Source organism: Aeromicrobium sp. CFBP 8757, from assembly GCF_014841755.1.
Lineage (GTDB): Bacteria > Actinomycetota > Actinomycetes > Propionibacteriales > Nocardioidaceae > Aeromicrobium.
On the sequence record NZ_JACYUM010000002.1, the window covers coordinates 1 to 112,429 of the forward strand.

A 112,429-nucleotide genomic window follows, 5' to 3' on the forward strand; every position below is an offset into this window, starting at 1 on the left:
GTTGTGCCGACGACACCACACCTACAAGGGCCACGGCATCCTGCACTGGACCACCAGACCCGACGCCGCGTGAGCTAGCCCGCCGTCGCCCCGTCGAGCATGAGGCCGACGATCCAGCCGATGTCGGCCGCTGCCTCGACCGGCGGCTTGGACGGACGCGTCAGGGCCGACAGCACGAGTCGCACGACCGCCTCGACGACGACCGCGAACTGCTCGGGCCCGAGCCCCGTCGGGGGGTACAGCTCCGCGACGGTCTGCTGGATGACCATGACGGCGGCGGCGACGATCTCGCCCGACTCGGTCGTCAGGATCATCAGGAAGTCGTGATCGCGATCGGCCGGCGCGAGACCGACGATCGTGCGCACCAGCAGGCTCTCCTCGCCCAGGAGCAGGGCCCCCTCGCACGCGGCCCTGATGCCGTCGCGCAGGTCGCGCTCCCCCTCCATGCGAGCACGGACGACCGCGAGGAACCGCTGGAGCTCGCGCAGGGCCAGGTGCTCGGCCAGGCCGTGCTTGGTGCCGAACTCGTTGTAGACGGTCTGCCGGCTGACCCCGGCCGCGGTCGCGACGCCGGACATCGTGACCGACGACCACCCGGAGCCCTCGATCGTCGCCTGCGCGGCGTCGAGCAGCCGTTCACGGACGGGCGCACGGCCCCCCGCGGTCACGTCGTGGCGTCCTCACCGATCATGTCGTCCAGCCTCGCACCTGCTGCGATCCACTCCCGCGCCGCCCTGACCTCACGGGGTCGCCCGACCGACACGACACCTCGCACCACGCCGTCGTCGAGCAGGTAGGCGACGAAGTCCCGCTCGTCCAGCGACCCGCGCACGACGAGGTCGTGGGCCGCGTCGGGCCATCCCGCCACCTGGAGGTTCAGCCCGTACTGGTCGGACCAGCACCACGGCACCTCCTCGAACGCGACGTCACCCCCGGCCATGACCCGGCCGACGGCCGTCCCGTGGTTCTGCGCGCCCTGCCAGTGCTCGACCCGGTGACGTCCGCCCAGGACCGGGCGCGGCTGGTTGGCGACGTCCCCGGCGGCGAAGACGCCCTCGACGGACGTGCGTCCGTGGGCGTCGACCAGGACTCCCCCGCCGTCGACCGGATCGGCCAGCGCGATGCCGGCGGCCTCGGCGAGCTCGGTGCGCGGCTCCATGCCGACCGCGACGACGACGACCGGGGCCGTCCACGACCGTCCGTCGGTGGTCCGCACCGTGGTGCCGTCCGCGCCGTCCTCGACGGCCGCCACCGATACCCCGGTGTGCAGGTCGGTGCCCTCGGCGCGGTGGACGTCGGCGTACATGCGGCCCAGCGCGGCCGGCAGGAGGCGCGGCAGCGGGAGGGTCGCGGTCTCGAGCAGCGTGACGTCGCACCCCAGCTCGCGGGCGCTCGCCGCGATCTCCGAGCCGATCAGGCCGGCGCCGACCACGACGACGGGGGTTCCGGCGGCGAGCTCACCGGCCAGGCGCGGGACGTCGTCGAGCGTCCGCAGGGTACGGACGCCCGCGGCGTCCCACGGCGACCTGGCCCGGCCGCCCGTCGCCAGCAGCAGCCGGTCGTACGCCAGCGACGAGCCGTCGTCGAGGCCGACGGTCCGGTTCTCGACGTCGATCGCGAGCGCCGCCCGGCCCGTCACCAGGGTCACGTCCTTGTCGACGAACCACTCGGCCTTCTTGATGCGGATCTCGTCGGGCGACTTCTCACCCCGCACGATCTCCTTGCTGACCGGCGGACGCCGGTAGGGCAGCTCGGGCTCCTCGCCGACCAGGTGGATCGACCCGTCGTACCCCGCCGCCCTCATGGCCGCGACGGCGCTGACGCCGGCGATGCCGGTGCCGATGACGACGGTGCGGCCGGTCATCGGTGTGTCACAGCTCGACCATGACGAAGTCGGCCTTGGACGCACCGCAGTCGGGGCACGTCCAGTCGTCGGGGATGTCGTCCCACTTGGTGCCGGGGGCGATGTCCTCCTCGGGCCATCCCTCCGCCTCGTCGTAGACGAACCCGCACTGCTGGCACTCGAACCGCTTCACGATGTCTCCTTCTGCTGTTGACGCGTCTGCGCCGCTCGCGCCTCTGCGCTGATGATCCGGCCGTCCTGGTCGTTGTGCTCGAACTCCTCGATCGGCAGGAAGTCGACCTGCTCGCGCACCCCGCAGTCGGGGCAGGTCCAGTCTGCGTCGATGTCGGCGAACGGCGTGCCGGCGGGCCATCCCTCGCGGGGGTCGCCCTTCGTCTCGTCGTAGACGTACTCGCAGTTGGGGCAGATGAACTGTGCCACGTCAGACCGTCGCCTTCCCGTGCTTGCGCTCGTACGCATCCGCCGTCCGCGGGTGCAGGTTGGTGCGGGTCAGGTCGCCGTCGTAGTGGTCGATGACCCGGTGGTCCATGACGCGCCGCCACACCTGCGGGACCCACGTCAGCACGATCATGCCCGCGTAGCCGGTCGGCAGCACGGGAGCCTCCTTGAAGTCGCGCAGCGCCTGGTACCGACGGGTCGGGTTGGCGTGGTGGTCGCTGTGCCGCTGCAGGTGGTAGAGCAGCACGTTGGTGCCGATGTTGTTGGAGTTCCAGCTGTGGCTCGGGTTGACCCGCTCGTACCGGCCTGACTCGAGCTTCTGACGCTTCATGCCGTAGTGCTCGAGGAAGTTGACCGACTCGAGCAGCCAGATGCCCGCGACGGCCTGCAGCACGAGGTACGGGAAGATCTGCCACCCGAACGCGACCATGAGTCCGGCCCAGAGGACGACCGAGAACGCCCAGGCGTTGAGCACGTCGTTCTTCGGCGACCAGTGGGACGTGCCGAGCCGCGCGAAGCGCTTCTTCTCCAGGCCCCAGGCACTCCTGAGGCTGCCGGCGACCGTGCGCGGCATGAACTCCCAGACGGTCTCGCCCAGACGTCCGCTGGCGGGGTCCTCGGGGGTCGCGACACGGACGTGGTGACCGCGGTTGTGCTCGATGAAGAAGTGGCCGTAGAACGTCTGGGCGAGCGCGGCGCGCGCGAACCAGCGCTCGTACTCGACCTTCTTGTGGCCGAGCTCGTGGGCGGTGTTGATGCCGATGCCGGCGACCATGCCGAGACCGAGGGCCAGGCCGATCTTCGCGGCGACCGACAACGGCTCGTCGATGCCGGGGAGGGTGCCCCCGCCCAGGAGGTACGAGCCCCAGATCAGACCGCCGATCTGCGCGGGGATGAACAGGTACGTCACCCAGCGGTAGTAGCGGTCGTCCTCGAGCTGCTCGAGCACCTCGTCGGGAGGGTTCTCACCGTCGCGGCCCGCGATCAGGTCGGCGATCGGCACGATCACGAACAGGAAGAACGGGCCGAAGTACCAGACGACGGTCGATCCCGTGAGGACGTACAGGCCCCACATGCTGACGGGGATCAGGGGGACGATGGCCCCGATGATCCAGAGATAACGCTTGCGGTCGCGCCACTGGACGGTCGTGCCGTCGACGGTCGCCTCGATGGTCATGGCTCCTCCTCGGTGCGCCGTGGGAGCGGCGCTTTACACGAAGGTAGCAAATGTAAAGTGACGTGGCAATGGTCACTTGCGGAGGCCGAAGACGCTGCACGTGCTCATCTTGTCGAGCGTCACGGCCGCACCGTTGAGCGAGAGGCCGAGGCCCGCGAGCCCCGTGTTGAGCGCCGTCGTCAGCTGCGAACCGAGGTTCACGCCTCCCCCGTTGAGGATCACCGCGGAGGTCCTTCCCGAGTTCGAGAGCAGGGTGGCGAGGCTGACCGGGCCGACCAGGTCGGAGCCGACACCGCCCACGTGGTTCCAGGTGCTGGGCGACTGCGTGAACGTGTGGGTCGACGTCGAGGCCAGCGCCTGGGGCAGACCGACCTGCACCTGCAGCAGCGGACTCAGCACCTCGAGGCTCAACGAACCGTTGGTTGCCGAGGTCGTCGTCGAGACCGACACGTCCGGGCTCGGCTCGCACGCGTTGACGGCCGTCACCCTGGTGGTGGCGCTGACGGCCCCCAGCACGAGCTTGAACCGCAGGACGTCCATGCCGTCGCTGCCCCAGCTGCCGCCCAGGGTCGACAGCAGGGAACCCACCAGGCCGCCCAGCGCGCACACGAGGTCGAGGACGCCGCACTTCTTGTACTTGGGCACCGACAACGTGACGTTGGCCTCGAGCGACACCTGCGACGCCGTGACCTCCGAGCCCGCACCGCCGCAGACGGTCTTGGGAGGGTTGACGACCGTCGCCTTGAGACTCGTGATCGCGAAGCCGGGCACCGTCACGCCGAGCTGCTTGAGATCGACGACGTGCGCACCGTCGAAGGCCATCACCGTGCCGGTCAGCAGGTCGAAGACGTTGACGTCACCCGACAGCACCGCGGCGCTGTTGCCCACTCCGAGCTGCAGAAGCTCGCCGAGCTTGATCGTCTCGGAGATGCCGGCGGAGCCGCTGACGGACGCGATCCGGTTGAGCTCCGAGACGACGCCGGTCGCGGCACCGCCGGGCTGCTTCTCGAGCACGCGGACCGCCGCGCCGGCCAGGCTGCCGAGCGTCACGTCGGCGTCGAGGGGCGACGACGGGTTGGCGACGTTGAGCTCGGCGACGAGCTGGGCCAGCGGGACGCTGACGCTCTTGATCGCCACCAGGCCGGCGCTGGAGAAGACCGCCGCGGACGTCGGAGCGATCTCGTTGAGGAAGTTCGACAGGGGCGTTCCGCCGGCCGACGTGTCGAGCGCTGCGAGGTAGGAGCCGGCCGTGATGCAGGCCGCTCGGGGCTGGCGAGCGGCGATCGCGGTGCGGCGTGGCTTCGCGGGATCGCTGCCGGGCCACAGGCGTATCGAGCTGACGCCCGAGGCGCTGACCCGGACGGCGTTGGGGTACTCGGCCCCACCGGCGTCCCTCAGCCACGTGCCGTCGGCCTTGGCCATGCCGAACGTGACGACGACGTCGGAGTCGGCGACCGTCGCGGCCACCGACGGGCGGTTGCGAGCCAACGTCGCGGCCAGGGCGGACGTGTAGGCGCTCGACGCCTTGATCTGGTCGGTCGTCTTCGAGCCGTCGATGACGGTCGACACGTCCATCGCCGTCGTGTCGGCCAACGACTGCATGTCGGTGCGGACGATGCGGTCGATGCCGAGGTCGACGACGAAGGCCGCGACGACCATCAGGACCGTCGTGATGAGGACCGTGAAGACCATGATCGCGCCGCGCTCGTCGCGCGGGGCCCGGTGCGGGCGCCTCACTGCGACACCCGCGCGGACGACACGTACGTCAGGGCCGACGGGTACAGGGCGCCCGGCACGAACGGCATCGACCCCGTGACCTGGTGATCGCGGTAGTTGTACGTCAGGCGCACGGTGACGCACTTCTTGTCACCGTCGCACGTGGTCGGAGCGCTGACCGAGCACGTGCCGGCTGCGACCCCCTTGCGACTCAGCACCCCGCCTGCGCACGTGACGTCGGCCTGCGCTCCCAGGGTCCCGTTGATCGCGGCCAGGGCATCGCTCGTGCGTGCCGACGTCGTGGCGTTCAGCGGCTGCACGGCGGCCGCCCGCGCGCCCTCGGTCGCCGCCTGGCTGAGTGCCTGACGGAAGCTGAACATCGTGCCCATGCCGATCAGCAGGAAGATCAGGAACAGGAAGAACGGCAGCACCAGCACGAACTCGATGGTCACCGCTCCCCGGTCGGCCTCCTGCGACTGACGACTCCTCCGCTGCATCCGCATCTCCCTCAGCCCTCCCAAGCCGGGCGCCCCGACCTCGGGCGCGTAGTCCCACAGTAGGGATGAAGGTCCCTACCTGGCGGTGGAATGCGTGATCTGAGCCACAAAGACCATGTTGGCGGGTCAACGCGGACAGGGGGTCATAGTTCTTTCGAACTATCTTTGGCGGGACTTTGGTCTTTTTGTCCCGAATCCTGTTGCAGACCTCTCCGGCAGGTCTAACTTCTTCTCAAGCGCTTCCGCTCGGAGGTGCTCAGGGAGTGGCGCTGAGGGGCGCCAACTAGGGAGAGGGAGTGTGATCCACATGTGGTCACCCATGCACACCATCGCGTTCGTCAAGTCGGTCCTGTTCCAGGCGGCGGAGTCTCGTGAGGAGCGCGGGGCCGCGTTCACCGAGTACGTCGTGCTCGTCGGCGCCGTCGTCGCCTTCGTCGTCGCGGTGGGCTTCGGTCTGCTTCAGACGGGGCTCTCCACCAAGATCACCGATATCGCCGGCGATCTGTAAGCCACACCAGCTCGTGTCAGCGGGTCGTCTCTCGGGAGGCGCCCGCTGACGCGTGCTGTCACGACAGCACCGCAACCGTGAGGGTGGTTGAGCACGCGTGAACATCAACAAGCGAGTCGTCGCCGCGATCGCCGCGGTCGTCCTGGCGCTGCTGGGGATCGTGAGCCTCGTCGCCTACGTCAACGACGCCGACGACCGGGCCTTCGAGGGCACCGAGCTCGTGCCGGCGCTCCGGGTCGTCAGCGACGTGCCTGCCGGCACGAAGGCGTCCGACCTGGGCGACACCGTCGAGACCGTCCAGCTGCCGAAGGCAGCAGTGCCCGACACCGCCGTGACGACGCTCGACGACGTCGCAGGTCTGGTCACGACGTCCGCGCTGGTTCCCGGCGAGGTGCTCGTCTCGGGCCGGTTCGGCGACACCGCGGACGGCTCGGGCGCCGACGGCGGCAAGGGCGTCGAGGTGCCGAAGGGCATGCAGGAGATCACGATCAAGGTCCCCGCGGTGCGCGCGCTCGGCGGGACGCTGAAGGCCGGCGACTCCGTCGGCGTGGCCGCGAGCTACGACGCCGAGCGCCAGACCAACTTCGCGGTCAACAAGGTGCTGGTGCTGTCGAGCAAGGGGGTCGCCGGCATCGGTGCGGACGGCGAGACCGACGAGTACGAGGTGCGCCTGGCCGTCATGTCGCTCGACGCCGAGAAGATCGTCCACACCGCCGAGTTCGGACGCATCTACCTGACCAAGCAGGGCGACGACGCAGAGATCGACCGCCGCCTCGTGACCGCGGACGGCGTCCTGAAGTGAGCACTGTCCTGCTCGTCGCGGTCGACCCGGCGTTCGGGGAGCGGGTCTCCTCGCTCCCCGGGCACCGGGTAGTCTCCGCCGACCGGCAGGCAGACCTCTCGGCGTCAGACGAGCCGAGGTCGGACCTCCACCCCGATGTCGTCTTCGTCGGATCAGGCGTCTCGGAGGAGCGGGCGCTCACGTACGCGCGCGACGTGCTGGCCGACTGGCCCGATCTCGTCATGGTGCTGGTGGCGCCGCCGACCCGCGGCGTCGCGCGTCGGGCCGCCAAGGCGGGCTTCGCCCACGTGATCGATCCCGCCACGGACGCCGCCGACCTGGCGCGACTGGTCGACGGCGAGACCCGGGACCCCGAGCAGGGCCACGCCGCGTCGGTCGCACCCCGGGTCGTCGTCGTGGCCTCGCCCAAGGGCGGCGTGGGCAAGACCACGACGGCGGTGAACCTGACGGCCGTCCTGGCGGCGGCAGCCCCGTGGGAGGTCGTGCTGATCGACCTCGACCTGCAGTTCGGCGACGTCGCGTCGATGCTCGACCTGCGCCCCGAGCACACCGTCGTCGACGCGTTCGCCTCCGAGGGCGTCGACTCGATGTACGTGCGCACGTTGCTGTCGACCCACCCCGACGGCTTCTACGTGCTGTGCGGCGCGACCGGTCCGGCCGACTGCGCCGACGTCACGGGCGACCGGATCCGCAAGCTCGTCAGCCAGCTGTCCGCCTCGTTCCGCTACGTCGTCGTCGACACGTCGGCCGGGCTCCTGGAGGAGACGCTGTCGAGCCTCGAGGAGGCCTCCGACGTCGTCATGGTGACGGCGCTGGACGTCGCGACGCTGCGATCGGCCCGCAAGGCCCTCGACGTCCTCGGCGACCTCGGACTGCTCCCGTCGGGACGTCACGTGCTGCTCAACCGCGCCGACCGCCGGGCCGGGCTCTCCGTCCGCGACGCGGAGCGCATGCTCGGCCTGCCGATCACGGCCGTCGTGCCGATGTCGGACCGGGTCGCGCTGGCCGCCAACCACGGCCGGCTGGCCGTCGGGACGAAGAGGAACCCCCTCCGCAAGCCGTTGCAGGTCCTGACCGCCGAGATCACCGAATCCAGGACCCTCCACCACACCCACCGAGGGGAGAAGCTCTCATGAGTCTCGCCGACCGCATCGCCGCCAAGCACCGCCAGGAACCGGGCCACCCCGCCCCTCCCCTGGTCGACACGCCGCCGACTCGTCAGCACTTCCCCACCTCGCCGCGGCCGCCTCAGACGTCCTCGGACCTCGGGTCGACCGCCGTGCCGGCACCCCCGCGTCCGCCGGTCCGGACCGCCACGACGACCACGGCCCCGGCCCCTGCCCCGGCCTCCGTCACGGACGGCCTCGCCCAGACCAAGGCCCGCGTGCTGTCGGTGCTCTACGAGCGCATCGGCTCGCGCATCAACGATCCCGACCTGACCGAGGCCCAGCTGCACGACCTCGTGCGCTCGGAGCTCGCGAAGGTCGTCGACGACGAGCGTCTCGTGCTGGCACCCGGCGAGCGACGCACCGTCCTGCAGGAGCTCGAGGACGACGCCCTCGGCCTCGGACCCCTGCAGCGCCTGCTGGAGGACCCGACCGTCACCGAGATCATGGTCAACGGCCACGACACGATCTACGTCGAGCGCAACGGCATCACGCTGTCGGGACTGCGCTTCACCGACGAGGACCACCTGCGGCGCGTCATCGAGCGCATCGTCGCGCGCGTCGGACGCCGCATCGACGAGTCGTCGCCGCTGGTGGACGCCCGCCTGCAGGACGGGTCACGGGTCAACGCGGTCATCCCGCCGCTCGCGGTCAACGGGTCGTCCCTGACGATCCGCAAGTTCTCCGACACCCCGTTCACGGTGGACGACCTGATCTCGTTCGGCTCGTTCAGCCCGCAGCTCGCCGAGTTCTTCCGCGGGTGCGTCGAGGCGAAGCTCAACATCCTCGTGTCGGGCGGCACCGGGACCGGCAAGACGACGATGCTCAACGTGCTGTCGTCGTTCATCCCCGCGACCGAGCGCATCGTGACGATCGAGGACGCCGTCGAGCTCAAGCTGCAGCAGGACCACGTCGTGACGCTCGAGAGCCGCCCCCCGAACATCGAGGGCAACGGCGAGGTGACGATCCGCGACCTGGTGCGCAACTCGCTGCGCATGCGACCCGACCGCATCATCGTCGGCGAGTGCCGCGGCGGCGAGGCGCTCGACATGCTGCAGGCCATGAACACGGGACACGAGGGGTCGATCTCGACCCTGCACGCCAACAGCCCGCGCGACGCGCTCGCCCGTCTGGAGACGCTCGTGCTGATGGCAGGGATGGAGCTTCCGCTGCGAGCCATCCGCGAGCAGACCGCATCGGCGATCGACCTCGTCATCCAGATCCAGCGCATGCGCGACGGCAGCCGCCGGGTCACACACGTGACCGAGGTGATCGGCATGGAGGGCGACATCGTGACGCTGCAGGACGCCTTCGTGTTCGACCACTCACCGGGACTCGACGAGAACGGCCGTCCACGGGGCGAGGCACGACCGACCGGGCTGCGGCCGCGCTTCCTCGACCGGTTCGACGAAGCGGGCGTGCCGTACGACCTCTCGATGTTCGACCCGGCGGCCTGACGTGCTCGCCGCAGGCGTGCTGTTCGTGCTGCTCGCGCTGGCGCTGGTGGTCTACCTCCTGACCGCGCCACCTGCGCCGCGCGTGCCGGTCGAACGACGGCTCGCCCCGGGCGAGGTACGCACCACTCCGCTCGAGGCACTCGTCGAGCGCATGGAGGCGACGGTCGACCGGGTGCTGCGCAGCCGAGGCTGGAATCCCTTCCCGAGTCGTGACCTCGAGATGGCCGGCATCCGGATGCAGCAGTCCAGCTTCGCGACGGCCGTCATCGTGACTGCGGTGGTCGTCTTCATGCTGGGCTACGTGCTCGGCGGCGTGCTGGTCGGGCTGCTGCTGGGTGCGCTGGTGCCGTTCGGTGCGCGCGTCGTGATCGGCTCGCGCAAGCGCAAGCGGCAGGATGCCTTCGCCGACCAGCTGGAGTCGACGCTCGAGGTCATCTCGTCGGCCCTGCGCGCCGGACACAGCCTGCCGAGCGCGCTCGACACCGTCTCCGCCGATGCCCAGAGCCCGACGGCCGAGGAGTTCGCCCGCATCGTGAACGAGGGCCGGCTGGGGCTCGACACCGTCGACGCGATGCGCGAGACCGCGACCCGCATGCGCAGCGAGGACTTCGGCTGGGTCACCGATGCCGTCGCGATCCAGCGCGACACCGGCGGCAACCTCAGCGAGGTGCTCGACCGGGTCGGCGAGACGATCCGCGAGCGCAACACCCTCGCCAAGCAGGTGCGCGCGATCTCGGCGGAAGGTCGAGCGTCGTCGAAGGTCATGATGGCGCTGCCGATCGTGATGGCCGCGTTCATGTTCTGGCGCAACCCCAGCACGTTCACTCCCCTGTTCACGACCGGGACCGGCCAGCTGCTGCTGGGCGTCTCTGGGGTGCTCTACGTGGTCGGGTACTTCTGGATCGGCAAGCTCGTGGATGTGAAGGTCTGATGCTGCTTCTCGGAACCGCGCTGATCATGGGCGCCTGCACGCTCCTGTTCGTCAGTCTGGGACTCACCGTGCCCCGGCCTGCAGCCACCTCGGGCGCGACGTGGCGACGTGCACGGCCCTCGGGGTCGGCAGCGATCTTCGTCGACAACGACGTCGAGTCGCTCGGGCGCCTGAGGATGCTGACGCTGCCGCTGCTCGTGCGTCGCGCCGAGCGCAACATCGCACTGTCCGGGCACCGGGCCGGCTGGACGCTCCGACGGTTGATGCTGGTCAAGACCGTGGCCGCGACCATCGCAGCCGTCCTGATGATGTCGCTGTGGGCCGCGAGTCCCTCGGGCCGGGGACTCGCCCTGTCGATCGTCGTCACGGGAGCGGCGTTCTTCTACCCCGATCTCTGGCTCAGCTCGCGGGCCAAGGAGCGGCAGCTGGCCCTGGAGCGCGAGCTGCCGGACCTGCTCGACCAGGTCATCATCGCGATCGAGTCGGGCATGACCTTCGAGGGCGCCCTCGCCCGTGTCGGCGAACGAGGATCGGGGCCGCTGGCCCAGGAGTTCATGCGGACCCTGCAGGACATGCGGCTCGGCATGTCACGCCGGGCCGCCTACAACGCCCTGGCCGATCGGACGACGATCCCCGATCTCAAGCGCTTCTGCAAGCAGATCATCCAGGCCGAGGAGTTCGGCGTCTCGACCGCGACCCTGGTGCGCAACCTCGCCGCCGAGATGCGCGTCAAGCGGCGCTTCCGCGCCGAGGAGACGGCCCAGAAGCTGCCGGTCAAGATGATCTTCCCCCTGGTGTTCTGCTTCTTCCCGGTGCTGTTCGTCGTCATCCTGTTCCCCGCCTTCTACGGGATCGGCCAGAACCTCTGACCTCGCCGGACGATCAGCCGATCAGGCGGATCCAGAGGCGCCGCCAGAAGCCGGAGGCCTCGGCCAGGCGCCGCCGACGCTCGGCGCGGCGCGCGTCCTCGTGGGCGCCGGCGCCGGCGAACGAGGCGGCCCCGATGGCGTCGCCGACGGCACCCGAGCCGTTCCCCGAGCCGATCGAGCCCGCCGCAGCGGCCAGGCCCGTCAGGGTGGCGAAGCACTGCTCGCACAGGGGCCGGCCGGTGGGCGAGACCTTGCTCGCGCGACGGACTCCGCACTCGGCGCAGGTGTTCATGGTGGTTGCCATCATGGCTCCTTCGGTGTGCTCGGTCGGGGAGGGCGCCGGGGGTGTCGGAGGGCGGATGCCGGCTCGCCGGCGGCACAGGCGACCAGCGCCACCAGCCACCAGCCGGCCGTGATCGCCAGCGCGGCCGGGCCGGCCGAGGCGCTGACCAGATCGGGGCCCGTGCCACCGGCCGCCACGCTGGTCAGCCCGATCGCGAGCAACGCCTGCGGCGCCCACGCGTGCGGGCCCACCAGCCGGACGGCCACGAGCCCGCACCCGCACAGCGCGAACGTCCAGGCCGCGACGGGCGTCGCGATCGGGCGATCCAGCATGACCACGGCACCCGAGAGCGCCACGGCGGTGGACGTCAGGCCCGCCGCCAGACGGAACCGTCGCGTGAACCGCGCCGACTGACGCTCGAGCTGGGTGTGCGGCGTCGAGGCCACCGGCAGCGAGAACAGAGCCGTGAGCGACGGCAGGCAGATCCACAGCGGCGTCGACCGCACGCCCAGAGGCAGCTCGACGCTGACCTGCGCCCAGTGGCGCATGGCCGCCGCTGCAACGACACAGGCCACGGTCGCAGGCACCACACCGTGCCGCCTGGCCCACAGCTCGAGCTCGATCACTCGACACCCGGCGGCAGGGCCACGGCGTCGACATCACACGACAGCAGCTGGCCGTACGTGCGACGGATCCAGTCGGCCTGGGCATCGGTCGCCTGCGACAGCCACCCGTGCCCCGGCTCGGCGGCGAAGGCGGCCAGCGGCTCGGCCCCCGTGCGCAGGAGGATCCACTGCTTTAGCAGCCGCTGCGCGTCGAAGAGGGCCTGCGGGGGCGGGGTCGAACCCGTGTACTGGGGACAGCTGGCGGGGGTCGTGAGGTACGCCGCCACCGGGGCCGGCGACGGCGACCGGTTGAGCGCGTCGGACTCGATGAACAGCGGACCGGCGTCACGGGGCAGGGCGCGCCCCGGCACCACCTGCTGGTACCGGTCGGCGAGCGGTACACCGATTCGCCGCAGCGGGCCGGCCGCGTCGTGCATCGCCTGCGCCAGCGGCTCGAGTCGGCGCGAGGTCTGCTCGGCCAGGCACACCCGGGGACGCTCGCCGCGGCACTCGTACGAGATGGCCGCCGAGGTGCGCTCGAGCCGGTCGGACGGAGCAAGACTCAGCACGACGTACGTCGCCGCGAAGCCGGTGGCGCCGAGGGTCAGCAGGAGGCGCGCGGCGCGAGGGCGGACCGGGCTGTCGGACAGGACCAGCGCTCCTGCGGCCGCGACGACCGCGAGCGCCAGGCCCGCCGCGACGACCAGGGCGAGGACGGGGTTCCAGGTCAGGCCCAGCAGGCTGCCGGTCGAGCCACCGACCCGCAGGTACGGCGGCACGGTGCCGCCGCTGGCCAGGTAGGTGCCGGCGAACACCACGACCACCGAGGTGGGGGCGGCGAAGAGGGCGGGGAGCGCCAGCCCGACGCCGGCGCCGACCGAGGCGCTGGCCAGCACCATCAGCAACGCCAGCGGGACGGTGCGCAGGTCGGGGAGCCCGCCGGCGCCCACGACCAGGTTCATCGCCAGGACGATCGCCAGACCCCCGAGCTGCACGGCGCAGCCGACCGCCGCGTTCGCCGCCGTCAACAGCACCGAGCTCAGTGCGCCGCGCGGCACGGACCGCAACAATCCGCGCACCCGGCTGCTGCGCCACGTCGACACGTCGAGGGCCGCACAGCCGGCGACGAGAGGGCCGAGCAGGATCGTGGCGCCGTTGGCCCAGTCGACCGACCAGTTCCACTCGCCCCACCACGGCGTTCCGCGGTAGAAGATCGCGTACAGCTCGGCGACCACCAGCACCGGAACGGCTGCGAACGCGGCCGACCGCCGCACCAGCGTCATGCCCGCCCACCGTGGCCGACCAGGTCGAGGAATCCACGCTCGAGGGCCGAGCCGTGGACGCCCTCGCCCGGCGCGACCCGCGCCGCGATCGCGCCGGCGTCACCGTCGAAGACGACCCTGCCGGCGTCGAGCACCAGGATGCGGTCGGCGAGGTAGCCGATGTCCTCGACGATGTGGCTCGCCAGGACGACGCTGCGCGTGCGCCCGATCTGCTCGATGAGGTCGCGCACCTCGGCCCGCTGGTGCGGGTCGAGCCCCGCCGTGGACTCGTCGAGCAGGACGATCGCGGGATCGGCCAGGAGCGCCTGGGCGATCGCGGCACGCCGCAGCATGCCGCCGGACAGCTCGCCCATGCGCGACCGGAGGCGGTCGTCCAGGCCCACCAGCGCACTGGCCCGGAGGACCGCCTCCTCGCGACGCGCCCGCGGGACGTCGCGCATCCACGCCATGTATTGCAGGAAGTCGCGCAGCGAGAACCGCCGCGGGAACTCGAGCTCCTGCGGCACCAGACCGATCCGCGAGACGGCGCCACGCCGCGTCGCGTGATCGTAGGGATCGCTCCCCCCGACCGACACCGACCCCTCGGACGGCACGCAGGTGCCGGCCGCGATGCCCAGCAGCGTCGACTTGCCGGCACCGTTGACCCCGAGGATGCCTGTGACACCCACGCCGATCCGCAGGTCGACCGAGGTCAGGGCCTGCAGCGATCCGTACCGGTGCCCGACGCCGCTGAACCGCAGCGGGACGTCGGGTGCGGGAGCGATCATCGACGACCCCTAGTACGAGAAGGAGCGGTAGACCCAGCTGGAGCACGGGTCGCCCGAGTAGGCCTGGTCCTCGCAGACGTGGATCGCCCCGCGGGACTGGCTGGCCTTGGCCGACAGTGCGTCGGACACCGTCTCGGAGACCCACTTGCCGGACGTCGTGCGGCCCGTCTCGTCGCCGCCGGCGTACACCCACTGCTCGCGGCAGCCGTCGGCGCCGCCCGAGCAGGCGTACTGGTAGAGGTAGAAGTCGGTGTCGACGTACACGCCGTTGCCGCCGGCCTTGTAGTCCTTGCGGGTCGTCGCGTTCTTGGCGGAGGAGCCGTTGGAGTTGTAGTAGTTGCCGTAGGCGGCGCCCTGCGTGGAGCCGCCCTCCTTGACCTTGAGCGGGTCGGACTGCGAGTACCACGTGGCCGCCATGGCGGGCTGGGCCACGGCCAGGAGCGCCACGGAACCTGCCGCGACGGCACCGATCCTGCGCGAGAGAGACATCATCTGATCACCTGTCTGTCGAGGGGTGTCCAGGGTGGACGGACCCCGATTGCTACGCAAGAGTAGCGACGGGGTCCGACGTCGTCCAGACCCTGACGGCGGCCTGTGGACGGCCGTCGAGGGTCCGATGGCGGTGGGCACGACGAAAAACGCGGCGCCCGGGTCGATGACCCGGGCGCCGCGTGGTGGTGCTGCTACTTCTGGTGGTGGAGCATAGGAGATTCGAACTCCTGACCTCTTCGATGCGAACGAAGCGCGCTACCAACTGCGCCAATGCCCCAGGGTCGTGCTGATCGTGCTGGTGGTTCGTGCTCCCGCGAGCGGGTGCTCCGCAACTTTATCAGGCGCGTCAGTGACCGACCGCGCGGCGGTGCTCACCGGTGTCGTCGGAACGCGACGGCAGCTCGACGTCCTCGCCCTCGATGTGCCCCGAGGTCCACGTGTGGGGCTGCGAGAAGTCGATCGTCCGCACCGTGCGACCCGCGCGCGGCTTGGTGACGTACGTCGGCAGCGTGACGGGCAGCGGGTCCCAGAGGGCCTCGCCCGCGGTGGAGACCGACGGGACGGCGATGACGATCTTGTCGTCGAGCGCGTCGGCCTCGAGGGCGACGTCCTCCATGACGTGCTTGCGACCCGGGTCGATGTCCTCGAACTGGCCGGACACGATGACGGTGTCCTCCTCGACGGCGGCGGACGACGAGGAGCGCTGGGCCTTGGCCCGCGGGGCCTTGACCTTGGGGGCCTTCGCGACGGCCGCGCCGGCCCGCTTGAGCCGGCCGAGCGAGAGGCGGGGCACCGAGATGCGACGCACGACCGAGCCGACGCGACCGGAGCCGGCGACGCCGCGCTCACGGCGCACCTGCACGCGGCAGGCCACGAGCCACGCCACGACGAGGGCGACGGGGGCCGCGATCCAGGGCAGGGCGATGACGCCGAAGCCGGCGACGCCGCCCACGACGACGGTCAGGGCCAGCAGGGTCAGCAGGGTCCGACGGCGGCGGGCCGCGGCCAGACGTGCCGCCGGGCGGTCGGCGCTGCGGGGTGCCGGACGCGTCGCGGCCGGCTCGGCGGCCACCGCGGCGGTCTCGGCCGCGGGTGCCTGCTGCTGGCGGGGACGGTTCACGACCCGGCTGAGCGATCCGGTGGTCTCGACCGACGCGTTCTTGCTGGCCTCGTCGTACCGGCGCAGCATGAGCGGGATGAAGTACGCCGCCCACACGACCACGACGAACGCGATGATCAGACCACTACTGGGAGCCACGATGGAAACGGTAGGCCGTCAGGGCCTCGTTGGGCCGCACGCGGGGCCGTGTGTCGCCTGAGAACTTGTGTGGCGGGTGGGACGGACCGGGATCAGGCGGTTCCGGCGGACGGGTCGAGCCGCGCGACGAGCCCCTCCGGCACGTCCTCGGCCAGGATCTGGAACACGCGGTGGTCGCGCCAGTGGCCCGCGATGTGCAGGTACGCCTTGGCGACGCCGACCTCGGTGAACCCCAGCTTCTCGACGACGCGCAGGCTCGCGGCGTTCTCGGGGCGGATCGAGATCTCGATGCGGTGCAGGCCGACGGTCTGCAGCAGGTGGTCGGAGACCAGCGCGACCGCGGTCGGCGTGACCCCACGGCCCGCGTGCGTCCGCGAGACCCAGTAGCCCATGCTGGCCCAGCGCGCCGACCCCCACGTGATGCCGTTGACCGTCAGCATGCCGACGACCTCGCCGTCCCACGTCACCGCGAACGGCATGACCTGGCCGAGCCGGGCGCGCCGGCGCAGCGAGCCGATCATGCCGACGTAGGACGTCGCGGCCGGCCCCGCCTCGCGCGGCAGCGTCGCCTCCCACGGTCCCAGCCAGTCGGCATTGGCGGCGCGCAGGCGCGACCAGGTGCGTGCGTCGCGGCGGCGCAGCGGACGCACGCCGACCGGACCACGGCCGAGCACGACCGGCCAGCCCTCGCTCACGCGGCACCGCTCATGACGAGCTGCCCGGGTGGTCGCCGCCCCGCAGCTGGTCGACCGCGTGGGGCAGGACGTGCGCGAGCACCGCGAGACCGTCCTTGACCCCGCCACGCGAGCCCGGCAGGTTGACCACGACCGCCGTGCCGGCGACGCCCGCGAGCCCGCGCGACAGCACCGCGGTCGGCACTCCCTTCGCGACGCCCGCGGCACGCAGGGCCTCGGCGACGCCCGGAAGCTCGCGGTCGAGGTGCGGGCGCGTGGCCTCGGGCGTGCGGTCTGTCGGGTTGATGCCGGTGCCCCCGGTCGTCACCACGGCCGCGACGCCCGATGCCAGGGCCTCGCCGATCGCGACGCCGACGGGATCGCCGTCGTGCACGACCACCGCGTCGTCGACCTCGAACCCCCACGAGCGCAGTGCCTCGACGATCAGGGGGCCGGTCTCGTCGGCGTACACGCCGTCGGCCGCCCGGTTGGAGGCCACGACGACGGCGGCCGAGGCGGGACGCGGGGACGTCATGGACGCCGCCAGTCGCCACTCTTGCCGCCGGACTTCGCGACGACCTCGATGTCGGTGATGCGGGCGAGCTTGTCGACGGCCTTGACCATGTCGACGACCGTCAGCGCGGCGACACCGACCGCGGTCAGGGCCTCCATCTCGACGCCGGTGCGGTCGGCCGTGCGGACCGTCGCCTCGATGCGGACGCCGTCGTCGTCGACCTCGAGGTCGACCTCGACCCCGCCGATCGCGAGGGGGTGGCACAACGGGATCAGGTCGGGCGTGCGCTTGGTGGCCATGATGCCGGCGATGCGGGCGACCGCCAGCGCGTCGCCCTTCGGCACGCCCTCGCCGCGCAGCAGGGCGACGACCTCGGCGCTGACGTCGACCCGTCCGCGCGCCGTGGCGGTGCGCGCCGTGACGGCCTTGGCGGTGACGTCGACCATGCGGGCCGCACCCGTCTCGTCGACGTGCGTCAGACGGTCGGCCACGACGGTCCCGTCGTCCGGTGCGCCATCAGAACGGCCGGTCGAGCACGAGCGTGCGCACCGTGTCGCCGAGGTTGAGGGCCGTCTGGTCCTCGCCGACGATGATCAGCGCGTTGGCCTGGGCCAGCGTGCCGATCATGTGCGAGCCGGCACCCGTCAGCGGCGTGACCTTGGCCCCGCGGTGGGTGACCTCGAAGACCGCACGGACGTACTGGCGCACACCGGGCCGCGACTGCAGATCGGCGGCGAGGACCGCGTGCACCATCGGCCTGCGGTAGGGCGTGCGACCCATCATGCGACGGATCGCGGGGAGCACGAAGACCTCGAACGAGACGTAGGCCGACACGGCGTTGCCGGGCAGCGTGATGATCGGCGTCTGCTCGTCGAAGACCTTGCCGAAGCCCTGCGGCTTGCCGGGCTGCATCGCGACCTCGACGAAGTCGACCGTGCCGAGCGCCGAGAGCGTCTGCTTGACGACGTCGTGGTCGCCCTTGCTGATGCCGCCGCTGGTGACGACGAGGTCGGCGCGCACGAGCTGCTCGGACAGGACCTTCTGGAACGTGCGCGGGTTGTCGTCGACCGCGCCGACGCGGTAGCAGATCGCGCCGGCCTCGCGGACCGCCGCGGCCAGCATGTAGCTGTTGCCGTCGTTGATCGAGTCGTAGTCGAGATGCGTGCCGGGCTCGCGCAGCTCGCTGCCCGTCGAGATGACGACGACGCGCGGCCGGGGGCGGGCCTTGACCCGCGGGGCGCCCAGCGCCGCGAGCAAACCGATCTCGCGGGGGCCGAGGACCGTGCCCTCGGCCAGCACGGTGTCACCGGCGCGGACGTCGTCGCCCTTGGGCCGGATGCGCTGGCCGACCTCGGTCGGCGCGTGGATCTGCACCCGCGCGTTGCCGCGGTCGGTCTGCTCGTACGGCACGACGGAGTCGGCGCCCCGCGGGATCGGCGCACCCGTCATGATCTTGACCGCGGTGCCCGCGCTGATCGCGAACGGACGCGCCGAGCCCGCCGAGATCTCGCCGACGACCGGCAGCGTGACGGGACGCTCGCGTGACGCCGAGGCGACGTCCTCGGCGCGCACGGCGTAACCGTCCATCGCGGAGTTGTCGAACAACGGGAGGTCCATCGGGGCGACGAACGCCTCGTGCAGCGGCAGGCCCAGCGACTCGACGAGCGGCTGGTCGTACGCGCTGAGGGGGCCGATGCCGCGCAGGATCTTCTCGAGGTGGTCCTCGACCGTCAGGAGGCCGTCGGGGATGCTCGCGGCGCGCAGGCGGGGCTGGCCGGTGGCCGGACGGGCGGGCGGCGGCGTGAGCTGGTCGCCGGACGGGGCCGGCGGCGTCGTGGGCCGGGGGGCCTCGACCGGCTCGGCCGGGGCTCGCGGGGTCGTGGGCGACTCCGGAGGCGTGGGCTCGGGCCGGGCCGTGCCCTCGACCGCAGGCGTGCGCTCGGGCTCGACGGGCCCGGCGGTGAGCCGCGTCGGCTGCGTCAGCTCCTCGTCGGCGGCCGTGCTGGGGGGCGTCTGCGCGGGAGCGTCCGGACCGATCGGCAGCATCTCCTGCTCCGATCCCGGGCCCGTCTCTCCTGTCGACATGTCGATCAGCCTAACGTCGACGCCACAGCCACGGTCCGGGCCTCGCCCGTGTCGTCGAGCGTGGCGTCGCCGCGCACCACCACGTCGGGCTCGAACGTCCAGTCGCCGCGCACCGTCAGCGAGCGCGCCTCGGCCAGCGACGGCGGGCTCGGGAGGCGGGCGTCGAAGTCGCCGATCGTGGTGAAGTAGCGCCGGTCGAGGTCGACCAGCGGCACGGCGTCGACCTGGGCCCGGACGCGGAAGTCGTCGCCGACCCCGTAGACGTCGGAGCGCAGCAGCAGCAGGTCGTTGGTGGTCTTGACCGGCAGGAAGCGCGACCGGTCGACCTCGATCGCGGTCGCACCGTCGAACACCTCGACCGCGGCACCCATCGCCGACTCGATCTGGATGACCTTGGTCGACGTGGGGTCGGTGGGATCGACGGTCTTGCTGTTGCGGATCAGCGGCAGGCCCAGCACGCCGTCGCGCTCCTCGAGCGTCCGCTTGAGGACCCGCAGGTCGAACCACAGGTTGTTGGTGTGGAAGTAGCGGTGACGCTCGGGGTCGGCGGCCGCCGCGGCGTCCTCGTCGGGCGTCTGGGCCGTCTCGCGCAGCACGAGCCGCCCGTCGTCCTTGCGGACGACGATGTGCCCGCCCTTGACGTCGGCGGGCGTGCGCCGGCACACCTCGGCGGCGTACGGCGCGCCGGAGGCCGCGAACCAGCCCATCATGCGGGCGTCGGGCGCGGCGCCCAGGTTGTCGGCATTCGAGACCGTCGCGTAGCGGTAGCCCCCCTCGAGCAGGGCGTCGAGGATGCCCGACACCTCGAGGGCCGTGTACAGGTCGCCGTGCCCCGGCGGGCACCACTCGAGGGTCGGATCGGCCGGCCAGTCGACCGGTGTCAGGTCGTCGGCGCGCAGCTTGGGCTCGCGGTTCTGGACGAAGTCGATCGGCAGGCCGTCGACCGCGAGGTCGTCGTACCGGGCGAGGGCGGCCAGCGTGTCGTCGCGGGTGCGGAAGCTGTTCATGAACAGCAGCGGCAGCGGGACGTCGAGCTCGGCACGCATCGCGCGCACCTGGCCCGCGATGACGTCGAGGAACGTCAGGTCGGCGCGGACGGGCAGCAGCGTCTTGGCCCGGTCGAGGCCCATCGACGTGCCGAGGCCGCCGTTGAGCTTGATCACGGCGGTGACGGCCGCGGCCTCGCGGCACTGCTCGTCGCTGAGCTCGATCTCGTCGGCGCGGTCGATGTCGACCAAGGGCTCGACGTCGGCCTCGGGGATCATCCCCGTGGCGCCCTGCTCGAGTCGGTCGTAGAACGACGAGAAGACGTCGATCGCGCGTTGCGGGACGTCCCCGTCCCTCATCCGCTGCTGCGCCTGCTCCAGACCGCCCACGAGCTCTCCCTCTGTCGTCGGAGCCCTAGGCTAACGTCAGGTCGTGACCAAGGCACGGCAACGGGACGAGCTGCTGGCCCGGCGCCGCGCACGGACGCTCCCGCAGCGCGCCGAGGCGGCCGAGGCCATCGCCCAGCACGTGCTCGCGGTGCCGCTCGTCGCCCGCGCCCGGCGCCTCGCCTGCTACCTGTCGATGCCGTCCGAGCCGGGCACCGGCCCGCTCGTCGCGGCCCTGCACGACCGGGGGGTCGAGGTCGTCGTGCCGGTCAGCCGGCCCGACCGCACGCTCGACTGGGTGCTGCTCGAGCCGGGCACCGGCACGACGGTCTCGCCGCTCGGCATCCCCGAACCGGCCGGACGACCACTCGGCGCCGACGCGCTCGCGTCGTGCTCGGTCGTGATCGTCCCGGCGCTCTCAGTCGACCATGCGGGCCACCGTCTCGGGCGGGGTGCGGGCTACTACGACCGCGCCCTCGTCGACGTCGCCGCCCCGGTGTGCGCGCTGGTGTTCGCCGACGAGCTGCTGCCCGTCGTGCCGCACGAGCCGCACGACGTGCCGGTGCAGATGGCCGTCACGCCGTCGGGCCTGTTCCGCGTCCCGGGCTGAGCCCGCCCGGCGCGGTCACGGCACGGGCGTGAGGGTCAGCGTGTCGTCCGTCGCCTCGTCGACCGCCTCGCGGCTGAACGCCCACGGCAGCGTCCGCCCCGCGCGCCACGTGTCCTGCTGGTCGACGTAGTGCTCGTGGAACGCGTGCCCCGAGGCGCCGGTCAGGTTGATCCAGCGCGAGCGGTCGAGGTCGTCGAGGTCGACGACCATCCGCATCGACGGGACCGCCGTGACCTCGTAGCCCTTCGCGGCGTCCCAGCTCGTCGCGTCGACGATGCCGTTGCCGCCGCCGATCTTGTAGGGCCCTCGGTTGAACAGCCGGTCGACGAGACCGACGCCCGAGTCGCCGAGCGTCGGGTTGACCAGCTCGAGCCGGTGCATCGTGCCCCAGCGCCACTCCCCCGGGTCGCGGGACTGGATCATCGTCAGCTCGTCGCGGGCGTCGCGCATCGCGTCGGCCAGCACCTGGTCGCGGGTCTCGCGGACGCCGGGCGTCGTGACGTCGTCCCACCACCGGCTCGCCGGACGGTCGAGCAGGCGGTCGACGACCGCGAACCACCGCTCGCCCCCGTCGGGCCACTGCCCCTCGGGCAGCTCGTCATGGAACGTGCGGGCGAGCAGGTGGCGCCACACCGACGCGAAGTAGGCCGCACCGGGCGAGTCGGCGTCCTGCATGAAGTCCCACTTCGCGAGGACCTCCTGCCCCTGCGAGTAGTACGTCGTGTCGAGCGGCACCGTGAGCAGCTCGGGCACGAGCCGTGCGGCGTTGGCGTTGTACGTGTCGGTCTGCAGGCGCGCCATGTCGTCGACCGTCAGGCCCTCGCCCGTCGACGCCGATCGTCCCGAGATCAGGTCGCGGATGCGCTCGGACCGGTAGCCGGCGGCGGTGTCGGCCCCGAGGTTGACGGGGTACTGGTCGCCGATGACCTTGTTGTTGGCCGTCACGACGAACCCCTCGTCGGGGTTGTAGACCGTCGGCAGCTGGTCGAACGGCACCGAGCCGGACCACTCGTACGCGGGGTCCCAGCCCGGCACGGGCCACCGCCCGTCGCCCGTCGTGCGGATCGGGATCGTGCCGGGCGACTGGTAGCCGATGTTGCCGTCGACGTCGGCGTAGACCAGGTTCTGCGACGGCACCGTGAACTGCTTGGCGGCGACGCGGAACTGCTCCCAGTCCTGCGCGCGGCCGAGCGAGAAGACCGCCCTGATCGTGGGCTTCGGGTCGAGCGCGGTCCAGCGCAGCGCGACCTCGTACGACGTGCCGGCGGCGGTGCCGGCCGCCGCGTCCTGCGCCCGGCGGGTGGTCGCGACGTCGGCGGCGTCGTCGTCGAGGTCGGACAGGATCGGGCCGTGCCGCGTCGAGCGGACCGTGATGGTCTCGGGCTCGCCGCCCGCCACCTCGAACGTCTCCTCCCGGGTCTCGAGCGGCACCTGCTGGCCGGCGTACTCGTACGTGTCGCCCGTGACGCGCTCGACGTAGAGGTCGGCGACGTCGGCGTACATCGTCGTGACGCCCCAGGCGATCTTCGCGTTGTGGCCGACCACGACGCCCGGCAGGCCCGAGAACGAGAAGCCCGAGACGTCGTAGGGGCAGGCCTCGTCGACGGTGCGGCAGTGCAGGCCGACCTGGTACCAGATGCCGGGCATCGACGGCGCCAGGTGCGGGTCGTTGGCCAGCATCGGCCGGCCAGTCGCGGTCCTGTCGCCGCTGACGACCCATGAGTTCGAGCCGATGCCGTCGCCCGTGCCGAGCAGCGCGGGCAGCGCCTCGGCGCCGTCGCGGGCGGCCTCGAGGGCCGCGACCGCCGTGCGCGCCAGACCCGTCGTCGACGGGCCCCGTCCGGAGGTGAACGACCCGTCGACGACGGTGCCCTCGTCGCCCACGATCGTCGCGTGCCCCTTCGGGTAGTCGGGGTAGAGCTCCTCGACCTGGTCGACCGTGAGCTTCTCGGTCGACAGCACGCGGTCGATCTCGTCGGTCATGTTGCTGCGCAGGTCCCACGCCATCGCCTTGATCCAGGCCAGCGAGTCGACCGCCGTCCAGCGCTCGGGCCGGTAGCTCGGGCCCGTCAGCCCCAGGACCGCGTACTCGAGCGACAGCTCGGCGCTCGACCGGCCGTCGATGTAGCGGTTGACGCCCCGGGCGTAGGCGTTGACGAGCCGCAAGGTGTCGTCGTCGAGCAGCGCCAGCTCCTGCTCCGCGACACGGCGCCACCCCAGCGTCCGCACGTACTTGTCGGTGTCGAGCGCGGCGTCGCCCACGAGCTCGGCCAGTCGACCGGCCGTCACGTGGCGGCGGAAGTCCATCTCGTAGAAGCGGTCCTGCGCGTGGACGTAGCCCTGCGCGAGGAACAGGTCCTCGGGGGTGTCGGCGTAGATCTGCGGGACGCCCCTGCCGTCCCGCTGGACCGTCACGTCGCCCTTCAGGGCCGAGATCTGCACCTCGCCGGTCGTGTCGGGGAACGAGCGGCGCACCGTGACGAACGAGAACACCGCCACGCCGAGGACCACGAGCGCGAGCAGACCAGCGATGACCATCCCGATGCGACGCACCGGGACATTCTCACCCACGTGCGCCCCACCGGCCACATCGCCGGGACGTCGTCAGCGGGCGCTGCGGATCTCGCCCACGAGCTCCTCGAGCACGTCCTCGAGCATGATGACGCCCGTCACGCGGCCCGACGCGTCGGCGACCCGCGCCATGTGCGAGCCCCGCGACTGCATCGAGCGCAGCGCCTCGTACAGGCCCGACCCGGCGGCTACGGTCGCCAGCGGCCTGACCCACTTGTCGGCGATCGTCTCGCGACGCGACGTCTCGTCGGTCTCGAGGACGTCCTTGATGTGGAGGTAGCCCGCCAGGTCGCCGCCGGCGTCGGTCACGGGGAACCGCGAGAAGCCCGTGTCGGCGCACGCGCGCTCGACGTCGATCGGCGTCGCGTCGGGCCTGATCGTCACGAGGCCCTCCAGCGACAGCAGCACGCGGTCGACGGTGCCGTCGGAGAAGTCGAGCGCCCCGGAGACCAGCCCGTACTCGTCCTCGTCGAGCAGGCCCTCGCGGCGCGACTCCTCGACCAGGCCCGCGACCTCGTCGTGCGAGTACGTCGACGACACCTCGTCGACGGGCTGCACCCGGAACGACCGGACGATGAGGTTGGCGGCACCGTTCAGCAGGACGACGAACGGCTTGAGCACCAGGACGACGCCCAGCATGAACGGTCCCAGCACCAGGGCGGCCCGGTCGGGTCCGACCAGGGCGAGGTTCTTGGGCACCATCTCGCCCAGCACGACGTGCGCGCCGACGACCAGCGTCATCGCGATGACGAACGAGAGGGGGTGCACGAGCCCCTCGGGGACGTTCGCGGCCTCGAACGCCGGCTCCATCAGGTGCGCGATCGCGGGCTCGCCGACCGCTCCCAGCCCCAGCGAGCAGATCGTGATGCCGAGCTGCGCCGCGGCCATGACCTGCGTGATGTTCTCGATCGCCCGCATCGCCATGCGGGCCGGCCGCGAGCCGGCCGCGATGCGCGGCTCGAGCTGCGTGCGCCGGGCCGAGATCAGCGCGAACTCCGACGCCACGAACAGGGCGTTGAGCGCCAGCAGCACGAGCGTCAGCAGCACTCCGTACCAGTCACTCATGCGGCCCCTCCCCCACCGTGGTGACGGCGTCGACCGTCAGCGAGACGCGGTCGATGCGGCGTCCCTCGAGCCGCTCGACCGTCAGGGTCACGACCAGCGGCTCGGGATCGTCCTCGTCGTCCTCGGGGGTGCGGTCGAGCGACAGCGTCACGACGTCGCCCCGCTCGGCGAGCCGGCCGAGCTCGGCGTTCACGAGACCCGCGATGGTCTCGTAGTTCTCGCTCTCGGGCAGCGCCACGCCCGTCTGCTCCTCGACCTCGTCGGGTCGCAGCAGGCCTGACAGCGACCACGTGCCGTCGCGGCGGTGACGGCTGCGGGACGACAGCCGGTCGTGCTCGTCGGCGATGTCGCCGACGATCTCCTCGACGAGGTCCTCGAGCGTCACGATGCCGTCGGTGCCGCCGTACTCGTCGGCCACGATCGCCATCTGCATGCCCTGGTCGCGCAGCACCAGCAGCAGGGGGTCGAGCTCGATGCTGTCGGGCACCGTCGTCGCGGGATCGAGCAGGTCGGTGACGCGGACCGAGCGGCGACGGGCGACGTCGACCCCGACGGCCCGCTTGACGTGCACGATGCCGAGCACGTCGTCGGGCGTGCGGCCGATCACCGGGAAGCGCGAGTGGCCCGTCTGCCGGGCGGCCTCGATGACATCGTGAGCCGTGCTGCGTCCTTCGAGGAAGTGCACGCGCACGCGCGGGGTGCGGACGTCCGCGGCCGTGCGGTCGCCGAACGCGATGCTGCGGGCCACGAGGTCGGCGGTCTCGTCGTCGATCGCGCCCTCGACGGCCGAGCGCAGCACCAGCGAGCGCAGCTCGACGGGCGAGCGCGCCGACCGCAGCTCCTCCTGCGGCTCGACGCCCAGGGTCCGCAGGATCGAGTTGGCCATGCCGTTGAGCACGCGGATGGGCCACGCCATGGCCTTGGTGAACGCACGCTGCGGCAGCTGGGTCAGGGCGGCGGTGCGCTGCGGGAGCGCCAGCGCGAAGTTCTTCGGGACGAGCTCGCCGACCAGCATCGTCACGACCGTGCTGACGACGAGCGCGATGCCGTACGCGACCCCCCGCTGGGCCCCGCCCTCGAGACCCGCCGCCGAGAGCGGGTCGCGCAGCAGGGTGCCGATCGCCGGCTCGGCCAGGTAGCCGATCGCGAGGTTGGTGATCGTGATGCCCAGCTGCGCGCCGCTGAGCTGCGTCGACAGCGAGCGCAGGGCCACCAGGGTTCCCTGGGCGCCCCGGTCGCCGGCCTCGGCGTCGCGCTCGATCGTGGCGCGGTCGACCGTGACGAACGAGAACTCGGCGGCGACGAACACGCCGCACGCGAGCATCAGCACGAAGGAGGCGCCGAGCAGCAGCCACTCGGTCATCGACGCGCTCCGGGGGCGCGAGGTCCGGGAGGGATGGTTCCGGGAGGGAAGGGATCGGTCACGGTGCGCGCAACTGTACCCTTGGGACGCACCATCGACCGAGCGGGAGCAAGACGTGCCGAAGTACCAGTACCAGTGCAAGGACTGCGGAGAAGCGCTGGAGGTCCAGCAGAGCTTCACCGACGACGCGCTGACCGTCTGCCCGACCTGCGGCGGCGACCTGCGCAAGGTCTTCGGCGCCGTCGGCGTGGTGTTCAAGGGCTCCGGCTTCTACAAGACCGACAGCCGCTCCGCCTCCGGCGCATCCGGCTCGTCGTCGTCGACGTCGTCCTCCGCCTCGTCGTCGAGCGCCTCGTCGTCGGGCTCGTCCTCGTCCTCCGACGCCTCGTCGTCGGGCTCGAGCGCGTCGTCCGCCGGCAAGCCCGCCCCCAAGAGCGGCTCCGACTCCGCCGCCTGATCTCCGGCCCCGTCCCCGGCCCCGGCCTGTGGACGGACGCGAGCGCCCGACGGCGCACGGTTCCTAGAGTCCGGGCATGGACCGCATCGGGCACCTGATCGACGACCACCGCCGCCTGATCGCCGCCGCGTGCGCGGCGCTGGCCGTCCTGGCCGGCCTCTCCTCGCTGCGGCAGGCACCCCGCACCCAGCCCGTGCTCGTCGCCCGGCACGACCTCGCGAGCGGCCACGTCGTCACGGCCGAGGACGTCCGCGTCGCGTCCGTGCCGCGCGGCGCCGCCCCCGATCACGTGCTGCCCCGCGGCGACGCCGTCGGACGCCGGGTGGCCGGCCCCATGCGGGCCGGCGAGCCGCTGACCGACGTGCGCCTCGTCCGCCCGGGCGCCCTCGAGGGCTACGGGCCGGGTGCGGTCTACACCACGATCCGCGTCGACGAGGCGGACGCCACCGCGATCGGCGTCGGCGACCGCGTCGACGTCGTGGGGGTCGACCCGGGCGGAGAGACGCCGGCCGAGGTCGTCGCGCGCGGCGTCGAGGTCGTCACGCTGCCGGGTGGCGACGCGGTGTCGGCCCGTGCCGACGCGGTCGCGTCCCTCGGCGTCGTCACGACCGAGGCGGGGGCCCTGGCGCTCGCCCGGGCCGGGCTGTCGTCGCGGCTGAGCGTCATCACCTCCTCCGGCTAGAAGGTCCGACCGGTCGTCGCTAGTGTCGAGTCACCACACCCGACACCCCAGGGGGACACATGCTCAAGGGATTCAAGGACTTCCTGCTCCGCGGCAACATCGTCGACCTCGCGGTCGCCGTCGTCATCGGCACCGCGTTCACGACGCTCGTCGGAGCCTTCGGCTCCTCGTTCATCGACCCGCTGCTCGGGCTCGTCGGGGGCGGCGGACCCGAGGGCATGACGGTCACGGTCGACGGCCAGAACTTCCTGTTCGGCGCGTTCATCACGGCGCTGATCACCTTCACGATCACGGCCGCCGTGGTCTACTTCGCGATCGTCGTGCCGATGAAGACCGTGCAGGAGCGGCTCGCCCGCGGCAAGGAGGAGGCGCCGGTCGCGGTTCCCGAGGACATCCAGCTGCTGCGCGAGATCCGCGACGCCCTCGCGGCCCAGCGTCCGGGCGGCCCGACGCAGATCTAGGGGGCCGGCTCAGCCGTGGTGCGGGGGCACGTCGCGCAGCAGCTCGTCGTCGCGCGACGTGCTCCCCCGCTCGCCCCAGCCCTCGTCGGTCTCGTCCGACGTCGTGCGGGGCATCAGCTCGCCGAGCCGCTCGGCGGCGCGGCGACGGCGCTCGCGCTCGGCGCGGTCAGGCCCGGACGAGGTCATCGAACCACTCCGGGGTGAGCTTCGGGTGGCTCGGGTACCAGCCCGTGCGGTCGGAGAACAGCTGCGAGCTGACCCGCTGCGAGCGCACCAGGATCTCGAGCTTCTCGGCCCCGAGCCGCAGGATCCACGGCGGCAGGAAGTGACCGCCTCCCTTGCGCCCGGCCGCGAGGGCGATCGTGTCGACGTAGTCGCGTCGCTGCACGGGCTCGGCCCCCACGTTGTAGACGCCGCCGGGCGCGGTCAGCGCGTGGGCGACGGCCGTCCCGACGTCGGCGGGATGGATCACGTGCATCCACGACATCTCGTCGCCGAGACCGATCGAGCGACCGGCCCTGGCCCGGCGGAACAGCCACGCCGTGTTCGGGTCGTCGCCCGTGATCAGGCCGAAGCGCAGGCTGACCGACGTGCCACCGTCCGCGGCGAAGGCCTGCAGGTGGTCCTCGGCGACCACGACGGGCTCGGTCGCGCGGGTCACGTCGACGGGGCTGTGCTCGTCGATCCACTCGTCGCCGTGGTCGGCGTAGATGAAGCTCAGGCTCTGCTGGACGATGCGCCCGACGTCGGCGCGACGGGCGGCGTCGGCGACGATCCGCGAGCCGTGCTGACGGATGCGGTCGATCTTCTTGAGCGAGCCCGGGCGCAGGGCCCCCGAGCCGACCGGCACCTTGGTCGCCAGGTTCGCGACGGCGTCGCAGCCCTGCATGCCGGCGGTCATCGCGGGCCGGTCGAAGATGTCGCCGAGGCACGGCTCGGCGCCGGCCGCGCGGATCAGCTCGGCGGTCTCGCGCGTGCGGGCCAGACCGACGACGTCGTGGCCGGATCGGTGCAGTGCGTCGATGGACGATCGGCCCATCACTCCGCTCGCACCCGTGAGGAAAATCTTCACGATTCACTCCCTGGTGGGCTCCCCCGGCATGTGCTGCCCGGGCGTCCGCGTCGGGCCCGGTGGGATCGTCGGCAGATTACGAAACGATAACAAACCCCGCGACACGGGCGTTACCGTCAGGTAACAACGAGCCGCACGCGGCCCCGGTCAGGTGACGAGCGGCACGACGTCGGCGATCGAGGCGAACACCTCGGTCGGCCGGAACGGGAAGCGCTCGACGGCATCGGCGGGCGTCGAGCCCGTCAGCACCAGGAACGTCCGCAGACCCGCCTCGAGGCCCGACAGGACGTCGGTGTCCATGCGGTCGCCGATCATGACGGTCGTCTCGGAGTGCCCCTCGATCTGGTTGAGGGCGCTGCGCATCATGAGCGGGTTGGGCTTGCCGACGAAGTACGGCTCGACGCCCGTCGCCTTGGTGATCAGTGCCGCGACCGACCCGGTCGCCGGCAGCGACCCCGCGGGCGACGGACCCGTCGCATCGGGGTTCGTCGCGATGAACCGGGCCCCGCGCTCGATCAGCTGGATCGCCCGGGTGATGGCCTCGAACGAGTACGTGCGCGTCTCGCCCAGCACGACGTACTCGGGATCCTGGGTCGTCATGACGTACCCGACGTTGTGCAGCGCCGTCGTCAGGCCGGCCTCGCCGATGACGTACGCGGTGCCGTCGGGTCGCTGCTCGGACAGGAACTTCGCGGTCGCGAGCGCCGAGGTCCAGATCGCCGACTCGGGCAGGTCGATGCCGGCCGCGCGCAGCCGGGCGCACAGGTCGCGCGGCGTGAAGATCGAGTTGTTGGTCAGCACGAGGAACTTGCGGCCCGTGTCGCGCAGCCGGGCGATGAACTCGGCGGCACCCGGGATCGCCTGCTCCTCGTGGACGAGCACGCCGTCCATGTCGGTCAGCCATGTCTCAATCGGCTTGGTCATGACCGGGCTCCGGGGTGACGCTCGAAGAACGACCACAGCAGCGCCGTCGCGTCGACCGGGCTGTCCTGGGTGCGCGAGACCTTGCCGGGCGACATCGGCCCGCCGCCGGGCCAGCCGTGGACGCCGCCGACGACGGCGTAGATGTCGACGTCGGTGCCGCCCTTGCACGAGCGCCACGCGAAGTGGTGAACGGAGTCGTCGGCCGTCGTGAACGCCCCGGAGGCCGGGCAGCGACCCCGCGTCGCCCACTGCGACATCGTGTCGTTGACGGGCGGGAGGCGACCGATCACGGTGTCGGCCCCCTCGTAGGGGACCGTCGTGTCGGCGGTGCCGTGGAAGTAGATGATCGACGACGGGGGTGCGTCGTCGCACCGCGCCTCGTAGTACGGACCCGAGACGGCCGCGTAGGCGGCGAACGGGGTCGTGCCGTCGCACGCCAGCGCCAGGGTCAGGGCCGAGCCGTTGGAGAAGCCCGCCGCGAACAGGCGCGACGCGTCGGTGCAGGCGGTGCGCTGGACCTGTCCGACCAGGTCGTGCACGAACGCCAGGTCGGACGACGGATCGGTGGCCGGCTTGCGGAAGCTCCAGTGCGCGGGCTCGCCACGACCGAGCGGCACCACGAGGATCGTGCCGTCGGCGTCGGCCCGGTCGGCCATCCCCGTCGCCGCCAGGACCGTGGCCGGATCGCCGCCGAGGCCGTGGAACATCAGGACGACCGGGGCGCGGGTCGTGCCGTCGTAGCCGGGCGGCACGTGCAGCAGGTAGCTGCGCTCACGACCGCCGGACTCGATCGTCCGGGTCGTCGTGCCGGACGGCAGGGGGCGTGCCTCGGCGCACGGCGCCGGGGCGGGACGCGGCTCGGGCGTCGCGCCGCTGGCCCCGTAGAGGACGATCCCGGCCGCCGCCATCGCGAGGACCGCGCCGCCCACGAGCAGTCGCCTCATCGCGCGCGCTCCGCGCGTGAGGGGGTGATCGGACGGCAGGACACAAGGGCGATCGTATGCGGTCGGACCCCGACTCGATAACCTGACTCCGCAGGCCCCCGTAGCTCAGTCGGATAGAGCGACCGCCTCCTAAGCGGTAGGCCACAGGTTCGATTCCTGTCGGGGGCACCACCGGATCGTCAGGCCGTGGCGCGCAGCAGCCCGTCGACGTCCGCGCCGCGTCCGCCCGCCAGCGCGGCACACACACCCGTGGCGACGTCCGCGACCGTCACGCTGCGACGGTCCGACTCCCACACCAGCAGGCCCAGGGCCGTCTCCGACGTGACGTCGTGCTCGGCCATCAGCAGGGACTGGGCCTGCAGGATGGTCGCCATGCTCGAGGTGGTCATGCGTGATCCGTTCGTCTGCGTGGTCGCGCCGCTGGTGGGAGGAAGGAGGCGCCGTCGGCGCGTACCCGCGGCGGCCCGCGGCAAACCCGCCGGATCCCGGGACCGGGCCGGCAGGACCAACGTCCTGAGCGATACACCACAGGGCTGGCCGGGACCTTTGACCTCCGCGCGGGGATACCCTGAGGGGAGACGGCACGGATGACCGGGGCGGGGCCGTCCACGGCGACATCGCGCACCGTCCGCCACTCACCTCTTCGAACGGCGGCCCCACGTGCACGACTTCGCGGTCCAGGATCGGCAGGTCCTGGGCGACCTGGCCGAGTGGATCGTCGACCGACGCACCAAGCCGGCCCCGTTGCGCCCCGGACGCACCGGGACGCTGCCGGCCGTCACGCCGCACGGCATCGGCATCCAGGCGACGTGGGCGGCCCTGCGCGACCTGCTGCTGCCGACGTCGTTCCCGACCGACCATCCCCGCTACCTCGCATTCGTCGGTGGGGCGCCGACGCCCGCCTCGATCATCGCCGACGCCGCGATGTCCGCCGCGGCGGTGTACGGCGGCACCGAGCTCGAGGCCGGTGACGTCGTGGCGGCCGAGCGGGTCGCGATGCGCTGGCTGTGCGACGTCGTGGGCTACCCCGAGCAGGCGCACGGCGTCTTCGTCAGCGGCGGCTCGCTGGCCAACCTGAGCGCCCTCGTCGCGGCCCGTCACGGCCTGCACGCGCCCGACGGCGGGCCGCCCGGCGTCATCGTCGCGAGCGCCGAGGCCCACTCGTCGATCAGGGCCGCCGCCGCGATCATGGGATGCCGCGTCGTGACGGCCGGATCACCCGACCAGCCGCTCGACGGCGAGCAGCTGACCCGGGTGCTCGACTCGCTCGACACCCGCGACGTCGTGGCCGTCGTGGCCAACGCCGGCGCCACGAACACCGGCGCGGTCGACCGCCTCGACGACATCGCCGACTGCTGCGAGGTGCGCGGCATCTGGCTCCACGTCGACGCCGCCTACGGTGGCGCCGCGATGCTGGCCCGCTCCCGTCGCGACGACTTCGAGGGGATCCAGCGCGCCGACTCGATCACGATCGACCCCCACAAGTGGCTGTTCACGCCGTTCGACTGCGCCGCCGTGCTCTACCTCGACCCCGACGGCGCCCGCGCCGCCCACCAGCAGCGCGCCGACTACCTCGAGGTCGTGGCCGAGGAGGCGGACGACAACCCGGCCGACTACGCCGCCCACCTGACCCGCCGGGCCCGCGGCGTGCCGGTGTGGGCGTCGCTGGTCGCCAACGGCACCGACGCGTACGTCGACGCGGTCGAGCAGTGCCTGACGACCGCCGGCTACGCCGCCAAGCAGGTCGACGCCCGTCCGTACCTCGAGCTCGCGACGGAACCGCACCTCTCGGTCGTGCTGTTCCGTCGGCGCGGCTGGCTGCCGGGCGACTACGCCCGGTGGTCGGCTCAGGCGCACGCCCGTGGCATCGGTCTCGTGACCCCCACGCGGTTCGGCGGCGAGACCACGTTGCGCCTGTGCTTCGTCAACCCCCGCACGACGGTCGAGGACGTCGACCTGATCCTCGACAGCCTCGAGCCGGACGCACCCAGCACGTGGCAGCCCTCGGTCCGGCACCCGAACGACCCCGGGCGAGGGCGGTAGGCATGGCCCCCGAGCGTTCCGGCACGTCCACGTCCGCCGCGCCCACGACGGCGGCCCGATGGGCCCGGGCCCAGTCCTTCGTCGCCCCGCTGCCGTGGGTCGTCGTCGCGACCGGGCTGCTGGTCAACCGGGTCGTGCAGTGGCTGGGTGGCGGCGCGACGCCCACGATCCTGCTGGCCACGCTGTCGCTGTTCTTCCCGCTGCTGCTGCTCCGGCTCGCGCTGGCCGCCTACCTGCAGCCCGATCGGCGCCTCGCGCTGCTCGTCCTCCTCGCGGCCATCACGTGCTGGGGCCTCGGGTCGATCTCGGTCAACGCGACGCTCGACCAGGGCAAGGCCGAGTTCCCGGCCGACGGCGAGTGGCTGTTCATGCTGTCGTACCTCGGCATGGCGGGGTACCTCATGCGCGACGTCGACCGACGCCCGTCCCGGCCGACCCGCGCGTGGCTCGACATCGTCATCGTGTGCGGCGGCACCGCGTGCCTGGCCTGCCTCCTGCTCGTGACGCCCGTCCGGGTGATGTCGCACCAGGACGGCGTGCCGCTGCTGCTCGCCCTCATCTACCCGCTGGCCGACCTGATCCTGGCCCTCGTCGTGCTGGGCCAGTCGCTTCTGCAGATCCGCTTCGACCGCCGCGCCTCGTGGATGCTCGGCGCGGGATTCATGCTGCTCGCGATCGCCGACTCGGGGTTCGCGCTGCTCAGCTCGGCCAGCACCTACGACTTCAGCGGGCTGCGGTACGCGCTGTGGGGCGGGGCGTTCCTGCTGCTCGTCGCGGCCGCCTGCCGCCCGCGGCTGACCGTCATCAGGGCCATGCCGCGCCCGGCGGGCACCCCGATCCTCGTCGGCGCGGGGCTCGTGGCCCTGGCCGTCCTCGCGATCCGCCCCGACGACACCATCGCGACGTACATGCTGCCGCCCGCGATCCTGACGCTCGGCGCCGTCGCCGCCCGCATGGCCCTGGCGCTGCGCGACGCCAACCGCGCCAACGAGGCCTTCGCCCTGTCCGAGACCGACGACCTCACGAAGCTGCCGAACCGGCGCGCCGTCCGTGCCTGGCTCGCCAACGACCTCGAGGGCGGACGACCCATGTCGCTGATGCTGCTCGACCTCGACGGCTTCAAGGAGATCAACGACTCCCTCGGGCACCGGGCCGGCGACACGGTCCTCACGATGGTCGCCGTGCGCATCAGCGAGGCCGTGGGGCCGCGCGTCCGGGTCGCGCGGCTGGGCGGCGACGAGTTCGCGATCGTGGTCGACAACGTCGACGAGATCGAGCTGATGGAGACGGCGCACCACGTGCTCGCCGAGCTCGCCAAGCCCCTGCTCGTCGAGGGCATCGAGATCGCCCCGTCGGCGTCGATCGGCGTCACGGTCGCCCGGGGCGCGACGATCGACGGCAGCGAGGCCCTGCGGCGCGCCGACGTGGCGATGTACCAGGCCAAGAGCTCGGGCCTCGGTGCCGCGCTGTACGACGCCCAGCTCGACGAGTTCTCGCGGTCGCGCCTGCAGCTCGCCGAGGAGCTGCGCAAGGGCATCTCGGACGGCCAGATCGAGGTCTGGTACCAGCCGCAGCTCGACGCGACCACGATGCAGGCCTCGGGGCTCGAGGCCCTCGTGCGCTGGCGCCACCCCCACCAGGGCGTGATCAGCCCCGTGTCGTTCCTGCCGGCGGCCCGCCGTGCCGGGCTGATGGCGCAGCTGTCCGAGGTCGTCGCGCGGCAGGCCGTGGCCGACATGATCGCCTTCCGGCGCGACGACATCGACCTGACGATCGCGATCAACTGCGCTCCCCCCGAGCTGCTCGGCCCGAGCTTCCTGCCGATGCTGTACGCGCTGGTCGAGCGCGAGGACGTCCCGGTCGACCAGCTGGTCCTCGAGGTCACGGAGGACTCGTTCCTGGCCGATCCGCAGCACACCCGCGACGTCCTGCTGACCCTGCGGGACCACGGCGTGCAGGTGTCGATCGACGACTACGGCACGGGCTTCTCGTCACTGGCCTACCTGCGCAACCTGCCCGTCCAGGAGCTCAAGATCGACCGCGCCCTGATCGGCAACGTCGCGACCGATCCCCGCAGCCGCATGATCGTGGCCTCGACGATCCAGCTCGCCCACGCCCTCGGCATGCGTATCGTCGCCGAGGGCGTCGAGAACGCCGCCGACCTCGCCGAGCTCGTCGCGATGGGCATCGACACCGTCCAGGGCTACCACCTCGCGCGTCCCATGCCCGCCGACGAGCTGGCCCTCTGGGCCAAGGGGCGCGCCCTCCTCGACCAATCGAACGAGCTCCCGCAGCACGATGACAGAGAAGAGTCCCGATGACCGCCGCACCCCTGCGTTTCGTGTTCGACCCGACCGGCGCCGAGCTCGACGCCGCCCGCGCCTGCGAGGCGGACGTCTTCCTCGAGACGTACGGCAACACCTCCGAGCAGTTCGCCGACGAGTACGGGCCGTACGACGACTCCACCGGCTTCATGACGGTGCTCGAGGGCGACGGCCACGCCGTCGCGACCGCCCGGTTCATCGCGCCCGGACCCGCGGGCCTCAAGACGCTCAACGACATCGGCCGCGCGCCCTGGGAGGTCGACGGCGAGCGGTCGGCGCGATCGGCCGGCGTCGACATCGACCGCACGTGGGACATCGCGACGATCGCGGTGCGCCGCGGCGAGGGACGCGGCGGGCTGTGCGCCGCGGCGCTCTACCACGGCATCATCACGGCGTCGTACGCCAACGACGTCGACTTCATCGTCATGATCATGGACGCCCACGCGCGACGACTGCTGTCGAGCCTCAGCATGCAGACCCAGACCCTGCCGGGCACCTTCACCGCCGAGTACCTCGGCTCGCCCGAGAGCACGCCCCTGTGGGGCCACATCCACCGCGCCATGGAGCAGCAGCGCCAGGAGAGCCCCGACGCGTACCGGCTGATCTTCCAGGGCATCGGTCTCGACGGGATCGCGCTGCCGACCGACTGGACGTGGCACCGGCGCGGGGTCGCCGAGTCGGCCGGTTCCCGCTAGCGTCCTGCACGACGTGCCGAGCCGTCGCGGTGGCCCTAGCGTGGACGGACCATGGTTCGCCTCCGTCGCACGTCCGCCAGCCAGCCCGGCTGGAGCCGCATCCGTCACGGCCGGGGCTTCCGCTACCTCGACCACGACGGCAACGCCCTCGAGCCCGCACAGGTCGAGCGCTGCAAGCTGCTGGTCATCCCACCGGCGTGGACCGAGGTGTGGATCTGCTCGGTCGACAACGGCCACCTGCAGGCCGTCGGGACCGATGACGCCGGACGCCGCCAGTACCTGTACCACCCGGGGTGGCGCGAGCGCCGCGACTCGGAGAAGTTCGAGCGCATGGAGGGCTTCGCCGAGTCGCTGCTGACGCACCGGCCGCGGGCCCGTCGCGACCTCTCGGGCGACGCGCTCGACCTGCGACGGGTCGCCGCCGCGACGTTCAGCCTGCTCGACCTCGGCATGTTCCGCATCGGGTCCGTCCGCTACGTCGAGGAGAACGGCAGCTTCGGACTGACGACGCTGCAGAAGCAGCACGTGAACCCCTCCGGCGACGGGCTGGCGTTCTCGTACGCCGCCAAGTCCGGGCAGGAGGTGCAGGTCACGGTGCGCGACGAGCGCGTGCAGACGGTCCTCGAGACGCTGCGTCGGCGCCGCGGCGGCAGCGACCAGCTGCTGGCCTACAAGGTCGGACGCACGTGGAAGGACCTCGACGCGAGCGACGTCAACGCGTACGTCAAGGACGTGCTCGCGGGCGACTACTCGGCCAAGGACTTCCGCACGTGGCGGGGCACCACGATCGCCGCCCTCGCGCTCGCCGGGGCCGACGCCTCGACCGCGACGAAGCGCAAGCGCACCGTCGCCGCCGCGATGCGCGAGGTGTCCGAGCACCTCGGCAACACCCCCGCGGTCGCCCGATCGTCGTACGTCGACCCGCGCGTCGTCGACCTGTTCGAGCACGGCGTCACGGTCTCGCCCGACCACCGGCGCGTCAAGCCCGGCGCCCCCACGAGCCGCACGCTCGAGCGCGAGGTGCTGGACCTGCTCGGCCGGGCCTGACCGCCGCCCTCCGGCTCAGAGCGCCGACTCGATGGCCCGCCAGAACGTCGGGTACGCGTAGATCGTGTTCTTCAGCGTCGCGACGGGGATCTCGGCGCGCACCGCGAACGCGAGCCCCACGAGCGTCTCGCCGCCCGAGACGCCGACGCTGTTGGCTCCGACGATCACACCGCGGTCGTCGTCGATGACGAGCTTGATCAGGCCCTCGTTGCCGGGCCCGTGGACGAATCCGCGGCTGCTCGCCGACAGGTCGGTGACGCTGGTGCGGACCGTGATGCCCCGCTCGCGCGCCTGGTGCTCGGTCATCCCCACCCCGCCGACCTCGGGATCGGTGAAGGTCACGCGCGGCATGCTCGTGTCGTACTCGCCGAGCGAGGGCTCGCCGAGGATCACGCGCGCCACGCGCTCGGACTGGTACATCGAGACGTGCGTGAAGGCGCCCCGGCCGACGATGTCGCCGATCGCCCAGAGCCCGTCGGTGACGCGGAGGTCGTCGTCGACGTCCAGGTGGTGGCCCGGCTCCACACCCACGGTGTCGAGCCCGACGTCGTCGATCCGCGACCTGCGTCCCGCCGCCACCAGCAGGCGCTCCGCCTCGTACGTCACGTCGCCGCACGTCACGTGGAACACGTCACCGTCGTGGGCGACCGCGTCGATCGAGACGTCGTCGTGCACGCCGATCCCCTCGGCCTCGAAGACCTTCGCCAGCAGCTCGGACGACTCGGGCTCCTCGACCGCCAGGATGCGGGGGCCGACCTCGAGGACCGTCACCTCGGTGCCGAAGCGCGAGAACGCCTGGGCCAGCTCGAGGCCGATCGGGCCGCCGCCGATGACGATCATCGACGCGGGTGCCGACTCCGTCTCGAGGATGCCGCGGTTGGTCCAGAACGGCGTGTCGGCCAGGCCCGGGATGGGCGGGACGCCCGCGGACGTCCCCGTGTTGAGCACGACGCCCTTGGACGCCACGAACGTGATCGGTCCGTCCTCGCCGTCGGCGGTCTCGACCACGACGCGCCGGTCGCCGTCGAGGCGGCCGTGCCCGCGCACGAGGCGGGCGCCGGCGTCCGTGATGCGCTCGGCCGCGACGGTGTCGTCCCAGTCGTCGGTCGCCTCGTCGCGGATGCGACGCGCGACGGGACCGAAGTCGGGCGTGACCGTCGCGGTGCCGGCCAGCCCGTCGACGCGACGCGCCTCGGCGAGGGCGTCGGCGGCCCGGATGATCATCTTCGACGGAATGCAGCCCCAGTAGGGGCACTCCCCGCCGACCAGCTCCTTCTCGACGGCCACGACGTCGAGGCCCGCCGCGGCGAGCCGCGAGACGAGAGCCTCCCCACCGGGACCGAGACCGACAACGACGACGTCACACGACTGTTCAGCGGGCATGGACCCATCGTGCGCCACGCGCAGCGGCCGCGCGAGGCGAGGCCACCCGAGTGCGTCAGCGCCCCAGCAGGCTCCGCCGGACGTTGAGGAAGCCGTGACCGCTCGCCGTGTCGTAACCCGGGGCCCCGATGTCGGTGGCGCGGGTCGTCAGCAGGTCGCCGACCGCCGCGGCGCCCAGGCGGTGGCGGGTGCGGGCGATCACGATGGCCGCGGCGGCCGCGACGTGCGGCGACGCCATCGACGTGCCGCTCATCAGGCAGTAGCTCTGGCCGTACCGGCACGGCAGACCCATCGACGGACGCTTGATCATCGTCGACCGGATCGACACCCCGGGAGCGCTGACGTCGACCGCGGGCCCGCACGTCGAGAAGGGCGCGACCCGGTCGTAGCGGTTGGTCGCCGCGACGCCGATGACGCCCGGCAGCGCGGCCGGGTAGGTCGTCGGTCCCGAGCAGCCCTCGTTGCCGGCCGCCGCGACCACGACGACGCCCTTGCGCACGGCGTAACGGACGGCCTTCTGCATCTGCACGTCGAGGTCCTTGCCCGCGAACGACAGGTTGATGACGTCGGCGCCCTTGTTGACGGCCCAGACGATGCCGCGCGACGCGTCGACGGTGTTGCCGGCGCCGGCGGAGTTCAGCACCCGCACGGGCAGGATGCGCGACTGGGGCGCGAGGCCCGCGATGCCGCGCTTGTTGCCCGCCTTGGCGGCGATGACGCCGGCCACGTGGGTGCCGTGCCCGTTGCGGTCGGCGGCGTTGCGGTCGCCCTCGACGAAGTCGCGGCCCTTCAGCACGCGCCCCTTGAGATCGGGGTGATCGGCCTGCACTCCGGTGTCGACGACCGCGACCACGACGCCTCGGCCCTTCGACTTGCGCCACACCTGCTCGGCGCGGAGCTTGTCGAGGCTCCACTGCCGCTTGCGCAGGCTGTCGTTGGAGCGCCTGGGCTTCTTCGCGGTCGCGACCGCCGCGACGGGCGCCTGCGCCGAGGACGTGTCGAGCGTCGACGCGATCGAGACGGGGTGGGCGACGTCGACCGTGACGCCGGGCTCGTCGAGCGCGTCGGAGATCAGCTCACGGGCGTCCTGGCGCGAGTCGGCGACCTCGGTCGTGAACTGCGGGCCGGTCGCGGTCTGCGTCGTCGTGACGACCGTGACCGGCTCACCGGCAGGGGCCGACGCCAGCACGCTCGCGACCTCCCCGGCGGACGGGTCCGACGCCGCGACGGCCGGCGCGGAGCCCAGCGTCAGGGCGAGGCCGGTGGCCAGGGTCAGGATGATGCGTCGATGTGCCACGGTGGGGGTCGTCCTCGGGAGTCGGCGGTCGTCGGGCCGGGCCCCACGTCGTCCGAGGCCCACGTCTCCCAGAACAGTACGTGCCCGCGCACCGGAATGCTTCCTCGGACGTCCGGCCCCGCCGGCTAGGGCAGCTCGGCCGGACGCGGCTCGCGCCACCGCACGATGCTGTAGGCCAGCAGGCCCCACGCCGCCAGCGCCGACGCCCACAGACCGAGCGCGGTCGCCCATCCCTGCGCCGGCAGCTCCGGCCCGAAACCGACCCCGACCACCGTGAAGCGCGGGATGTCGGGGCCGATCCACCAGATCGCGCCCAGCACCGCGAGCCACAACCCGCCGAGGAAGCTGACGAGGATCCGCGGCCACGTCTCGACGCCGAACTTCGCGGCCTCGGTCGCGCGCCGCTCGAGCGGGTCCATGAGGCGCTGCGCCCACACGTAGTTGCGCGAGAGGATCGCCAGACCCGACACCACGATGACCAGACCCGGGCCGGGCAGGGGCATCAGGATCACCCCCACGACCACGACGACCCAGCCCAGGGCCTCGCTCCCCGTGCGCCTGAACCAGCCCACGAGCCTGGTCCCGACGTCCATGCCGACAGTCTGCCGCATCACAGGAACTCGGATGGCGCAACCCCGGCGCGAAGGGTTGACTTGGGCCCGTGAACATCGCATCCTCCCTCCTGTCGTTGGCCGAGGAGACGCTCGGCCTGAAGCTGCCCATCCGTCTGCGCGCGTGGGACGGCAGCGAAGCCGGCGTGCCGGGCGCCCCGGTCGTCGTGATCCGCAGCAAGCGCGCCCTGCGGCACGTCATCTGGAAGCCGGGCGAGCTGGGCGTCGCCCGCGCCTACGTGCAGGGCGACCTCGACGTCGAGGGCGACCTCGGCGACGGCCTGCGGGCCATGTGGAACGCCGTGCGCGACGCGCGGACCGCCGATGCGACGGCCGGACGGCCGAAGATCGGCCCGAAGCAGGTCGCCAAGGCCGTCGCGCTCGCGGTGCGCCTCGGCGCGATCGGCCCCCGGCCGCCGGCGCCGGCCGCCGAGTCGAACCTGACGGGCGAGCTGCACAGCAAGGAGCGCGACCAGGAGGCGATCTCGCACCACTACGACCTGTCGAACGACTTCTACGAGCTGATCCTCGACCCCAACATGGCGTACTCGAGCGGCTTCCACGTGACGCCGGAGATGACGCTCGAGGAGGCGCAGACCGCGAAGCTGCACCTGATCTGCCAGAAGCTGGGCCTGCAGCCCGGCATGAAGATGGTCGACATCGGCTCCGGCTGGGGCTCGCTGACGCTGTTCGCCGCCGAGCACTACGGCGTCCACGTCACGGGAGTGACCCTCTCGGTCGAGCAGCGCGACTACGTCATGGGCAAGGCGGCCGAGCGCGGCCTGGCCGACCGGGTCGACGTCAGCCTGCGGCACTTCCGCGACCTCGAGGCCTCCGGCGTCCGCGACGGCCAGATCGACGCGATCGCCTCGATCGAGATGGGCGAGCACGTCGGCGACGCCGAGTACGTCGTGTTCGTCGACTCGATCCACCGCTACCTCAAGCCCGGCGGCCGGGCCCTGATCCAGCAGATGTCGCGCAGCAACGACGCCCCCGGGGACAGCCCGGGCGGTGGGCCGTTCATCGAGACGTACATCGCGCCCGACATGCACATGAAGCCGCTGGCCAAGACGATCGGGCTCATCGCGGCTTCAGGCCTCGAGATCCGCGACGTCCAGGCGATGCGCGAGCACTACCCCCAGACCGTCGCGGGGTGGGCCGAGAAGCTCGAGGAGAACTGGGACGTCGCGGTCAAGCTGATCGGCGAGGAGAACGCGCGCGTGTGGCGCCTCTACCTCGTCGGCGGCGCGCTGGCGTTCGAGGAGAACCGCATGGGCGTCGACCAGATCCTGTCGGTCAAGCCCAGCTCGCGGGGCGTCAGCGCGATGCCGTCCTCTCCCCTGGCCTGGCTCCACGGCCGCGCGGTCGGCGGTGAGGACGCATGATCGCGAACGATCTGTCGCAGACCGTCGTCACGCTGCTCGCGGGGCTCGGCGCTCTGCTGGTGTTCATGGGTCTCGGCCTGGCCTACGCACTGAAGAACCACCTGCTCTCGATCGTCGACACGCTGTGGGGCCTGGGCTTCGTGGTCGTCGCGGCGGTCTCCGCGATCGTCTCGCTGGGCGGCGACGGTGGCCGCGCGCAGCGCTGGATCGTGCTCGCGATGGTGGCGGTCTGGGGCCTGCGGCTGGCGTGGCACGTCGGCGGCCGCAACCACGGCAAGGGCGAGGACCCGCGCTACGCCGAGCTGCTCGAGAACGGCGAGAAGGCGGGTCGCTCGTTCGCGCAGACCGCCATCACGCGCGTGTTCGTGCCGCAGGGCGTCGCGATGTTCATCGTCTCGGCTCCGCTCATGGTGGGCCCCAACAACGAGCGCATGTCGGTCCCGCTGACGGTCGTCGGCGTCGCGGTGTGGGCGGTCGGCCTGTTCTTCGAGACCGTCGGCGACGCGCAGCTCAAGAAGTACAAGAGCGATCCCGACAACAAGGGCAAGATCATGGACACGGGGCTGTGGAGCCTGACGCGCCACCCCAACTACTTCGGCGACGCCGCCGTCTGGTGGGGCCTCGGCATCGTCGCGGCCGGCTCGTGGCCCGGCATCGTCGCGCTGATCGGCCCGGCGATCATGAGCTACTCACTGGTCAACGTGACGGGCGCCAAGCTCAACGAGAAGAGCCAGCGCAAGAAGCCCGGCTGGGACGACTACGCCCGCCGCACCAGCTACTTCATCCCCCTCCCCCCGAAACGCTGACGAGAGGGTTGTCGCCCCTCGGCGAGGGGCTTGTCGCCCCCGAACAGGGGCCACAACCCCCTCCTCGGAGGGCAGCAACCCCCTCCTCACCGTCGGGTGGGATCAGGCTGTGACGAAGATGTGGGCCGCGGCCTCGGTGTCGATCTCGGCCGTCTCGCCCTGGCGGGCCACGACGAGCCCGTCGTGGCCGACCGACACGAGCACGTCGTTGCCCGGCAGCGCGCCGACGCGGCGCAGGACCGACATGACCTCGGTGTCCTTCTGGAGCTCCTCGGCGATGCGACGCACCACCAGACGCGTCGGCTCGGTGGCCCGGCCGACGGCCTTGGTCATCGCGACGACACCCGTGAGGAACTGCGCCTCGCTGCCCGACTCGCCCAGCTCGGCCAGACCCGGGATCGGGTTGCCGTACGGCGACTCGGTGGGGTGCTCGAGGATCTGGACGAGGCGACGCTCGACCTGCTCGGACATCACGTGCTCCCAGCGGCACGCCTCCTCGTGGACGAACTCGATCTCGAGACCGATGACGTCGATGAGGAGCCGCTCGGCCAGGCGGTGCTTGCGCATGACCCGCGTGGCCAGCTGGCGCCCCTTCTCGGACAGCTCGAGGTGGCGATCGCCCTCGACCGCCAGCAGCCCGTCGCGCTCCATGCGGGCGACGGTCTGCGAGACCGTCGGGCCGCTCTGGTGGAGGCGCTCGGCGATGCGGGCGCGCAGGGGCACGATGCCCTCCTCCTCCAGCTCGTAGACCGTGCGGAGGTACATCTCGGTGGTGTCGATCAGCTCGCTCACTCCCCCATTGTTCCATGCCGTGCGGACAGCGCGTGCACGCGTGAGGATGGGAACCGTGCCAACCTCCGTCATGTGCTTCCGGTCCGACTTCCGCCTGAACGACAACCCCGCGCTGCGGGAGGCGATCGACGCCGGGCCGGACGGCGTCGTGCCGATGTTCGTGCTCGACGAGCACTACTGGGGCCCGAACGGACGCACCCGCCTGGCCTACCTCATGGCGCTGCTGCGCGACCTCGACGAGCGGGTCGGCGGCCTCGTCGTCGTGAAGGGCAAGCCGTGGGAGGTCGTGCCCGAGGTGGCTCGGGCGGTCGGGGCCACGAGCGTGCACGTGGCGGCCGACTACGGCCCGTACGAGAAGGAGCGCGACGAGCGCGTCGAGCAGGCGCTCGCCGAGCACGACGTCGCGCTGGTGCGCACCGGGTCGTCGTACGCCGTGGCCCCCGGGCGCGTGACCAAGGGCGACGGAACCCCTTACCGCGTCTTCACGCCGTTCTACCGCGCGTGGCAGGAGCACGGATGGCGCGCACCGGCGCCGGGCGTGCGCTCCGTGCCGTGGATCCGCGCCGACGTGAGCACTGCGGAGATCCCGGACGTCGATCCCCCGGACGGTGTCACGCTGCCCCCGCTCGGCGAGGAGGCGGCGCGGCGTCAGTGGCACGCGTACCTCGAGCACGTCGACGACTACGACGACGTGCGCGACCTGCCGGGCCGCGACGCCACGTCGCGCATGTCGGTGCACCTCAAGTGGGGCACGATCCACCCCCGCACGCTGCTCGCCGACCTCGCCGAGCGCGGCACGAAGGGCGCCGAGGCGTACGCCCGCGAGCTGGCGTTCCGCGAGTTCTACGCCGACGTCGTCCACCACCGCCCCGACACCCTGGCCGGCTACTACGACAAGCGGTTCGAGGCGATGGACTACGACGAGCCCGGCGACGACCTGCAGGCTTGGAAGGACGGGCGAACCGGGTTCCCGATCGTCGACGCCGGCATGCGTCAGCTGATGGCCGAGGGCTTCATGCACAACCGCGTGCGGATGATCGTGGCCAGCTTCCTGGTCAAGGACCTGCACCTCGAGTGGACCGTCGGCGCCGACCACTTCCTCGACCTGCTGGTGGACGCCGACCCGCCGTCGAACCAGCACGGCTGGCAGTGGGTCGCCGGCTGCGGCACCGACGCCTCGCCGTACTTCCGCATCTTCAACCCGACGTCGCAGGGCAAGAAGTTCGACCCCGACGGCACGTACGTCCGGCGCTGGGTGCCCGAGCTCGCCGACGTCCCGGCGAAGCACGTGCACACGCCCTGGGAGATGGACGAGCCGCCAGCCGACTACCCCGCCCCGATCGTCGACCACGCCGAGGAGCGCATCGAGTCGCTGCGGCGCTACGAGGTCGTCAAGTCGGCTCGGTAGGGTCGGCCGCATGGTGACGATCGCGGCACGGTTCAACGGTCCCGACCACTCCGGCAACGGCGGCTACGTCGCCGGCATGCTGGCCGCGGAGGTCGGCGCGGACGTCGTGACGTCGACGCTGCGCATCCCACCTCCGCTCGACGTGCCCCTCAGCTGGGAGCACGACACGCACCACGACGGCGAGGTCGTCCGGCTCCTGACGGCCGGCGGCGCGGTGGTCGGCGAGGCCGCACCCGGGGCGTTCACGCGTGACGCACCTGCGGCGCCGACGCCCGCCGAGGCCGCCGCGGGACTCGCCGCCTACCAGGGACACGACGACCACCCCTTCGACCGCTGCTTCACGTGCGGCACCGCCCGCGGCGCGGGCGACGGGCTGCGACTGTTCACGGGCCCGGTCGGCGACGGACGCGTCGCCGCGTCGTGGACGCCCGACGCGGCCTTCGGCGCCCCCGGCGACGGACGCCTCGACGTGCCGACGACGTGGGCCGCGCTCGACTGCCCGGGCGGGTGGGCCGCCGACTTCACGCGCCAGACCATGGTGCTCGGACGCATGACCGCCCAGGTCGTCCGCGCCCCCCGCGCCGGGGAGCCCCTGGTGTCGGTGGGCGTGCTGCACGAGCGGGACGGCCGCAAGTTCCGCACCGACACCGCGCTCCACACCGCCGACGGCGAGCTGCTGGGCCGTGCCGAGCAGGTGTGGATCCAGGTCGAGCACGACGCCTTCCGCTGACGCGGCACGAGACGGGCAGGCGTATCTTCTCCTGACGTGGCCCGGCTCTCCCTCGCGAACGTCCTCGCCGACACCCGGCCACTGCGCAACCAGCACTTCCGTCGCCTCTGGCTCGCGAACATCGTCACGGTCATCGGTGCGCAGCTGACGGTCGTCGCGGTGCCGGCGCAGCTGTACGCCGACACCGGGTCGTCGGCGTACGTCGGCCTGGCGGGGGTCTTCGGGCTGGTGCCCCTGGTCGTGTTCGGCCTCTACGGCGGGGCGCTGGCCGACGTGTTCGACCGCCGGACGCTGCTGGTCGTCACGACGGTCGGCCTCATCGTGACGAGCGGCCTGTTCTGGGTGCAGGCGGCCGCCGGCAGCACGAGCCCGTGGCTCCTGCTGTGCCTGTTCTCGGTGCAGCAGGCGTTCTTCGCCGTCAACCAGCCGACGCGCAGCGCGATCATCCCCAAGCTCGTCGACACCGCCCTGCTGCCGGCCGCCAACTCGCTCAACATGACGGTCACGATGGCCGGGGCGATCGCGGGCCCGCTCGTGGCCGGCGTGCTGATCCCCTTCCTCGGCTTCGAGTGGCTCTACCTGATCGACACCGTGACGCTCTTCGCGACGCTGGCGGCGGTCGTCCGGCTGCCGAGCCTCAAGGCCGTCGAGGCCGCGACGAGCGTGCCCGGCGTCCGCGCCGTCATCGACGGCTTCCGGTACCTGCGCACCCAGCCGGTGCTGATGATGTCGTTCGTCGTCGACCTGATCGCGATGGTCTTCGGCATGCCGCGGGCACTGTTCCCCGAGATCGCCCACCTCGACTTCAACGGGCCCGACGAGGGCGGCCTCGTGTTCGCGCTGCTGTTCGCGGCGATCCCCGCGGGCGCCGTCATCGGCGGCGTGTTCAGCGGGTGGGTCTCGCGGGTCGAGCGCCAGGGACGCGCCGTCGTCGTCTGCATCGTCGTGTGGGGCCTGGCGATGACGGGCTTCGGCCTCGCGGTCGCGCTGGCCGACCGCTGGGCGACCTCGATGCTCGTGGTCGCCCTGGCGATGCTCGTGATCGGCGGTGCGGCCGACATGGCGTCGGCGGCGTTCCGCACCAGCATGCTGCTGGCAGCCGCGGACGACGCGATGCGCGGACGTCTGCAGGGCGTGTTCATCGTCGTCGTGGCGGGCGGTCCCCGCATCGCCGACACCCTGCACGGTGCGACGGCGGCAGCGGTCGGCACCGCGGCGGCGGCCGCCGGCGGTGGCGTCCTGGTGGTCGTGGGCGTCGTGGTCGCGTCGCTCGCGGTGCCGTCGTTCGTCCGCTACCGCATCACCCGCGCCCCGGGCTGACCGTCACGCGCATACTGGGCGCGTGTCGGTCCGCGATCTCAGCCTCGAGCAGGTGCAGCGCTGGGTCGTGTCGTTCCTGATCCTCGCGGTCGCCTCGTTCCCGCTCGGCGCGCTGACCGCCGTCAGCCGGACGATCGCCGACGAGGGGCGACGCGGCGACGCGGCGCTGCTGCTCGTCGTCATGGCCGCCCTCGGCACGCTGGCCCTCGGCGCGATCCGCATGGTGCACCGCCGGCCGCCGCTGTCGGCGTGGCTCGTGTGCGGCGTCCTGCCCGCCGCCGCGGCCGCGGTCGTCGTGCTCGTCGTCTGACTCAGGCCGTCGGGTGCAGATCGCCCGCCAGGGTCAGCCGCGGCTGCCGTGGCATGACGCCCGTGGCCAGCTCGAGCGCCGCGACCTCGGGCGCCGGCGTCGTGGGACGCACCCCGATGACGGTCCGCACCAGCAGCACCGGCACGACGGCCAGCGCCAGCAGCACCAGCACGAGCCACGACGCGCGGCCCAGCAGGTCGGTGGTCGCACCGGTGACGGCGGCGACGGCCGACCCCCCGCCGACGTACGCCCCGGCCCACAGCGCCGAACCCGACAGCGACGCCGGCAGGAACCGTCGGTACTCCAGTCCCGACGCCCCCGCGGCGGCCGGCGTCACCGTGCGGACGACCGGCACCAAGCGGGTCATGAACACCGCGGCGCCACCGCGCCGGCGCAGCAGGTCGGTCGCCCGGTCGTAGTGCTGACGACCCAGACGACGCACCGCGCGCGTCTCGCCCAAGGCGTCGCCGTAGCGCCGGCCCAGCAGGTAGCCCACGTGGTCGCCGAGGCTCGCCCCCAGCGTCACCACGACGCCCAGGGCGACCATCTGCCCGGCCGATCCCATCGTGGCGGCGAGCAGGACGACCGCGGTCTCCCCCGGCAGGACCATGCCGAGCCCGAGGCCCGACTCCGCGAAGGCCAGGGCGAACCCCACCCCCAACGACATCAGCAGAGCGTTCATGCCTGCCACGGTGCCCCCGCGCGGCGTCCCAACCCCGACCGTCAGGTGGACGTCAGGTGAACCGGGTGCGTCAGTCGTCGAGCAGGCTCAGCAGGTACGCGCCGTACCCGCTCTTGGCGTACGCCGCGGCCTGCTCACGCAGGCCGTCGTCACTCAGGAAGCCCTGGCGCCACGCCGCCTCCTCGGGGCAGCCGATCGACAGGCCCTGGCGGTGCTGCACCGTGCGGATGAAGTCGCCCGCCTCGGACAGGCCGTCGAACGTGCCGGTGTCGAGCCAGGCGACGCCGCGCTCGAGGACGTCGACCTGCAGGCGTCCCTCCTCGAGGTAGAGGCGGTTCAGGTCGGTGATCTCGAGCTCGCCGCGGGCGGACGGCTCGAGCGTGCGCGACTTCTCGACGACGTCGTTGCCGTAGAAGTACAGCCCCGGCACCGCGAAGTGGCTCTTCGGCACCTCGGGCTTCTCCTCCAGCGAGATGGCCTTGCCGTCGGCGTCGAACTCCACCACGCCGGACGCCGAGGGGTCGTTGACGCGGTAGCCGAAGATCACGGCCCCGTCGACGTCGTCGAAGCGCGCCAGCTGCGTGCCGAGGCCCGCGCCGTAGAAGATGTTGTCGCCCAGCACCAGCGCGACCGAGTCGTCGCCGATGTGGTCGGCGCCGATCACGAACGCCTGGGCCAGGCCGTCGGGGCTCGGCTGCTGCGCGTAGGTGATCGTGATGCCGAACTGCGAGCCGTCGCCGAGGAGCCGCTCGAACTGCTCCGCGTCGTGCGGCGTCGTGATGATCAGCACCTCGGAGATCCCCGCGAGGATCAGCGTCGAGAGCGGGTAGTAGATCATGGGCTTGTCGTAGACCGGCATCAGCTGCTTGCTGACGGCCTTGGTCACGGGGTGCAGGCGGGAGCCGGTTCCACCGGCCAGAATGATTCCTCGCATGCGCGCCATCCTAGGTGCACGGCGGGCCGGGGCCCGAGGGCGTCCTGACCGCACGACGCCCTGCCCTAGGCTGGGGCCATGCGTTCTGTCCTCGTCACCGGCGGTGCCGGCTTCATCGGATCCAACTTCGTGCGTCACGTCGTCGCCCACACCGACCTCACGGTCACGGTGCTCGACAAGATGACCTACGCGGCCAGTCGCGAGTCGATCGCCGACCTGCCCGAGGACCGGTGCCGTCTCGTGGTCGGCGACATCGTCGACGCCGCCCTGGTCGACGAGCTCGTCGCGTCCCACGACGCGGTCGTGCACTTCGCCGCCGAGTCGCACAACGACAACTCGCTGGACGACCCGAGCCCGTTCGTGCAGACCAACCTCGTCGGCACCTTCACGCTGCTCGAGGCCGCGCGCAAGCACGACGTCCGCTTCCACCACATCTCGACCGACGAGGTCTACGGCGACCTCGAGCTCGACGACCCGAACCGCTTCACCGAGGCGACGGCGTACGAGCCGTCCAGCCCGTACTCGTCGACGAAGGCCGGCTCCGACCTGCTGGTGCGCGCCTGGGTGCGCTCGTTCGGCGTCCGCGCCACGATCAGCAACTGCTCCAACAACTACGGCCCGTACCAGCACGTCGAGAAGTTCATCCCGCGGCAGATCACGCAGCTCATCGACGGCCTCCGCCCCCGCCTGTACGGCGACGGGCTCAACGTGCGCGACTGGATCCACGTCGAGGACCACAGCAGCGCCGTCCTGGCGATCCTGAACACCGGCGAGATCGGCCAGACCTACCTGATCGGCGCCGACGGCGAGAAGAACAACCGCGACGTCGTCGCCGCCCTGCTCGAGGTCTTCGGGCGCGACGCCGCCGACTTCGACCACGTCAACGACCGCCCCGGCCACGACCGCCGCTACGCGATCGACTCGTCCAAGCTGCGCTCCGAGCTCGGCTGGCAGCCCCAGTTCGGCGACTTCGAGAGCGGTCTGGCCGACACCGTGCAGTGGTACCGCGACCACGAGTCGTGGTGGCGTCCGGCCAAGGCCGCGACCGAGTCCAAGTACGCGGCCCAGGGCCAGTGACCATGCAGATCACCGAGAGCACGATCCCGGGGCTGCTCGTCGTCGAGATCCCCCTGCACGCCGACAACCGCGGCTTCTTCGAGGAGAACTGGCAGCGCGAGAAGATGGTCGCCGCCGGCCTGCCCGACTTCGGCCCCGTGCAGCACAACATCTCGTACAACTTCACCGCCGGCGCGACCCGCGGCATCCACGCCGAGCCGTGGGACAAGCTCGTCTCGGTCGTCGCGGGCCGCGTGTTCGCGGCATGGGTCGACCTGCGCGACGGCGAGTCGTTCGGCACGACCTTCAGCATCGAGCTGTCGCCGGGGCGCGCGGTGTTCGTGCCCCGGGGCGTCGGCAACTCGTACCAGACGCTCGAGGACGACACGACGTACTCGTACCTGGTCAACGCGCACTGGAGCCCCGACGCGGTCTACACCAACGTCAACCTGCTCGACGAGACCGCGGCGATCGCGTGGCCCCTGCCGCTGCGCGAGGTGTCCGACAAGGACAAGGCCCACCCCCGGCTCGCCGACGTCGTGCCGTTCTCGCCGCGTCGCGACGTGATCCTCGGCGCCGACGGCCAGCTGGGCCGGGCCCTGCGCGCCGTGCTGCCCGACGCCCTCGCGCTGACCCGGGCTGATCTCGACCTCGCCGACCCGTCGACCTACGACAGCGTCCCGTGGGGCCAGGTCGGCACGATCTACAACGCGGCCGCCTACACCGCGGTCGACGCCGCCGAGACGCCCGAAGGACGTAGACAGGCGTGGGCCGTCAACGTCACGGCCGTCGCCGCGCTGGCCCGCCTCGCGATCGAGCACCGCCTGACGCTGGTCAACGTGTCGTCCGACTACGTCTTCGACGGCACCGTCGAGTCGCACACGACCGACGAGGCCGTGTCGCCCCTCGGCGTGTACGGGCAGACCAAGGCGGCCGGCGAGGCCGTCACGTCGACGGTCCCCCGCCACTACGTCGTCCGCACCAGCTGGGTCATCGGCGACGGCGGCAACTTCGTCTCGACGATGCAGCGGCTGGCGCGCGACGGCGTGAGCCCCTCGGTCGTCGACGACCAGCACGGTCGCCTGACGTCGGCGAGCGAGCTCGCGGCCGGCATCGTCGAGCTCGTCCGGTCGGGTGCCCCCTACGGCATCCACCACGTCACCGGCGGCGGCCCGGTCAAGACCTGGGCCGACATCGCCCGCGAGGTCTTCGCCGAGGAGGGACGCGACCCGTCCGACGTCACGGGCGTCAGCACCGAGGCGTACGGCGAGGGCAAGGACCTCGCCCCGCGTCCGCGCCACAGCGCCCTCGACTGAGCCCACCCCGCTGACGAGGGGGTTGCGGCCCCTCGAGGAGGGGGTTGCGGCCCCTGCGCGGGGCGGCAACCCCCTCGCCGAGGGGCGACAACCCCCTCGCGAGCGTCAGGGGGCGAGGCGCTCGCGCGTCCAGGTGCCGTCGGCCGTCTGCGTGTAGCGGAGGCGGTCGTGCAGCCGGCCGACGCGACCCTGCCAGAACTCGATCGACCCGATCGCGATGCGGTAGCCGCCCCACTGCTCCGGACGCTCGACGTCGCGGTCGGCGAACGCCTGCTCGACGTCGGCGACACGCCGCTCGAGCACCCCGCGGTCGGCGATCGGCTCGGACTGCGGCGAGGCGGCCGCCCCGACCTGCGAGCCGCGCGGTCGCGACGAGAAGTACGCGTCGGACTCCTCGGCCGCCACACGGGTGACGGCCCCCTCGACGCGCACCTGGCGCTGCAGGGGGTGCCAGAGCATCGTCGCGGCGGCGAACGGGTTGTCGGTCAGCTCACGCCCCTTGCGCGAGCCGTAGCCCGTGAAGAACACCAGCCCCCGGGCGTCGAAGCCCTTGAGCAGCACGATCCGCGAGGACGGACGCCCGTCGGTCGTCGCGGTGGCCAGCGCCATGGCGTTGGGCTCGTGCACGCCGGCCTCGACGGCCTCGTCGATCCAGCGGGTGAACAGCGCCACCGGGTCGTCGCCCGCAGTCGTCTCGTCGAGCCCGTCGCGGGCGTACTCCGACCTCATGCGGGCCAGATCGGGGGTCTCCATGTGCCCACGGTAGCCGCGCAAGGCACAATGCCATGCATGACTGAAGTGCATCACGGACTGGAAGGCGTCATCGCGTTCGAGAGCGAGATCGCCGAACCCGACAAGGAAGGGTCCGCACTTCGCTACCGCGGCGTCGACATCGACGACCTCGTCGGCCGCGTCCCCTTCGAGAAGATCTGGGGCCTGCTGGTCGACGGGACGTACGAGCCCGGCCTGCCGCCCGCGGAGCCGTTCCCGATCCCCGTCCACTCGGGCGACATCCGCGCCGACGTGCAGAGCGCCATCGCGCTGACCGCGCCCGCGTGGGGCATGAAGCAGCTGTACGACATCGACGACGTCCAGGCCCGCGACGACCTCGCACGCGCCGCCGTCATGGTGCTGTCGTACGTCGCGCAGGCCGCCCGCGGCGTGGGCCAGCCGTTCGTCCCGCAGAGCGAGGTCGACAAGGCCGGCACGATCACCGAGCGCTTCCTGACGCGCTGGCGCGGCGAGGTCAACCCCGATCACGCCAAGGCCATCGACGCGTACTGGGTCTCGGCCGCCGAGCACGGCATGAACGCGTCCACGTTCACGGCGCGCGTCATCGCCTCGACCGGTGCCGATGCCGCCGCCGCCCTGTCGGGTGCCGTCGGCGCGATGTCGGGCCCGCTGCACGGCGGCGCCCCGGCCCGCGTGCTGACCATGATCGAGGAGGTCGAGAAGTCCGGCGACGCGACCAAGTACGTCAAGGACCTGCTCGACGCCGGCGAGCGCCTGATGGGCTTCGGCCACCGCGTCTACCGGGCGCAGGACCCCCGCGCCCGCACGCTGCGTCGCACCGCCAAGGAGCTCAACGCGCCTCGCGCCGAGGTCGCGATCGCGCTCGAGGAGGCCGCGCTCAAGGAGCTCAAGGAGCGTCGTCCCGACCGCGTCCTCGAGACCAACGTCGAGTTCTGGGCCGCGATCGTCCTCGACTACGCCGAGATCCCGCCGCACATGTTCACTGCGATGTTCACCTCGGCCCGCACGGCCGGCTGGAGCGCGCACATCCTCGAGCAGAAGCGCACCGGACGCCTGATCCGTCCCTCCGCGATCTACACCGGACCTGCCTCGCGCGGGGCCGACGAGGTCGAGGGCTGGAACCCCGACTGGGCCAACGCCTGACCGTCCGGCCCCCGGCCGGTCAGAGGTCGTGCTCGACCCCCCGGGCGTCGAGCACGTCCGCCAGCAGCACGCGTGCCCGTGCCTCGAACGAGTGCTCGGCCGCGACCCGCGCCGCATTGGCCGCGAGGGTCGCGGCATCGGGCCACCGCGTCGACGCGGGGTCGAGCAGCGCCGCGAGCTCGTCGCGGTCGGCGTACGTGCGCACCGACGGCCCCAGCACGTCCTCGATCCCCTCGACGGGGTCGCTGACGACCCGGGCGCCCGACGCCACCGCGTCGAACAGCCGGTTCGAGTAGAAGCCGAGACGGGCCATGTCGGCCCAGTGGTCGTTGAGGACGATGCGGGCGCCGCGGTAGGCCGCCGGCACCGCGGCGTTGTCGAGGTGGTCGGACGCGACCAGGGCGGGGTCGATGAAGCGGTCCCACCCGTCGCCGTAGATCGTCAGGTCGGCGCCCACTGCCACCGCGTCGCCGACGACGGGGCGCATGACCTTGCGGGTGCGACCCACGAAGAGCGTGCCGAGCCCGGCCGTCGCCTCGCCGTCGGGCGAGAACCGTGAGACGTCGGTCGCCTGCAGCAGCGTCCGCACCTCGCGCGACGTCGCCGCGCTTGTCTGCTCGGCCCACGCCCTGCCCGCCGAGTAGACCAGGTCGAAGCCCTGCGTCAGCTCGTCGGGCGGCACCTCGTCGGGGTGGCTGATGACCCACAGGACGTTGGTCGCACCGGGCTGCGACACGGCCGGCCAGCGTCCCCGCAGCGTCAGCGTCACGTCGTCGAGGTGGTCGGACGCCGGACGCTGGTGGGCGCCGCGGCGGTCGACGAAGGCCTCCTGACCCCACGCCCGCAGCCCCCGGACGAGATCGTCGGCGAAGTGGGTGTCGCCCCACGTGTCGCCGCTCGGACCGCCCTGCGCCGCGATCTTGACGGCCCACCGCAGGCACGGCAGACCCGCGCCGGGCCCGGACCCGACGACCCGCGCGGGCCGTCGCAGCACCGGCGAGCTCGTCGTGCGGCGGCGGCTCAGCGGTGCGCCCGGACCGGGACGGAAGCCGTCGACGACGAGCCCCGCCCGCTCCCAGGCGTCGGTGCGGGCCGCCGGCAGGCGCCCGCCCCAGCGGTCGAGCAGACGCAGCTGGTCGGGCTCGGACGGGCCGGCCAGCGGCGAGCGCGCCCGGCGGCTGACGCGCGAGGCCGTCGCGGTGACGAGGCGGCCCGGTGCCCCGGCCGTGAGCCGCAGCGACAGGTCGACGTCGGCGAGGTCGCCGAACGTCGGGTCGAGCCCCCCGACCGCCACGAGGTCGTCGGCACGCAGGGCCAGGCTCACGGAGCTCACGGCATCGGGCACGACGTCGCCGGACGGCAGGTCGGACAGCGGGTGGGACGCCAGCAGGTGCACCGGGACGACGTGAGGCCCCGCGGAGACCAGGCCCGCCGATCGGATCGTGTCGTCGGCCGTGACGAGCAGCGACTGCGCCGCGAGCACGCCCGGGGTCGACACGGCGTCGACGAGCGGCTCGAGCCAGCCGTCGTGCACCTCGACGTCGGGGTCGAGCAGAACGACGACCTCACCCGTCGACGCCGCGAGGGCGCGGTTGGCCGTCACGGAGCCGTGTGACGGGGCGGGGACGCGCAGCACCGTCACGCGGTCGTCGCCGGCGTACACCGACGTCAGGACCGCCGACAGCTCGCGGTCGGAGGCGTCGTCGACCACGACGACCTCGAGGTCGCGCTCCCCCGCCTGCGCGAGGGCCGCGTCGACCGCCCGCCGCGTGCGGTGCCGGTCGCCGCGCATCGTCATCAGCACCGACACGCGCCCGGGGACTCGCGGACGGTCCGCGGCAGGCGGCCGCTCGGCGTCGCGCACGACCTGCTCGTGGGTCGGGCTCCGGCCCGGGCCGAGCGGCCGCTCGCCGAGGTGGTCGCCGCGCACGCCGACGAACGGCACGAACAGCGCCGGTGCGTCGTGGCGCAGCAGGACGTCCCAGTCCCACCGGTCGTCGGCCTCGGCGCGCGGGACGGTGGCCCGCAGGAGGTCCGTCGGGGCGAGGACACCCGCCAGGGAGCGCGGGACGTCCCAGAGCAGGGCCTCGCGGCCGGGCAGCTCGGCCCACCACCGTCCCGTGGCCTCGTCGACGGCCGCGCCGTGGACGATCTGCCGGGGTGCGGCAGCGGCGGCGGTCAGCAGGGCGCCCAGCAGCAGCGGCGACCACGACTCCTGCGGCTGCCACACCGCCACCCGGGGCTCGTGGACGGTCGCCAGCACGTCGGCGGCCCTCTCGGCCCACGACCGGGAGGCGGTGGGCACGAGGACGACCCGCGCGTCGGCCTCGGCGAGGTCGCCCAGCGGCGCCGGCACCGGCGCGCCCTCGTCGACCGCGACACGCAGCGTCCACGCGGTGTGCTCCTGCGCCAGGACGGTCGCGAGCGTGTCGGGCAGCTCCCTGCCCCACTCGCGCGCATCGGCGAGCATCGCGACGGCGTCGGTCGATGCGACCACCTGCGGTCGCGCGGCCGCCAGGTACCAGCGGGCCGTGGTCGACGGCGGCGGACGCAGCAGCGCCCGCTGACGTCCGGCCTCCGCGGCGGTGCGCGTCATGAGCGCCCGGAGGTCGTCGAACGCGACGGGCTCGACGTCCGAGCCGGGTTCCGGCACCGTGAGGACCGTCCCGTCAGCGGCGGCCCGCGCGAGGAAGTGCCCCATCGCTCCCCCGGGGTGCCCGGCCGCCTCCGGGACGCGCGCGAGGTAGGTCGCACCGTCGAAGTGCGGTCCCGCGGCACCGGCGACCTGCCCCGTGCGCAGGAGGTGCATCAGCGTCATCGGCATGCGGATGCCCGCCTTGCTGCGGTACCAGGCGCGCTCGTACAGCGGGGACGGCGACAGGGCCAGCGACTCCCCCTCCTCCAGGAAGTGCCAGACCGCCGCCCGGTCGTCGGCGAACGTGCGCCCCGCCAGGGCCTCGTAGTACGGCCGGTCCAGCACCCCCGCGGCCAGGATCGTGTCGAGCGCCGTCGCCTGCTGGCCCCGCAGGTGCACGAAGCGCCTCCACGACCGGCGGCCGAGCATCGGCACGGGAGCGCCGGCGTGCGCGTGCTGCAGGTAGAGACCGACCGGTCCGCCGGGGTGGTCGGCCGCGGCCGGCGCGAGGGCCACCAGCCCGAGGTCGTCGAGCACCGCGCGCACGGGGAACGTCCGGGCCGATCCGTCGAGCACCGCCGCCACGACCTCGTCCGCCCTGAGGCCGGTCGCGCCGACGTCGGTCAGCGGATTGGGCAGCAGCCCGGCTGCGGCACCGTGCGTCACGTAGTGCTCGAGCGCCGCAGCGGGCGTCTCGAGGCGCTCGGTCGTCTGCAGCCGGTAGTACCAGGCGTCGAACAGCCACGAGTCGAGCGGGCCATCGCCGGCGCCCTCGCCCTCGGGGGAGGTGACGACCTCTCGGGCCTTCCGTGCGACACCGCGCAGGCGGTTCCTCGGCGACATGTCCAGCACCCTACGCAAGGACGCGGACGGCCCGGGGACCGCCGCACCGTCGGGGCCCACCGGCCCGGACGTGAGAGGGGGCCGGCCATCCCCCCGAGACGGCCGGCCCCACGACGCCTTCGCGTCGGTGCCTCTGAGAAAGACAGTAGCGAACTCTCGACGGCAAGTGCAGTCTTGACTTTCGCGTCGTGACTAGTTATTTAGGACTATGGCCGCCTAGTCCCGTCGGACGACGTCGGTCAGCGCAGCGCGACGAGCCGGGTCAGGTCGTCGGTCGGCAGCTCGTCGACGACGGCCGTGACCTTCATCCACCGCAGGTCGACGGCCGCGCCGTGCTGCGACAGGAACGCCGTCTCGGACGCGTCCTGGCCCGTCGCGATGCGCACGAGCGAGCTGCGCGGGGCCAGCGCCGTCGCGTCGACGACGTGCCACTCGCCCTCGACGTGCGCCTCGGCGACGGCGTGGAAGTCCATCGGGAACAGGCCCGGTGCGTAGACCGAGGCGAGACGCGCCGGCACGTCGAGCGCGCGCAGCAGGGCCACCACGAGGTGCGCGTAGTCGCGGCAGACGCCGGCGCGCGCCAGCATCGTGGCGACGGCGCCGTCGGTCGGCTGGCTCGCGCCGGAGACGTACGAGAGCCGGTCGCCGACCCACGAGCTCACGGCGTCGAGCAGCTCCTTGCCCTCGACACCCGAGAACTCCGACTTGGCGGTCGGGAAGAGCGTGTCGGACTCGCAGTACCGGCTTGGCCGGCGGTACTCGATGATGTCGAGCTCCTCCGTGCCGATCGGATCGGCCTGTCCCGTGACCTCGGCGGCGTAGTCGATGACCATCGGGCCGGGAGGGCCCACGAGGCGGTGCAGACGCGTGCCGTGGCGTCCCGCGACCTCGTGCGCCTCGATCGGGGAGCCGTTCGAGGTGATCGTCAACGTCTCGTCGGCGTCGGCCCCCTCGGCGACCGCGACCGACAGGATCAGGTCGGCCTCGCCGTGCAGGTAGAGCTCGAGGTGGGACGTCACGGATCGCTTCACCGGACGATCCTGTCACGCTGCCCGGCCATCGGCACAACTCGCCAGGAATGACTCCGGCCACAGGGGCGTTGAACCGCTCATGACCACCATCGGACTCATCGGATCAGGCCTCATCGGCTCCCAGGTCGCCCGCGCGGCGACGGCTCACGGACACCACGTCGTCCTCAGCAACTCGCGGGGGCCCGAGACCCTCGCCGACCTCGTCGCCGAGCTCGGCGAGCTCGCCTCCGCGGCCACCCCGGCCGAGGCGGCCGCCGCCGGCGACCTCGTCGTCGTGACGATCCCGCTCAAGGCCATCGACACCGTGCCGGTCGAGCCCCTCGAGGGCAAGGTCGTGATCGACACCAACAACTACTACCCGCAGCGCGACGGGCACATCGACGTCCTCGACGACGGGTCGACCACGAGCTCGCAGCTGCTGCAGGACCGCCTGCCCGGCTCGCACGTCGTCAAGGCGTTCAACCACATCGCGGCCGCCGACATCACCGAGCACGCCCAGCCCGGCGGCACCGACGACCGTCGCGCCCTCGCCATCGCCGGCGACGACGAGCAGGCCAAGGCGACCGTTGCGGGCCTGATCGACCAGATCGGCTTCGACGTCGTCGACCTCGGCCCGCTGGCCGAGAGCTGGCGCATCGAGACCGACACCCCCGGCTACGGTCCCCGGCTGACCGCCGCCGGCCTGCGCGACGCCCTGGCCGCGGCGCAGCGTCAGGAGTCGTAGGCCTCGAGGATCCGGTCGGCGGCGGTCGCTGCGGGCATCTCGCCCGACAGCACCGCCTCGCGGATCTCGGCCCGCACCGAGGCGACGGCCGGGTCGTTGCGCAGCCGCTGGTCGAGCTCGTCGCGCACCAGCGCCCACGTGAAGTCGAGCTGCTGCTGGGCCCGCTTCTCGCGCAGCCCCTTGGCGCCCATGAACTCGCGGTGCCGCACGACGCGGTTCCAGACCGTGTCGATGCCCGTGCCCTCGAGCGCCGAGCAGGTCAGCACCGGCGGCACCCAGTCCTGCGTGCCGGCGTAGACCATGCGCAGCGCACCCGCGAGGTCCTTGGACGTCGCATGGGCCTCCTGCGCACGGTCGCCGTCGGCCTTGTTGACCGCGATGACGTCGGCGATCTCGAGGATCCCCTTCTTGATGCCCTGCAGCTGGTCGCCCGTGCGCGCGATCGTCAGGAACAGGAACGTGTCGACCATGCCGGCGACCGTGATCTCGGACTGGCCGACCCCGACCGTCTCGACCAGGACGACGTCGAACCCCGCCGCCTCGAGCACCGTCATGGCCTGACTCGTGGCCCGCGCGACGCCGCCGAGCGTGCCGGCGCTGGGCGACGGCCGGATGAACGCGTCGGGACTGACCGCGAGCTTCGACATGCGCGTCTTGTCGCCCAGCACCGAGCCGCCGGTGCGGACGCTCGACGGATCGACCGCGAGCACGCCGACGCGGTGGCCCTCGTCGATCAGGTGCGTGCCGAGCGCCTCGATGAACGTCGACTTGCCGACACCCGGCACGCCCGAGATGCCGACGCGGATCGCGCCGCCCGCGGACTCGGTCAGCAGGCCCAGCAGCTCGCGCGCCTCGGCCCGGTGGTCGTCCCGCCGCGACTCGACCAACGTGATGGCGCGCGAGATCGACGCCCGCCGGCCGACCCGCAGATCGTCCGCCAGCTCCTGGACGTCGACCATCAGACCGCCCCCGTCACGGGGCGAGCGTCGTGCGCAGCTTGTCGAGCAGGTCGAGCGCCGAGTCGGCGATCACGGTGCCGGGCGGGAAGACCGCCGCGGCGCCCATCTCGAGCAGCGTCGGGACGTCGTCGGGCGGGATGACGCCGCCGATGACGATCATGATGTCGGGACGTCCGAGCTCGGCCAGCGACTCCTTGAGCGCCGGCAGCAGCGTCAGGTGCCCGGCCGCGAGCGACGACACGCCCACGATGTGGACGTCGGCGTCGATCGCCTGCTGGGCGACCTCCTCGGGCGTCGAGAACAGCGGGCCGACGTCGACGTCGAAGCCCATGTCGGCGAAGGCCGTCACGATGACCTTCTGGCCGCGGTCGTGACCGTCCTGGCCCATCTTCGCGACCAGGATGCGCGGGCGGCGGCCCTCGGCCCTCTCGAACTCCTCGGTCGCCTCGATGACCTGGGCGACGTTGCCGGCCTGGCCGGCCTCGGTGCGGTACACACCTGAGATCGTACGGATGACGGCCTGGTGGCGCCCGTAGACCTTCTCGAGGGCGTCGGAGATCTCGCCGACCGTCGCCTTGGCCCTGGCCGCCGCGACGGCGAGGTGGAGCAGGTTGTCGTCGAGCGACCCGTCGCTCGCCGACCCCTTGGCGGCGCTGCGGGTCAGGGCCTCGAGGGCCGCGTCGACCTCGGCCTGGTCGCGCTCGGCGCGCAGGCGCTCGAGCTTGGCGATCTGCGAGGCGTAGACCGCCTTGTTGTCGACCTTCAGCACGTCGAGCGCGTCCTCGTCGGCCAGCCGGTACGTGTTGACGCCGATGACGGCCTGCTGCCCCGAGTCGATGCGGGCCTGCGTGCGCGCGGCCGCCTCCTCGATGCGCATCTTGGGGATGCCCGCCTCGATGGCCTTCGACATGCCGCCGGCCTTCTCGACCTCCTGGATGTGCGCCCAGGCACGGTTCGCGAGGTCGTGCGTCAGCCGCTCGACGTAGTACGAGCCGCCCCACGGGTCGATGACGTCGGTCGTGCCCGACTCCTGCTGCAGCAGCAGCTGGGTGTTGCGGGCGATGCGCGCGCTGAAGTCGGTCGGCAGCGCGATGGCCTCGTCGAGCGCGTTGGTGTGCAGCGACTGCGTGTGACCCTGCGTCGCCGCCATCGCCTCGATCGCGGTGCGACCGACGTTGTTGAACACGTCCTGCGCGGTCAACGACCAGCCGGACGTCTGGCTGTGCGTGCGCAGGCTCAGGCTCTTGGGGTTCTTCGGGTCGAAGTCGGCGACGAGCCGGGCCCACAGGGCGCGGGCGGCGCGCAGCTTGGCGACCTCCATGTAGAAGTTCATGCCGATCGCCCAGAAGAAGCTCAGGCGGGGGGCGAACGCGTCGATGTCGAGGCCGACGTCGAGGCCCGCGCGGATGTACTCGACGCCGTCGGCCAGCGTGTAGGCCAGCTCGAGGTCATTCGTCGCCCCGGCCTCCTGGATGTGGTAGCCCGAGATCGAGATCGAGTTGAACCGCGGCATCTTCTGCGCCGTGTACGCGAAGATGTCGGAGATGATCCGCATCGACGGCGCCGGCGGGTAGATGTAGGTGTTGCGGACCATGAACTCCTTGAGGATGTCGTTCTGGATGGTCCCCGAGAGCTTCTCGGGCGGCACGCCCTGCTCCTCGGCCGCGACGATGTAGAGCGCCAGCACCGGCAGCACGGCGCCGTTCATCGTCATCGACACGCTCATCTCGTCGAGCGGGATGCCCTCGAAGAGCTTGCGGGTGTCGTAGATCGAGTCGATCGCGACGCCCGCCATGCCGACGTCGCCGACGACGCGCGGGTTGTCGGAGTCGTAGCCGCGGTGCGTCGCGAGGTCGAAGGCGACCGACAGGCCCTTCTGGCCCGCCGCGAGGTTGCGGCGGTAGAACGCATTGGACTCCTCGGCGGTCGAGAAGCCCGCGTACTGCCGGATCGTCCACGGCTGCGTCGTGTACATCGCGGGGTACGGGCCGCGCAGGAACGGCGTCAGGCCCGGGTACGTGTCGAGGCCGTCGAGGCCCTCGAGGTCGGCGGGCGTGTAGAGACCCTCGACGTCGATGCCCTCGGGCGAGGCCCACGGCTCGGCGCCGTCGGTGGCCCTCGCGTACGTCTCGGGATCGGGCTCGTGGGGCTGCTCGGGATCGAGCGGGAGCCCCTGGAAGCTGTGCGGGATCGTCATGCGATCTCCTGTCGGATCGAGCGGAGGAAGGCCAGCGCATCGACACCCACCGCGATGGTCGTGTCGGCCCCGACGTCGGCCGTGCCGGCCAGGACGACGTGGCGGGCACCGGCGTCGCGCAGCGCGGCGACGAGCTCGGCGCCCCACGCGTCGTAGCCCTTGTCGTTGCCGACCAGGCAGACGACCGCGGGGCTGCCCGCGGACGAGTACGCCGCGAGCACGTCGTCGACGCCCTCGCTGGGCCCCGCCACGACGGTCTCGACGCCTCCGGCGGCCAGCAGGTTCGCGGCGAACGTCGAGCGGGCCGTGAACGCCGCGACGGTGCCCATCGACGCGAGGAACACGGGCGCGGCGGCGGGCTCGTCGCGCAGCGCCTCGAACTCGCCGGCATAGCGGTGGACCTCGAGCGGACGGTCGTAGGGGCGGCGGTCGGGCAGGGTCTCGGCGACCTGCGGGAACTCCGAGACGCCCGTGATCGGTCGCTTCCGACGGGCGATCGCGAGGGCGCGGTCGGACACGGTCTGCTCGATGCGGCCCCGCAGCAGGTCTAGGGCCGCCTCGAGGCTCGGCGTCGCGTCGATCTCGCCGAACAGCTCCCAGGCCGCGCGGGCGAGGTCGTCGGTGAGCTTCTCGACGGCGTGGGAGCCGCCGGCCGGGTCGGTCACCGCGGCGACGTGCGACTCGCTGATCAGCAGGCTCGAGGTGTTGCGGGCGATGCGGCGGCTGAACGGCTCGGGCAGGCCCAGCGGCTCGTCGAACGGCAGCACCGTGACGGCGGCGGCGCCACCCGTGCCGGCGGCGAACGAGGCGACCGTCGTGCGCAGCATGTTCACGTAGGGGTCGTAGCGCGACATCATGGGCCGCGACGTGACGGCGTGCTGGAGCTGCCCGGCCGCGGCGGTCGTGACCCCGCTGAGCTCGGCGACGCGGTTCCAGAGCCGGCGGGCGGCTCGCAGCTTGGCGATCGTCGGGAACTGCTCGTCGGTCGCGGCGTAGCGGAAGTCGATCAGCGCCGCGGCCTGCTCGACGTCGAGACCGGCCTCGACCAGCAGGCGCAGGTACTGGGCGCCGGCCGCGAGCGAGTAGGCGAGCTCCTGGACGTCGGACGCGCCGGCGTCGTGCACGGCGGTGGCGTCGACCGTGAGGGCACGCACCCCCAGGGGCTGCGCGAGGTGCGCGATCTCGACCGTCGCGTCGAAGTCGACGACGCCACGACCGCGGAAGGCCGCGCCGATCGGGTCGGCGCCGAAGCTCGTGCCCGGGGCCGCCGCGACGCCCTTGTCGGCGATGACCGCCGCGAGGGCGCGGGCCGCCTCGAGCGGTTCGAACGGCGCGTCGAGCGTGACGGCGGCGAGGTCGACGAACACCGGCTCGAGCACCGTGGCGAGCGCGTCGATCGGCACTCCGCCCGTGCCGGCCGAGATCCACAGCGAGTTGACGCCGTTCTCGAGGTCGGTCACGACGTCGCGGGCCGTGCGCTCGACGTCGGGATCGGTGAACCAGGCGCGGACGTCCCACCCGTCGAGCTCGCGGGTCGCGGTCGCGCCGCGGGTGAACGGCGCCTGGCCGGGCAGCCCGCCGTCGCCCAGGTCGGCCGACAGGGCCGGCGTGCCGAGCGGCGTGACGGAGATGCCGTCGAGGGTCGTCGTGGCCAGCGTGGCCCACACGTCGCCGTCGTCGGCGTCGTCGGTGAGCCGGCGCGACGTGCGGAGCACCGCGGCGGTCGCCGCCTCCCACTCGTCCTGCGTGTGCTCGAGGCCCTCCGAGAGGGGAACCTCGATCGTCGCCGGTGTCCCTGAGCTCGTCGCGGGGTCAGATGCCATGTGGGGCATCGTACGAACACCTTGTGACCTCGGCCACCCAATGTGACGAATGTGACGGATGCGTTACGCGTCGGGGGCGAGCTCGACGAGGAAGCCCGCCATGTCGAGCACCTGCACGTGCTCGGCCGGTGTCGCCGTGATCTCGCTCGCCGCGGTGCGGCGACGTCCGGTCAGCATGACGATGCGGACGATCGTGCCGGCGGCCTCGCCGTCGCCGTCGTCGTCGACGGCGCTCACGATCTCGACCTCGTCCGCCAGGCCCTCGGGCAGCTGCGGCAGGAGCTCGTCGAAGTCGGTCGTCAGGACGGGCCACGCGACGTCGTCCCCGACGGCGAACCCGCCCTCGACGACGACGTCCTCGGCCCCGTCCACCCATGTCCACACGCCCTCAACCGTACGGTGTGGGCGTCCTGAGAGACTGGGGGCGTGAAGATCCCCGCCGAGCTCCTGCCCCGCGACGGACGTTTCGGGTCCGGTCCGTCCAAGATCCGCGTCGAGGCGCTCGACGCCCTCGCGGCGACGGGCACGTCGCTGATGGGCACGTCGCACCGCCAGGCGCCGGTCAGGAACCTGGTCGGCAGCCTGCGCGAGGGGCTCGGCGAGCTGTTCTCGCTGCCCGACGGCTACGAGGTCGTGCTCGGCGTCGGCGGCTCGCACGCCTTCTTCGACGCCGCGACGTTCGGCCTGGTCGAGCGCCGCTCGCAGCACCTCGTGCACGGCGAGTTCTCGCGCAAGTTCGCGACCGCGGTGCAGAAGGCGCCGTTCGTCGACGAGCCCGAGATCCTCGAGACCGATCCGTCGACGCACCCGCTCCCCCACGCGACCCGCGGCGTCGACGTCTACGCCTGGGCCCACAACGAGACGTCGACGGGCGTCATGACGCCCGTCGCGCGGCCCCACGACATCGACGACGGCGCGCTGGTGCTGGTCGACGCGACGTCCGGCGCGGGCGGCCTGCCCGTCGACGTCAGCGAGACCGACGTCTACTACTTCGCGCCCCAGAAGGGCTTCGCGTCCGACGGCGGCATCTGGGTGGCCCTGATGTCACCGGCCGCGATCGACCGCGCCGAGCGCGTCAAGGCCGGCGGACGGCACATCCCCGGCTTCCTCGACCTGCCGTCGGCGATCGACAACTCGCGCAAGAACCAGACGTACAACACGCCCGCGCTCGCGACGCTGTTCCTGATGGACCAGCAGCTGCAGTGGATGCTGGCGCAGGGCGGTCTCGACTGGGCCGTCGGCCGCACCGCCGACTCGTCGCGACGCCTCTACGAGTGGGCCGAGACGTCGACGTACGCGTCGCCGTTCGTCACGGCGCCGGCCGAGCGGTCGCTGGTCGTCGGCACGATCGACCTCGCGGGCGTCGACCAGGGCGCCGTCACGGCGGCCCTGCGCGAGAACGGCGTCGTCGACGTCGACAGCTACCGCGGGCTGGGCCGCAACCAGCTGCGGGTCGCGACGTTCCCGGCGATCGACCCCGACGACGTCACGCAGCTGACCCGCTCGATCGACTGGGTCGTCGACCACCTCTGACGCAGGCGGTCGGGATCGCTCCGCTCGATCCTGATCGCTCACCACGCCTCGCAGGCCGGCGGCTTCGCCGCGAGACGCTCACGCTGCGCTGGCGCGACTCGATGCCAGTCGCTAGCGCTCCTGGATCTCGCCGCCCCGGTGGAGCTCGCGGTGCCCCTCGTAGATCTCGGCATTGGTGTGCAGCTTCGCGATCTCGGCGTCGGTCAGCTCGCGGCGCACCTTGGCCGGGACGCCGGCCACGAGCGAGCGGGGCGGCACGACCATGCCCTCGGTGACGAGCGCACCGGCGGCCACGAGCACCTCGTCGCCGATGACGGCCCCGTTCATGACGGTCGCGCTCATGCCGATCAGCACGTGGTCCCCGACCGTGGCGCCGTGCACGACGGCCCCGTGACCCACCGAGACGCCCTCGCCGAGGATCACGGGCTTGCCCTGGTCGACGTGGAAGACGCAGTTGTCCTGGACGTTGCTGCGGCGGCCGATCGTGATCGGCTCGTTGTCGGCGCGCAGGACGGCGCCGTACCAGATGCTGGCGCCCTCCTCGATCACGACCGAGCCGGCGAGCGTCGCGGTGGGCGCCACCCATGCTCCGTCAGCGACGTGGGGGACCTTGTCTCCGAGTGCGATGCGCATGCCCCACGGTATCCACGTCCCGGCGAAGGGGCCGCAAGCCCCTCCCCGACGGGCCGCAACCCCCTCGTCAGCTGAGCCAGCGGGAGATCGGGTCGATCGCGAAGTAGATCACGAACAGCACGCCGATGACCCACAGCAGCGGGTGCACCGCCGCGACCTTGCCCTTGACGACCTTGATGACGACGTAGGCGATGAAGCCCGCGCCGATGCCGGCCGTGATCGAGTACGTGAACGGCATGACCGCGATCGTCAGGAACGCCGGGATCGCGACCTCGACGTCGTCCCAGTCGATGTTCTTGACCTGGCTCATCATCAGGAAGCCGACGAGCACGAGCGCCGGCACCGCCGCCTCGCTGGGGATGTGCTCGACCAGCGGCGCGAAGAACGTCGACAGCAGGAACAGCAGGCCGGTGACGACCGACGCCAGGCCCGTGCGCGCGCCGTCGCCGACGCCGGAGGCCGATTCGATGTACGACGTGTTGGACGAGACGCCCGCGGCTCCACCGGCCATCGCGGCGATGGAGTCGACCACGAGGATGCGCTGAGCGCCCTCGGGTGAGCCGTCGGCGTCGTTCAGGCCGGCCTCGGCGCCGATCGCCGTCATGGTGCCCATGGTGTCGAAGAAGTCGGCCAGCAGGAGGGTGAAGACCAGCAGCGCGGCCGTCACGAAGCCCACGCGCTCGAACGAGCCGAACAGCGAGAACTCGCCCAGCAGCGAGAAGTCGGGCTTCTGCACGAGGCTGTCGGGCCACGACGGGACGTTGAGGTTCCAGCCCTTGGACGTCGGGTCACCGCCGCTGGCGGGGGTGTCGGTCAGGGCCTGCACGATGCCGGCCAGCACCGTCGTGGCCACAATGCCGATCAGGATCGCGCCGGGGACGCCGCGTGCGTGCAGGCCGATCATGATCAGCAGGCCGATGCAGAACACCAGGACGGGCCAGCCCGACAGGCTCCCGCCGATGCCCAGGCCGATCGGCGGGGCGGCGTTGCCGGTGGTCCGGACGAAGCCTGCGTCGACGAAGCCGATGATCGTGATGAACAGGCCGATGCCGACCGCAATCGCGGTCTTGAGCTGACGCGGGACGGCGTCGAAGACGGCCTTGCGGAATCCGGTCAGCACCAGCAGCAGAATGATGATGCCCTCGAGCACGACGAGGCCCATCGCATCGGCCCAGGTCATCTGGCTCGCGACCGAGAAGGCCACGAAGGCGTTGAGCCCCAGGCCGGTCGCCAGCGCGAGCGGGAAGTTCGCGACGACGCCCATCAGGATCGTCAGCAGACCGGCGACGAGAGCCGTGCAGACCGCGATCGTCGCGAAGCCCGAGCCGGGCTCCGACCCGCCGCCCAGGAAGTTTCCGTCCACGTCTGCGACGCCCGCGAGGATGACGGGGTTCAGCACGATGATGTAGGCCATCGTCAGGAACGTCACGACGCCACCGCGCACCTCGCGGCCGATCGTCGACCCGCGCTGCGAGATCTTGAAGTACTGCTCCAGCGTCGTGGTCATGGGGCTCCCGTCACGGCCGGCCCGCTCGCCGTGAGACGGGTCCGAGGAGGCAGCATGCCAGATGCGTGTCTCCGCGGCGCAACCGTGTCGTGTCAGCGCCGTTTCGTGGTCATGGCACCACTGATCGCCGCGAGCAGCGCGACCACGACGAAGCCCCAGAACCACGTGGCGCCGGCGAACCCGCCGCCGTCGGGCGGCACCGCGGTGCCGGTGCGTCCCGGGGTCGCCTCGGTCGGTGCGGCGCTCGGTCCGTCGGTCGCGTCGCCGCCGGCGGCGGGCGGCGTGAACGGCACGCGGATCAGCGGCGACGCCGTGCCCTCGCTGCCGATCAGGTACGACCGTCCACCCGCCTCCATCGCGAGCGTCTCGCCCTGGTCGACGGGCGGCAGCTCGGACGACGCCTCGATCTGCCACGTCACGGGGTCGAGGACGTACGCCTCGGAGTAGTCGCGGGCCACGACGTGGCGTCCGTCGGGCGTGAACGCGGCATCGGTCACGAGACCGGGCACGTCGCCGGCCAGGGTCTCGGGCTGGTTGGGTCGGTCCTGTGCGAGGTCGACGGGCAGTCGGAAGACCGTGCCGCCGAACAACCCCTTGCTGATCAGGTACTTCGCGCCGGACGTCGGGTCGATCGCGAGCGCCTCGACGTCGATGGACCCGCCGGGGTACGTGACGGGGTACCGCTCGGCCGTGACCGACGTCGTGCCGTCCGCGATCTCGGGGAGGGAGTACAGCGCCGCATCGGTGCGGTCACCGCGGTTGTCACCGGTGTCGGCGATCCAGAGCGTGCCGTCGGGGTCGATCGAGAGGGCCTCGGTGTCGACGAGGTCGGCGTCGATCGTCGCGGCGCCCAGCGTGCGGCCCGTCGAGATCGAGACGGCGTAGACGACGGGAGCCCCGCCGGAGTCGTTGATCGTGTAGGCGCGGTCGGGGTCGTCGGGGCTGACCACCAGGCCGCTGGACTCGTTGATGCGCCCGTCGGACAGCGTGCTGACGGTCTGTGGCCCCGCCTCGGCCGCGTCGGACCGGTTCGCCACCGAGCTGATGAGCACGACGACGAGCAGGGCGAGGAGCAGGCCGGGGATCAGCAGCCGGCGATGACGCGGATTCATTGCAGATCAGCATGACAGGAGGCGACGACGCTCACGATCCGGGCGGGTACGGTGGTCACGTGAGCGATCAGGACGACTGGGTCATCCAGCAGGGCGACGGGCCCGAGACGATCGAGCGCAAGATGGGTCATCGCGAGATCGCCCGCCTCGAGCGCGCCGCGCGGCGGCACGAGTTCGGCCGCCCCGACGTCACCGAGCTCGAGATCGGCCGCACGACGCACCGCGTCGCCGAGGTCGAGCCGATGGACGTCGACGGCGTCCGCACCATGACGGTCGGCACGATCGTGTGGGGCGTCACGGCCATCGCGCTCCTGCCGTTCCTCGGCACCCTCGACGCCGAGGGCCGCACGTGGTGGCTGTGGACGGCGGTCGCGGGCTTCGGCCTGGGCCTGATCGGCATCGAGTACTGCCGCCGCCGCCGCAACGCCCTGCGCATGCAGCCCGGCCGCCGCCGCAAGGTCGACTGACGCCGGCCCACGCCCAGCCTCAGGCCTGGACGTCGTCGGACGCCTTCCTGACCGTGGTGCGCAGGGGCACCTCCTTGATCAGCAGCGCCGCGACGAGGCTCAGCACCGCGACGACGGCCGCGACACCGAAGATCGTCCCGGTCGCGTCGCCGTAGGCCGCGCGCACGATCTCGGCGACCTGCGGGGGCAGGCTCTTGACGTCGAGCAGCGAGCCGCTGCCACCCGCGGTGTCGACGCCCAGCGCCGACAGCTTGGACGTGACGTCGTCCTTGACCTGCGCGGCCAGGATCGCACCGAGCACCGAGACGCCCACCGCGCCGCCGAGCGAGCGGAAGAAGGCGACCGTCGCGCTCGACGCGCCGACCTGCGAGACGTCGACGGTGTTCTGCACCGCGAGGACGTAGTTCTGCAGCAGCATGCCCATGCCGACGCCGACGAAGGCGATGAAGACCATCGCGTGCCACTCGGGCGTCGTGTGGCTGATCGTCGAGAGCAGCCCCATGCCGATGATCAGCGAGACCGACCCGATGACCAGGAAGCGCTTCCAGCGGCCGAAGCGGGTGATGAGCTGCCCCGACACGAGCGTGCCGACGAGCGAGCCGACCATCAACGGGATCGTGAGCAGGCCGGCCTGGGTCGGGGTGCGACCACCGGCGACCTGGAAGTACTGGCCGATGAACACCGAGCCGCCGAACATCGCGATGCCGACGGCGACGCTGCCGATGATCGCCAGGGCCGTGGTGCGCTCGCGGACGACCGCGATCGGCAGCAGCGGCTCGGGGTGTCGCAGCTCGACCCGCACGACCAGCAGCGCCGCGACGACGGTGCCGCCCAGGAACGCCGCGGTCTGCCACGACAGCCACGCGAACGAGTCGCCCGCGAACGTGACCCACAGCAGCGGCAGGCTCGCGGCGATCGCGATCAGCACGGCACCCGCGTAGTCGAAGTCGACCTTGCGGCGGATCGTCGCGATGTGCAGGTACTTCTGCAGCACGATCAGGCTGATGACGGCCAGCGGGACGCACACGAAGAACGTCCAGCGCCACCCGAGGCCCGGGGTGTCGACGATGAGCCCGCCCAGCAGCGGTCCGCTGACGGTCGCGACGGCCATCGTGGCGCCCATGTAGCCGCTGTAGCGACCGCGCTGGCGCGGCGGGATGATCGAGCCGATGATCGACTGCGCGTTGGCGGTCAGGCCGCCCATCGCGATGCCCTGCACGACGCGCATCGAGATGAGCTCGGGCAGGTTGCGCGACAGCCCGGCGAGCATCGACCCGATCACGAAGATCACGATCGAGATCTGCACCAGGGTCTTCTTGTTCATGAGGTCGGAGAGCTTGCCCCAGATCGGTGTCGACACCGTCATCGCGAGCAGCGACGCCGTCACGACCCACGTGTACTGGGTCTGCGAGCCGTCGAGGTCGGCGATGATCGTCGGCAGCGCGTTCGACACGATCGTGCTGCTCAGGATCGCGGTGAACAGGGCCGCGAGCAGGCCGAACAGCACCTCCATGATCTCGCGGTGGCTCGGCTCGTCGGCGTCCGTGCGGGCGACGGGAGGAGCGGGGACGACGGAGGGCGACGTGTCGACGGACGTCGGGTTACCTAGTTGCATGCTGCAACCATACGTCGGATGCATGCATCGCGCAACAAAACACCGCCCCTCGTGAGCGGTCTCACGAGGGGCGGTGGGTCACACCGCGCAGGACGCGGTCAGAGGCCGTCGACCTGGTCGCGCGTCAGGGTGTCGAAGACCGGGTCGGGCAGCTTCTGCGCGCCGGCCGACCGGCTCAGGCGCGCGCCGGAGTGCGCGCCGCAGCCGTGGTCGAACGACACGACCCGGCCGTCGTCGTTGGCCTTGCCGTTGGCGCAGACGCCGAACCGCTCGGACAGGGGCCCGGCCAGGCTGACCATGAAGCCGCACGAGTGGCACACGCCGGACGCCTGCTGGGCGATCGGCGCGTCCGGACCCTGCTCGCCCTCCTGCCAGCGCTCGGCGGCCAGCTCGCGGCCCTCGATCGAGAGCACCCACTCGCGGCCCAGGCCGACCTCGCGGGCGAAGAAGCGGTCGTCGGTCTGCTCGTCGCCGTCGCCCGCCGACCACGACGGGACGAGGCGGATGTCGTCCTCGTCGGGAGGCAGCACGTCGCCGGGGCTCAGGTCGCCCGGACGGATGCGGTCGCGGTAGGGCGTCCACGCCGGGGCCGTGATGGCCTCGTCGCCGGGCAGCAGCACGACGTCGTTGACCGTGACGTGGTCGCTGTCGGGCGCCCGCGAGACGCTGACCGACCAGTACCAGCCGCGATATCCGGGCTTGAGGCACGTGAAGCGGTGCGAGACCAGCAGCTCGGCATCGGCCTCGACACCCGCGTGGTCGCCGACCGCGGAGGCGTCGGCCGACTCGCCGAGGGCCGCGCGGGCGACGTCGACGGCTGCTGCGAGCTGGTCATCGAGAGGCATTGACCCATTGTCGCCCACGATGCCGCGCGCGTCGTGGCAGGGTGCACCGCACGACGCGGTGGGGTGCGGCAGGATGAGGAGCATGGAGGAGCGCGACTGGCCGTACGACCACGCCACCGATCCCGCGTTCGGCGGCGACCGGACGCCGCCGACCCCTCCCCCATCGCGCTGGAGCCGAGCGGCCCGGGCCACGCGCACGGCGTCGCGCGGCACCGCGCGGGTCGTCGCCAAGGGCGGCACCACGGCCTTCAGCGGCGCACGCCGGTTCACCCACTCCGGGGGCGCGGGTGAGAGCGGCTTCTCGCGGCTGCTCGAGCTGCACGCCTTCAACACCGCGGGCGACGCGGCCGTCGCGATCTCGCTCGCGGGCACCCTGTTCTTCACGGTGCCGACGGGTGAGGCGACCGGCCAGGTCGCCCTGTTCCTGGCCGTCACGATGCTGCCGTTCGCGATCGTCGCGCCGCTGATCGGCCCGTTCCTCGACCGCTTCCGTCGCGGACGCCGCTGGGCCATCGGCGCGACGCTGGCGCTGCGCGCCTTCTGCTGCTGGGTGCTGGCCGGGGCCGTCGCCGACTCGACGCCTCCGCCGGCGTTCTACGTCGCGGCCCTGGGCTGCCTCGTGGCGTCCAAGGCGTACGGCGTCACGAGGGCGTCGGCCGTCCCCCGCCTGCTCCCCGACACGTTCACGCTCGTCAAGGGCAACTCGCGCATCTCGCTGACCGGCACCGCCGCCGCCGCGATCTCCGCCCCCCTGGCCGGCGGTGCCGCCCTGCTCGGCGCCGAGTGGGCCCTGCGGTACGCGGCCCTGCTGTTCGCGGTCGGCACGGTCCTGGCGATCCTGCTGCCTGCCAAGGTCGACTCGAGCGAGGGCGAGGAGCCCGTCGACCTCGTCAACCCCAGCGAGACCACGGTGCGCAAGGGGCTGACGATCACGCGCTCGGTCGTCAACGGGCTGCGCAGCAACGCGGGCCTGCGGCTGCTGTCGGGCTTCCTGACGATCTTCATGGCGTTCACGCTGCGCGAGCCACCCGCCTCGATGGGCTGGGACTACAACGCCACGATCCTGCTGGGCCTGGTCGTCGGCGGCGCCGGGGCCGGCAACACGATCGGCACGCTCATCGGCTCGGCCGCGAGCACGCGGCGGCCCGAGCAGGTCGTGATCTTCGTGCTGGTGCTCGACGTGGGGGTGCTCGCCACGGTCGGCGTGTTCTTCACGTGGTGGACCGCCGTGATCCTGGGCCTGACGGTCGGCATCTGCCAGTCGCTGGGCAAGCTCAGCCTCGACGCGATGATCCAGCGCGACGTGCCCGAGCGCGTCCGCACCAGCATGTTCGCGCGGTCCGAGACCCTGCTGCAGCTCGGCTGGGTCATCGGCGGCCTGCTCGGCATCGGCCTGTTCAGCCTCGACGCATCGCCGCAGGTCGGGCTGCTCGTGATCGGGGCGCTGCTGATCGGCTGGCTCGCGCTGGTCGTCACGCAGGCGCGCAGGCCCGACCGCGTGCCGGCGCCGTCGGCCCCTTCGACCCCCGTGCCGCCCGACCTCGACCTGCCGACGTTCGTGGAACGTCCTCGGCCGGACGACACCCAGCCGCTCTAGCCGCGCTCGGCGGCCGGGGTCAGAGCTCGAGCTCGGTGGCCACGGCCCGCAGCACCTGCGCGACGGGCTTGGCCTTCTTGGCGTCGGGGTGACGGCCGTGACGGTAGCCCTCGCCGACCGTGTCGAGCATGCGGATGAGGTCCTCGACGATGACGGCCATCGCCTCGGGGTCCTTGCGACGGGCCTGCGACTGCGAGCGGGACACCGACGTGACCGGCTCGAGCAGGCGCACCTGCAGGGCCTGGTCGCCGCGGTTGCCCTGGACGATGCCGAACTCGACGCGGGCACCGGCCTTGAGCGCCGTGACGCCCTCGGGCAGCGCGTCGGCACGCACGAAGACGTCCTCCCCCTCGTCGCGGCTGAGGAAGCCGAAGCCCTTGGCCGTGTCGTACCACTTCACTTTGCCCGTGGGCATGGCGCCACCTTCACGTAATCCATCGCGACGACAGGCGTCGTCGTCCCCAGCCTAGTGGTCCGGGGAGGTCGGACGTCAGGGCGTCGTCGGGCGGGCGTCGTCCCGTGCCGGGGGCGACGGCTCGACGTGCTCGAGGTGCGAGCTGTCGACGAACGTCACCTCGACCGACTGGAAGCCCTTGTGACGCTGCGACTTGGCGTACGCCGAGTAGGCCCGCTGGTCGGCCTCGGTCAGGACGACGTTGTCGGTGAACGGGGTCAGCAGAGCCCGCGGGTACAGGTGGCGGCGCAGCACGACGTTCACCTCGAGCCCCAGCACGACCATGATCGACGCGACGTAGATGAACGCCAGCAGTCCGAGGACCAGCGCGAACGTCTGGTTGACCTGGTTGGCCTTGCCGATGACCTCGCGGACGTACGTGTTGCCGACGTACTGCAGGCCCTGCCACAGCAGCCCCGTCACGAAGGCGCCCGGCAGCACCGAGCGGATGCCGGCCCGGCCGAGGCTCACGAGCCGGAACACCGCCGTGAAGATGCCGACGATCAGCAGGAATCCCACGACCCGCGAGACCCACCCGATGACGGGCTGGAGCTCGCTGCTGATCGCGTCGGGATTGGCCAGGATCGAGCTCGCGACCGCGATCGTCAGGATGCCGATGCCGCTGATCGACAGGAACACGATGCTCCTGAACCGCAGCAGGAACGGGTTGGCGCGGCTGTTGCGGGGCACCGACCACGCGATGTTGGCGGCGTTCTGCAGGGCCTGGCCGAGCCCCATCGCACCGTAGAGGGCCGTGACGGCACCCACGACGATCGCGGCGGTCGAGCCCTGCAGGCCGTTGGGGGTGCCGAGCTCGGTGCCGATGATCGGGAACTGGCTCAGCGCCGAGTCGAGCAGCGTGTCGCGCAGCCCGTCGTCGCCCTGCAGCAAAAAGCCCAGGATCGACGTGCTGAGCAGCAGCAGCGGGAAGATCGCGACGAAGGCGTAGTACGTGATGATCGCCGACAGGTACGCGCCCTGGTCGTCGAAGTACTTGTAGACCACCGCCAGCGGCATGCCGACGACGCGGTGCCGGCGCTGGAAGGCGTCGATGCGGGGGATCGACGGGGCGTCGCCGTCGTGGGCGTCGTCGCCCTCGCCGGGAGCGGGCTGGGTGCGGGTGTCGGTCATGCGATGTCCGTCCCCCGCGGGAGGTACGGGCGAGCCGCCTCGACGACGGCGTCGAAGCGCGCCTCGTCGAGGACCGCGCCCTCGCGGCGGACGCCGGCGGGGTCGACGGTCAGGAGGCGGTCGAGCCGCACCTCGCTGGGACGTCCGGCCGGGTCCCACGGGCCGCTGCCGACGTCGTGCCAGAAGCGTCCGGCGCGCGCCTCCTGCTGATGGTCGCGGTCGTGGTCCTTCGACGTCATGGGCAGGGCGACGAGGTCGTCGCCGTCGCGGGCGATCAGCAGGACGGGGCGGTCCTTGCCCTGCCGCGGATCGTCCTCGTACGGCACCCACGTCCAGACGACCTCGCCGGGATCCGGCTCACCGTCGGGGTGGGGGTCGTAGGCGATGCGCACGGGCGCAAGCCTGCCACAGCCCCGCCGGCCTGCCCGTCAGGCGGCACGGGACCGCTCGAGATACGCCGTGCGGAGCGCGGCCCGGGCCCGGTAGCCGAGCGCCGAGACCGCGTTGGGCGAGAGCCCCAGCTCGGCGGCGAGCTCGCGGGGACGTCGGCCCTCGACCTCGAGCTGCCACAGCGTGCGGCGCCACCGGGGCGGCAGCGACGCGTAGGCCTCGAGCAGGCGGTCGTCGACGTCGGACGGCCCGGGGTCCGCGGGCCACCGCTCGAGGTCGGCGAACGGCTCGCACCGGCGTCTCAGCACGGCGCGCCGTCGGGCCTCGTGCCGGACGCCGGTCAGCAGGTACGCACGGAAGCTGGCCGTCGGTCCGCGGCCCGCGCTGATCTGGGTCAGCACGCCGGCGAACACCTCGGCCACGACGTCGTCGACGTCGCCGGGCGGCCCGAGGCGGCGGGCGACCCGCCGTGCGACCCCCACGTGCCGGGCGAACAGCGCACCGAACGCCTCGTGGTCTCCGTGGCGCACCGCGCGCACCAGCTCGTCATCGTCCGGTTCCGGGTTCATGCCCCCGTTATGTCGCAGATCGGCGGAGGCGCACCACCGTCCTCCGCGCCCCCTGTGGACGACGGCCCGCCTGTGGACGACGGGCGACCCGATCGCCCCGACGTCGCGACACTGACGACGTGGAGACCCTGACCCTCACGGAGCTGGCCGCCCGCCTGGCGAGGCGGTGGCGCGTGCTGCTCACCGGCACCCTCGTGGGGCTGCTGGTCGGCGTCACGGTCCACCTGGCGCTGCCCGTGCGCTACGAGGCGACCGCGGTCGTCCTCGTCGACGCCGGCGACCCGTCGCGGGTCGACATGGCCGCCGAGGCCGCCGTCGCCTCGTCGCGACGCGACGCGTCAGCACCGAGGCCCTCGACGCCCTGGGCGAGCCCGGGCTGACGGTCCGGGCGCTCGAGCGGTCGACCGACGCGACGACGGTCGAGCAGTCGCGGCTGCTGCGCGTCAGCTGTGCCGCTGCCGACCCCCGCTCGGCCGTCCGCGGGGCCGACGCCGTCGCGCAGGCGTATCTCGCGGTGAGGGCGCTCGAGCAGCCGGACGCCCCCGGCGCCCCCGGTCGCGTCGACGGGCAGGTCGTCGACCCCGCCCGCACCCCGCTGTCGCCGTCGGGGCCCGGCGCGGCGCCGACGGCCCTCGCGGCGACCGTGCTGGGCCTGCTGCTGGCGGCGACCGTCGCCGCCGTGCCTACTCGAACCCGGGAAGGTCGCGCTTCATGACCTTGCCCGTGGGGTTGCGCGGCAGCTCGTCGAGGAACATCAGACGGCTCGGCACCGCGAAGCGCGCCACGTGGCTGCGGGCGTACTGCTTAACGTCGTCCTCCGACAGCGAGGCACCCGGCTTGACCACGACATAGGCCGCTAGCGCCTGCCCGAACCGGTCGTCGGACACCCCCGTCACGACGACGTCGGAGATGTCGGGGTGGTCGATCAGGGCGTCCTCGAGCTCACGCGGGAAGACGTTCTCACCGCCCGAGACGATCATGTCGTCGTCGCGACCCGACACGAACAGGCGTCCGTCCTCGTCGAAGTAGCCGATGTCGCCCGAGTGCATCAGGCCGTCGGCGAACGACTTGGTGTTGCCGTCGGTGTAGCCGCCGAACGGCATGTCGTTGCCGACGTGGATCACGCCGGTCTCGCCCTGCGGCACCTCGTGGCCGTCGGGGTCGAGGATCTTGACCGTCGTGCGGAACGGGGGCGTGCCGGCGGTGCCGGGCGCCTCGCGCAGGTCGGTCGGGTTGGCGATCGTGACCCAGCCGGTCTCGGTCGCGCCGTAGAAGTTGTAGACGGAGTCGGTGAACAGGTCCATGTAGTGGTTGGCGAGCTCGCCCGCGAGGGCCGATCCGCTGCTCGCCGTGATGCGCAGCGACGAGACGTCGGCCTTCTCGACGACCGCGGGATCGACGTCGACCATGCGCTGCATCATGAGCGGGACGACCACCAGCACCTCGGCCCGGTACGTCTCGATGTCCTGCAGCACCTGCTCGGGCGCGAACCTGCGGCGCAGGACGTACGTCGGCGCGGTCGACAGCCCGAAGGCGAAGTTGATCAGGCCCCACGAGTGGAACAGCGGTGCCGCGATCACGACGGTCGAGTTGCCGCGGTACGGGATCGCGCCGAAGAAGGCGATGAGCGGCTTGAGGTCCTTGGGCTCCTCGCGACGCGCACCCTTGGGCAGTCCCGTCGTCCCGGACGTGAAGATGATGATCTGCCCGTGCCGCTCGGGCTTCGGGTGGTCGGTCGTCGGCTGGTCGCGCGACAGGCTCGCGACGGTCGGCAGGTCGTCGGGGGCGTCGTCGTCGGCCCAGCCCAGCACCAGGATCGACCGGTCGACGTCCTGGGCGACGTCGAGGAACTCCTGGTCGACGACGACCAGGCTCGCGCCCTCGCGCTGGGCCAGCTCGCCGAGCTGCGACCGGCTGGCCATCGTGTTGAGCAGGAGCACGCGGCCGCCGGCCTGCATGATCGCCACGATCGAGACGATCATGTAGCGGTGGTTGCGCGACAGCACCGCGATCGAGTCGCCCGGCCGGACGCCGCGGTCCTTGAGCGCCTGCGTCATCTGGTTGACCTGCGCAGCGAGGTCGGACCACGTGATCTCGCCGACGTCGTCGATGATCGCGGTCTGCCGCGGGAACCGCTTCGCGGCGGCGTTGACGCCCGACGGGAGCCCGGGCCCCCACTTCGCGAGCTGGAGGCCGGCCCCCAGCAGACGGTGGGGGGCGACCGGCTTGAGCAGGCCGATCTGCCGGAAGACCTTCAGGCTGTAGGTCAGGTCGTTCATGGGACTCCCGTTCGATCAGGTGGCTCGACGGTAGCGGTGCCGAGACGTCGCATCGAGGGTAACAACGAGTTACAGCCCGGGCCCGCCCGCATGAGAAGGCTCTCATCGACGGCTCACCCGGTCCTCATGCGGCGGCGGTGACATGGGGTCATCACATCGACCTCACGACTGGAGACACGCCATGCGCACCCGCACCCGTTCCACCGCCGCCCTGACCCTCGCCGGCCTCGGCCTCGGCACGATCGCCGTCATGGGGCTCGCGTCCCCCGCCCAGGCAGCCGCCGTCGAGTGCCGCGGCGTCGCGGCGACGATCGTCGGCACGACGGGCGACGACGAGATCGAGGGCACGTCGGGACGTGACGTCATCGTCGCGCTGGCCGGGGACGACGAGATCGACGGCAACGGGGGCGGCGACCTGATCTGCGCCGGCTCGGGCGACGACGAGGTCGACGGCGGACGTGGCGCCGACCGCATCGACGCCGGCGCGGGCCACGACGACGTCGACGGCGAGTCGGGCCGCGACCGCATCTGGGGACGCGGCGGCAACGACGACCTCGCCGGCGGCTCCGGCGACGACCGCATCCGGGGCGGCAGCGGGCGCGACGTCATCGAGGGCGAGCGCGGCGACGACCGCCTGTCGGGCGGCCCGGGCCGCGACCGGGTGTACCAGGGCAGCGAGCCCGACCGCGACAACGACGACGACTGATCCGCCGCGGCTAGTGCGCACCGTCGCGGGACAGGACGGCCCGGACGGTGCGCGCCAGGATCGCGAGGTCGAGGCGCAGGTTCCAGTTGTTGACGTACTGCAGGTCCATGCGGATCGAGTCCTCCCACGACAGCGCCGACCGTCCGCTGACCTGCCACAGGCCCGTCAGGCCCGGCCGGACGTGCAGGCGCCGCCAGACCCACTCGCTGTACTGCGACGTCTCGGCGGGCAGCGCCGGCCGCGGGCCGACCAGCGACATGTCGCCCTTGACGACGTTGAACAGCTGCGGCAGCTCGTCGATCGACAGGCTCCGCAGGACGCGGCCGAGCGGGGTGATGCGCGGGTCGTTGCGCAGCTTGAACAGCGGCCCGGCCCCCTCGTTCTGGCGGCGCAGGTCGACCAGGCGGGCCTCGGCGTCGACGACCATCGTGCGGAACTTGTACATCACGAACGGACGGCCGTCGCGGCCCGACCGCTCCTGGCGGAAGATCGCCGGCCCGCGGGAGCCGAGGCGGATCATGACCGCGACGACCAGCAGCACGGGCGACAGCACGACCAGCGCGACCGCTGCCGTCAGCCGGTCGAACACCGACTTGACCACCAGCGACATCAGGTGGTCGTTGGGGGCCCGCAGCGACAGGGCGATCTGGTCGCCGACGCGCCGTGGGCTGAGGTACTCGACGTGGTCGCTCATGTCGGCGACCACGAGGCACTCGACCTCGGCACGCTGGAGCGCCCACGCCAGGTGCCGCAGGGCGGGGTTGGTGAACGCGCGGCCGCTCGCGATCACGACGGAGGTCGCATGACGTTCGGCGACCGCCGACAACACCTCGCGCACGACCTCGTCGAAGCTGTGGTCGGCCACCGCCCCCGCGGGCGCCAGCTCGTGCGGCGAGCGCCACGAGCACGTCGCGACGACGTTGACGTCCTTGCGGCCCGCCCAGCGCTTCTGCAGGCGTCGGACCGACTCGACCTGGCCCACCAGGATCGTCGGCGTGCGCCGCAGCACCTGGCGGTGGGCGACCGCGGACACGCCGAGGACCGCGGGTCCGGCCAGCACCGACACCATGGCCTGACGGGCTGTCAGGGAGTTGCCGACGCCGACGATCACGAGCCCGAACGTCGCGACGCCCAGCACCTCGACGAGACGGACCGACGGCTTGAACGAGCGGGCCCGCTCGAACGCCGGCAGCGCCGCGAAGCTGTAGAGGAGCCAGACCCCGACGAGCGCCACGACGCCCGACGTCCACTCGCGCGGCAGGCCGAACCGCTCGGACGAGAGGTACCACGGCACGGCCAGGGCCGCGGCGTACCCGACGACCCCCTGACGGACGACCGCGCCGCCCACCCGGTGCAGCGAGCGGCGTCGCGGGACCGACGACTGCCGCTCGGTGCGCAGCCCCCGCAGCGGCTGGCCGATGTTCATGACGGCCATCAGATGCCCCGGCCGAAGAGGTTGGCGACGCGCGCGACGAACCGGGCCGACAGCAGGCGGTACGAGATCAGCACGCCGAGCCAGGCCCGCACGTTCAGCGGCTGGAGCCGCAGCGAGCGGCGCAGCCACGTGCGGGCCCGACGCCCGCGCCCGTCGGCCGCGAGCGCGAAGCCGATCTGCGAGCTGATGCGCGAGTACGCGTAGTCGTCCGACCGGAGCTCGGGGTGCTTGTCGAGCAGGTACGCGTGCCCCTCGGCGTAGGGCGCCCACTGCCCGTAGAAGTACGACTCGCCCGACCACCGCACGGCCACGAGCGGACGGTTCACGAGGCGGATCGGCGCGAGCTGCGCGGCCATGAGCAGGGCGTCGTAGTCCTCGCCGTGCGCTCCCGGGATGCGCTCGTCGATCATGCCGATGCTCTCGAGCGTCCCGCGCCGGAAGACGAAGCTGCTCGCGTGCAGCCCGGCGATGCGGTCGTGCACGAGGTCGTCGTGCGTCACGACCGCGCGAGGCACGGGCCGGTCGTGGATCGTGCGACCGTCGTCGACCTGCATCGCGCTGCCGACGAGGCCGGCTCCGGGGTACTGCTCGAACAGCACCATCTGGGCCGAGAGCTTGTCGGGCAGCCACCGGTCGTCGTCGTCGAGGAAGGCCACGAAGTCGTGCCGGGCGGCGACGATGCCGGTGTTGCGCGCCCCGGCCAGGCCCCGTGCGCGACCGTTCGGGAGGCCGCGCAGGGTGCGGTTCCCGGGCAGGTCGAGATCGGGCAGGTCGACGTCGCACGCGTCGAAGACCACGATGATCTCGATGGCACCGGGATACGACTGCTCGACGATGCTCTGCACCGCCTCGCGCATGCGCGCGGGCCGGTGGTGCGTCGGCACGACGGCCGTCACGGCGGGCGGCAGCCCGGTGACCGTCGGCCGTCGCTCCTCGGACATGATCACTCCCCGGCTCCGTCCTCGGCCAGGAAGCTGCGCAGCATCGAGCTGGACGTGTGACGGGTGTAGGGGAAGTAGACGACGTCGACGCCGACGCTCGCCATCGCGCGCTCGAGCCGGTAGCCCTTGGGGGTGCCCTGCCAGTCGCTGCCCTTGAAGATCGCGTCGAACGGACGCTGCTGCCATGCCGCGAGCTTGTCCTCGGACCGGTCGATGATGACCTCGTCGACGATGCCGAGCGCCGAGATGATGTCGATGCGCTCGTCGCACGGGACGACCGAGGGGCGGCCCTTCAGGCGGTCGACGTACTCGTCGCTCGCGACGCCGACGACGAGGTGGTGGCAGCGGTTGCGGGCCCTCCGCAGCAGGTTGAGGTGGCCGACGTGGAACATGTCGAACACTCCGCTGGAGTAGCCGACGTCGAACCGCGGTCGCACAGTGGTCACGGGGGTCCTCGTCCTTCGCTCGGTCTCCCCCTCCAAGAGAGCGCTACGACGCGTTCGTGACGGGACCCCGCCAGATCTTCGCCGTGAGCGGCGTCTCGGCCGCTACCGCCCGGTCAGCGGCGCGAGGACGTCGGGCACGACGTCGACCGCCAGCCCGACCGGGCCGATCGAGGCCGCCAGCCGGCCCGGGCCGACGTCGACCGACGTGCCGGTCGGGACCTCGAGACGCACGGTCGGAGCGGGCGCGGGCGACGCCGGGACCGGCACGGCGGCCGGCGTCCGGACGCGGCTCGGCGACGCGGCGGCATCCGGGACGGGGGCCGGGGTCGGTGACGCGGACGCGACCGGGGCGGACGTCGCGGACGTCGTCGTCGGCGCGGCCGGCGCGGTCGACGAGGCCGGCCCGACGGCCACGTCGGGCGCCGCCGTCCGGACGTCGTCGGGGACGACGACGGCCGGCGCGATCGCCCGGGGGGCCGCAGCGGGCGCCGGCGATCCCGGGACGCCGACGATCGCCACCGACGCGATCGCCGCCGCGGCGGCGGGCGGCACCAGCACCGCGACCACCGCCTTCAGCAGCACCGTCGCGTGCGCTCCCAGCGAGGCGATCGCGACGCCGACGACGCCCACGGTCGCCACGGGCACGCCGATGGCGCCGACGTCGCGATTGACCTCCTGCAGGTCGAGGTAGATCGCCATGCACGCACCGCACGACTCGAGGTGCGCGTGGACGCGCTCCTGGTCGCGGGCCGACGCCGTGCGCCGCACGAAGGCCGAGAGCCTGCCGCGCAGCTCGCCGCACGCGGTGCTGTCGTCGGGCTGCTCGGCCTTGACGTGCTGCTGCAGGTACGCCTCGCGCAGACCGGCCCGGGCCCGGTAGACCAGGGCCGAGACGCTGTTGGGCGACAGGTCGAGCAGCGGTCCGAGCTCGTGGGGCTTGCGACCCTCGACGTCGAGGTGCCACAGCACGGTGCGCCAGCGGACGGGCAGCGACTCGTAGGCGGCCCTGATCGCGGAGCGCTCGAAGCCGTCGAGCTCACCGTTGCCGAACGCGACCGGCGCGTCGATCTGGCGGAGGTCGTCGGTCGGGACGACCCGACGGCGGGCCTTGGCCCGGCGGGCGCACTCGTGACGCACCGTCGTGAACAGGTAGGCGCGGAACGCGGTGTCGGGCCCCTTGCCGCGGCCGAGCAGGTCGAGCACCTGGGCGAAGGCCTCCGACACGACGTCGTCGGAGTCCTCCTTCTGGCCCAGGTGCCGGGCCAGGCGATGGGCGGCGTAGCCGTAGCGGGAGAAGAGAGTCGCGTACGCCTCCCGATGGCCTGAGCGTGCCATGGCGAGAAGCGCTCCGTCGTCGAGCTCGACGAGCTGAATCCCTGCCCCAGACACGTCGACGATGTCAACGTCCTGCATGAGAGTCCCCTGGATCGTGGTGCTCCGTGCCCTCTGTGGAGGGTCCGGATCGTGTGTCACCGTGGTTGACGGCGATGACAGCATGGCACGCAAGGACTAGAGGCACCAGAGATAGAAGGTCCCGTTTTTCGCTGCAATCCGAGAGAAGAATAAATCATTGGCTGCGGCCAAAGGGCTCGGCGCATGGTCACGAAGGACTAGATGCGGTGCGATCACACCGTCTCGGCTTGATTTATTTCGCCGCTCCCGACGAGCGCGGCCCTCGAGAAGCGCAACTGTGAGTTACGCCTCGGCGAGAAAAACCGCCCCACGACCGTCATACCGGACCGTGGCCCCGCTCATCCCTGGTACAGGTCCTCACACCGGGGCCTTGTGAGATCCAAGGACGCCTCAGATGGTCACTTCTCCTCAGCCCGTGCAGCTCACCGACCTGGCGGGGTCGCTCAAGCGGCACTGGCCGGTCGTCGCCGTCGCGGCTGTCGTCGGACTGATCCTCGGCGTCCTTGTCTCGTTCGCGCTCCCGTCGCGCTACGAGGCCACCGCCTCGGTGTCGGTCAACCCCATGAACGCCGATCCGCTGGGCGCGTCGGCCGACGCGGCCCGCTCGGTGAGCATGCCGACCGAGGTCAGCACCGCGACGTCCGCGAAGGTCGCCGCGGCGGCCGCCAAGACCCTCGCCGACGACTACTCGCTGTCGGCCAAGGACGTCCGCGAGGCGACGCACGTCGAGTCGCCGGAGGACTCGCTGATCCTCGACATCCGCTTCTCCGGTGGCTCGCCCGAGGAGGCGGCCGACGGCGCCGAGGCCGTCGCCGACGCGTACCTCGCCGAGCGCCAGGCCGACGCCCAGGCCGAGATCACCCGCCTGACGTCCGCGACGCAGCAGCAGATCGCCGACGTCCAGGCGACCTCGGTGGCGCCGGAGTTCGCCGGTGCCATCGCGCAGCGCACGCTCCAGCTGCAGGCCGACGCGCTCGGCACGCGGCTCGCGACGCTGGGCAGCATCGACACGACGCCGGGACAGGTCGTCGGCAGCCCCGAGGTGCCGCGCCAGCCCTCGACACCGGGCGCGCTCCCCCTGGGGCTCGCGGGCCTGTTCCTCGGCCTGCTCGCCGGCATCCCGCTCGCGCTGACCAAGAAGGAGGAGAACTCCGAGATCGGCGGCGTCGACGGGCTGCAGGCGATCGGCGACCAGATCGTGCTCGACGGCACGAAGGACACCAACCGTGCCGACACGTGGGACATCGCGGCCTTCATGCTCAAGATCCCCACCGACATCGGCATCGAGGACCCCTTCTTGATCATGGTCGACGCCGAGGAGCAGCACGGCCGCTCGATCACGCCCGGTCAGGAGCTCGTCGACGCGCTCTCGCGCCGTGGCCGCTCGGCCCGGTTCGTGGACGCGGGCGCGATCAACGAGGGCAAGATCAGCCGCGGCTGGCCCACCGACAAGAAGCGCGTCTCGTGGGCCGGCGAGATCATCATCATCGACACGACCCACCTGACGTCGGACGCCAACAAGGTCGCGCTCGCGACCCGCTCCGACTCGGTGCTGCTGGCCCGCTCGACGACCGACGACTCGGCGGCCCTGCGCCGGCTCGCGGGCCTGCTGCGGTCGAAGAACGTCGACATCGCGCTGACCGCGCTGTTCCCGCCCCGTCCCGAGCTGATGACGATCAACCGCTGACCCCGACGGCCCCCAGGGCCTGACCGCACGGACGAGCCGGGCCCCACGGGGCCCGGCTCGTCCGCGTCAGGCGTGGGAGCGGTGCCGCACGAGGTCGACCAGCCCCAGCCGGTCCCTCAGCACCCACCCCGTCGCCAGGTGCAGCACCGCGGCCGTCGCCGCGGCACCCGCCATGACGCCCGTCGAGGAGCCGAGCACGACGCGGGCCGCGACCACCGTCGTGCCGACGACCGCGGTGCTCGAGGCCGCCGCGACCCACAGGTGCCGGCCGACGGGCCGCAGCCCCATCAGGTGCTGCACCTGGAAGACCACGAGCGCGGTGTCGAGCAGGACCGTCACGGCCCAGGCCACGGCGGCGCCCTCGATGCCCCACGCCGGGACCAGCAGCAGGTTGAGCGCGACGTTGACCGCGAGGGCGGCCGACTTGTCGGCCAGCTGCCACGAGCTGCGCCCACCCATCAGCAGGATCGTCTGCACCGTCCCGGCAGCGGTCGCCAGCCCCATCGCGACGGCCAGGACCGTCAGGGACGTCGCCCCCGCCTCGAAGCCGCGTCCGAAGATCGCCAGGACGGCGTCCGGGAACACCGCGAGGACGATGAAGAACGGCCAGGACATCCAGATCATCGCCGCCGTCACGAGCCCGTAGACCTCGCGCGCCTCGTGCCGGTCGCCGCGCGCCAGTGCCGCGCTGACCTGGGGTCCGACGGCCACGCGGGCCGCCTGCTGGACGACCTCGCCGGCGCGGGCGCAGCGCGTCACGACGGCGTACACGCCGGCCGCCTCCGCCGAGGTCAGGAGCCCCACGAGGATCACGTCGACCCACTCGAGCAGGATCTCGACCGCCGCGGCGACGCCCCGCGTGGCGCTGAACGTCCAGAACCGTCGGGCCAGGCCGGAGCGACCGTCGCCCGCCGACGGCACGTGGTCGGAGTGAGACCGGGGGTCGGGTCGCAGGCTGCCGCAGCGTCGCACCGTGAGGGTCAGGGCGGACGCCGTCGCGAGCACCAGCACCACGGCGACCGGCGCGATCCAGGCCGTCAGCACCGCGAGCACCCCTCCCCCGACCGTCACGACCGCGACGACGGCGAGGAGCCTCAGCACCGGCAGCAGCACGCTCTGCAGCAGCGGGTACGACAGGACGTCGCCCAGGCCGCGCGTGACGGCCAGCATGACCGCCGTCAGCGACGCCAGCACCGCCGACGCCGCCGCCCCGACGAGCAACGGTCCCGGCACGTCGACGAACGCGTCGGGCGTCGCAATCGTCCAGACCCACGTGGCGGCCACGACGACCGCGCCGGCCACCAGCACCGGGCGCACCGCCACCACGAGCAGGTAGGGGACGTCCCGTGGGCGACCGGTCGCCCGCGCCGCCGCGACGAACCGCACCAGGCCCGTGTCGGCGCCGAGCTCGGCGACCTGCGAGACGATCATGAAGGCGGCCACGACCACGAAGTACGTGCCGGCGCCGTCGGTACCGAGCTGCCGTCCCACGACGGCGGCCAGCACGAGGCCCACGACCGACCCGATCGCGCCACCCACGAGGTTGACCGCGCCGGCCCAGGCGATGCCGCGGGACGCCGGCTCAGTCACGGGTGCCGGCGGTGTCGAGACCGTGCCGACGTCTCAGCAGCACCGCTGCCACCAGCATGATCGACAGCATCTGCATGATGTCGAGACCGTAGATCGCGATGATGACGCTCGCGACGACCAGCACGCTGTGCAGGACGAGGTCGACGTCGCCCGGTGCGCGCCACGTGCGCAGCGTCGTGCCCCACAGGAACGTCAGGAAGAAGGCCAGGCCGACGAAGCCGAAGCTGAACATCAGCATCCACACGTAGCCCTGCGTGCCGGCCGAGATCAACGGTTCGGACGTCGACGGGCGGGGGGCGCCGTACCCCAGCAGCGGCGACTGCAGCGACCGCTCGAACGTCTCCTGGTACAGCGACCACCGGGTGCCCGACGAGTCGCCGTACTGCTGGCGTGTCCGGATCTGGTTGAGCAGGCCGTTGCCGACCAGGACGGCCGCGCCGATGGCCCCGAGCACCGCGATCGCGAGCACGGGTGCCGCGCGGTCGCGGATCGTCAGCCGCACCACGACGTACACCGCTGCGAGCACGAGACCGGCGAACATCCCCCGGTTGGACGTCGACAGCGCCGGCGCGATCATCGCGACCAGGCCCACGGCGACGACGACGCGGGGCAGACGCGACCGTGCCTGCAGGAAGCACGCGATCGCGACCGGCGTCAGCAGGACGATGGCGACGCCCCAGCTGTTGGCGTACGGGAACGGCGCCGACGGGCGCACGAACTCGACGGGCGAGCCGAACGGCTGCTGCACCTCGGCGAACGGCGGGAAGAACAGGTCGCGGACGTAGTCGTTGCCCGTCAGGGCGTCCGGCAGCAGGAGGCCGATCGGCGTCGTCAGCCGGGTCTCGGGGAGCAGCAGCCCGAGGATCCCCCCGACGACCGTGAAGACCCACACCGCGGTCAGGCCGTCGACGATCGCGCGACGGGTGAGCCGGCTGCCCGCGCTGATCGTGTAGACGAAGGCCGTGCCGACGATCACGAGGATCGAGAACCGGTAGGTGTAGCCGAGCATCCGCTCGGTCGAGTCGATCATGACCGCGCACGGCACGACCCACACGACGAAGGCCGTGAAGGCGTAGACGCCGGGCACGAGGCGCGTGGCCCGGTGGTGCACGAGGTACGAGAGCATCACGACCGTCAGGGCGACGCCGGCGATGACGGTCGCGCCGAGCAGCCAGAAGACCGGGAACCCCCACAGCAGCGCCAGCACGGGCCAGCCCGGCAGCGCGTCGTGCACGTCGTCGGCGTGGGTGGCCGGCGGCCGGCGCGTGGTCGTCGTCGCCATCACGACCTCCCGGGCAGGGCGGTCAGCTCGCGGTGGCGGCGCACGAGCGTCGCGCCCAGCAGCACGGCGTTGAGCACGGCGAAGACCCCGTAGACCCACACGAACGCCGTGGTCCACGCCCACAGCAGCACCACCAGGTTGAGCAGGCCCGTGTCGGCGGGCGCCTGGATCCAGACCCCGAGGCGCGGCACCGAGTCGGGGCCCGCGAGCGGGTCGCGGCGGGCCAGCTGCTCGGCGAGGACCTGCGCGAAGAACCGCACCGTCGCGACCAGCGCGAAGGCCAGCGGGACGAGCAGGACGGCGTCGGGGACGTCGGTGAACCGGTACAGCCCCACGAGGACGGCGACGTGCAGCAGCAGGTGGCGGCCCGAGTCGACGACGTGGTCGAGCCACTCCCCCGCCGGCGAGCCCGTGCCGCGCAGCCGGGCGAGCTGGCCGTCGGCGGAGTCGAGCGCGAAGCCCAGCTGCAGCAGCACCACCGCGACGACGGCCGACGCGACCGAGGGCTCGACGCCCGCGACCAGGCCGGCGCCCGCCAGGAACGCCACGAGGCTCGCGGCCGTCACGTGGTCGGGCGTGACGCGCGTCGGGGCCGCGACGGCCGCCAGGGCCCGCCCGAGCCGCCGGTTGACGACGCGCATGTACCACGGGACGCCCGCGCCGCTCTTCTGTGCACGTGCCAGGGCGGCGTAGCCCTCGCGCACGCCGGGCCGCTGCGCCGCGCGGGTCGTCACGACGTCCCCGTGAGGGTCAGGTCCATGCTCATCGAGGGCGTCAGCCGGTAGTTGGAGTGCACCTCGACGGCGATCGTGACGGCCCCGCCGGAGCCGATCAGGCTCGTCGGGACGTCCCACGACACGGGGCTCGCGGTGGCCGTCGCGGTGCTCTGCGCCGACGTCGCGTAGGTGCCGGCCGTGAGCGTCCCGGCGGGCAGGTTGGAGCGACCGACCTCGGTGCCGTTGACGTAGACCGCGATGCCGTCGTCGGCACGCGTCGTCAGCACCAGAGACTTCAGGGATGACGGATTCTTGACCGTGACCTGCTTGCGGAAGTACGACGTCAGGGGGCGGGTCGAGCCCGACGGGACGTCGACGTTGGTCGCGATCGCGCCCGTGCCCCAGCCGAGGGCCGCCGTGCCGGTGCGCCAACCGGAGGCGTCGAACGTCGGCGTCCTCCACGTCGACGGGACGGCCACGGTGTTGTCGACGAGGTACGACCAGGTCGAGCCCGCCGTGACGACCGGGACCGTCGTGACGCTGCCTGCCGGGGGCCCGACGACCGCGGTCGACGCCGAGCGGTTGCCCCAGCCGTCGGCGGCCCGGACGGCGAAGCGGTCGCCCGACGAGGCGCCCGCGACCGACAGCTGGTTGGCGGTCGTGAGACCGATGACGCGGTCGTTGCGGAGCACCTCGAAGGTGCCGCCCGACGGGGCCGAGCCGCTCCACGTCAGCTGGGAGGTCGTGCCCGACACCGAGACCGCGAGGTTGCTCGGACGGCTCGGAGCCGTGTGAGGGCGGACCGCGAACCGCGCGAAGCCGCCGACCCACTGGTTGGCGCCGTTCTCCTTGACCGCGCTGGTCATCGTGCCGCCGGCCCACAGGGTGCCGTCGGACGCGACCATGAGGGCCCACGCACCACGCCCCTGGCGCGCGCGCATCTCGGGCGTGAACTCGGGTGCGTAGTCGCCCGTCCGGGCGTCCCAGGCCCCGACGTAGTAGATCTTGTCGGCCTGCGACCACGTGATGCTGGTCGATCCCGGCGACGTCGTGTCGAACTGGGTCGTGTCGGAGTAGTTCCACTGCTCGCAGTGGCAGCCGCCGAAGACCAGGCCGTTGCCGCCCGTGATGGCCTGGAGGTCTCCGCCGTCCTTGGTGATGTGGGCGTTCTCGAGCGCGAACGTCGACGGGTCGTACGAGAACATGCTGTGCTGCGAGCCGCCCAGCCACACCTTGCCGCCGACCTGCTTGACGGCCTGCTGGTAGCGCGCCGACCCGGCGGTGCTGAACGTGGGCTGCCAGTCCGCGACCTTCGCGGCGCCCGACGCCGTGCTGATCGCCGCCGCGCGATCGGCCGCGGCGCCGCCCCGCATCGTGGTGAAGTAGCCCGAGAAGTAGACCGCCGACCCGTCGTCGCTGGCGTCGACCGCGGTGCCGGTGCCGTTGAAGTCGGGGTTCCAGGCGGTGTCGACGACACCCGTCGACAGGTTGATCCGCGCGCCGCCCTTGGCGTACCGCTCGGACCCGTCGGGGCGCGTGAAGTGCGTGAAGGCACCCGTCAGGTAGAGGTAGCTGCCGCCGACGTCGAGGCCACGGACCGAGACGATCCCGCCGGTCAGCTTGTTGACCAGGTTCGTGGTCCACGACGCGTCGAGGGCGCCGGACCGGGGGTCGAGCACGACCAGGCCCTTGCGGGCGCTGCCGTCGACCGACGTGAACTCGCCGCCGACCGCGAGCTTGCCGTTGGGCAGGGCCGCGAGCGACTTGACCTGGTTGTCGAGCCGGGGCGTGAACGAGCGGACGTAGTCGCCGGTCGTCGCGTCGAACGCCGCCAGGTACGGCTGCGACACGACGTCGCTGCCGGACGCCGACGCGCCCTTCTGCACCGTCGTGAAGTTGCCGCCCACGTAGACCGTGCCGCCGATCTGCGCGAAGGCCTGCACCTCGCCGGCGGTCTCGGCCGTGCCGCCCGCCCCGAGGCCCGTGACGCCCCACGACGTCGCCAGCGCACCGCTGCGCGGCGCGGCCCGGATCGTCTCGGCCGCCGTGCCCGCGTTCGGGACCGACGCGAACGACAGCTGCGAGCTCATGAGCTTGGGGCGGAGGTAGACCTGCGTGAAGGGGACGCCGTACACGCCGCCGGCGTTCTTGGAGTAGATGTAGCTCGAGGCCGACGTCGATCCGGTGACCTGGCTGCCGTACGTGAAGCCGCGCGTGTAGCCGTTGGCGGCGTCCTCGGCCGTCCAGATGCGCTGGAAGGCGTCGTCGGTGCCGACGTTGCGGGTCGTGGCCTCGGCGCCCGAGCCGCCGCCGATCGTGAACGACGCGAGCGGCAGCCCGGCGCCGAACGCCCACGTCCAGCGGTCGCGAGAGTCCGACCGGAACGTCCACCGCGACTCCTGCCACGTCGCGCCTGCCTGGTCGGTCGCCCGGCGCAGCCTGACGCCGCTGCCGTACGTCGGGTCGTCGATCCGCTTGCCACCCATCAGGGCCGTGACGGTCGCCGCGCCGAGCTGGCGCGGCGCGAACGCGCCCGTGCCGCTGACCGTGCCGGCGACCTCGGCGGGCGTGCCCAGGCCGTCGTAGTTGTAGGTCCAGTTCTCGCGTCCGCGGCCGATCAGGGCCCATCCGCCACCGTCGGTCGTCTGGTCGCAGTAGATGCGCGTCGGCACCTGGAGCTGCGGCGTCAGGATCCAGTACTGGCCGCTGGGCGCCGAGCCGTCGAGCTGCTTGATCTCCCAGCACGAGGCCGCGGCAGTGGCCTGCGTCAGGCCGTCGACCGTCGTCGCCGCCGAGGCGGGCGCGGCCGCGACGACCGTGGACGTGAGCCCGGCCGCCACGACGGTCGCCGCGAGGAGAGCCCGCAGGCCCGTGGTCAGAGGTCGAGCAGGTGCACGCACGTGAAGGGATCCTCGGTCGTCAGGGGCGGGCGAGACCTGAGGTCGCGCCCCTTCCTCCCGTCCAGAGGACGCAGCGCGCCGGACATGACGCGGCCCCGTGCACGAGAGTGCACGGGGCCGCTGCCGTCCTCTACCGCGCGGGCTCGGACTCCATCTGCGCCGCCTCGTCGTCGGTGAACACCCGCGACCGGATGATGAACCGGTTGCCCGTGGGTCCCTCGATCGAGAACCCGGCTCCCCGCCCCGGCACGACGTCGATCGTGATGTGGGTGTGCGACCAGTACGCGAACTGCTCGCGCGAGATCCAGACGGGGGCGACCTCGGGGGCGCCGTACTCCAGGTCGCCGAGGTGGACGTCCTGGTGCCCCGTGAGGAACGTGCCCTGCGTGAAGCACATGGGCGCCGACCCGTCGCAGCACCCGCCCGACTGGTGGAACATCAGGGGCTTGTCGTGCGAGGCCCGCAGGCCGCGGAGGAGCTCCGCGGCCTGGGGCGTCAGCGCGACGCGCTCGACCAGCTGCCGGTCGGGGCCCGGCGCCCCGGCCGGCTCCCCCATCAGAAGAAGCCCTGCTTGTTCTGGTCGTACGACACCAGCAGGTTCTTCGTCTGCTGGTAGTGGTCGAGCATCATCTTGTGGTTCTCGCGACCGATGCCGGACGACTTGTAACCGCCGAACGCCGCGTGCGCGGGGTACGCGTGGTAGCAGTTCGTCCACACGCGCCCGGCCTGGATGTCGCGACCGGCCTTGTACGCCGTGTTCGAGTCGCGCGACCACACACCGGCGCCGAGGCCGTACAGCGTGTCGTTCGCGATGTCGATCGCGTCGTCGTAGTCGTCGAAGCCCGTGACCGACACGACCGGGCCGAAGATCTCCTCCTGGAAGATCCGCATCTTGTTGTGGCCCTGGAAGATCGTCGGGGCGACGTAGTAGCCGCCCGACAGGTCGCCGCCGAGGTCGACACGCTCGCCGCCGGTGATGATGCGGGCTCCCTCCTGCACGCCGATCTCGAAGTACGACAGGATCTTCTCGAGCTGGTCGTTGCTGGCCTGTGCGCCGATCATGGTGTCGGTGTCGAGGGGGTTGCCCTGCACGATCGCCTTGACCCGCTCGGTCGCGGCGGGCAGGAACTGGTCGAGGATCGAGTTCTGGATCAGGCCGCGGCTCGGGCACGTGCAGACCTCGCCCTGGTTGAGCGCGAACATCGCGAAGCCCTCGAGCGCCTTGTCGTAGAACGCGTCGTCCTTGCTGGCGACGTCCTCGAAGAAGATGTTGGGGCTCTTGCCGCCGAGCTCGAGCGTCGCCGGGATCAGGTTCTGGCTCGCGTACTGCGCGATCAGACGTCCCGTCGTCGTCTCACCCGTGAACGCGATCTTGCGGATGCGCGAGCTCGACGCGAGCGGTGCGCCGGCCTCGACGCCGAAGCCGTTGACGATGTTGACGACGCCGGCCGGCAGCAGGTCGCCGATCAGCTCGATCAGCAGCATGATCGACGCGGGGGTCTGCTCGGCGGGCTTCAGCACCACGGCGTTGCCGGCCGCGAGCGCCGGTGCGAGCTTCCACGTCGCCATGAGGATCGGGAAGTTCCAGGGGATGATCTGGCCGACGACCCCGAGCGGCTCGTGGAAGTGGTACGCCACGGTCTGCTCGTCGATCTGCGACAGCGAGCCCTCCTGGGCCCTGATCGCCCCCGCGAAGTACCGGAAGTGGTCGACGACGAGCGGCAGGTCGGCGGCGAGGGTCTCGCGCACGGGCTTGCCGTTGTCCCACGTCTCGCCGACGGCGAGCATCTCGAGGTTCTGCTCGATGCGGTCGGCGATCTGGTTGAGGATGTTCGCGCGCTCGGTGACGGACGTCTTGCCCCAGGCGGGAGCCGCGGCGTGGGCGGCGTCGAGCGCGGCCTCGATGTCCTCGGACGTGCCGCGTGCGATCTCGGTGAACACCTTGCCGTTGACCGGCGAGATGTTCTCGAAGTACTCGCCCTTGACGGGTGCGACGTACTCGCCACCGATCCAGTGGTCGTAGCGGGACCGGTAGGTGACGACGCTTCCTTCGGCTCCGGGCTGGGCGTACACAGTCATGGCTGCTCCTTGCGGTTCGGGTTGCTGTGACCGTAGTCACAACCCCGTTGCCGCAACGTTGCACGGGCGCCGCGGGTCATCCCATCTCGGCGTCGAGGTGCGCGACATGGGCGACCACCTGAGCGTGACGCGGCGACGTCGGCGGCAGGATCGACAGCACCCGCTGCCACACCTCGACATCGTCGCGGCCGTGCGCCGTGTCGGCGAACGACAGGAGTGCGTCCGCGTCGTCGCCGGCGAGCAGCCGCGACCGGACGTGCATGTGCAGCTCGTGGCGCAGACGCTCGACGGCCGGGGCGGTCGACGCCGGCAGCACGGGTCCGCGGTAGCGGGCCACGGCACGGCGCAGCTGGCCTTCGGCCAGATCGGCCCGGACGACCGCGACGTCGGTCTCGACGGCACTGGTGAGACGGTACGGGCGGGAGGCCAGCACGAGGGGCCCCAGCGCCGCCCGGAGCCGCGACATCTCGGCCCGCACCGTGACCGACGCCTGCTCCTCGTCGCTCAGCGCGACGCCCAGCTCGGCGGTCGTCAACCCGTCGGCCGACTCGGTCAGCAGCAACAGGATCTCGCTGTGTCGCAGGCTCAGACGCGTCGTGGTGGCACCGTGGCGCAGCGTCGCGCCGTGCCCCCCGAGCAGCTCCAGGCTCGGCGCCGACCATCCACTCGCGGTGACGGTCGCTCGCGGTGCCGGGCTCAGCCGCTCGATGCGGAGCTCCGCCTCGACGGCGGCGACGGTCGCTCGGACCAGCGTCAGGCTCTGCGGGGTCACGACCTCGTCACCGCCGGTCAGGTCGAGCACTCCCAGGACGGCGCCCGTGTCGGGGTCGTGGATGGGTGCCGCCGAACAGCTCCACGGCGTCACTTGCCGCGCGAGGTGCTCGGGCCCGAAGATCTGAACCGGACGGTCGAGGGCCAACGCGGTGCCCGGCGCGTTGGTGCCGGCGCTGGTCTCGCTCCAGTCGGCTCCTGGCAGGAAGTGCATCCCCTCGGCGAGCGTGCGCAGCGCCGAGCTGCCCTCGACCCACAGGAGCTGGCCGGCCGCGTCGCTGACCGCAACCAGGAGCCCGGCGTCCGCCGCGCTCTCCACCAGCAGTCGTCGGATGACCGGCATGGCCGTGGCGAGCGGGTGGGCGTCGCGGATCGCCGACAGCGCGGCATCGTCGAGGCGGATCTGGGCCACCGCCTGCTCTGGATCGAGCCCACCCTCGACGCTGCGACGCCACGACTCCTGCACCAGCGTGCGCAGCGCCGAGTCCGTTGAACCCGTCGCGACGAAGGCGTCGTGCGCGCGATTGAGGTACCTCGACAGCGTGACCGGGTCGGCGCCGGGAGGCATCGCGAGGTCGCTGGGTCGGGCCATACGCCCAGTGTAAGTCGCTATGTGACGTCGGTCACCATGGTCGCGAGAGATGGTGGCAGCCTCACTCGTCAAGAAGCTCGCTCAACCGTTTCTGCTCACGAGCGACCGGGGTCCGCTCGACCGGAAGGAAGGTCACCGTCGTCCAGCCGTCGGCGAGACGCTCGGCGTCGGACCCCGAGCCGCCCACGCGGGCGTCGTAGGCAAATACGGGTGTCCACGTGCCTGGGGACGACTCGTCGTACTTGACCGTTCGGGGCGCCTCCTTGGCCAGCGGCACCACGCGCACTCCTTTGGGCGCTTCTCGCGAAGCCGTCTCGAAGGGGACATTGACGTTCAAGAAGCCCTCCGTCCCTAGTCCGTCGAAGTTCGTCCGGGCCAGCGAGTCCACGAGCTCGACGACGATCTTCGCGGCATCCTTGTAATTTCCGGTGCCGTCGGCTCCGCCAACGTCGGCACTCACGGCAAGGGCCGGAACCCCCTGCTGCGCCGCCGCCGCAGCGGCCCCCACCGTGCCTGAGTAGTTGGTGTTGCCGGCCACGTTGGCGCCGGTATTGACGCCCGAGACCACGACGTCCGGTGGGTCGTCCGCGAGAATTCCCTGCAGCCCGATGTTGAGGGAGTCGACAGGAGTCCCGTCGACCGCGTACTTGGGCTCCTCCCCTGCGGGACGTGTCACCGCAAGCGATGCGTCGGACGTCGCCATGCTCCGTCCGCTCTGATTGACCAAGGGGGCCACCAGCGTCACATGGTGCCCCGCCGCGACGAGAGCGTCGTAGGCTGCTGTGATTCCGGGCGCATTCCAGCCGTCGTCGTTGACCATCAGGACGTCGAGGGAGCCTGGGTCCACGCTCAAGGTAGGCGCCGTGGCGGAGGGGGCCGGGGCCACGTCCGACGACGTGCAGCCGCTCGAGATCGCGACGACCGCGGCCAGCAGCACTGCGGACACGCCTTTGCGCCAAGGGCTCGGTGTGATCAACGGGTACACAAGACCTCACTCGGTTGAGCGGTCCTTCGTCACGGTTACGCAGCACGAAGGATCACGGCGATTCGCCGCCGTCAGCGTACCCGCACCGACGCCGAACGCCTTGCATTCGTCACGGACGTTCGTCCGCGGCACAGCCCGCACATGGGCTTTTCCAACGCCGCGTCGTGCGACCGGCGCGCTGCATCTACCGCGTACACTGGAGCGGTTTGCAGTGCTGCCACGAAAGTTCGAGGAGGACCACCGTGCATCCCAGCACGCCGCTGCGCGACCGTCTGCCGAGAATTTATCCCTCCGAGCAGCCGGACTCCAAGGCGCCCCACCACGAGCTGCGCGATCGCTTGGCGTCCGTTGGAGACCTGTCGTCGTGGAGCGACGAACTCGCTGCCGATACCGCGTGGCCACTGTCGTACTTCTTTTCACCCGCCCGCGCCAACGTTCTACGGGGCCTGCCCCTTCCGGTCGGAGGCCTCGTGCTCGAGATCGGCTCTCGCGCGGGAGCCGTCACCCGATATCTGGGGGAGGAGGCGCTGCTGCTCGATGCGCTCGAGCCAGACCCCGCCATGGCCGAGATAGCTGCGGCACGCTGCAGCGGTTTGGACAACGTGGCCGTCTTCTCCGCCTGGGTCGACGAGGTGCCGGTCACAGCGGTGTACGACCTGGTCGTAGCGATCGACGTCCTCGGAGAACTCGAGCAGCGGCAGGTGACGCTCGAGCACTTTCTCACCGAGTGTCGGGATCTTCTCAAGCCCGGCGGCGTGCTTATCCTCGGCGCCGACAACGCCGACGGGGTTCGTCGTCGGGCCGGGGGCCTGACCCCGCCGGTCGGCATCTCGTCACCGCACCGCCCCGCGTGGCTCAGCCTCGATGATCTACGAGCCGCGGTGACGGACTCAGGCTTGCAGGCAAGCGTCCTATCCGCTTTCCCCGACCACCGCCTCACCAAGGTGATGTTCGATGCCGACGCCTTGGCGTCCGTCGACCCACACTTAGTCGCTGACCTGCCGTCCTTTCCGAGCCCGTCCTACGGCGCGCCGATCCTCGAGTCCGAGCTTGAGGGCGCCCTTTGGCGTTCTCTCGTCCACGCCGGGCAGGGCAAGAACCACGCCAACTCCTTCGTCGCGCTGATCAGCGACGCCGAGCCTCCCCCTACCGCCGCGGCGACCTACTGGTCGATGGGCCGGGCCGCTGCCCTCTCGGCCTGCAATCGCATCGTCGCCCTCGACGACGGGGACGTTGTCGTTGAGCGACGAGCCGCGTTCCCACGGGCGGGACACGCCGACGGCCCCCTGCGCCTGCGTACCCACACCGAGCCCTACGTCCGCGGACCTTCGCTCGTGGATCTCATCGCGTCCGCCGATTCGGCGCGCCAGGCGCACGCCATCCTCGGCCGCTGGACCACCCTCGTCGAGAACGCCGCGCTAGAGGGTGACGTCCCGTGGGACCTGATCGCACGCAACGTCATCGTCGACGCGACCGACTGCCTCCGGCCCATCGATCAGGAGTGGGAGCTCTCCGGAGCGACTGTCTCGACGGTCCTTCGCCGTGGCATCTTCTGGTTGGCGTCGGACCTCTTGGCGGCTTCCGTCACGCCTCCCTGGCTGCGCGGACGAACGCACGGGCAGGTGGCCGACTTCCTCTGGTGGCTTACAGGGCATCACGGTGACGGAGAGTGGCTCGCCGCGTTCGTCGCGGAGGAGGCGCACTCCACATCGTTCGTCAGCCCTCTCCGACCCCCACGCTCCCGCGTACACATCGAACGACAGAATGGAAGAATCTTGAGTGCGATCAGCAAGTCCCCGACCGAGCCGACGTCTCTGGCCGCCGACCCAACGGTCGACGACGACGCGCCGTCGCTGCAGGCGGTCGTCGATTCGCTGCTGGCCGTGAACGAGCAGCTGCGAACTCAGCTCGAAGAACTTGAACGCCAGCGTCGTCACGACGCCCTCACTCAGCGCGACCACGTCATCGGCGTCACGGCCGAGCTGGAAGTGATGCGTGATCGCGTCACCCGGGCCCAGGCTGGGCAGAAGCTCGCCATGACGAAGGTGCGTCGACTGCGTAAACAGGTCGCCGACATGCAAGCCTCGTTGACGTGGCGCGTCGGCCGTCGAGTCGTCAGGCCACTGGCCCGGCTCAAGGGACGTCGTTGACATGAGTTCGACCGATCAGATCCGATTCTCCATCATCACCCCGGTCTACAACCTTCCGGTCGACATTCTCGCCGAGACTGTCGAATCGGTACTGGCCCAGACCTACCAAAACTGGGAGTGGATCCTTGTCGACGATTGCTCGCCCAACGGTGATGTTCTGCCTGCGCTGAAGGCCCATGCGGAGCGCGATCCTCGCATCGTCGTGCACGCCCGACCCGTCAACGGCGGGATCGTGGCAGCGTCCAACGACGGGATCGACCGGGCGACCGGTGAGTTCATCGCTCTCCTCGACCACGACGACCTCCTGACCACCGACGCGCTGTCGACCATGTCTCGGGCGATCGATGAGCTCCCCGACGATATCGACTACCTCTACAGCGACGAGGACAAAGTCTTGGAGGACGGCACGCTGGGTCACGCGTTCCGCAAGCCCGACTGGTCACCCGAACGCTTCCGCCACCACATGTACACCTGCCACCTGTCGGTCATCCGCACGAGCTTGGTCAAGACGCTCGGAGGTTTCCGACCGGGATACGACGGGTCGCAGGACTGGGACTTGGTGCTCAGAGTTACCGAACAAGCTCGGCGTATCCATCACGTTCGGCGCGTGCTGTACCACTGGCGCATGATGGAGGGCTCAACGGCGGGCGACTCCACCGCCAAGCCGTACGCGCGCGATGCCGGCGCCCGCGCCATCAAGGACCACCTCGACCGTCTCGGCGTGGCGGCGTCCGTCGAGTACCGCAGCGACCTCGCCAACTACGAACTGCACCGCGAGCCCGATCTCACCACCCCTACCAGCATCATCATTCCGACAAGGGGATCAGTTGGGCGCGTCTGGGGCACGCAGCGCTGCTTCGTCATCGAAGCTGTCCGATCCGTGCTCGCCCACACCCAGCACCAGAGCCTGCAGTTCGTCGTCGTTTACGACACCTCCATGCCCGACCAGGTCATCGACGAGCTCCGGACGATACCCGGCGCAGACGTCACCCTCGTCCCCTTCGAAGCGCCCTTCAATTTCAGCACGAAGTGCAATCTTGGTGCCCTGCACGCGACGGGCGAGATCCTTGTGTTCCTCAATGACGACATCCAAGCTGAGTCCGACGAAGTCATCGGGCAGCTCATCGCGCCCCTTTCCGAGCCTGGTGTCGGCATGACCGGTCCGAAGCTCCTGTTCGAGAATCAGCGGATCCAGCACGCCGGTCTGCTGAGTGGCCCCGCAGGTTACGGCCACTCCCACTACAAGGCGATTGCCGGCGGACCGCGCCGAGTCGAGCTGTCCATCAACCGCGAGGTCAGCGCTCTGACTGGGGCATGCATCGCCATCACGGCCAATCTGTTCCACGAGGTCGGTGGGTTCACCGAGCAGCTGGCCGTCAACTACAACGACGTGGACCTCTCCCTCAAGGTGCGCCGAGACAACTACCGGCTGGTCTGGTTGTGGGACGTCGTGCTCTGGCACTTCGAGTCAATCTCTCGCTCTCCGGTCGTGCACGCTTGGGAAACCGCGTTCATGACGCAACGCTGGGGTGCTACAAAGAGCCAGATCGAGCGTTACAACGGCTGACGCACCGCCTGACCGGTCGGCCGACCGACCGAACGCCTACGGCACGTCGTCGTGGCTCCAGGTCACGCCCTCGCGCACGACGCGGGCCGGCCAGCCGGCCACGACGGTGTGCGGCGGCACCTTCTGGCCCCGCACGAGGCTGCGCATGCCGACGACGGACCCCTCGCCGATCTCGGCGTGGCCCGTCACGACGGCGTCGCGCCCGAGCCACACGTGGGCCCCGAGGCGGATGTGCGCGCCGAACGGGTTGAGCCGCTCCCCCGTCGCGAGGTCCTCGAGCCGGTGCATGTCGTCGGTCGCGACGTAGACGTCGGCCGCCCACAGCTGGTCGGGGCCGGCGACGACGCTGCCGCCGTTGCGGGCGTCGACGATCGCGCTGCGGGTCGCGACGAGCGGCCCGCTCAGCACGACGCTCGAGCCGGCGCCGCAGTAGATCTCGCCGGCCGTGAGCTTGCAGTCCTCCCCGACGAAGACCGTCGCGCCGTCGCCGCCGACCAGCAGCGACGACAGCCACTCGAGGGGGGACGCGATCGCGATCAGCACGTCGCGCACCGGGTACAGGCCGAGCGAGGCCACGACGTGATCGGGCAGGTGGGCGCCGGGGGCGAGGGCCAGGACGTTGCCGAGGTCGTGCCACCAGGCGGGCAGCCCGTCGGTGACGACCTTCCAGTCCGTCGTCGCCGCACCGTCCGGCTCGACGCCGGCCGCGCGCAGGCGGGCGCGGAGCCCGGACGTCGGCATCAGGCGTCCCGCCGCACGAACAGGGCGTAGGCGCCCGCCAGCAGCGCGCCGACGAACACGCCCATCACCAGACCGCCGCCGACGGCCCCGAACGGATCGGCGCCGATGGCCCGCTGAACGAGCCCGTCGACCGACGACTGCACGAACATCTGGCTGCCGGCGTCGTACGGCAGGTACTTCAGGATCACGGTGATGCCGCCGCCCCCGCGGGGGTCGTCCGAGTTGGTCTTGATGATCACGACGGCGCTCTGCACGATGAACTCGAGCAGGCTCGGGAACAGCATCAGGGCGGCGACGGCCGCGGTCTGGTTGCGCAGCAGCGCCGCGAACGCCAGCCCCGACAGCGCGAACAGGGTCGTGTAGAGCACGATGCCGACGGTCTGCTCGACGAACGCGCCCGTCGTCGGCATGTCGAGGCCGAAGAAGGCGATCGTGGCCAGCGCGATCACGACGCACAGCAGCGCCGTCACGGCCGCGACGACGGCCGTCGAGACGACCTTGGCGACGAAGACCTGCGTCCGCACCGGGATGGCCGTCAGGGTCGCGCGGATCATGCCGTGGCGGTACTCGTGCCCCATCGAGAAGACGCCGAGCAGGCCCACGATGTAGGCCATGACCAGCGGTGCCCCGGTCGACCCGCCGATCGTGGCGAGGACCTCGAACGTCTCGTCACCGCCGCCGAAGGTCGACGACGTCGCGAGCGACAGCGCGATCAGCACCGCGAAGACCAGCTGGAACACCAGGGCGGACCCGACCAGCCAGTACGTCGAGCCGATCGTGCGCAGCCGCACGTACTCGTAGCGCAGCGCGTCGATCATGACCCGCCGCCCTGATCGTCGTCGCGTCCCCCGACGCCGCGGAACTCCTCCGACAGCCCGGTCGCCTCGAGGAAGGCCTCCTCGAGGGTCGCCTCACGGGTCGTCAGCTGGTGCAGTCGGACGCCCGCCGCGTGCGCGGCGTCGCCGACCTGCTCGGCCGTCGCCCCGCGGACGACGACGGTGTCGGCGTCGCGGCTGACGCTCGCGCCGATCGCCTCGAGCGCGGGGCCGAGCGTCGCGACGTCGGGGGTGCGCACCGTGACCGAGCCGAGCGAGCTGTGCGAGATGAAGTCGTGCACGGGCCCGTTGGCCAGCATCCGCCCGCGCCCGATGACCACGAGCTCGTCGGCCAGCAGGGCCATCTCCTGCAGCAGGTGGCTCGACACGAACACCGAGCGTCCCTGCGCCGCGAGGTGCTTCAGCAGGGTGCGCAGCCACGTGATGCCCTGCGGGTCGAGCCCGTTGCTCGGCTCGTCGAGGATCAGGGTGTGCGGATCGCCCAGCAGCGCCGCCGCGATCCCGAGCCTCTGCCCCATGCCGAGGCTGAACTTGCCCGGACGGCCGCCGCTGACGCCCGTGAGCCCCACCATCTCCATGACCTCGTCGACCCGGCGGTCGTCGATGCGGTTGGGGGCGGCCAGCATGCGCAGGTGGTTGCGGGCGCGGCGCGTCGGGTGGAACGGCTTGGCCTCGAGCAGCGCGCCGACGTGCCGCATGGGGTGGTCGAGGCTCGCGAACGGGACACCGTCGAACGTCGTCCGGCCGTCGCCGCTGTCGAGCCCCAGCATGAGCCGCATCGTGGTCGACTTGCCCGATCCGTTCGGCCCGAGGAAGCCCGTGACGCTGCCGGGACGCACCGTGAACGACAGGTCGTCGACCGCGCGGTGAGAGCCGAAGGTCTTGCCGAGCGACCGAGCCTCGATGAGCGCCATGCCTCCACCCTGCCACGACCCCCGACGGCATACGGTTCAGGCATGACCGAACCAGTGGTGCGCCCGATCGAGGACGGGGTCGCGACCGACCTGCGCGGCGAGCTGACCTATGCGGGCTACCTGCAGCTGCCGACCCTGCTGTCGGCCCAGCAGCCCGTCTCCGACCACCACGACGAGATGCTGTTCATCGTCCAGCACCAGGTCACCGAGCTGTGGCTCAAGCAGCTGATCCACGAGCTGCGGTCGGCGATCGCGCTGCTCGAGGCCGACGACCTGTCGCCGGCGCTGAAGCGGCTGGCGCGGGTCAAGGCGATCCAGCGCCAGATGTTCGAGCAGTGGGCGGTGCTCGCGACGCTCACGCCGGTCGAGTACGTCCAGTTCAGGGACTCGCTCGGCAGGGCGTCGGGCTTCCAGTCGCCGCAGTACCGCACCGTCGAGTTCCTGCTCGGCAACAAGAACCCGGCGATGATCGCGGTGTTCGACCACGACCCGGTGCTGCGCGACGCGCTGCTCGCCGACCTGGCCGCCCCCAGCGTCTACGACGCGTTCCTGCGGTTCCTCGCGCGTCGCGGGCACGACGTGCCCGCCGCGGTGCTCGACCGCGACCTGGCGCAGCCGTACGTCGCCCACCCGGGCGTCACCGAGGTGCTGCGGCGCGTCTACGCCGACCCCGACACCCACTGGGACGCCTACGAGATGTGCGAGGAGCTCGTCGACGTCGAAGAGAGCTTCCAGCTGTGGCGCTTCCGGCACATGAAGACCGTCGAGCGCATCATCGGCTTCAAGCGTGGCACGGGCGGCTCCTCCGGCGTGGGCTTCCTGCAGAAGGCTCTCGAGCTGACGTTCTTCCCCGAGCTGCGGGACGTCCGCACCCAGCTCTGACCCCGATCCGCGAGTGGTGCGCCCTGGACATCCTGGGACGGCGTGTCCGACCACGGTGCGCCGCTCGGGGACGGGAACGCACCACTCGAGAGGCGGCTAGCGGCGCAGCACCCTGCGCGCCCAGGCGTTGCCGGCGAACTGGCCGATCTGGACGATCACGACGATGACCAGGATCGCGACGGCCGTGACGGTCCAGTCGAACTGCCGCAGGCCGTACGTCAGCGCGACGTAGCCCAGCGAGTGCACGCCGATGATGCCCACGATCGCGGTCATGTCGACGATCGCGACCAGCGCGTACGTGAAGCCGAGGATCAGCGATCCGCGGGCCTCCGGCAGCAGCACCGTCCAGACGACGCGAGCCCGGCTCGCCCCCATCGCGCGGGCCGCCTCGAGCACGCCGGGGTCGACCGCCACGAGATTCTGCTCGACGATGCGGGCGATGCCGAACGTCGAGCCGAACACGACGGCCACCAGCGCGTGCCCCTCGCTGATGCCCGAGATGCCGAACCACCGCGACACGGGTTGCAGCGCGATCGCGAGCAGCACGAACGGGATGGGCCGCATGAAGTTCACCGCGACGTTCAGGCCCAGGCTGACGGGCCTGCTCGGCAGGATGCCGCGGGTGCGCGAGACGTAGAGCCCCGTGCCGATCAGCAGCCCCAGGGCGCCGCCGATCAACAGGCCGCCCGCCGCGAGCCGCAGCGTCACGACCAGGCCCTCGACGAACTCGGGACGCAGCTCCCAGACGCGATCCATCACGCCACCTCCGTCGTCTCGACCAGGGCCGCGACGGCGGCCACGGCCTCGTCGACCGCTGCCGGGTCACCGCGCAGCTCGAGCGTCAGGTGACCGAACGAGCGGCCACGGACGTCCTCGATCCCGCCGAAGACGAGCTCGAACTCGACGCCGCGGCCGATGATCTCGGCGAACACCGCGGACTGGCTGACCGACTCGTCGCGGAACGACAGCGTCAGCAGGCGTCCGGCGTGCGTGCGGCGCAGGCCCTCGAGCGCGACGGCGTCCGGCACCGCGTCGACCAGCGTCGACACGAACCGTCGCGTGGCCTGCTCCTGCGGCGCCGAGAAGATGTCGAACACCGGGCCCTGCTCGACGATGCGGCCCTGCTCCATCACGACGACCCGGTCGGCGATGGTCTTGACGACATCCATCTCGTGCGTGATCACGACGATCGTGATGCCGAGCTCGGCGTTGACCTTCTTGAGCAGCCGCAGCACCTCGACCGTCGTCTCGGGGTCGAGGGCGCTGGTCGCCTCGTCGGCCAGCAGGATCTTCGGCGACGTCGCCAGCGCCCGGGCGATGCCGACGCGCTGCTTCTGCCCGCCCGACAGCTCCTCGGGCCACGCGTGCGCCTTGTCGGCCAAACCGACGAAGGTGAGCAGGTCGGAGATGCGCCGCTGGTGCTCGGCCTTGGGCACCTTCGCGACCTCGAGCGGGTACGCGACATTGCCCCAGACCGTGCGCGACTGCAGCAGGTTGAACTGCTGGAAGATCATGCCGATCCCGAGCCGGACCTTCTGCAGCTGTCGCTCGCGCAAAGTCGTCAGGTCGGTGCCGTCGACCAGCAGCCGGCCCGACGTCGTGGGCTCGAGCGCGTTGACGAGGCGCACGAGCGTCGACTTGCCGGCGCCCGAGTAGCCGACGATGCCGACGATCTCGCCCGCCTCGACCGACAGGTCGACGTCGCGGACCGCGTGGACGGGGTCGCCGCCCTTGCGGGTCGGGGGGAACGTCTTCGAGACGCCCTGGAGCTCGATGAGTGTCATGCGGGTGTCCTCCTCGGACGCGGGCGGTCCCGGGGCGCAGGATCGCCGCGCCCCGGGACCGCTCGGTGATGGGTCACTTGCTGGCTTCGGTGTCCTTCTCGACCGAGGCGAGCAGCGACTGCAGGTCGGCGGCGGGCTCCTTGGTGAGCACCGCGGTGCCGCCGGAGACGTCCTGGAGACCGTCGGTCACGGCCTTGGTGTCCTGGAAGATCTCGACGAGCTTCCGGTACGTCGCGTCGTCCTTGTCGGCGGCGCGGGCCGCGAAGACGTTGACGTACGGGGCGGCACCCGGCTCGGACGGACCGTCCTTGGCGATCGCGTCGTCGAACGTCAGGCCGGCCTTCTCGACGAAGTCGTTGTTGATGATCGCGGCCGCGACGTCGTCGAGGCTCGTGGCCGTGATGTCGGCCGACAGGTCGGTGACCTTGACCTTGGACGCGTCGGTGTCGACGTCGGCGAGGTCGGAGAAGATCGTGCCGCCGTCCTTCAGCGTGATGAGTCCGGCGGTCTGCAGCAGCCGCAGGCCGCGGGCCTGGTTGCTGGCGTCGTCCGGCACCGCGACGGTCGAGCCGGCGGGGATGTCGTCGGGCGACGTGTACTCCTTGGAGTACAGGCCGAGGGGGTAGACCGCCGTCGAGCCGACCGGCGTCAGGTCCTTGCCGTTCGAGACGTTGTAGTCGGCGAGGTAGACCAGGTGCTGGAACTGGTTGAGGTCGAGCTCGTCGGCGTCGAGGGCCGGGTTGGGCTGCGTGTAGTCGGTGAAGTCGACGATGTCGACCGAGATGCCCTCGTCGGCGGCGGCCTTCTGGTAGACGTCCCAGTACGGGTCGCTCGCGCCGACGACGCCGATGCGGACGGTCTTGCCGCTGGTGCCGGCGGCCGACGAGGTGTCGTCGTCGCCGGAGGTCAGGGCGTAGGCGACGGCCGCGATGATCGCGATGACGACGATCGCGACGACGGCGATCAGGCCGCCGCGCTTCTTCTTCGGCGCCTCGATGAGCTGGTCGGACATGGTGGTTCCTTTCGTGCCGGCTCGTGGCCGGTGGTGCTGGTGGCGGGCGGTGTGTGCTCCGCGGGCTCCACGCTAGGAACGTCCCGTGCACCGTCCCGACGCTTCTCAGCATCTGGAATCGGCGGGGAGACCCGCGTCTCACCCAGTAGGGCGGGCCGCGCGGCACGGCGTCCGGACGCACGAGGGCCCCGGCCGCTGGTGCGGTCGGGGCCCACGTGGTGGTGCTGGTCGTGCAGGTGCTGTGTCGCGGACGGGCTAGAAGCCCATGCCGCCCATGTCGCCCATGTCGGGGGCGCCACCACCGGCGGCGGCCGGCTCGGGCTTGTCGGCGACGACGGCCTCGGTCGTGAGGAACAGGGCCGCGATCGAGGCTGCGTTCTGCAGCGCCGAGCGCGTGACCTTGGCCGGGTCGATGATGCCGGCGGCGATCAGGTCGACGTACTCGCCGGTCGCGGCGTTGAGGCCGTGTCCGTCGGGCAGGTTGGTGACCTTCTCGGCGACGACTCCACCCTCGAGGCCGGCGTTGACCGCGATCTGCTTGAGCGGGGCCGAGGCGGCGACGCGCACGATGTTCGCGCCCGTGGCCTCGTCGCCCGTGAGCTCGAGCTTCTCGAAGACCGCTGCGGCGGCCTGGACGAGGGCGACGCCACCACCGGCGACGATGCCCTCCTCGACGGCGGCCTTGGCGTTGCGGACCGCGTCTTCGATGCGGTGCTTGCGCTCCTTGAGCTCGACCTCGGTGGCCGCGCCGACCTTGATGACGGCGACGCCGCCGGCGAGCTTGGCCAGACGCTCCTGGAGCTTCTCGCGGTCGTAGTCGGAGTCGCTGTTCTCGATCTCGGCCTTGATCTGGTTGACGCGACCGGCGATCTGGTCGTCCGAGCCACCGCCCTCGACGATCGTGGTCTCGTCCTTGGTCGTGACGACCTTGCGCGCCGTGCCGAGCAGCGTCAGGTCGGCGTTCTCGAGCTTGAGACCGACCTCCTCGCTGATGACCTCACCACCGGTCAGGATGGCGATGTCGGCCAGCATGGCCTTGCGACGGTCGCCGAAGCCCGGGGCCTTGACGGCGACGGACTTGAAGGTGCCGCGCATCTTGTTGACGATCAGCGTCGCGAGGGCCTCGCCCTCGATGTCCTCGGCGATGATGACGAGCGGCTTGCCCGACGCCATGACCTTCTCGAGGACGGGGACCATGTCCTTGACCGACGTGATCTTGCTGTTGACGATCAGGATGTAGGGATCGTCGAGGACGGTCTCCTGACGCTCCGGGTCGGTGACGAAGTAGCCCGACAGGTGACCCTTGTCGAAGCGCATGCCCTCGGTCAGCTCGAGGTCGATGCCGAACGTGTTCGACTCCTCGACCGTGATGACGCCTTCCTTGCCGACCTTGTCCATCGCCTCGGCGATGATCTCGCCGACCGTGGTGTCAGCGGCCGAGATCGAGGCGGTGGAGGCGATCTGCTCCTTGGTCTCGACGTCCTTGGCCATGCCGAGCAGCTGGGCCGAGATGGCCTCGACGGCGGTCTCGATGCCCTTCTTCAGGCCCATCGGGTTGGCGCCGGCCGCGACGTTGCGCAGGCCTTCGCGGACGAGGGCCTGGGCGAGGACCGTGGCGGTCGTCGTGCCGTCGCCGGCGACGTCGTCGGTCTTCTTGGCGACCTCCTTGACGAGCTCGGCGCCGATCTTCTCGTAGGGGTCCTCGAGCTCGATCTCACGGGCGATGCTGACGCCGTCGTTGGTGATCGTGGGAGCTCCCCACTTCTTCTCCAGGACGACGTTGCGACCCTTGGGGCCGAGCGTCACCTTCACGGCGTCAGCGAGCTGGTTCATACCGCGCTCGAGGCCGCGACGGGCTTCCTCGTTGAAAGCAATGGTTTTTGCCATGTGTACGTTTCTCCGACTTGGTTGTCGACGTGGGGGTGATCAGGCGATGCCCGCGACGGACGGGTGCGGCGTGCGGCGAACCCTTCTCGCCTCGGCCCACACCCTCATCGATCTGATCGGTGCTTCCAGACCTGTGTGTCTGGCACTCTCACTATACGAGTGCTAATCAACGGGACGCAATCAGGTGGGCGGGCCGACCTCGTACGCGAGCTCGGCGAACTGCCCGCGCTGCGTCACCGACACCAGGGTCAGCCGGTCGGACCCGATGACCCGGGGCAGGAACGGGGCCCCGGCGCCGAGCGTCACCGGGGCGATCGTCGCCACCACGCGATCGAGCAGGCCGCCGTCGTCGAACTGGCCGACGAGGTCTCCCCCGCCCATCAGCCACACATCGCGCCCGTCGGCCGCGGCGACCATCTCGCGGTGGACGTCGGCGACGGGGGCGCGGGTGAAGCGGATGTCGGCGCCCGCGACCACGGGCAGGTCGCGGGTCGTGAACACCCAGGCCGGGCGATCGGCGTACCACTCGCGCCACGTCGCGGGCTCGTCCACGAGCGCCTCGTGCTCGAGCAGCCACTCGTACGTCGTCGACCCCATCGCCATCGCGCCGACGCCGTCCATGAAGTCGCCGAACGAGGTGTCGGACGGACCGGCGCCCTGCACCTCGAAGAGCCAGTCGAGCGACTGCTCGGGCGTGGCCAGGAAGCCGTCGAGGGTCGTCGCGGTGTGGTAGATCGTCGCCATGCCACGACGGTAGCGGCGGGGCCGGACGTCGACGTCACCGCGGACGCGCGAAGACCCGGTCCGTGTGGACCGGGTCTTCGCGGTCGGGCTCAGTGCCCGATGACCTCGTGCGCCTCGCGGCCCTTGGGACCGTCGACGACCTCGAACTCGACCTTCTGGCCGTCCTCGAGGGTCTTGTAGCCGTCGGACGCGATCTTGGACCAGTGGACGAAGACGTCGTCCTGGCCCTCGATCTCGATGAACCCGTAGCCCTTGTCAGCGTTGAACCACTTGACGGTGCCATGCACCATGCCGCCACTCCCACCTGTCACGAACGAACCCACCTGCCGAGGGGCCGATGCGCTGAGCCTATACGGCGCCGCTGCCACCGGCTACGGCGGGAATAATCGACACCTGGGAGCCGTCGGGCGTCGGCGTGTCCAGCCCCTGCGAGAAGCGCACGTCCTCCTCGGCGACGTAGATGTTGACGAAGCGGCGCAGCTTGCCCTCGTCGTCGACGACCCGCGCGCGGATGCCGGGGAAGCTCGACTCGAGCGAGTCGAGGACGTCGGTCAGGGTCGCGCCCTCGGCGGTGACCTGCGACTGGTCCTGCGTGTAGGTGCGCAGGATCGTGGGGATGCGGACGTTGATGCTCACGGTGCTCCTTGGCAGTGGCGGGGACGGATGTCAGGCGATGCCGGCGGCGACGAAGGCGTCGTACGTCGGGGCGATGGTGGCGGCCGGACCGACGAGGTCCGACACGGCGTCGAGCGTCTTCAGGCCGTGGCCCGTGTTGATCACGACGGTCTCGAGCGACGTGTCGAGCCGGCCCGTCTCGACGAGCTTCTTCAGCACGCCGATCGTGGTGCCGCCCGCGGTCTCGGTGAAGATGCCCTCGGTGCGGGCCAGCAGGACGATGGCCTCGCGCACCTCGTCGTCGGAGATGTCGGCGACCGCACCACCGGTGTCGCGGCAGATGTCGAGCACGTAGATGCCGTCGGCCGGGTTGCCGATCGCGAGCGACTTGGCGATCGTGTCGGGACGCTGGGGGCGGACGACGTCCCAGCCCTCGCGGAACGCCTCGGACACCGGCGAGCAGCCCGTGGCCTGCGCGCCGAAGATCCGGACCGGCTTGTCCTCGACGAGGCCGAGCTTCACGAGCTCGCGGAACGCCTTGTGCACCTTGGTCAGCTGCGAGCCGGAGGCGACGGGGATCACGACCTGGTCGGGCAGGCGCCAGCCGAGCTGCTCGGCGATCTCGTAGCCGAGCGTCTTGGACCCCTCGGCGTAGAACGGGCGGACGTTGACGTTGACGAAGGCCCAGCCGTCCTCCTCGCCCGCGATCTCGCTGGCGAGCTTGTTGACGTCGTCGTAGGTGCCGTCGACGGCCACGAGGTTCTCGGTGTAGACCGCCGAGTTGACCTTCTTGGGCGTCTCGAGGTTGCTGGGGATGAAGACCACGGTCTTGATGCCGGCCCGGGCGCCGGCCGCGGCGACGGCGTTGGCCAGGTTGCCGGTGGACGGACACGCGAAGACCTTGCTGCCGAACTCGCGGGCCGCGCTGAGGGCGCACGCGACGACGCGGTCCTTGAACGAGTTGGTGGGGTTGGTGCTGTCGTCCTTGACCCAAAGCGTCTCGAGGCCGAGCTCGCGCGCGAGGTTGTCGGCGCGCAGCAGGCGGGTGAAGCCGGGCTCGAGGTTGGGGCTGGTCTCGATGTCGTCCGGGACGGGCAGCAGGGCCTTGTAGCGCCAGATGTTGGCGGGACCGGACTCGATCTGCTCGCGCGTGACGGCCGGGAAGTCGTACTGGATCTCGAGGGGGCCGAAGCAGTCGGTGCACACGTAGTGCGGACCGATGTCCTGCGTCGCGCCGCACTCGCGGCACACCAGGCCCGTGGCGTGGCCGAAGGCGCCGTCGCGGATCGCGGGAGCACTGGTCGGCTGGGGTGCGGCGTCGGTCTGGTCGGCGGTGATGCTCACGCGATCCTCCTGGTCATCTTCCCCGGATCGACTGTCGCCCGGGACGGATTGAGCACCTGGTCGCATCGTGCGACTGGTTGCTGGGGTGTCGTCGGGCCGTGTCCCTGTACCCCTCTGGATGAGTTCCTCAAGCGTAGGCGGGCGTCTCACGATGTGTCCACTCGGTCCGCATCGTGGGACGAGTGCGTCCACTGGGTGGCCCGTCCGTGACGTCATGACGTTCGAGGGCCATGCACCTTGATCCCTATGACGCAGCGGCGTGAGGCTCCCAGCCTCCGGCCACGAGCCCCTCGCGCACCTGCTGCATGAACTCGGCGGGTGCGACGCGCAGTCCTAGCACCGGAAGCCGCAGCACCGTGTCGGACGTCAGAGCCATGTCGTTGTGCCGCAGAGCGTCGGAGACCACAGCGGTCGCCGCGAGGTGGTGGATGCCGTCGACCTCGACGACCAGCCGGAACGTCGACCAGTACGCATCCAGGTACGCCGCGCCCCTCGACGTCCGGCGCACCACCTGACGATCGGGCGATGGAAGTCCGTGCGCGCGGCACAGGCGCGCGAAGTCGAGCTCACCCATCGCCTGTGCACCATCGATCAGGTCGAGGACCACCGCCTCGAGCATCCTCCTGCGCCGGTGGCGTCTGACGGCGAGCAGCGCCTCGCCAATGTCGACAGCTCGGCACAGGCGTTGCTGGACCACCATGGCGAGGATCATGGCGGCCTGCCGGTCGCTGACAGCCCACAGCGCGGCGCGAACGGCTGCGATCGGCACACGAACCCGGGGAACGCCGACTTCGACGACGTCCGACCGCTGCAGCCGTCGGGTCTGGCGCACCACCAGACCCGGACTCCGCACGGCGCGAGCACCGCGCGGCACCGACACCCTGATCGAGTCCGTGCCGTCGAACCCTCTCAGCCCGGCGGCCTCGAGCGCGCTGACGCCGTCGAGCGCCGAACGGGGGCCTGCCTCGATGACGGCGCACCAACGGGCGGCAGGCGCGGCGAGCGTCCCGGTATGCAGGCAGATCGACTGCCGACCGTGCGATCGCCAGCGCTGTGCGCGGAGGTTGGCGGCGATCATCCACCGCGTGACGCCGAGTCGGTGCAGTTCACGCCGCGACACGACGCCGCTCTGCGCCGTCGCGACGTCGCGACGTCGGCCAGCGCCGCGCGAAGCCGCGGCGGGACGTGGTCGAGGGAGAACATCCCTCGACGATCACGCCTGCTCGAGACGCGACGACCCCGGCATGTCCCGCCTGGGGACCCCGACGGGCCGTGCGCCCGCCTGTGGACGCCCCTTGCGTCATCGAATCTGGGGCCCTCGCACCTCGGTTCGCATGACGCAGCGACGGAGACGTCGGGGTCAGGCGGGGACGACGTCGTCCGCGAGCGCCTGCAGCCAGGCGGCGACGGCGTCGGGGCCGTCGAGGACGACGTCGGCCCGGGCCACGAGCGCGTCCTGCTCGGCCGATGCCGAGCACAGCAGCAGACCGCCGACACCCTGCGTCCGCAGCTCCTCGACCGCCGAGAACGCGGGCAGGTCGCCGAGGTCGTCGCCGCCGAAGACGATCTGCCGCGCGCCGCTCTCGGCCGCGATCGTGCGCAGCGCGGCACCCTTGTCGTGGCCCAGGCCCCGCAGCTCGATGACCTGGCGCCCCGGCTCGACCGCCAGGCCCAGGCCGGCGGCCAGGGCGGCCACGGGCTCGCGCAGCGCGTCCATGAGCGACGGGTCGACACCGCGGGTGTGCAGGGCGACCGCGAGCCCCTTGTCCTCGATGCGGACGTCGCCGGCACCGCGCTCGGCGAGCCATCCGGGCAGCGTGGCAGCGAGCCGTGCGACGGCCTCGGGACGCTCGGGGTCGGACACCGCGCCGTCCGCGGCGTTCCATCGCTCGGCGCCGTACTGGCCGAAGATCACGAGGCGCTCGAAGCCCGGTCGTCCCTCGAACCCGCCCAGCTCGAGCGCCTGGCGGACCGGTCGTCCCGTGATGATCGCGAGCTGCCCCAGCACCGACCCGAGGCGGCCCAGCGCCTCGACCGAGTCGGGGTGGGCGAAGGCCCGCGTGGGGTCGTCGACGATGTGGGAGAGCGTCCCGTCGAAGTCGAGCGCGACCAGGGTCCCGGCGGGATCGGCGACGACGGAGTCACGGATGTCGGATGCGCGAGGGGTCGGGGCCATGCCCTCGATCATTGCGTTCCCGACAAGATGATCGTCAACCGGTCCGTCCGCATCGGCGAGACACTCGGTCGCACCCGGGCGATCCCGACGTCCGCGGCGAGCAGCTCGGCCTGCGCCTGCAGGCCCGGCGGGTAGTAGACCGTGTTGGACGGGATCGACCCCGTCCAGTTGCCGACGCCCCCGAGCGTCCATCCGGTGCTCGTGACCTTGGCCGAGAACGCGCGCGCGGCGCCCACGACGCCCGAGTTGTTGAGCACCGAGACCGGCGCCGTGCGCTCGTCGGCGGGCGTGGGTGACTCGTCAGCGGGCGTGGGCGACTCGTCAGCGGGCGTGGGTGACTCGTCAGCGGGCGTCGGTGACTCGTCAGCGGGCGTGGGTGACTCGTCGGCGGGCGCGGGCGTGGGGGTGGCGCTCGCGACGGGGGCGGCCGTGTCGGCGGGCGCTGCGGGATCGTCGTCGAGCAGCAGCCAGCCGAGCCAGCCCGCGCCGCCGATGACGACCATGACGGTCAGGACGATGAACCAGCTCGACGGGACGAAGGCCCGTGGAGCAGGGACGTTCTTGCGATGCGCCACCATCGCGCGCTCAGAGGTCGATGCCGAGGCGCCTGGCCGAGCGGCTGCGCTGACGCTGCGCACGGAGGCGACGGAGACGCTTGACCAGCAGCGGGTCGAACGCCAAGGCGTCCTCGCGGTCGATCAGGGCGTTGAGCACCTGGTAGTAGCGGGTCGCGGACATGTCGAACTTGTCGCGGATCGCCTGCTCCTTGGCACCGGCGTACTGCCACCACAGACGCTCGAGCGCCAGGATCTCGCGGTCGCGGTCCGACAGGGACGCGGCGACCGCCGAACCCTGCGCGTCCGACCTCTCCACAGCACTCATGTCCCCGATGGTACGGCACGAATCACACCTGTGTCATTCACCTGCGGAGACGGCGGACGGGCGCA

109 protein-coding genes, 2 tRNA genes, 1 pseudogene and 1 riboswitch are annotated in these 112,429 nt (G+C 71.7%); of the genes and pseudogenes, 35 read left to right on the forward strand and 77 right to left on the reverse strand.

The genetic code is table 11. The annotated features are described in order from the left end of the window. Positions 1–74 precede the first annotated feature (74 nt). The 7 genes from IFT73_RS06875 to IFT73_RS06905 all read right to left on the reverse strand — a co-directional run bounded on the left by IFT73_RS06875 (position 75) and on the right by IFT73_RS06905 (position 5,647). Complete coding sequence (locus IFT73_RS06875; protein WP_192166999.1) at positions 75–668, reverse strand: TetR family transcriptional regulator; 594 nt, start codon at positions 666–668, stop codon at positions 75–77. Further along, the gene (locus IFT73_RS06880; RefSeq protein ID WP_192167000.1) at positions 665–1,864 is read right to left on the reverse strand and encodes an NAD(P)/FAD-dependent oxidoreductase; all 1,200 of its coding nucleotides are present in this window, start codon (positions 1,862–1,864) and stop codon (positions 665–667) included. The genes IFT73_RS06875 and IFT73_RS06880 overlap by 4 nt, the downstream gene beginning before the upstream one ends. Positions 1,865–1,871: 7 nt before the next feature. Beyond that, complete coding sequence (locus IFT73_RS06885) at positions 1,872–2,036, reverse strand: rubredoxin (protein WP_056612397.1); 165 nt, start codon at positions 2,034–2,036, stop codon at positions 1,872–1,874. Further along, the gene (locus tag IFT73_RS19390; RefSeq protein ID WP_082556405.1) at positions 2,033–2,284 is read right to left on the reverse strand and encodes a rubredoxin; all 252 of its coding nucleotides are present in this window, start codon (positions 2,282–2,284) and stop codon (positions 2,033–2,035) included. Before IFT73_RS19390 ends, IFT73_RS06885 begins: the two co-directional genes overlap by 4 nt. 1 nt (position 2,285) lies before the next feature. Beyond that, positions 2,286–3,479, reverse strand: coding sequence for an alkane 1-monooxygenase (locus tag IFT73_RS06895; RefSeq protein ID WP_192167002.1), 1,194 nt, complete (start codon positions 3,477–3,479; stop codon positions 2,286–2,288). A 72-nt stretch (positions 3,480–3,551) separates the two neighbouring features. Then, positions 3,552–5,216, reverse strand: coding sequence for a hypothetical protein (locus IFT73_RS06900; RefSeq protein ID WP_192167003.1), 1,665 nt, complete (start codon positions 5,214–5,216; stop codon positions 3,552–3,554). Next, positions 5,213–5,647, reverse strand: a complete 435-nt coding sequence (locus IFT73_RS06905) for a TadE/TadG family type IV pilus assembly protein (protein ID WP_056612392.1) — start codon at positions 5,645–5,647, stop codon at positions 5,213–5,215. The genes IFT73_RS06900 and IFT73_RS06905 overlap by 4 nt, the downstream gene beginning before the upstream one ends. Positions 5,648–6,011: 364 nt before the next feature. Between IFT73_RS06905 and IFT73_RS06910 the strand changes: the two genes are divergently transcribed. The 6 genes from IFT73_RS06910 to IFT73_RS06935 all read left to right on the forward strand — a co-directional run bounded on the left by IFT73_RS06910 (position 6,012) and on the right by IFT73_RS06935 (position 11,425). Next, complete coding sequence (locus tag IFT73_RS06910) at positions 6,012–6,200, forward strand: hypothetical protein (RefSeq protein WP_192167004.1); 189 nt, start codon at positions 6,012–6,014, stop codon at positions 6,198–6,200. Positions 6,201–6,297: 97 nt separating this feature from the next. Beyond that, positions 6,298–7,002: an RcpC/CpaB family pilus assembly protein gene (locus IFT73_RS19530; RefSeq protein ID WP_192167005.1), complete on the forward strand. Its 705-nt coding sequence runs from the start codon at positions 6,298–6,300 to the stop codon at positions 7,000–7,002. Then, the gene (locus IFT73_RS06920) at positions 6,999–8,138 is read left to right on the forward strand and encodes an AAA family ATPase (protein ID WP_192167006.1); all 1,140 of its coding nucleotides are present in this window, start codon (positions 6,999–7,001) and stop codon (positions 8,136–8,138) included. Before IFT73_RS19530 ends, IFT73_RS06920 begins: the two co-directional genes overlap by 4 nt. Continuing rightward, a complete protein-coding gene (locus IFT73_RS06925; protein ID WP_192167007.1) occupies positions 8,135–9,625 on the forward strand; it encodes a CpaF family protein in 1,491 nt (496 codons plus the stop codon). Before IFT73_RS06920 ends, IFT73_RS06925 begins: the two co-directional genes overlap by 4 nt. Before the next feature lies 1 nt (position 9,626). After that, positions 9,627–10,556, forward strand: a complete 930-nt coding sequence (locus tag IFT73_RS06930; RefSeq protein WP_192167008.1) for a type II secretion system F family protein — start codon at positions 9,627–9,629, stop codon at positions 10,554–10,556. After that, on the forward strand, positions 10,556–11,425 hold the full coding sequence (locus tag IFT73_RS06935) for a type II secretion system F family protein (protein ID WP_192167009.1): 870 nt from the start codon (positions 10,556–10,558) through the stop codon (positions 11,423–11,425). Before IFT73_RS06930 ends, IFT73_RS06935 begins: the two co-directional genes overlap by 1 nt. 13 nt (positions 11,426–11,438) lie before the next feature. Here IFT73_RS06935 and IFT73_RS06940 read toward each other — a convergent pair whose 3' ends face one another. The 12 genes from IFT73_RS06940 to IFT73_RS06995 form a co-directional block, all read right to left on the reverse strand. Beyond that, on the reverse strand, positions 11,439–11,729 hold the full coding sequence (locus IFT73_RS06940; RefSeq protein WP_192167010.1) for a hypothetical protein: 291 nt from the start codon (positions 11,727–11,729) through the stop codon (positions 11,439–11,441). Continuing rightward, complete coding sequence (locus IFT73_RS06945) at positions 11,729–12,283, reverse strand: hypothetical protein (protein ID WP_192167011.1); 555 nt, start codon at positions 12,281–12,283, stop codon at positions 11,729–11,731. The genes IFT73_RS06940 and IFT73_RS06945 overlap by 1 nt, the downstream gene beginning before the upstream one ends. A 47-nt stretch (positions 12,284–12,330) precedes the next feature. Further along, entirely contained in the window at positions 12,331–13,596 is a 1,266-nt protein-coding gene (locus IFT73_RS06950; RefSeq protein WP_192167012.1) for a hypothetical protein, read from the reverse strand. Continuing rightward, positions 13,593–14,363, reverse strand: a complete 771-nt coding sequence (locus tag IFT73_RS06955; RefSeq protein ID WP_192167013.1) for an ABC transporter ATP-binding protein — start codon at positions 14,361–14,363, stop codon at positions 13,593–13,595. The genes IFT73_RS06950 and IFT73_RS06955 overlap by 4 nt, the downstream gene beginning before the upstream one ends. A 9-nt stretch (positions 14,364–14,372) precedes the next feature. Then, complete coding sequence (locus tag IFT73_RS06960) at positions 14,373–14,855, reverse strand: hypothetical protein (RefSeq protein ID WP_192167014.1); 483 nt, start codon at positions 14,853–14,855, stop codon at positions 14,373–14,375. A 201-nt stretch (positions 14,856–15,056) separates the two neighbouring features. Continuing rightward, positions 15,057–15,132: transfer RNA gene (locus IFT73_RS06965), tRNA-Ala, on the reverse strand. 69 nt (positions 15,133–15,201) lie between these two features. Further along, positions 15,202–16,113, reverse strand: coding sequence for a hypothetical protein (locus IFT73_RS06970; protein ID WP_192167015.1), 912 nt, complete (start codon positions 16,111–16,113; stop codon positions 15,202–15,204). Positions 16,114–16,205: 92 nt separating this feature from the next. After that, positions 16,206–16,808, reverse strand: coding sequence for a GNAT family N-acetyltransferase (locus IFT73_RS06975; RefSeq protein ID WP_192167016.1), 603 nt, complete (start codon positions 16,806–16,808; stop codon positions 16,206–16,208). 10 nt (positions 16,809–16,818) lie between these two features. Then, positions 16,819–17,322, reverse strand: coding sequence for a molybdenum cofactor biosynthesis protein B (locus tag IFT73_RS06980; RefSeq protein WP_192167017.1), 504 nt, complete (start codon positions 17,320–17,322; stop codon positions 16,819–16,821). Next, positions 17,319–17,792, reverse strand: a complete 474-nt coding sequence (gene moaC / locus IFT73_RS06985; RefSeq protein ID WP_371811188.1) for a cyclic pyranopterin monophosphate synthase MoaC — start codon at positions 17,790–17,792, stop codon at positions 17,319–17,321. Before moaC ends, IFT73_RS06980 begins: the two co-directional genes overlap by 4 nt. 25 nt (positions 17,793–17,817) lie before the next feature. Further along, the gene (gene glp, locus IFT73_RS06990; protein WP_244633138.1) at positions 17,818–19,386 is read right to left on the reverse strand and encodes a gephyrin-like molybdotransferase Glp; all 1,569 of its coding nucleotides are present in this window, start codon (positions 19,384–19,386) and stop codon (positions 17,818–17,820) included. Positions 19,387–19,391: 5 nt separating this feature from the next. Beyond that, a complete protein-coding gene (locus tag IFT73_RS06995; RefSeq protein ID WP_056612468.1) occupies positions 19,392–20,732 on the reverse strand; it encodes a UTP--glucose-1-phosphate uridylyltransferase in 1,341 nt (446 codons plus the stop codon). 73 nt (positions 20,733–20,805) lie between these two features. On the opposite strand from IFT73_RS06995, the gene IFT73_RS07000 reads away from it, so the two are divergent. Beyond that, a complete protein-coding gene (locus tag IFT73_RS07000; protein WP_192167018.1) occupies positions 20,806–21,369 on the forward strand; it encodes a 5-formyltetrahydrofolate cyclo-ligase in 564 nt (187 codons plus the stop codon). A gap of 15 nt (positions 21,370–21,384) precedes the next feature. Here the strand turns inward: IFT73_RS07000 and IFT73_RS07005 are convergent, their stop codons facing one another. From IFT73_RS07005 to IFT73_RS07015, 3 genes are read right to left on the reverse strand one after another with little or no spacing between them, the layout of a single operon-like run. Next, positions 21,385–23,922 carry a penicillin acylase family protein gene (locus IFT73_RS07005; protein ID WP_371811189.1) on the reverse strand — a complete coding sequence of 846 codons (2,538 nt, stop codon included), beginning with the start codon at positions 23,920–23,922 and terminating at the stop codon, positions 21,385–21,387. Between the two features lie 51 nt (positions 23,923–23,973). After that, positions 23,974–25,005 carry a hemolysin family protein gene (locus tag IFT73_RS07010; RefSeq protein ID WP_192167019.1) on the reverse strand — a complete coding sequence of 344 codons (1,032 nt, stop codon included), beginning with the start codon at positions 25,003–25,005 and terminating at the stop codon, positions 23,974–23,976. Then, the gene (locus IFT73_RS07015) at positions 24,998–26,368 is read right to left on the reverse strand and encodes a hemolysin family protein (protein ID WP_192167020.1); all 1,371 of its coding nucleotides are present in this window, start codon (positions 26,366–26,368) and stop codon (positions 24,998–25,000) included. The genes IFT73_RS07010 and IFT73_RS07015 overlap by 8 nt, the downstream gene beginning before the upstream one ends. A gap of 115 nt (positions 26,369–26,483) precedes the next feature. On the opposite strand from IFT73_RS07015, the gene IFT73_RS07020 reads away from it, so the two are divergent. The 3 genes from IFT73_RS07020 to mscL all read left to right on the forward strand — a co-directional run bounded on the left by IFT73_RS07020 (position 26,484) and on the right by mscL (position 27,968). After that, complete coding sequence (locus IFT73_RS07020) at positions 26,484–26,825, forward strand: FmdB family zinc ribbon protein (protein WP_192167021.1); 342 nt, start codon at positions 26,484–26,486, stop codon at positions 26,823–26,825. A gap of 76 nt (positions 26,826–26,901) precedes the next feature. Beyond that, entirely contained in the window at positions 26,902–27,507 is a 606-nt protein-coding gene (locus IFT73_RS07025; RefSeq protein WP_192167022.1) for an SAF domain-containing protein, read from the forward strand. Between the two features lie 59 nt (positions 27,508–27,566). Further along, complete coding sequence (mscL, locus tag IFT73_RS07030) at positions 27,567–27,968, forward strand: large conductance mechanosensitive channel protein MscL (RefSeq protein ID WP_192167023.1); 402 nt, start codon at positions 27,567–27,569, stop codon at positions 27,966–27,968. Between the two features lie 9 nt (positions 27,969–27,977). Here mscL and IFT73_RS07035 read toward each other — a convergent pair whose 3' ends face one another. From IFT73_RS07035 to IFT73_RS07050, 4 genes are all read right to left on the reverse strand, one after another. Beyond that, entirely contained in the window at positions 27,978–28,154 is a 177-nt protein-coding gene (locus tag IFT73_RS07035) for a hypothetical protein (protein ID WP_157432733.1), read from the reverse strand. Then, the gene (locus IFT73_RS07040) at positions 28,135–29,040 is read right to left on the reverse strand and encodes an NAD-dependent epimerase/dehydratase family protein (RefSeq protein WP_371811190.1); all 906 of its coding nucleotides are present in this window, start codon (positions 29,038–29,040) and stop codon (positions 28,135–28,137) included. Before IFT73_RS07040 ends, IFT73_RS07035 begins: the two co-directional genes overlap by 20 nt. 147 nt (positions 29,041–29,187) lie before the next feature. Next, a complete protein-coding gene (locus IFT73_RS07045) occupies positions 29,188–29,964 on the reverse strand; it encodes an HAD-IIA family hydrolase (RefSeq protein WP_192167025.1) in 777 nt (258 codons plus the stop codon). Next, positions 29,961–30,908 (reverse strand): PHB depolymerase family esterase, encoded by a 948-nt coding sequence (locus tag IFT73_RS07050; protein WP_192167026.1) that lies wholly within the window; start codon positions 30,906–30,908, stop codon positions 29,961–29,963. The genes IFT73_RS07045 and IFT73_RS07050 overlap by 4 nt, the downstream gene beginning before the upstream one ends. Before the next feature lie 94 nt (positions 30,909–31,002). Here IFT73_RS07050 and IFT73_RS07055 point away from each other — a divergent pair. Further along, positions 31,003–31,079 (forward strand) — tRNA-Arg (locus tag IFT73_RS07055). Positions 31,080–31,087: 8 nt separating this feature from the next. Here the strand turns inward: IFT73_RS07055 and IFT73_RS07060 are convergent. Next, positions 31,088–31,297 (reverse strand): ANTAR domain-containing protein, encoded by a 210-nt coding sequence (locus tag IFT73_RS07060; protein ID WP_192167027.1) that lies wholly within the window; start codon positions 31,295–31,297, stop codon positions 31,088–31,090. Between the two features lie 271 nt (positions 31,298–31,568). Between IFT73_RS07060 and IFT73_RS07065 the strand changes: the two genes are divergently transcribed. The 4 genes from IFT73_RS07065 to IFT73_RS07080 are packed head-to-tail and all read left to right on the forward strand — an operon-like array spanning position 31,569 to position 37,017. Beyond that, positions 31,569–32,951, forward strand: a complete 1,383-nt coding sequence (locus tag IFT73_RS07065) for an aminotransferase class I/II-fold pyridoxal phosphate-dependent enzyme (protein ID WP_192167028.1) — start codon at positions 31,569–31,571, stop codon at positions 32,949–32,951. Positions 32,952–32,953: 2 nt separating this feature from the next. After that, positions 32,954–35,272, forward strand: coding sequence for a bifunctional diguanylate cyclase/phosphodiesterase (locus IFT73_RS07070; RefSeq protein ID WP_192167029.1), 2,319 nt, complete (start codon positions 32,954–32,956; stop codon positions 35,270–35,272). Continuing rightward, positions 35,269–35,970 (forward strand): hypothetical protein, encoded by a 702-nt coding sequence (locus tag IFT73_RS07075; RefSeq protein ID WP_192167030.1) that lies wholly within the window; start codon positions 35,269–35,271, stop codon positions 35,968–35,970. Before IFT73_RS07070 ends, IFT73_RS07075 begins: the two co-directional genes overlap by 4 nt. Positions 35,971–36,021: 51 nt before the next feature. Beyond that, positions 36,022–37,017 (forward strand): DNA topoisomerase IB, encoded by a 996-nt coding sequence (locus IFT73_RS07080; RefSeq protein ID WP_192167031.1) that lies wholly within the window; start codon positions 36,022–36,024, stop codon positions 37,015–37,017. A gap of 15 nt (positions 37,018–37,032) precedes the next feature. Here the strand turns inward: IFT73_RS07080 and IFT73_RS07085 are convergent, their stop codons facing one another. The 3 genes from IFT73_RS07085 to IFT73_RS07095 form a co-directional block, all read right to left on the reverse strand. After that, positions 37,033–38,400 carry an NAD(P)/FAD-dependent oxidoreductase gene (locus IFT73_RS07085; RefSeq protein ID WP_192167032.1) on the reverse strand — a complete coding sequence of 456 codons (1,368 nt, stop codon included), beginning with the start codon at positions 38,398–38,400 and terminating at the stop codon, positions 37,033–37,035. A 55-nt stretch (positions 38,401–38,455) separates the two neighbouring features. Next, positions 38,456–39,697 carry a S8 family serine peptidase gene (locus IFT73_RS07090; RefSeq protein ID WP_192167033.1) on the reverse strand — a complete coding sequence of 414 codons (1,242 nt, stop codon included), beginning with the start codon at positions 39,695–39,697 and terminating at the stop codon, positions 38,456–38,458. A gap of 125 nt (positions 39,698–39,822) precedes the next feature. Continuing rightward, positions 39,823–40,290: a PGPGW domain-containing protein gene (locus IFT73_RS07095; protein ID WP_192167034.1), complete on the reverse strand. Its 468-nt coding sequence runs from the start codon at positions 40,288–40,290 to the stop codon at positions 39,823–39,825. 68 nt (positions 40,291–40,358) lie between these two features. Between IFT73_RS07095 and IFT73_RS07100 the strand changes: the two genes are divergently transcribed. Beyond that, positions 40,359–41,693, forward strand: a complete 1,335-nt coding sequence (locus tag IFT73_RS07100; protein ID WP_192167035.1) for a class I SAM-dependent methyltransferase — start codon at positions 40,359–40,361, stop codon at positions 41,691–41,693. Beyond that, on the forward strand, positions 41,690–42,499 hold the full coding sequence (locus tag IFT73_RS07105) for a DUF1295 domain-containing protein (protein WP_197983825.1): 810 nt from the start codon (positions 41,690–41,692) through the stop codon (positions 42,497–42,499). Before IFT73_RS07100 ends, IFT73_RS07105 begins: the two co-directional genes overlap by 4 nt. A 102-nt stretch (positions 42,500–42,601) precedes the next feature. Here IFT73_RS07105 and IFT73_RS07110 read toward each other — a convergent pair whose 3' ends face one another. Continuing rightward, positions 42,602–43,291, reverse strand: coding sequence for a metal-dependent transcriptional regulator (locus tag IFT73_RS07110; protein WP_056612287.1), 690 nt, complete (start codon positions 43,289–43,291; stop codon positions 42,602–42,604). Between the two features lie 46 nt (positions 43,292–43,337). Between IFT73_RS07110 and IFT73_RS07115 the strand changes: the two genes are divergently transcribed. From IFT73_RS07115 to IFT73_RS07130, 4 genes are read left to right on the forward strand one after another with little or no spacing between them, the layout of a single operon-like run. Further along, entirely contained in the window at positions 43,338–44,699 is a 1,362-nt protein-coding gene (locus IFT73_RS07115; RefSeq protein ID WP_192167036.1) for a deoxyribodipyrimidine photo-lyase, read from the forward strand. 10 nt (positions 44,700–44,709) lie between these two features. Continuing rightward, on the forward strand, positions 44,710–45,429 hold the full coding sequence (locus tag IFT73_RS07120; RefSeq protein WP_192167037.1) for a hypothetical protein: 720 nt from the start codon (positions 44,710–44,712) through the stop codon (positions 45,427–45,429). A 36-nt stretch (positions 45,430–45,465) separates the two neighbouring features. Next, on the forward strand, positions 45,466–46,749 hold the full coding sequence (locus tag IFT73_RS07125) for an MFS transporter (protein ID WP_192167038.1): 1,284 nt from the start codon (positions 45,466–45,468) through the stop codon (positions 46,747–46,749). Positions 46,750–46,771: 22 nt separating this feature from the next. Then, positions 46,772–47,059, forward strand: coding sequence for a hypothetical protein (locus IFT73_RS07130; RefSeq protein ID WP_192167039.1), 288 nt, complete (start codon positions 46,772–46,774; stop codon positions 47,057–47,059). Position 47,060: 1 nt separating this feature from the next. On the opposite strand, the gene IFT73_RS07135 is transcribed toward IFT73_RS07130, so the two are convergent. Together IFT73_RS07135 and rfbA are read right to left on the reverse strand one after the other, a co-directional pair. After that, entirely contained in the window at positions 47,061–47,741 is a 681-nt protein-coding gene (locus IFT73_RS07135; RefSeq protein ID WP_192167040.1) for a DedA family protein, read from the reverse strand. Positions 47,742–47,811: 70 nt separating this feature from the next. After that, positions 47,812–48,675 (reverse strand): glucose-1-phosphate thymidylyltransferase RfbA, encoded by an 864-nt coding sequence (gene rfbA / locus IFT73_RS07140; RefSeq protein ID WP_056612462.1) that lies wholly within the window; start codon positions 48,673–48,675, stop codon positions 47,812–47,814. Positions 48,676–48,753: 78 nt separating this feature from the next. On the opposite strand from rfbA, the gene rfbB reads away from it, so the two are divergent. After that, the gene (gene rfbB, locus IFT73_RS07145) at positions 48,754–49,752 is read left to right on the forward strand and encodes a dTDP-glucose 4,6-dehydratase (protein ID WP_192167041.1); all 999 of its coding nucleotides are present in this window, start codon (positions 48,754–48,756) and stop codon (positions 49,750–49,752) included. 2 nt (positions 49,753–49,754) lie between these two features. Continuing rightward, entirely contained in the window at positions 49,755–51,047 is a 1,293-nt protein-coding gene (locus IFT73_RS07150) for a bifunctional dTDP-4-dehydrorhamnose 3,5-epimerase family protein/NAD(P)-dependent oxidoreductase (protein ID WP_192167042.1), read from the forward strand. A 105-nt stretch (positions 51,048–51,152) separates the two neighbouring features. Here IFT73_RS07150 and pdxH read toward each other — a convergent pair whose 3' ends face one another. Next, positions 51,153–51,800 carry a pyridoxamine 5'-phosphate oxidase gene (gene pdxH / locus IFT73_RS07155; RefSeq protein ID WP_192167043.1) on the reverse strand — a complete coding sequence of 216 codons (648 nt, stop codon included), beginning with the start codon at positions 51,798–51,800 and terminating at the stop codon, positions 51,153–51,155. Positions 51,801–51,836: 36 nt separating this feature from the next. On the opposite strand from pdxH, the gene IFT73_RS07160 reads away from it, so the two are divergent. Beyond that, the gene (locus tag IFT73_RS07160; RefSeq protein ID WP_056612267.1) at positions 51,837–52,943 is read left to right on the forward strand and encodes a citrate synthase 2; all 1,107 of its coding nucleotides are present in this window, start codon (positions 51,837–51,839) and stop codon (positions 52,941–52,943) included. A 19-nt stretch (positions 52,944–52,962) separates the two neighbouring features. Here the strand turns inward: IFT73_RS07160 and IFT73_RS07165 are convergent, their stop codons facing one another. Both IFT73_RS07165 and IFT73_RS07170 read right to left on the reverse strand, forming a co-directional pair. Then, complete coding sequence (locus IFT73_RS07165) at positions 52,963–56,421, reverse strand: glycosyltransferase (protein WP_192167044.1); 3,459 nt, start codon at positions 56,419–56,421, stop codon at positions 52,963–52,965. 239 nt (positions 56,422–56,660) lie between these two features. Further along, positions 56,661–57,452 carry a transglutaminase family protein gene (locus IFT73_RS07170; RefSeq protein WP_192167045.1) on the reverse strand — a complete coding sequence of 264 codons (792 nt, stop codon included), beginning with the start codon at positions 57,450–57,452 and terminating at the stop codon, positions 56,661–56,663. Between the two features lie 58 nt (positions 57,453–57,510). Here IFT73_RS07170 and IFT73_RS07175 point away from each other — a divergent pair. Continuing rightward, positions 57,511–58,176, forward strand: a pseudogene (locus tag IFT73_RS07175) (NADPH-dependent F420 reductase); the annotation flags it as partial. On the opposite strand, the gene meaB reads toward IFT73_RS07175, so the two are convergent. The 4 genes from meaB to IFT73_RS07195 all read right to left on the reverse strand — a co-directional run bounded on the left by meaB (position 58,164) and on the right by IFT73_RS07195 (position 63,539). After that, a complete protein-coding gene (gene meaB, locus IFT73_RS07180; protein ID WP_192167047.1) occupies positions 58,164–59,135 on the reverse strand; it encodes a methylmalonyl Co-A mutase-associated GTPase MeaB in 972 nt (323 codons plus the stop codon). The pseudogene IFT73_RS07175 and the gene meaB sit on opposite strands and share 13 nt — an antisense overlap. Before the next feature lie 13 nt (positions 59,136–59,148). Beyond that, positions 59,149–61,332, reverse strand: coding sequence for a methylmalonyl-CoA mutase (gene scpA / locus IFT73_RS07185; RefSeq protein ID WP_192167048.1), 2,184 nt, complete (start codon positions 61,330–61,332; stop codon positions 59,149–59,151). After that, positions 61,329–63,155: a methylmalonyl-CoA mutase family protein gene (locus IFT73_RS07190; RefSeq protein ID WP_192167049.1), complete on the reverse strand. Its 1,827-nt coding sequence runs from the start codon at positions 63,153–63,155 to the stop codon at positions 61,329–61,331. The genes scpA and IFT73_RS07190 overlap by 4 nt, the downstream gene beginning before the upstream one ends. Before the next feature lie 63 nt (positions 63,156–63,218). Then, the gene (locus IFT73_RS07195; RefSeq protein WP_192167050.1) at positions 63,219–63,539 is read right to left on the reverse strand and encodes a hypothetical protein; all 321 of its coding nucleotides are present in this window, start codon (positions 63,537–63,539) and stop codon (positions 63,219–63,221) included. Between the two features lie 42 nt (positions 63,540–63,581). On the opposite strand from IFT73_RS07195, the gene serC reads away from it, so the two are divergent. Next, positions 63,582–64,688, forward strand: coding sequence for a phosphoserine transaminase (gene serC, locus IFT73_RS07200; RefSeq protein ID WP_192167051.1), 1,107 nt, complete (start codon positions 63,582–63,584; stop codon positions 64,686–64,688). A 111-nt stretch (positions 64,689–64,799) separates the two neighbouring features. Here the strand turns inward: serC and IFT73_RS07205 are convergent, their stop codons facing one another. From IFT73_RS07205 to IFT73_RS07215, 3 genes are all read right to left on the reverse strand, one after another. After that, positions 64,800–65,321, reverse strand: coding sequence for a gamma carbonic anhydrase family protein (locus tag IFT73_RS07205; protein ID WP_192167052.1), 522 nt, complete (start codon positions 65,319–65,321; stop codon positions 64,800–64,802). 67 nt (positions 65,322–65,388) lie between these two features. Next, complete coding sequence (locus IFT73_RS07210; protein WP_192167053.1) at positions 65,389–66,828, reverse strand: NCS2 family permease; 1,440 nt, start codon at positions 66,826–66,828, stop codon at positions 65,389–65,391. A gap of 92 nt (positions 66,829–66,920) precedes the next feature. Then, the gene (locus tag IFT73_RS07215) at positions 66,921–67,940 is read right to left on the reverse strand and encodes a hypothetical protein (RefSeq protein WP_192167054.1); all 1,020 of its coding nucleotides are present in this window, start codon (positions 67,938–67,940) and stop codon (positions 66,921–66,923) included. Positions 67,941–67,999: 59 nt separating this feature from the next. On the opposite strand from IFT73_RS07215, the gene IFT73_RS19535 reads away from it, so the two are divergent. Further along, positions 68,000–68,407 carry a DUF2530 domain-containing protein gene (locus tag IFT73_RS19535; RefSeq protein WP_235502120.1) on the forward strand — a complete coding sequence of 136 codons (408 nt, stop codon included), beginning with the start codon at positions 68,000–68,002 and terminating at the stop codon, positions 68,405–68,407. 19 nt (positions 68,408–68,426) lie between these two features. Here IFT73_RS19535 and IFT73_RS07225 read toward each other — a convergent pair whose 3' ends face one another. After that, on the reverse strand, positions 68,427–70,022 hold the full coding sequence (locus tag IFT73_RS07225) for an MDR family MFS transporter (protein ID WP_192167055.1): 1,596 nt from the start codon (positions 70,020–70,022) through the stop codon (positions 68,427–68,429). A 98-nt stretch (positions 70,023–70,120) separates the two neighbouring features. Then, on the reverse strand, positions 70,121–70,867 hold the full coding sequence (locus IFT73_RS07230; protein WP_056612228.1) for a DUF3027 domain-containing protein: 747 nt from the start codon (positions 70,865–70,867) through the stop codon (positions 70,121–70,123). An 82-nt stretch (positions 70,868–70,949) separates the two neighbouring features. On the opposite strand from IFT73_RS07230, the gene IFT73_RS07235 reads away from it, so the two are divergent. Then, positions 70,950–72,464, forward strand: coding sequence for an MFS transporter (locus IFT73_RS07235; protein ID WP_244633143.1), 1,515 nt, complete (start codon positions 70,950–70,952; stop codon positions 72,462–72,464). A 19-nt stretch (positions 72,465–72,483) separates the two neighbouring features. Here IFT73_RS07235 and IFT73_RS07240 read toward each other — a convergent pair whose 3' ends face one another. The 4 genes from IFT73_RS07240 to IFT73_RS07255 all read right to left on the reverse strand — a co-directional run bounded on the left by IFT73_RS07240 (position 72,484) and on the right by IFT73_RS07255 (position 75,008). Further along, entirely contained in the window at positions 72,484–72,879 is a 396-nt protein-coding gene (locus tag IFT73_RS07240) for a cold-shock protein (RefSeq protein WP_192167057.1), read from the reverse strand. A 75-nt stretch (positions 72,880–72,954) separates the two neighbouring features. Beyond that, the gene (locus IFT73_RS07245) at positions 72,955–74,049 is read right to left on the reverse strand and encodes a YihY/virulence factor BrkB family protein (RefSeq protein WP_192167058.1); all 1,095 of its coding nucleotides are present in this window, start codon (positions 74,047–74,049) and stop codon (positions 72,955–72,957) included. After that, positions 74,046–74,441: a type II toxin-antitoxin system PemK/MazF family toxin gene (locus IFT73_RS07250; RefSeq protein ID WP_192167059.1), complete on the reverse strand. Its 396-nt coding sequence runs from the start codon at positions 74,439–74,441 to the stop codon at positions 74,046–74,048. The genes IFT73_RS07245 and IFT73_RS07250 overlap by 4 nt, the downstream gene beginning before the upstream one ends. 36 nt (positions 74,442–74,477) lie before the next feature. After that, entirely contained in the window at positions 74,478–75,008 is a 531-nt protein-coding gene (locus IFT73_RS07255) for an RNA polymerase sigma factor (RefSeq protein ID WP_192167060.1), read from the reverse strand. A 119-nt stretch (positions 75,009–75,127) separates the two neighbouring features. On the opposite strand from IFT73_RS07255, the gene IFT73_RS07260 reads away from it, so the two are divergent. Continuing rightward, on the forward strand, positions 75,128–75,388 hold the full coding sequence (locus tag IFT73_RS07260; RefSeq protein ID WP_192167061.1) for a Wzz/FepE/Etk N-terminal domain-containing protein: 261 nt from the start codon (positions 75,128–75,130) through the stop codon (positions 75,386–75,388). Between the two features lie 134 nt (positions 75,389–75,522). Beyond that, positions 75,523–75,723 (forward strand): hypothetical protein, encoded by a 201-nt coding sequence (locus tag IFT73_RS07265; protein WP_192167062.1) that lies wholly within the window; start codon positions 75,523–75,525, stop codon positions 75,721–75,723. On the opposite strand, the gene IFT73_RS07270 is transcribed toward IFT73_RS07265, so the two are convergent. Next, complete coding sequence (locus IFT73_RS07270; RefSeq protein ID WP_197983829.1) at positions 75,692–77,287, reverse strand: AMP-binding protein; 1,596 nt, start codon at positions 77,285–77,287, stop codon at positions 75,692–75,694. The two genes, IFT73_RS07265 and IFT73_RS07270, sit on opposite strands and share 32 nt — an antisense overlap. Before the next feature lie 181 nt (positions 77,288–77,468). On the opposite strand from IFT73_RS07270, the gene IFT73_RS07275 reads away from it, so the two are divergent. Continuing rightward, positions 77,469–77,993, forward strand: a complete 525-nt coding sequence (locus IFT73_RS07275; protein ID WP_192167063.1) for a calcium-binding protein — start codon at positions 77,469–77,471, stop codon at positions 77,991–77,993. A 10-nt stretch (positions 77,994–78,003) separates the two neighbouring features. Here IFT73_RS07275 and IFT73_RS07280 read toward each other — a convergent pair whose 3' ends face one another. The 4 genes from IFT73_RS07280 to IFT73_RS07295 all read right to left on the reverse strand — a co-directional run bounded on the left by IFT73_RS07280 (position 78,004) and on the right by IFT73_RS07295 (position 82,150). Next, on the reverse strand, positions 78,004–79,419 hold the full coding sequence (locus tag IFT73_RS07280; protein WP_192167064.1) for an exopolysaccharide biosynthesis polyprenyl glycosylphosphotransferase: 1,416 nt from the start codon (positions 79,417–79,419) through the stop codon (positions 78,004–78,006). A gap of 8 nt (positions 79,420–79,427) precedes the next feature. Next, positions 79,428–80,369: a glycosyltransferase family 2 protein gene (locus IFT73_RS07285; RefSeq protein WP_192167065.1), complete on the reverse strand. Its 942-nt coding sequence runs from the start codon at positions 80,367–80,369 to the stop codon at positions 79,428–79,430. A gap of 2 nt (positions 80,370–80,371) precedes the next feature. Further along, positions 80,372–80,815 carry an adenylyltransferase/cytidyltransferase family protein gene (locus tag IFT73_RS07290; protein WP_235502118.1) on the reverse strand — a complete coding sequence of 148 codons (444 nt, stop codon included), beginning with the start codon at positions 80,813–80,815 and terminating at the stop codon, positions 80,372–80,374. 102 nt (positions 80,816–80,917) lie between these two features. Continuing rightward, the gene (locus IFT73_RS07295; protein ID WP_192167066.1) at positions 80,918–82,150 is read right to left on the reverse strand and encodes a sigma-70 family RNA polymerase sigma factor; all 1,233 of its coding nucleotides are present in this window, start codon (positions 82,148–82,150) and stop codon (positions 80,918–80,920) included. A 493-nt stretch (positions 82,151–82,643) separates the two neighbouring features. Here IFT73_RS07295 and IFT73_RS07300 point away from each other — a divergent pair, with 493 nt between their 5' ends. Then, positions 82,644–83,915 carry a Wzz/FepE/Etk N-terminal domain-containing protein gene (locus IFT73_RS07300; RefSeq protein ID WP_192167067.1) on the forward strand — a complete coding sequence of 424 codons (1,272 nt, stop codon included), beginning with the start codon at positions 82,644–82,646 and terminating at the stop codon, positions 83,913–83,915. 66 nt (positions 83,916–83,981) lie between these two features. Here the strand turns inward: IFT73_RS07300 and IFT73_RS19540 are convergent, their stop codons facing one another. From IFT73_RS19540 to surE, 8 genes are all read right to left on the reverse strand, one after another. After that, positions 83,982–85,505, reverse strand: a complete 1,524-nt coding sequence (locus tag IFT73_RS19540; RefSeq protein WP_192167068.1) for a polysaccharide biosynthesis C-terminal domain-containing protein — start codon at positions 85,503–85,505, stop codon at positions 83,982–83,984. Then, complete coding sequence (locus tag IFT73_RS07310; RefSeq protein ID WP_192167069.1) at positions 85,498–86,787, reverse strand: O-antigen ligase; 1,290 nt, start codon at positions 86,785–86,787, stop codon at positions 85,498–85,500. Before IFT73_RS07310 ends, IFT73_RS19540 begins: the two co-directional genes overlap by 8 nt. Further along, positions 86,787–87,521 (reverse strand): CDP-alcohol phosphatidyltransferase family protein, encoded by a 735-nt coding sequence (locus tag IFT73_RS07315; RefSeq protein ID WP_197983831.1) that lies wholly within the window; start codon positions 87,519–87,521, stop codon positions 86,787–86,789. Before IFT73_RS07315 ends, IFT73_RS07310 begins: the two co-directional genes overlap by 1 nt. Continuing rightward, positions 87,518–90,403 (reverse strand): fibrinogen-like YCDxxxxGGGW domain-containing protein, encoded by a 2,886-nt coding sequence (locus IFT73_RS07320; RefSeq protein ID WP_192167070.1) that lies wholly within the window; start codon positions 90,401–90,403, stop codon positions 87,518–87,520. The genes IFT73_RS07315 and IFT73_RS07320 overlap by 4 nt, the downstream gene beginning before the upstream one ends. A 130-nt stretch (positions 90,404–90,533) precedes the next feature. After that, a complete protein-coding gene (locus tag IFT73_RS07325; protein ID WP_056612189.1) occupies positions 90,534–90,959 on the reverse strand; it encodes a DUF779 domain-containing protein in 426 nt (141 codons plus the stop codon). Continuing rightward, positions 90,959–92,482, reverse strand: a complete 1,524-nt coding sequence (locus IFT73_RS07330) for an aldehyde dehydrogenase family protein (protein ID WP_192167071.1) — start codon at positions 92,480–92,482, stop codon at positions 90,959–90,961. The genes IFT73_RS07325 and IFT73_RS07330 overlap by 1 nt, the downstream gene beginning before the upstream one ends. Before the next feature lie 76 nt (positions 92,483–92,558). Beyond that, a complete protein-coding gene (locus IFT73_RS07335) occupies positions 92,559–93,845 on the reverse strand; it encodes a GAF domain-containing protein (protein ID WP_192167072.1) in 1,287 nt (428 codons plus the stop codon). Positions 93,846–93,906: 61 nt separating this feature from the next. After that, positions 93,907–94,791 (reverse strand): 5'/3'-nucleotidase SurE, encoded by an 885-nt coding sequence (gene surE, locus IFT73_RS07340; RefSeq protein ID WP_192167073.1) that lies wholly within the window; start codon positions 94,789–94,791, stop codon positions 93,907–93,909. A gap of 281 nt (positions 94,792–95,072) precedes the next feature. Here surE and IFT73_RS07345 point away from each other — a divergent pair, with 281 nt between their 5' ends. Both IFT73_RS07345 and IFT73_RS07350 read left to right on the forward strand, forming a co-directional pair. Next, entirely contained in the window at positions 95,073–96,980 is a 1,908-nt protein-coding gene (locus IFT73_RS07345) for a class I SAM-dependent methyltransferase (protein ID WP_192167074.1), read from the forward strand. A 1-nt stretch (position 96,981) separates the two neighbouring features. Then, positions 96,982–98,547: a glycosyltransferase gene (locus IFT73_RS07350; protein ID WP_192167075.1), complete on the forward strand. Its 1,566-nt coding sequence runs from the start codon at positions 96,982–96,984 to the stop codon at positions 98,545–98,547. Positions 98,548–98,583: 36 nt separating this feature from the next. On the opposite strand, the gene IFT73_RS07355 is transcribed toward IFT73_RS07350, so the two are convergent. From IFT73_RS07355 to IFT73_RS07365, 3 genes are read right to left on the reverse strand one after another with little or no spacing between them, the layout of a single operon-like run. Next, entirely contained in the window at positions 98,584–99,288 is a 705-nt protein-coding gene (locus IFT73_RS07355; RefSeq protein ID WP_192167076.1) for a hypothetical protein, read from the reverse strand. Next, positions 99,288–100,106 carry an ABC transporter permease gene (locus IFT73_RS07360; protein ID WP_192167077.1) on the reverse strand — a complete coding sequence of 273 codons (819 nt, stop codon included), beginning with the start codon at positions 100,104–100,106 and terminating at the stop codon, positions 99,288–99,290. Before IFT73_RS07360 ends, IFT73_RS07355 begins: the two co-directional genes overlap by 1 nt. Continuing rightward, positions 100,103–101,038, reverse strand: a complete 936-nt coding sequence (locus IFT73_RS07365) for an ATP-binding cassette domain-containing protein (RefSeq protein WP_192167078.1) — start codon at positions 101,036–101,038, stop codon at positions 100,103–100,105. The genes IFT73_RS07360 and IFT73_RS07365 overlap by 4 nt, the downstream gene beginning before the upstream one ends. A 42-nt stretch (positions 101,039–101,080) precedes the next feature. Between IFT73_RS07365 and IFT73_RS07370 the strand changes: the two genes are divergently transcribed. Continuing rightward, positions 101,081–101,920, forward strand: coding sequence for a tryptophan 2,3-dioxygenase (locus IFT73_RS07370; protein WP_192167079.1), 840 nt, complete (start codon positions 101,081–101,083; stop codon positions 101,918–101,920). A gap of 96 nt (positions 101,921–102,016) precedes the next feature. Here the strand turns inward: IFT73_RS07370 and IFT73_RS07375 are convergent, their stop codons facing one another. The 12 genes from IFT73_RS07375 to IFT73_RS07430 form a co-directional block, all read right to left on the reverse strand. Beyond that, complete coding sequence (locus IFT73_RS07375) at positions 102,017–102,676, reverse strand: methionine ABC transporter permease (protein WP_192167080.1); 660 nt, start codon at positions 102,674–102,676, stop codon at positions 102,017–102,019. Next, entirely contained in the window at positions 102,676–103,704 is a 1,029-nt protein-coding gene (locus IFT73_RS07380; protein ID WP_192167081.1) for a methionine ABC transporter ATP-binding protein, read from the reverse strand. The genes IFT73_RS07375 and IFT73_RS07380 overlap by 1 nt, the downstream gene beginning before the upstream one ends. A gap of 73 nt (positions 103,705–103,777) precedes the next feature. Continuing rightward, entirely contained in the window at positions 103,778–104,716 is a 939-nt protein-coding gene (locus IFT73_RS07385; RefSeq protein WP_192167082.1) for a MetQ/NlpA family ABC transporter substrate-binding protein, read from the reverse strand. Positions 104,717–104,971: 255 nt separating this feature from the next. Continuing rightward, on the reverse strand, positions 104,972–106,603 hold the full coding sequence (gene groL, locus IFT73_RS07390; protein WP_056612136.1) for a chaperonin GroEL: 1,632 nt from the start codon (positions 106,601–106,603) through the stop codon (positions 104,972–104,974). A gap of 180 nt (positions 106,604–106,783) precedes the next feature. Next, positions 106,784–107,347 (reverse strand): dihydrofolate reductase family protein, encoded by a 564-nt coding sequence (locus IFT73_RS07395; protein ID WP_192167083.1) that lies wholly within the window; start codon positions 107,345–107,347, stop codon positions 106,784–106,786. 89 nt (positions 107,348–107,436) lie between these two features. Then, positions 107,437–107,637 carry a cold-shock protein gene (locus IFT73_RS07400; protein ID WP_192167084.1) on the reverse strand — a complete coding sequence of 67 codons (201 nt, stop codon included), beginning with the start codon at positions 107,635–107,637 and terminating at the stop codon, positions 107,437–107,439. A 58-nt stretch (positions 107,638–107,695) separates the two neighbouring features. Next, a complete protein-coding gene (locus IFT73_RS07405) occupies positions 107,696–107,983 on the reverse strand; it encodes a ubiquitin-like small modifier protein 1 (RefSeq protein WP_056612127.1) in 288 nt (95 codons plus the stop codon). Between the two features lie 30 nt (positions 107,984–108,013). Further along, on the reverse strand, positions 108,014–109,306 hold the full coding sequence (gene thrC, locus IFT73_RS07410) for a threonine synthase (protein ID WP_371811192.1): 1,293 nt from the start codon (positions 109,304–109,306) through the stop codon (positions 108,014–108,016). A gap of 10 nt (positions 109,307–109,316) precedes the next feature. Further along, positions 109,317–109,431: riboswitch (SAM riboswitch) on the reverse strand. Positions 109,432–109,550: 119 nt separating this feature from the next. Next, the gene (locus IFT73_RS07415) at positions 109,551–110,384 is read right to left on the reverse strand and encodes a hypothetical protein (RefSeq protein WP_192167085.1); all 834 of its coding nucleotides are present in this window, start codon (positions 110,382–110,384) and stop codon (positions 109,551–109,553) included. Positions 110,385–110,666: 282 nt separating this feature from the next. Continuing rightward, positions 110,667–111,482 (reverse strand): trehalose-phosphatase, encoded by an 816-nt coding sequence (gene otsB / locus IFT73_RS07420; protein WP_157432725.1) that lies wholly within the window; start codon positions 111,480–111,482, stop codon positions 110,667–110,669. 8 nt (positions 111,483–111,490) lie between these two features. Further along, positions 111,491–112,060, reverse strand: a complete 570-nt coding sequence (locus IFT73_RS19395) for a LytR C-terminal domain-containing protein (RefSeq protein WP_192167086.1) — start codon at positions 112,058–112,060, stop codon at positions 111,491–111,493. Between the two features lie 7 nt (positions 112,061–112,067). Then, positions 112,068–112,364 (reverse strand): DUF3263 domain-containing protein, encoded by a 297-nt coding sequence (locus IFT73_RS07430; protein ID WP_056612114.1) that lies wholly within the window; start codon positions 112,362–112,364, stop codon positions 112,068–112,070. Positions 112,365–112,429 lie beyond the last annotated feature (65 nt).

Coding starts and splice junctions, on each gene's coding strand:
- IFT73_RS06880 (WP_192167000.1), bottom strand. CDS start 1,864: ATGACCGGCCGCACCGTCGTCATCGGCACCGGCATCGCCGGCGTCAGC.
- IFT73_RS06895 (WP_192167002.1), bottom strand. CDS start 3,479: ATGACCATCGAGGCGACCGTCGACGGCACGACCGTCCAGTGGCGCGAC.
- IFT73_RS06910 (WP_192167004.1), top strand. CDS start 6,012: ATGCACACCATCGCGTTCGTCAAGTCGGTCCTGTTCCAGGCGGCGGAG.
- IFT73_RS06925 (WP_192167007.1), top strand. CDS start 8,135: ATGAGTCTCGCCGACCGCATCGCCGCCAAGCACCGCCAGGAACCGGGC.
- IFT73_RS06935 (WP_192167009.1), top strand. CDS start 10,556: ATGCTGCTTCTCGGAACCGCGCTGATCATGGGCGCCTGCACGCTCCTG.
- IFT73_RS06940 (WP_192167010.1), bottom strand. CDS start 11,729: ATGGCAACCACCATGAACACCTGCGCCGAGTGCGGAGTCCGTCGCGCG.
- IFT73_RS06950 (WP_192167012.1), bottom strand. CDS start 13,596: ATGACGCTGGTGCGGCGGTCGGCCGCGTTCGCAGCCGTTCCGGTGCTG.
- IFT73_RS06955 (WP_192167013.1), bottom strand. CDS start 14,363: ATGATCGCTCCCGCACCCGACGTCCCGCTGCGGTTCAGCGGCGTCGGG.
- IFT73_RS06960 (WP_192167014.1), bottom strand. CDS start 14,855: ATGATGTCTCTCTCGCGCAGGATCGGTGCCGTCGCGGCAGGTTCCGTG.
- IFT73_RS06980 (WP_192167017.1), bottom strand. CDS start 17,322: ATGACGTCCCCGCGTCCCGCCTCGGCCGCCGTCGTCGTGGCCTCCAAC.
- glp (WP_244633138.1), bottom strand. CDS start 19,386: ATGTCGACAGGAGAGACGGGCCCGGGATCGGAGCAGGAGATGCTGCCG.
- IFT73_RS06995 (WP_056612468.1), bottom strand. CDS start 20,732: ATGAGGGACGGGGACGTCCCGCAACGCGCGATCGACGTCTTCTCGTCG.
- IFT73_RS07010 (WP_192167019.1), bottom strand. CDS start 25,005: ATGAGTGACTGGTACGGAGTGCTGCTGACGCTCGTGCTGCTGGCGCTC.
- IFT73_RS07015 (WP_192167020.1), bottom strand. CDS start 26,368: ATGACCGAGTGGCTGCTGCTCGGCGCCTCCTTCGTGCTGATGCTCGCG.
- IFT73_RS07025 (WP_192167022.1), top strand. CDS start 26,902: ATGGACCGCATCGGGCACCTGATCGACGACCACCGCCGCCTGATCGCC.
- mscL (WP_192167023.1), top strand. CDS start 27,567: ATGCTCAAGGGATTCAAGGACTTCCTGCTCCGCGGCAACATCGTCGAC.
- IFT73_RS07035 (WP_157432733.1), bottom strand. CDS start 28,154: ATGACCTCGTCCGGGCCTGACCGCGCCGAGCGCGAGCGCCGTCGCCGC.
- IFT73_RS07045 (WP_192167025.1), bottom strand. CDS start 29,964: ATGACCAAGCCGATTGAGACATGGCTGACCGACATGGACGGCGTGCTC.
- IFT73_RS07050 (WP_192167026.1), bottom strand. CDS start 30,908: ATGAGGCGACTGCTCGTGGGCGGCGCGGTCCTCGCGATGGCGGCGGCC.
- IFT73_RS07060 (WP_192167027.1), bottom strand. CDS start 31,297: ATGACCACCTCGAGCATGGCGACCATCCTGCAGGCCCAGTCCCTGCTG.
- IFT73_RS07070 (WP_192167029.1), top strand. CDS start 32,954: ATGGCCCCCGAGCGTTCCGGCACGTCCACGTCCGCCGCGCCCACGACG.
- IFT73_RS07075 (WP_192167030.1), top strand. CDS start 35,269: ATGACCGCCGCACCCCTGCGTTTCGTGTTCGACCCGACCGGCGCCGAG.
- IFT73_RS07080 (WP_192167031.1), top strand. CDS start 36,022: ATGGTTCGCCTCCGTCGCACGTCCGCCAGCCAGCCCGGCTGGAGCCGC.
- IFT73_RS07085 (WP_192167032.1), bottom strand. CDS start 38,400: ATGCCCGCTGAACAGTCGTGTGACGTCGTCGTTGTCGGTCTCGGTCCC.
- IFT73_RS07095 (WP_192167034.1), bottom strand. CDS start 40,290: ATGGACGTCGGGACCAGGCTCGTGGGCTGGTTCAGGCGCACGGGGAGC.
- IFT73_RS07105 (WP_197983825.1), top strand. CDS start 41,690: ATGATCGCGAACGATCTGTCGCAGACCGTCGTCACGCTGCTCGCGGGG.
- IFT73_RS07115 (WP_192167036.1), top strand. CDS start 43,338: ATGGGAACCGTGCCAACCTCCGTCATGTGCTTCCGGTCCGACTTCCGC.
- IFT73_RS07120 (WP_192167037.1), top strand. CDS start 44,710: ATGGTGACGATCGCGGCACGGTTCAACGGTCCCGACCACTCCGGCAAC.
- IFT73_RS07135 (WP_192167040.1), bottom strand. CDS start 47,741: ATGAACGCTCTGCTGATGTCGTTGGGGGTGGGGTTCGCCCTGGCCTTC.
- rfbA (WP_056612462.1), bottom strand. CDS start 48,675: ATGCGAGGAATCATTCTGGCCGGTGGAACCGGCTCCCGCCTGCACCCC.
- rfbB (WP_192167041.1), top strand. CDS start 48,754: ATGCGTTCTGTCCTCGTCACCGGCGGTGCCGGCTTCATCGGATCCAAC.
- IFT73_RS07150 (WP_192167042.1), top strand. CDS start 49,755: ATGCAGATCACCGAGAGCACGATCCCGGGGCTGCTCGTCGTCGAGATC.
- pdxH (WP_192167043.1), bottom strand. CDS start 51,800: ATGGAGACCCCCGATCTGGCCCGCATGAGGTCGGAGTACGCCCGCGAC.
- IFT73_RS07160 (WP_056612267.1), top strand. CDS start 51,837: ATGACTGAAGTGCATCACGGACTGGAAGGCGTCATCGCGTTCGAGAGC.
- IFT73_RS07165 (WP_192167044.1), bottom strand. CDS start 56,421: ATGTCGCCGAGGAACCGCCTGCGCGGTGTCGCACGGAAGGCCCGAGAG.
- meaB (WP_192167047.1), bottom strand. CDS start 59,135: ATGGTCGACGTCCAGGAGCTGGCGGACGATCTGCGGGTCGGCCGGCGG.
- scpA (WP_192167048.1), bottom strand. CDS start 61,332: ATGACGATCCCGCACAGCTTCCAGGGGCTCCCGCTCGATCCCGAGCAG.
- IFT73_RS07190 (WP_192167049.1), bottom strand. CDS start 63,155: ATGGCATCTGACCCCGCGACGAGCTCAGGGACACCGGCGACGATCGAG.
- IFT73_RS07205 (WP_192167052.1), bottom strand. CDS start 65,321: ATGCGCATCGCACTCGGAGACAAGGTCCCCCACGTCGCTGACGGAGCA.
- IFT73_RS07210 (WP_192167053.1), bottom strand. CDS start 66,828: ATGACCACGACGCTGGAGCAGTACTTCAAGATCTCGCAGCGCGGGTCG.
- IFT73_RS07215 (WP_192167054.1), bottom strand. CDS start 67,940: ATGAATCCGCGTCATCGCCGGCTGCTGATCCCCGGCCTGCTCCTCGCC.
- IFT73_RS07225 (WP_192167055.1), bottom strand. CDS start 70,022: ATGCAACTAGGTAACCCGACGTCCGTCGACACGTCGCCCTCCGTCGTC.
- IFT73_RS07230 (WP_056612228.1), bottom strand. CDS start 70,867: ATGCCTCTCGATGACCAGCTCGCAGCAGCCGTCGACGTCGCCCGCGCG.
- IFT73_RS07235 (WP_244633143.1), top strand. CDS start 70,950: ATGGAGGAGCGCGACTGGCCGTACGACCACGCCACCGATCCCGCGTTC.
- IFT73_RS07240 (WP_192167057.1), bottom strand. CDS start 72,879: ATGCCCACGGGCAAAGTGAAGTGGTACGACACGGCCAAGGGCTTCGGC.
- IFT73_RS07245 (WP_192167058.1), bottom strand. CDS start 74,049: ATGACCGACACCCGCACCCAGCCCGCTCCCGGCGAGGGCGACGACGCC.
- IFT73_RS07255 (WP_192167060.1), bottom strand. CDS start 75,008: ATGAACCCGGAACCGGACGATGACGAGCTGGTGCGCGCGGTGCGCCAC.
- IFT73_RS07270 (WP_197983829.1), bottom strand. CDS start 77,287: ATGAACGACCTGACCTACAGCCTGAAGGTCTTCCGGCAGATCGGCCTG.
- IFT73_RS07275 (WP_192167063.1), top strand. CDS start 77,469: ATGCGCACCCGCACCCGTTCCACCGCCGCCCTGACCCTCGCCGGCCTC.
- IFT73_RS07280 (WP_192167064.1), bottom strand. CDS start 79,419: ATGAACATCGGCCAGCCGCTGCGGGGGCTGCGCACCGAGCGGCAGTCG.
- IFT73_RS07285 (WP_192167065.1), bottom strand. CDS start 80,369: ATGTCCGAGGAGCGACGGCCGACGGTCACCGGGCTGCCGCCCGCCGTG.
- IFT73_RS07295 (WP_192167066.1), bottom strand. CDS start 82,150: ATGGCACGCTCAGGCCATCGGGAGGCGTACGCGACTCTCTTCTCCCGC.
- IFT73_RS07310 (WP_192167069.1), bottom strand. CDS start 86,787: ATGGCGACGACGACCACGCGCCGGCCGCCGGCCACCCACGCCGACGAC.
- IFT73_RS07325 (WP_056612189.1), bottom strand. CDS start 90,959: ATGGGGGAGCCGGCCGGGGCGCCGGGCCCCGACCGGCAGCTGGTCGAG.
- IFT73_RS07330 (WP_192167071.1), bottom strand. CDS start 92,482: ATGACTGTGTACGCCCAGCCCGGAGCCGAAGGAAGCGTCGTCACCTAC.
- IFT73_RS07335 (WP_192167072.1), bottom strand. CDS start 93,845: ATGGCCCGACCCAGCGACCTCGCGATGCCTCCCGGCGCCGACCCGGTC.
- IFT73_RS07350 (WP_192167075.1), top strand. CDS start 96,982: ATGAGTTCGACCGATCAGATCCGATTCTCCATCATCACCCCGGTCTAC.
- IFT73_RS07355 (WP_192167076.1), bottom strand. CDS start 99,288: ATGCCGACGTCCGGGCTCCGCGCCCGCCTGCGCGCGGCCGGCGTCGAG.
- IFT73_RS07360 (WP_192167077.1), bottom strand. CDS start 100,106: ATGATCGACGCGCTGCGCTACGAGTACGTGCGGCTGCGCACGATCGGC.
- IFT73_RS07365 (WP_192167078.1), bottom strand. CDS start 101,038: ATGGCGCTCATCGAGGCTCGGTCGCTCGGCAAGACCTTCGGCTCTCAC.
- IFT73_RS07370 (WP_192167079.1), top strand. CDS start 101,081: ATGACCGAACCAGTGGTGCGCCCGATCGAGGACGGGGTCGCGACCGAC.
- IFT73_RS07375 (WP_192167080.1), bottom strand. CDS start 102,676: ATGGATCGCGTCTGGGAGCTGCGTCCCGAGTTCGTCGAGGGCCTGGTC.
- IFT73_RS07380 (WP_192167081.1), bottom strand. CDS start 103,704: ATGACACTCATCGAGCTCCAGGGCGTCTCGAAGACGTTCCCCCCGACC.
- IFT73_RS07385 (WP_192167082.1), bottom strand. CDS start 104,716: ATGTCCGACCAGCTCATCGAGGCGCCGAAGAAGAAGCGCGGCGGCCTG.
- groL (WP_056612136.1), bottom strand. CDS start 106,603: ATGGCAAAAACCATTGCTTTCAACGAGGAAGCCCGTCGCGGCCTCGAG.
- IFT73_RS07395 (WP_192167083.1), bottom strand. CDS start 107,347: ATGGCGACGATCTACCACACCGCGACGACCCTCGACGGCTTCCTGGCC.
- IFT73_RS07400 (WP_192167084.1), bottom strand. CDS start 107,637: ATGGTGCATGGCACCGTCAAGTGGTTCAACGCTGACAAGGGCTACGGG.
- IFT73_RS07415 (WP_192167085.1), bottom strand. CDS start 110,384: ATGATCGCCGCCAACCTCCGCGCACAGCGCTGGCGATCGCACGGTCGG.
- otsB (WP_157432725.1), bottom strand. CDS start 111,482: ATGGCCCCGACCCCTCGCGCATCCGACATCCGTGACTCCGTCGTCGCC.
- IFT73_RS19395 (WP_192167086.1), bottom strand. CDS start 112,060: ATGGTGGCGCATCGCAAGAACGTCCCTGCTCCACGGGCCTTCGTCCCG.
- IFT73_RS07430 (WP_056612114.1), bottom strand. CDS start 112,364: ATGAGTGCTGTGGAGAGGTCGGACGCGCAGGGTTCGGCGGTCGCCGCG.